The sequence below is a fragment of the Mesorhizobium zhangyense genome (genome assembly GCF_011045115.1).
GTDB lineage: Bacteria > Pseudomonadota > Alphaproteobacteria > Rhizobiales > Rhizobiaceae > Mesorhizobium_M > Mesorhizobium_M zhangyense.
Map to the genome: position 1 here is coordinate 1 of NZ_JAAKZG010000002.1, position 112,537 is coordinate 112,537.

At 61.8% G+C, this 112,537-nt stretch carries 106 protein-coding genes, 1 tRNA gene and 1 riboswitch; of the genes, 51 read left to right on the forward strand and 56 right to left on the reverse strand.

The genetic code is table 11. From position 1 onward, the window contains the following. Positions 1–489: 489 nt before the first annotated feature. Positions 490–717 (reverse strand): hypothetical protein, encoded by a 228-nt coding sequence (locus G6N74_RS03620; RefSeq protein WP_165114473.1) that lies wholly within the window; start codon positions 715–717, stop codon positions 490–492. A gap of 334 nt (positions 718–1,051) precedes the next feature. Here G6N74_RS03620 and G6N74_RS30660 point away from each other — a divergent pair, with 334 nt between their 5' ends. Further along, complete coding sequence (locus G6N74_RS30660) at positions 1,052–1,177, forward strand: aldehyde-activating protein (protein WP_165114476.1); 126 nt, start codon at positions 1,052–1,054, stop codon at positions 1,175–1,177. 9 nt (positions 1,178–1,186) lie between these two features. Here G6N74_RS30660 and G6N74_RS03630 read toward each other — a convergent pair whose 3' ends face one another. Next, entirely contained in the window at positions 1,187–1,588 is a 402-nt protein-coding gene (locus G6N74_RS03630) for a hypothetical protein (protein WP_165114479.1), read from the reverse strand. A gap of 249 nt (positions 1,589–1,837) precedes the next feature. Here G6N74_RS03630 and G6N74_RS03635 point away from each other — a divergent pair, with 249 nt between their 5' ends. Together G6N74_RS03635 and pdeM are read left to right on the forward strand one after the other, a co-directional pair. Next, the gene (locus tag G6N74_RS03635; RefSeq protein ID WP_165114482.1) at positions 1,838–4,357 is read left to right on the forward strand and encodes a ligase-associated DNA damage response DEXH box helicase; all 2,520 of its coding nucleotides are present in this window, start codon (positions 1,838–1,840) and stop codon (positions 4,355–4,357) included. Next, entirely contained in the window at positions 4,354–5,067 is a 714-nt protein-coding gene (pdeM, locus tag G6N74_RS03640; protein ID WP_165114485.1) for a ligase-associated DNA damage response endonuclease PdeM, read from the forward strand. The genes G6N74_RS03635 and pdeM overlap by 4 nt, the downstream gene beginning before the upstream one ends. Before the next feature lie 227 nt (positions 5,068–5,294). Here the strand turns inward: pdeM and G6N74_RS03645 are convergent, their stop codons facing one another. The 10 genes from G6N74_RS03645 to G6N74_RS03690 all read right to left on the reverse strand — a co-directional run bounded on the left by G6N74_RS03645 (position 5,295) and on the right by G6N74_RS03690 (position 15,781). Beyond that, on the reverse strand, positions 5,295–6,071 hold the full coding sequence (locus G6N74_RS03645; protein WP_246245636.1) for a TIGR02186 family protein: 777 nt from the start codon (positions 6,069–6,071) through the stop codon (positions 5,295–5,297). Between the two features lie 14 nt (positions 6,072–6,085). Continuing rightward, positions 6,086–7,015: a sulfite exporter TauE/SafE family protein gene (locus G6N74_RS03650; RefSeq protein WP_165114488.1), complete on the reverse strand. Its 930-nt coding sequence runs from the start codon at positions 7,013–7,015 to the stop codon at positions 6,086–6,088. A gap of 316 nt (positions 7,016–7,331) precedes the next feature. Continuing rightward, entirely contained in the window at positions 7,332–7,850 is a 519-nt protein-coding gene (locus tag G6N74_RS03655) for a hypothetical protein (RefSeq protein ID WP_165114491.1), read from the reverse strand. A 148-nt stretch (positions 7,851–7,998) separates the two neighbouring features. Continuing rightward, a complete protein-coding gene (locus G6N74_RS03660; protein WP_165114494.1) occupies positions 7,999–8,610 on the reverse strand; it encodes a LysE family translocator in 612 nt (203 codons plus the stop codon). A gap of 71 nt (positions 8,611–8,681) precedes the next feature. Beyond that, positions 8,682–9,485: an AraC family transcriptional regulator gene (locus G6N74_RS03665; protein WP_165114497.1), complete on the reverse strand. Its 804-nt coding sequence runs from the start codon at positions 9,483–9,485 to the stop codon at positions 8,682–8,684. A gap of 101 nt (positions 9,486–9,586) precedes the next feature. After that, positions 9,587–10,417: an EamA family transporter gene (locus G6N74_RS03670; protein WP_165114500.1), complete on the reverse strand. Its 831-nt coding sequence runs from the start codon at positions 10,415–10,417 to the stop codon at positions 9,587–9,589. After that, a complete protein-coding gene (locus G6N74_RS03675) occupies positions 10,414–10,998 on the reverse strand; it encodes a TetR/AcrR family transcriptional regulator (protein WP_165114503.1) in 585 nt (194 codons plus the stop codon). Before G6N74_RS03675 ends, G6N74_RS03670 begins: the two co-directional genes overlap by 4 nt. A gap of 114 nt (positions 10,999–11,112) precedes the next feature. Next, complete coding sequence (locus tag G6N74_RS03680; protein ID WP_165114506.1) at positions 11,113–11,328, reverse strand: DUF6434 domain-containing protein; 216 nt, start codon at positions 11,326–11,328, stop codon at positions 11,113–11,115. A gap of 28 nt (positions 11,329–11,356) precedes the next feature. Further along, a complete protein-coding gene (locus G6N74_RS03685; RefSeq protein WP_165114509.1) occupies positions 11,357–11,944 on the reverse strand; it encodes a histidine phosphatase family protein in 588 nt (195 codons plus the stop codon). Further along, complete coding sequence (locus tag G6N74_RS03690; protein ID WP_165114512.1) at positions 11,945–15,781, reverse strand: peptidoglycan-binding protein; 3,837 nt, start codon at positions 15,779–15,781, stop codon at positions 11,945–11,947. 406 nt (positions 15,782–16,187) lie between these two features. Here G6N74_RS03690 and G6N74_RS03695 point away from each other — a divergent pair, with 406 nt between their 5' ends. From G6N74_RS03695 to G6N74_RS03730, 8 genes are all read left to right on the forward strand, one after another. Continuing rightward, on the forward strand, positions 16,188–16,652 hold the full coding sequence (locus G6N74_RS03695; RefSeq protein WP_165114515.1) for a MerR family transcriptional regulator: 465 nt from the start codon (positions 16,188–16,190) through the stop codon (positions 16,650–16,652). A 279-nt stretch (positions 16,653–16,931) separates the two neighbouring features. Further along, positions 16,932–18,719, forward strand: a complete 1,788-nt coding sequence (locus tag G6N74_RS03700) for an acyl-CoA dehydrogenase C-terminal domain-containing protein (RefSeq protein ID WP_165114518.1) — start codon at positions 16,932–16,934, stop codon at positions 18,717–18,719. Positions 18,720–18,792: 73 nt separating this feature from the next. After that, positions 18,793–19,965: an acyl-CoA dehydrogenase family protein gene (locus tag G6N74_RS03705; RefSeq protein ID WP_205826524.1), complete on the forward strand. Its 1,173-nt coding sequence runs from the start codon at positions 18,793–18,795 to the stop codon at positions 19,963–19,965. Between the two features lie 32 nt (positions 19,966–19,997). Further along, positions 19,998–21,206, forward strand: coding sequence for an acetyl-CoA C-acetyltransferase (locus G6N74_RS03710; protein ID WP_165114521.1), 1,209 nt, complete (start codon positions 19,998–20,000; stop codon positions 21,204–21,206). A 14-nt stretch (positions 21,207–21,220) separates the two neighbouring features. Beyond that, positions 21,221–23,440, forward strand: a complete 2,220-nt coding sequence (locus tag G6N74_RS03715) for a 3-hydroxyacyl-CoA dehydrogenase NAD-binding domain-containing protein (protein WP_165114524.1) — start codon at positions 21,221–21,223, stop codon at positions 23,438–23,440. Between the two features lie 21 nt (positions 23,441–23,461). Continuing rightward, positions 23,462–24,004 carry a thioesterase family protein gene (locus G6N74_RS03720; RefSeq protein WP_165114527.1) on the forward strand — a complete coding sequence of 181 codons (543 nt, stop codon included), beginning with the start codon at positions 23,462–23,464 and terminating at the stop codon, positions 24,002–24,004. 92 nt (positions 24,005–24,096) lie between these two features. Next, a complete protein-coding gene (locus G6N74_RS03725; protein ID WP_165114530.1) occupies positions 24,097–24,744 on the forward strand; it encodes a S24 family peptidase in 648 nt (215 codons plus the stop codon). A gap of 12 nt (positions 24,745–24,756) precedes the next feature. Next, on the forward strand, positions 24,757–25,677 hold the full coding sequence (locus tag G6N74_RS03730; protein ID WP_205826525.1) for a thermonuclease family protein: 921 nt from the start codon (positions 24,757–24,759) through the stop codon (positions 25,675–25,677). Here G6N74_RS03730 and G6N74_RS03735 read toward each other — a convergent pair. Continuing rightward, positions 25,640–27,292: a lysine--tRNA ligase gene (locus G6N74_RS03735; protein WP_165114533.1), complete on the reverse strand. Its 1,653-nt coding sequence runs from the start codon at positions 27,290–27,292 to the stop codon at positions 25,640–25,642. The genes G6N74_RS03730 and G6N74_RS03735 overlap by 38 nt on opposite strands. Positions 27,293–27,443: 151 nt before the next feature. On the opposite strand from G6N74_RS03735, the gene G6N74_RS03740 reads away from it, so the two are divergent. Both G6N74_RS03740 and G6N74_RS03745 read left to right on the forward strand, forming a co-directional pair. Beyond that, positions 27,444–27,857 (forward strand): tellurite resistance TerB family protein, encoded by a 414-nt coding sequence (locus tag G6N74_RS03740; RefSeq protein WP_165114536.1) that lies wholly within the window; start codon positions 27,444–27,446, stop codon positions 27,855–27,857. A gap of 13 nt (positions 27,858–27,870) precedes the next feature. Beyond that, positions 27,871–28,698 carry a sterol desaturase family protein gene (locus G6N74_RS03745; RefSeq protein ID WP_165114539.1) on the forward strand — a complete coding sequence of 276 codons (828 nt, stop codon included), beginning with the start codon at positions 27,871–27,873 and terminating at the stop codon, positions 28,696–28,698. Between the two features lie 5 nt (positions 28,699–28,703). On the opposite strand, the gene G6N74_RS03750 is transcribed toward G6N74_RS03745, so the two are convergent. Then, positions 28,704–29,381 carry a hypothetical protein gene (locus tag G6N74_RS03750; protein ID WP_165114542.1) on the reverse strand — a complete coding sequence of 226 codons (678 nt, stop codon included), beginning with the start codon at positions 29,379–29,381 and terminating at the stop codon, positions 28,704–28,706. Positions 29,382–29,564: 183 nt separating this feature from the next. Here G6N74_RS03750 and G6N74_RS03755 point away from each other — a divergent pair, with 183 nt between their 5' ends. Beyond that, complete coding sequence (locus tag G6N74_RS03755) at positions 29,565–30,209, forward strand: hypothetical protein (protein ID WP_165114545.1); 645 nt, start codon at positions 29,565–29,567, stop codon at positions 30,207–30,209. 85 nt (positions 30,210–30,294) lie between these two features. Here the strand turns inward: G6N74_RS03755 and G6N74_RS03760 are convergent, their stop codons facing one another. Continuing rightward, positions 30,295–31,137 carry an ABC transporter substrate-binding protein gene (locus G6N74_RS03760; RefSeq protein WP_165114548.1) on the reverse strand — a complete coding sequence of 281 codons (843 nt, stop codon included), beginning with the start codon at positions 31,135–31,137 and terminating at the stop codon, positions 30,295–30,297. Positions 31,138–31,454: 317 nt separating this feature from the next. Between G6N74_RS03760 and G6N74_RS03765 the strand changes: the two genes are divergently transcribed. Together G6N74_RS03765 and G6N74_RS03770 are read left to right on the forward strand one after the other, a co-directional pair. Further along, a complete protein-coding gene (locus G6N74_RS03765) occupies positions 31,455–33,008 on the forward strand; it encodes a glycosyltransferase family 2 protein (RefSeq protein WP_165114552.1) in 1,554 nt (517 codons plus the stop codon). Positions 33,009–33,138: 130 nt separating this feature from the next. After that, positions 33,139–33,447 carry a hypothetical protein gene (locus G6N74_RS03770; protein WP_165114555.1) on the forward strand — a complete coding sequence of 103 codons (309 nt, stop codon included), beginning with the start codon at positions 33,139–33,141 and terminating at the stop codon, positions 33,445–33,447. Here the strand turns inward: G6N74_RS03770 and G6N74_RS03775 are convergent. Further along, positions 33,418–33,795: a hypothetical protein gene (locus tag G6N74_RS03775; protein ID WP_165114558.1), complete on the reverse strand. Its 378-nt coding sequence runs from the start codon at positions 33,793–33,795 to the stop codon at positions 33,418–33,420. The genes G6N74_RS03770 and G6N74_RS03775 overlap by 30 nt on opposite strands. A 523-nt stretch (positions 33,796–34,318) precedes the next feature. Between G6N74_RS03775 and G6N74_RS03780 the strand changes: the two genes are divergently transcribed. Beyond that, positions 34,319–34,621, forward strand: coding sequence for a hypothetical protein (locus G6N74_RS03780; RefSeq protein WP_165114561.1), 303 nt, complete (start codon positions 34,319–34,321; stop codon positions 34,619–34,621). A gap of 165 nt (positions 34,622–34,786) precedes the next feature. Then, complete coding sequence (locus G6N74_RS03785; protein WP_165114564.1) at positions 34,787–34,969, forward strand: hypothetical protein; 183 nt, start codon at positions 34,787–34,789, stop codon at positions 34,967–34,969. Between the two features lie 5 nt (positions 34,970–34,974). On the opposite strand, the gene G6N74_RS03790 is transcribed toward G6N74_RS03785, so the two are convergent. The 4 genes from G6N74_RS03790 to G6N74_RS03805 form a co-directional block, all read right to left on the reverse strand. Continuing rightward, complete coding sequence (locus G6N74_RS03790) at positions 34,975–35,187, reverse strand: hypothetical protein (RefSeq protein ID WP_165114467.1); 213 nt, start codon at positions 35,185–35,187, stop codon at positions 34,975–34,977. A 264-nt stretch (positions 35,188–35,451) separates the two neighbouring features. Then, positions 35,452–35,715, reverse strand: a complete 264-nt coding sequence (locus G6N74_RS03795) for a hypothetical protein (RefSeq protein WP_165114567.1) — start codon at positions 35,713–35,715, stop codon at positions 35,452–35,454. Further along, positions 35,712–36,032: a hypothetical protein gene (locus G6N74_RS03800; RefSeq protein ID WP_165114570.1), complete on the reverse strand. Its 321-nt coding sequence runs from the start codon at positions 36,030–36,032 to the stop codon at positions 35,712–35,714. Before G6N74_RS03800 ends, G6N74_RS03795 begins: the two co-directional genes overlap by 4 nt. Before the next feature lie 206 nt (positions 36,033–36,238). Continuing rightward, positions 36,239–36,418 (reverse strand): hypothetical protein, encoded by a 180-nt coding sequence (locus G6N74_RS03805; RefSeq protein ID WP_165114573.1) that lies wholly within the window; start codon positions 36,416–36,418, stop codon positions 36,239–36,241. A 165-nt stretch (positions 36,419–36,583) separates the two neighbouring features. On the opposite strand from G6N74_RS03805, the gene G6N74_RS03810 reads away from it, so the two are divergent. Next, positions 36,584–37,012, forward strand: a complete 429-nt coding sequence (locus tag G6N74_RS03810; RefSeq protein ID WP_165114576.1) for a hypothetical protein — start codon at positions 36,584–36,586, stop codon at positions 37,010–37,012. 138 nt (positions 37,013–37,150) lie between these two features. Here G6N74_RS03810 and ppk2 read toward each other — a convergent pair whose 3' ends face one another. After that, positions 37,151–38,068: a polyphosphate kinase 2 gene (gene ppk2 / locus G6N74_RS03815; protein ID WP_165114579.1), complete on the reverse strand. Its 918-nt coding sequence runs from the start codon at positions 38,066–38,068 to the stop codon at positions 37,151–37,153. A 103-nt stretch (positions 38,069–38,171) separates the two neighbouring features. Here ppk2 and G6N74_RS03820 point away from each other — a divergent pair, with 103 nt between their 5' ends. Further along, positions 38,172–39,449, forward strand: coding sequence for an ATP-binding protein (locus G6N74_RS03820; RefSeq protein ID WP_165114582.1), 1,278 nt, complete (start codon positions 38,172–38,174; stop codon positions 39,447–39,449). A gap of 97 nt (positions 39,450–39,546) precedes the next feature. Here G6N74_RS03820 and G6N74_RS03825 read toward each other — a convergent pair whose 3' ends face one another. From G6N74_RS03825 to G6N74_RS03840, 4 genes are all read right to left on the reverse strand, one after another. Further along, complete coding sequence (locus tag G6N74_RS03825) at positions 39,547–39,978, reverse strand: hypothetical protein (RefSeq protein ID WP_165114585.1); 432 nt, start codon at positions 39,976–39,978, stop codon at positions 39,547–39,549. A gap of 31 nt (positions 39,979–40,009) precedes the next feature. Further along, entirely contained in the window at positions 40,010–40,675 is a 666-nt protein-coding gene (locus G6N74_RS03830; RefSeq protein WP_165114588.1) for an acyl-homoserine-lactone synthase, read from the reverse strand. A gap of 91 nt (positions 40,676–40,766) precedes the next feature. Then, the gene (locus G6N74_RS03835; RefSeq protein WP_165114591.1) at positions 40,767–41,492 is read right to left on the reverse strand and encodes a helix-turn-helix transcriptional regulator; all 726 of its coding nucleotides are present in this window, start codon (positions 41,490–41,492) and stop codon (positions 40,767–40,769) included. Between the two features lie 185 nt (positions 41,493–41,677). Further along, on the reverse strand, positions 41,678–43,471 hold the full coding sequence (locus tag G6N74_RS03840; RefSeq protein ID WP_312857829.1) for a chloride channel protein: 1,794 nt from the start codon (positions 43,469–43,471) through the stop codon (positions 41,678–41,680). 245 nt (positions 43,472–43,716) lie between these two features. Here G6N74_RS03840 and phoU point away from each other — a divergent pair, with 245 nt between their 5' ends. Further along, positions 43,717–44,442 carry a phosphate signaling complex protein PhoU gene (phoU, locus tag G6N74_RS03845; protein ID WP_165114594.1) on the forward strand — a complete coding sequence of 242 codons (726 nt, stop codon included), beginning with the start codon at positions 43,717–43,719 and terminating at the stop codon, positions 44,440–44,442. 86 nt (positions 44,443–44,528) lie between these two features. On the opposite strand, the gene G6N74_RS03850 is transcribed toward phoU, so the two are convergent. Next, entirely contained in the window at positions 44,529–45,443 is a 915-nt protein-coding gene (locus G6N74_RS03850; protein WP_165115619.1) for a LysR family transcriptional regulator, read from the reverse strand. A 99-nt stretch (positions 45,444–45,542) separates the two neighbouring features. On the opposite strand from G6N74_RS03850, the gene G6N74_RS03855 reads away from it, so the two are divergent. Further along, a complete protein-coding gene (locus G6N74_RS03855; RefSeq protein WP_165114597.1) occupies positions 45,543–46,430 on the forward strand; it encodes an NmrA/HSCARG family protein in 888 nt (295 codons plus the stop codon). A 188-nt stretch (positions 46,431–46,618) separates the two neighbouring features. Further along, positions 46,619–47,626, forward strand: coding sequence for a magnesium and cobalt transport protein CorA (locus tag G6N74_RS03860; RefSeq protein WP_165114600.1), 1,008 nt, complete (start codon positions 46,619–46,621; stop codon positions 47,624–47,626). A gap of 93 nt (positions 47,627–47,719) precedes the next feature. Here G6N74_RS03860 and G6N74_RS03865 read toward each other — a convergent pair whose 3' ends face one another. Continuing rightward, positions 47,720–48,238 (reverse strand): GcrA family cell cycle regulator, encoded by a 519-nt coding sequence (locus tag G6N74_RS03865; RefSeq protein WP_165114603.1) that lies wholly within the window; start codon positions 48,236–48,238, stop codon positions 47,720–47,722. A gap of 356 nt (positions 48,239–48,594) precedes the next feature. Between G6N74_RS03865 and G6N74_RS03870 the strand changes: the two genes are divergently transcribed. From G6N74_RS03870 to G6N74_RS03880, 3 genes are all read left to right on the forward strand, one after another. Continuing rightward, the gene (locus G6N74_RS03870) at positions 48,595–49,779 is read left to right on the forward strand and encodes an aspartate aminotransferase family protein (RefSeq protein ID WP_165114606.1); all 1,185 of its coding nucleotides are present in this window, start codon (positions 48,595–48,597) and stop codon (positions 49,777–49,779) included. A gap of 27 nt (positions 49,780–49,806) precedes the next feature. After that, on the forward strand, positions 49,807–50,724 hold the full coding sequence (argF, locus tag G6N74_RS03875) for an ornithine carbamoyltransferase (protein WP_165114609.1): 918 nt from the start codon (positions 49,807–49,809) through the stop codon (positions 50,722–50,724). A gap of 293 nt (positions 50,725–51,017) precedes the next feature. Next, positions 51,018–52,010 carry an Hsp33 family molecular chaperone gene (locus G6N74_RS03880; protein WP_165114612.1) on the forward strand — a complete coding sequence of 331 codons (993 nt, stop codon included), beginning with the start codon at positions 51,018–51,020 and terminating at the stop codon, positions 52,008–52,010. A gap of 154 nt (positions 52,011–52,164) precedes the next feature. On the opposite strand, the gene apaG is transcribed toward G6N74_RS03880, so the two are convergent. Then, the gene (gene apaG / locus G6N74_RS03885; protein ID WP_165114615.1) at positions 52,165–52,557 is read right to left on the reverse strand and encodes a Co2+/Mg2+ efflux facilitator ApaG/CorD; all 393 of its coding nucleotides are present in this window, start codon (positions 52,555–52,557) and stop codon (positions 52,165–52,167) included. 140 nt (positions 52,558–52,697) lie between these two features. On the opposite strand from apaG, the gene G6N74_RS03890 reads away from it, so the two are divergent. Next, entirely contained in the window at positions 52,698–53,303 is a 606-nt protein-coding gene (locus G6N74_RS03890) for a CDP-alcohol phosphatidyltransferase family protein (protein ID WP_165114618.1), read from the forward strand. A 3-nt stretch (positions 53,304–53,306) separates the two neighbouring features. Here G6N74_RS03890 and G6N74_RS03895 read toward each other — a convergent pair whose 3' ends face one another. Further along, positions 53,307–54,497 (reverse strand): O-succinylhomoserine sulfhydrylase, encoded by a 1,191-nt coding sequence (locus G6N74_RS03895; protein WP_165114621.1) that lies wholly within the window; start codon positions 54,495–54,497, stop codon positions 53,307–53,309. A gap of 44 nt (positions 54,498–54,541) precedes the next feature. Next, positions 54,542–54,619, reverse strand: a riboswitch (SAM riboswitch). Positions 54,620–54,695: 76 nt separating this feature from the next. On the opposite strand from G6N74_RS03895, the gene G6N74_RS03900 reads away from it, so the two are divergent. Next, positions 54,696–55,790: a 2'-deoxycytidine 5'-triphosphate deaminase gene (locus G6N74_RS03900; RefSeq protein ID WP_165114623.1), complete on the forward strand. Its 1,095-nt coding sequence runs from the start codon at positions 54,696–54,698 to the stop codon at positions 55,788–55,790. 44 nt (positions 55,791–55,834) lie between these two features. Here G6N74_RS03900 and G6N74_RS03905 read toward each other — a convergent pair whose 3' ends face one another. The 5 genes from G6N74_RS03905 to G6N74_RS03925 all read right to left on the reverse strand — a co-directional run bounded on the left by G6N74_RS03905 (position 55,835) and on the right by G6N74_RS03925 (position 63,144). After that, positions 55,835–57,127, reverse strand: coding sequence for an HlyD family type I secretion periplasmic adaptor subunit (locus G6N74_RS03905; RefSeq protein ID WP_165114625.1), 1,293 nt, complete (start codon positions 57,125–57,127; stop codon positions 55,835–55,837). After that, positions 57,124–58,893: a type I secretion system permease/ATPase gene (locus G6N74_RS03910; RefSeq protein ID WP_165114628.1), complete on the reverse strand. Its 1,770-nt coding sequence runs from the start codon at positions 58,891–58,893 to the stop codon at positions 57,124–57,126. Before G6N74_RS03910 ends, G6N74_RS03905 begins: the two co-directional genes overlap by 4 nt. 245 nt (positions 58,894–59,138) lie before the next feature. Then, complete coding sequence (locus G6N74_RS03915) at positions 59,139–60,503, reverse strand: DUF2793 domain-containing protein (RefSeq protein ID WP_165114631.1); 1,365 nt, start codon at positions 60,501–60,503, stop codon at positions 59,139–59,141. 240 nt (positions 60,504–60,743) lie between these two features. Beyond that, positions 60,744–62,147, reverse strand: coding sequence for a mannose-1-phosphate guanylyltransferase/mannose-6-phosphate isomerase (locus G6N74_RS03920; RefSeq protein WP_165114634.1), 1,404 nt, complete (start codon positions 62,145–62,147; stop codon positions 60,744–60,746). A 106-nt stretch (positions 62,148–62,253) separates the two neighbouring features. After that, positions 62,254–63,144 (reverse strand): glycosyltransferase, encoded by an 891-nt coding sequence (locus G6N74_RS03925; RefSeq protein ID WP_165114637.1) that lies wholly within the window; start codon positions 63,142–63,144, stop codon positions 62,254–62,256. A gap of 220 nt (positions 63,145–63,364) precedes the next feature. On the opposite strand from G6N74_RS03925, the gene G6N74_RS03930 reads away from it, so the two are divergent. Next, positions 63,365–64,723, forward strand: a complete 1,359-nt coding sequence (locus G6N74_RS03930) for a phosphohexomutase domain-containing protein (protein ID WP_165114640.1) — start codon at positions 63,365–63,367, stop codon at positions 64,721–64,723. A 22-nt stretch (positions 64,724–64,745) separates the two neighbouring features. Here G6N74_RS03930 and fcl read toward each other — a convergent pair whose 3' ends face one another. Further along, a complete protein-coding gene (fcl, locus tag G6N74_RS03935; protein ID WP_165114643.1) occupies positions 64,746–65,714 on the reverse strand; it encodes a GDP-L-fucose synthase in 969 nt (322 codons plus the stop codon). Positions 65,715–65,776: 62 nt separating this feature from the next. Continuing rightward, the gene (locus G6N74_RS03940; RefSeq protein ID WP_165114646.1) at positions 65,777–66,637 is read right to left on the reverse strand and encodes a glycosyltransferase family 2 protein; all 861 of its coding nucleotides are present in this window, start codon (positions 66,635–66,637) and stop codon (positions 65,777–65,779) included. Positions 66,638–66,824: 187 nt separating this feature from the next. Here G6N74_RS03940 and galE point away from each other — a divergent pair, with 187 nt between their 5' ends. Continuing rightward, positions 66,825–67,811: a UDP-glucose 4-epimerase GalE gene (gene galE, locus G6N74_RS03945; protein ID WP_165114649.1), complete on the forward strand. Its 987-nt coding sequence runs from the start codon at positions 66,825–66,827 to the stop codon at positions 67,809–67,811. On the opposite strand, the gene G6N74_RS03950 is transcribed toward galE, so the two are convergent. After that, positions 67,808–68,971, reverse strand: coding sequence for a glycosyltransferase family 4 protein (locus G6N74_RS03950; RefSeq protein WP_165114652.1), 1,164 nt, complete (start codon positions 68,969–68,971; stop codon positions 67,808–67,810). The genes galE and G6N74_RS03950 overlap by 4 nt on opposite strands. A gap of 162 nt (positions 68,972–69,133) precedes the next feature. On the opposite strand from G6N74_RS03950, the gene G6N74_RS03955 reads away from it, so the two are divergent. The 3 genes from G6N74_RS03955 to G6N74_RS03965 all read left to right on the forward strand — a co-directional run bounded on the left by G6N74_RS03955 (position 69,134) and on the right by G6N74_RS03965 (position 73,119). Continuing rightward, complete coding sequence (locus G6N74_RS03955; RefSeq protein ID WP_165114655.1) at positions 69,134–70,135, forward strand: NAD-dependent epimerase/dehydratase family protein; 1,002 nt, start codon at positions 69,134–69,136, stop codon at positions 70,133–70,135. Positions 70,136–70,340: 205 nt separating this feature from the next. Further along, positions 70,341–71,264, forward strand: coding sequence for an MraY family glycosyltransferase (locus tag G6N74_RS03960; RefSeq protein WP_205826527.1), 924 nt, complete (start codon positions 70,341–70,343; stop codon positions 71,262–71,264). A gap of 1 nt (position 71,265) precedes the next feature. Continuing rightward, positions 71,266–73,119, forward strand: coding sequence for a polysaccharide biosynthesis protein (locus G6N74_RS03965; RefSeq protein WP_246245637.1), 1,854 nt, complete (start codon positions 71,266–71,268; stop codon positions 73,117–73,119). 23 nt (positions 73,120–73,142) lie between these two features. On the opposite strand, the gene G6N74_RS03970 is transcribed toward G6N74_RS03965, so the two are convergent. Then, positions 73,143–73,216, reverse strand: a tRNA-Gly gene (locus G6N74_RS03970). 138 nt (positions 73,217–73,354) lie between these two features. Here G6N74_RS03970 and G6N74_RS03975 point away from each other — a divergent pair. Beyond that, on the forward strand, positions 73,355–73,618 hold the full coding sequence (locus G6N74_RS03975) for a DUF6460 domain-containing protein (protein ID WP_165114663.1): 264 nt from the start codon (positions 73,355–73,357) through the stop codon (positions 73,616–73,618). A 2-nt stretch (positions 73,619–73,620) separates the two neighbouring features. Here the strand turns inward: G6N74_RS03975 and G6N74_RS03980 are convergent, their stop codons facing one another. Then, positions 73,621–74,523 carry a histone deacetylase family protein gene (locus G6N74_RS03980; protein WP_165114665.1) on the reverse strand — a complete coding sequence of 301 codons (903 nt, stop codon included), beginning with the start codon at positions 74,521–74,523 and terminating at the stop codon, positions 73,621–73,623. Between the two features lie 152 nt (positions 74,524–74,675). Between G6N74_RS03980 and G6N74_RS03985 the strand changes: the two genes are divergently transcribed. Continuing rightward, positions 74,676–76,016, forward strand: coding sequence for an MATE family efflux transporter (locus tag G6N74_RS03985; RefSeq protein ID WP_165114667.1), 1,341 nt, complete (start codon positions 74,676–74,678; stop codon positions 76,014–76,016). On the opposite strand, the gene G6N74_RS03990 is transcribed toward G6N74_RS03985, so the two are convergent. Together G6N74_RS03990 and G6N74_RS03995 are read right to left on the reverse strand one after the other, a co-directional pair. Beyond that, complete coding sequence (locus G6N74_RS03990; RefSeq protein ID WP_165114669.1) at positions 76,017–77,108, reverse strand: quinone-dependent dihydroorotate dehydrogenase; 1,092 nt, start codon at positions 77,106–77,108, stop codon at positions 76,017–76,019. After that, entirely contained in the window at positions 77,105–77,455 is a 351-nt protein-coding gene (locus tag G6N74_RS03995; RefSeq protein ID WP_165114671.1) for a DUF952 domain-containing protein, read from the reverse strand. The genes G6N74_RS03990 and G6N74_RS03995 overlap by 4 nt, the downstream gene beginning before the upstream one ends. Positions 77,456–77,569: 114 nt before the next feature. Here G6N74_RS03995 and G6N74_RS04000 point away from each other — a divergent pair, with 114 nt between their 5' ends. Both G6N74_RS04000 and G6N74_RS04005 read left to right on the forward strand, forming a co-directional pair. Then, the gene (locus G6N74_RS04000; protein ID WP_165114673.1) at positions 77,570–78,013 is read left to right on the forward strand and encodes a hypothetical protein; all 444 of its coding nucleotides are present in this window, start codon (positions 77,570–77,572) and stop codon (positions 78,011–78,013) included. 157 nt (positions 78,014–78,170) lie between these two features. Further along, positions 78,171–78,830, forward strand: coding sequence for a response regulator transcription factor (locus G6N74_RS04005; RefSeq protein ID WP_165114675.1), 660 nt, complete (start codon positions 78,171–78,173; stop codon positions 78,828–78,830). A 2-nt stretch (positions 78,831–78,832) separates the two neighbouring features. Here G6N74_RS04005 and G6N74_RS04010 read toward each other — a convergent pair whose 3' ends face one another. Then, on the reverse strand, positions 78,833–82,324 hold the full coding sequence (locus G6N74_RS04010) for a hybrid sensor histidine kinase/response regulator (RefSeq protein WP_165115621.1): 3,492 nt from the start codon (positions 82,322–82,324) through the stop codon (positions 78,833–78,835). A 272-nt stretch (positions 82,325–82,596) separates the two neighbouring features. Here G6N74_RS04010 and mscL point away from each other — a divergent pair, with 272 nt between their 5' ends. The 4 genes from mscL (at position 82,597) to G6N74_RS04030 (ending at position 86,037) form a co-directional block, all read left to right on the forward strand. Further along, positions 82,597–83,016 (forward strand): large conductance mechanosensitive channel protein MscL, encoded by a 420-nt coding sequence (mscL, locus tag G6N74_RS04015; RefSeq protein WP_165114677.1) that lies wholly within the window; start codon positions 82,597–82,599, stop codon positions 83,014–83,016. Positions 83,017–83,128: 112 nt separating this feature from the next. Beyond that, a complete protein-coding gene (locus G6N74_RS04020; protein WP_165114679.1) occupies positions 83,129–84,295 on the forward strand; it encodes a pyridoxal phosphate-dependent aminotransferase in 1,167 nt (388 codons plus the stop codon). Between the two features lie 83 nt (positions 84,296–84,378). Further along, on the forward strand, positions 84,379–85,461 hold the full coding sequence (locus G6N74_RS04025) for a branched-chain amino acid aminotransferase (RefSeq protein WP_165114681.1): 1,083 nt from the start codon (positions 84,379–84,381) through the stop codon (positions 85,459–85,461). An 87-nt stretch (positions 85,462–85,548) separates the two neighbouring features. After that, on the forward strand, positions 85,549–86,037 hold the full coding sequence (locus G6N74_RS04030) for a molybdopterin-dependent oxidoreductase (RefSeq protein ID WP_165114683.1): 489 nt from the start codon (positions 85,549–85,551) through the stop codon (positions 86,035–86,037). Positions 86,038–86,070: 33 nt separating this feature from the next. Here the strand turns inward: G6N74_RS04030 and hemA are convergent, their stop codons facing one another. Then, entirely contained in the window at positions 86,071–87,348 is a 1,278-nt protein-coding gene (gene hemA / locus G6N74_RS04035) for a 5-aminolevulinate synthase (RefSeq protein ID WP_091914565.1), read from the reverse strand. A gap of 207 nt (positions 87,349–87,555) precedes the next feature. On the opposite strand from hemA, the gene G6N74_RS04040 reads away from it, so the two are divergent. Beyond that, positions 87,556–88,806 carry a D-amino acid dehydrogenase gene (locus tag G6N74_RS04040; RefSeq protein WP_165114685.1) on the forward strand — a complete coding sequence of 417 codons (1,251 nt, stop codon included), beginning with the start codon at positions 87,556–87,558 and terminating at the stop codon, positions 88,804–88,806. Positions 88,807–88,813: 7 nt separating this feature from the next. Here G6N74_RS04040 and G6N74_RS04045 read toward each other — a convergent pair whose 3' ends face one another. The 9 genes from G6N74_RS04045 to G6N74_RS04085 form a co-directional block, all read right to left on the reverse strand. After that, positions 88,814–90,136, reverse strand: a complete 1,323-nt coding sequence (locus G6N74_RS04045) for an aspartate aminotransferase family protein (RefSeq protein WP_165114687.1) — start codon at positions 90,134–90,136, stop codon at positions 88,814–88,816. A gap of 238 nt (positions 90,137–90,374) precedes the next feature. Further along, positions 90,375–91,043, reverse strand: a complete 669-nt coding sequence (locus tag G6N74_RS04050) for a cysteine hydrolase family protein (protein WP_165114689.1) — start codon at positions 91,041–91,043, stop codon at positions 90,375–90,377. Next, complete coding sequence (locus G6N74_RS04055; protein WP_165114691.1) at positions 91,040–92,068, reverse strand: branched-chain amino acid ABC transporter permease; 1,029 nt, start codon at positions 92,066–92,068, stop codon at positions 91,040–91,042. Before G6N74_RS04055 ends, G6N74_RS04050 begins: the two co-directional genes overlap by 4 nt. Positions 92,069–92,075: 7 nt before the next feature. Further along, positions 92,076–92,966: a branched-chain amino acid ABC transporter permease gene (locus G6N74_RS04060; protein ID WP_165114693.1), complete on the reverse strand. Its 891-nt coding sequence runs from the start codon at positions 92,964–92,966 to the stop codon at positions 92,076–92,078. 4 nt (positions 92,967–92,970) lie between these two features. Next, positions 92,971–93,678 carry an ABC transporter ATP-binding protein gene (locus G6N74_RS04065; RefSeq protein ID WP_165114695.1) on the reverse strand — a complete coding sequence of 236 codons (708 nt, stop codon included), beginning with the start codon at positions 93,676–93,678 and terminating at the stop codon, positions 92,971–92,973. Next, positions 93,671–94,405 carry an ABC transporter ATP-binding protein gene (locus G6N74_RS04070; RefSeq protein WP_165114697.1) on the reverse strand — a complete coding sequence of 245 codons (735 nt, stop codon included), beginning with the start codon at positions 94,403–94,405 and terminating at the stop codon, positions 93,671–93,673. The genes G6N74_RS04065 and G6N74_RS04070 overlap by 8 nt, the downstream gene beginning before the upstream one ends. A 51-nt stretch (positions 94,406–94,456) precedes the next feature. After that, complete coding sequence (locus G6N74_RS04075; RefSeq protein WP_165114699.1) at positions 94,457–95,632, reverse strand: ABC transporter substrate-binding protein; 1,176 nt, start codon at positions 95,630–95,632, stop codon at positions 94,457–94,459. A gap of 155 nt (positions 95,633–95,787) precedes the next feature. After that, entirely contained in the window at positions 95,788–96,450 is a 663-nt protein-coding gene (locus G6N74_RS04080) for a cysteine hydrolase family protein (protein ID WP_165114701.1), read from the reverse strand. Continuing rightward, positions 96,451–97,218, reverse strand: coding sequence for an N-formylglutamate amidohydrolase (locus tag G6N74_RS04085; RefSeq protein WP_246245638.1), 768 nt, complete (start codon positions 97,216–97,218; stop codon positions 96,451–96,453). A 195-nt stretch (positions 97,219–97,413) separates the two neighbouring features. Here G6N74_RS04085 and G6N74_RS04090 point away from each other — a divergent pair, with 195 nt between their 5' ends. The 6 genes from G6N74_RS04090 to mprF all read left to right on the forward strand — a co-directional run bounded on the left by G6N74_RS04090 (position 97,414) and on the right by mprF (position 107,772). Then, a complete protein-coding gene (locus G6N74_RS04090) occupies positions 97,414–98,295 on the forward strand; it encodes a MurR/RpiR family transcriptional regulator (protein WP_165114705.1) in 882 nt (293 codons plus the stop codon). Beyond that, on the forward strand, positions 98,285–99,598 hold the full coding sequence (locus G6N74_RS04095; protein WP_165114707.1) for a glutamine synthetase family protein: 1,314 nt from the start codon (positions 98,285–98,287) through the stop codon (positions 99,596–99,598). The genes G6N74_RS04090 and G6N74_RS04095 overlap by 11 nt, the downstream gene beginning before the upstream one ends. Positions 99,599–100,107: 509 nt before the next feature. Further along, entirely contained in the window at positions 100,108–101,580 is a 1,473-nt protein-coding gene (gene hydA / locus G6N74_RS04100; RefSeq protein ID WP_376767680.1) for a dihydropyrimidinase, read from the forward strand. Between the two features lie 135 nt (positions 101,581–101,715). Next, on the forward strand, positions 101,716–103,077 hold the full coding sequence (locus tag G6N74_RS04105) for a virulence factor family protein (protein WP_312857830.1): 1,362 nt from the start codon (positions 101,716–101,718) through the stop codon (positions 103,075–103,077). 329 nt (positions 103,078–103,406) lie between these two features. Further along, positions 103,407–104,957: a DegQ family serine endoprotease gene (locus tag G6N74_RS04110; protein WP_165114711.1), complete on the forward strand. Its 1,551-nt coding sequence runs from the start codon at positions 103,407–103,409 to the stop codon at positions 104,955–104,957. A gap of 178 nt (positions 104,958–105,135) precedes the next feature. Next, positions 105,136–107,772, forward strand: coding sequence for a bifunctional lysylphosphatidylglycerol flippase/synthetase MprF (gene mprF / locus G6N74_RS04115; RefSeq protein WP_165114713.1), 2,637 nt, complete (start codon positions 105,136–105,138; stop codon positions 107,770–107,772). 59 nt (positions 107,773–107,831) lie between these two features. Here the strand turns inward: mprF and G6N74_RS04120 are convergent, their stop codons facing one another. Then, positions 107,832–108,467, reverse strand: a complete 636-nt coding sequence (locus G6N74_RS04120) for a DedA family protein (RefSeq protein WP_165114715.1) — start codon at positions 108,465–108,467, stop codon at positions 107,832–107,834. A 102-nt stretch (positions 108,468–108,569) separates the two neighbouring features. Next, a complete protein-coding gene (gene ocd, locus G6N74_RS04125; RefSeq protein ID WP_312857831.1) occupies positions 108,570–109,622 on the reverse strand; it encodes an ornithine cyclodeaminase in 1,053 nt (350 codons plus the stop codon). A gap of 261 nt (positions 109,623–109,883) precedes the next feature. On the opposite strand from ocd, the gene G6N74_RS04130 reads away from it, so the two are divergent. Beyond that, positions 109,884–110,195: a YMGG-like glycine zipper-containing protein gene (locus G6N74_RS04130; protein ID WP_165114717.1), complete on the forward strand. Its 312-nt coding sequence runs from the start codon at positions 109,884–109,886 to the stop codon at positions 110,193–110,195. 102 nt (positions 110,196–110,297) lie between these two features. Here the strand turns inward: G6N74_RS04130 and G6N74_RS04135 are convergent, their stop codons facing one another. Then, positions 110,298–110,687 (reverse strand): DUF930 domain-containing protein, encoded by a 390-nt coding sequence (locus tag G6N74_RS04135; protein ID WP_091914175.1) that lies wholly within the window; start codon positions 110,685–110,687, stop codon positions 110,298–110,300. A 110-nt stretch (positions 110,688–110,797) separates the two neighbouring features. Here G6N74_RS04135 and G6N74_RS04140 point away from each other — a divergent pair, with 110 nt between their 5' ends. Continuing rightward, on the forward strand, positions 110,798–111,064 hold the full coding sequence (locus G6N74_RS04140; RefSeq protein ID WP_165114719.1) for a PepSY domain-containing protein: 267 nt from the start codon (positions 110,798–110,800) through the stop codon (positions 111,062–111,064). A gap of 50 nt (positions 111,065–111,114) precedes the next feature. On the opposite strand, the gene G6N74_RS04145 is transcribed toward G6N74_RS04140, so the two are convergent. Beyond that, positions 111,115–111,375, reverse strand: coding sequence for a helix-turn-helix domain-containing protein (locus G6N74_RS04145; RefSeq protein WP_165114721.1), 261 nt, complete (start codon positions 111,373–111,375; stop codon positions 111,115–111,117). 558 nt (positions 111,376–111,933) lie between these two features. Here G6N74_RS04145 and G6N74_RS04150 point away from each other — a divergent pair. Next, complete coding sequence (locus tag G6N74_RS04150) at positions 111,934–112,302, forward strand: hypothetical protein (protein ID WP_165114723.1); 369 nt, start codon at positions 111,934–111,936, stop codon at positions 112,300–112,302. The last annotated feature ends 235 nt before the right edge of the window (positions 112,303–112,537 follow it).

The following is a 112,537-nucleotide window of genomic DNA, read 5'->3' on the forward strand; positions in this document are numbered from 1 at the left end:
GACTTCCGCGCCCCGCTCGGTGCTTGTCCCGAGGTCGGCCGGTCACAACGCCCGCTCCATGTACATTCCATGGACAAGACGCCGCGGGTTCTCCGCATCCTGCGCGATCTGTCCTTGTTCCTTCCGCCGCAGGCTTTCGCTTGCAACTTCCAGCCAGGGCATACGGCCGCAGGACGCCGGCCTGTGTCGGGCCCCTCGGGTTTCTGCTACCACACCAGGGCGGGAGGTCACCGCCGCTCTCCGCAAGAGCGATGCGGGGATTATGCGGGCGGTGTCTTGGGGTGTGGATAGATTGGGCGTGAAAAAATGTGTGGGGTGAGGGAAAACAATGGGTTGAGCGGAAATGAGGTGGAAATCTTTCCCACAGTTTCCGTTGGTTTCAGCTTCGACAGTTCTGCATTGCAGCAGCCATCATAGATGTTCTGGCATGGATCTCCGGGTTCCACCGCCGAACTTCGTTCGGCTACGGCCCCGAGGATGACGAGCTTGTTATTTGCGCGTCTGCAGACCGCCAACGGTTGAGATTGGTGGCAAGCCCAAATGCAATTCGTCATTCTCGACCTCGTGAGCGAGGAACGAGCGGAGAGTGTCGGGAATCCATGCCGGAACGAAGAAGAGCTTCAGCGGTGCAGAACCAATGGCCATCAGGCCAGCCGTGTTCGACATGCCAGGACCAATGGCTCTCTCTACGCTCGTCTTGCGGGATGACGACTTCATGGTTGGCACCGCCAGTTGCCAAGGTTTACCCTGAGATCGAAGGCCACGCCCCCACACAACGGTCACCTTTTGCCATAACCTGCAACCCCGATGTTGGCCGAAGGAGAACTGCCTTGGTTGAAACGTCATGCCATTGTGGCGCTATTCGCCTTGAGGTCGAGACTGCTCCGCCGAAGTGACGGATTGCAACTGCTCCATATGCCGGCGCTACGGAACGCTTTGGGCCTACTATAAGGCGCATCAGGTGCGCCGGGTGCCGCCGGCGGGTACGACCGACATCTACAGATGCCATAATCGAGAGCTCGAGTTTCACCGCTGCGCTTCATGCGGTTGCGTGACGCACTGGGCCGCCGGTGGTCAGGTGGGGGTGAATGTCCGGCTCATGGCGCCGGAGGTTCTGGCGCGCGCAAAGGTGCGTCATTTCGATGGTGCGGACACCTGGAAGGACCTTGATGACTGACGCGGTCAATCAATCACGCTGCATGCAGGCAAAATAGCTGTAAGGGCTTAGAGATATCGAGTTGGCAAACTTGATATCGTGAAAACAAATCATTTGAGCCAGCTTTGCAAGCTTGTCGGAAATTCCATCAGAACGCACAGGCGTCGTGGGCCGCACCACCAGATCGTAGGCATGGATGGATTCGGATGACTTCCTGTGAATATCCTGCCAATCATAAACAAACAGGCCCTTTTCCGCCAAGGTTGTGAAACTGTCAGGCTTGGGTTGCGAGATAACAACCTGATACTCGGAGTTCGACTTCAGGTTGGTGTCGACATCGTCGCCAATGAAATCCAGAATTCCCGGTTTCAGAAGCTCAACAGGTATCGGTCCCTCTCCGGCAGTAATAAAAACAGCGATACAGCCTTCCATATCGGAAGCTATCCAACAGCAATCAATTTGGGCGGGATAGCTTGCTACTGTCACACAATTCCTTCGCGAACGCCTTTGGCGAGATGTTCCGAGCCTGCGATGTACGTCTGTTCCCTAGCCTAGCCAGAAGCGCAATCTCGACAAGGGTGGAAAAGCGCTAAGCTGGCTATCGCACCCATCCCACCAAACGATCACCTTTTGTTCCAAATTCCGCTTGGCGCGGGTCGTCCTTCGCGCTAGGTCTTTTGCGTGAACGACCAGAGCCGCACCGAACAGGGCCAGAGCGCCGCCATCCTTCCCGAGCCGTTCGTCAAATGGTTCGCCGGGCGGGGGTGGTCGCCGCGCGCGCATCAGATCGAGTTGCTGTCGCGGGCGCAGGCGGGAAAGTCGGTGCTGCTGATTGCGCCGACGGGGGCGGGCAAGACGCTGGCTGGCTTCATGCCGACGCTGACGGAGCTGGCAACGCGCGCCAAGCGCAAGCCGGGGCAGGCGCATCGCGGCATCCACACGCTCTACATCTCGCCGCTCAAGGCGCTGGCCGTCGATATCGAGCGCAATCTCGGCAAGCCGGTGGGCGAGATGGGCCTGCCGATCACCATGGAAACGCGCACCGGCGACACGCCGCAGCATAAGCGCCAGCGCCAGAAGCTGGTGCCGCCCGACATTTTGATGACCACGCCGGAGCAATTGGCGCTGCTGATCGCGGCTTCCGATGCAAAACGCTTCTTCGAGGATCTGCGCTATGTCGTGCTGGACGAGCTGCATTCGCTGGTGACCTCCAAGCGCGGGCATCTGCTGGCGCTAGGGCTGGCGCGGCTGCGTTCGATCGTGCCCGGCCTGCAGGCGATCGGCCTTTCGGCGACGGTGTCGGAGCCTGACGAATTGCGGCGCTGGCTGGTGAGCCAGAACCCGCAAGGCGACATGGCCGACCTGATCACCGTGCCGGGCGGGGCCAAGCCGGAAATCTCGATCCTGGAATCGGAAGAGCATGTGCCGTGGTCCGGCCATTCGGCGCGCTATGCCATTCCCGAAATCTACGAAGCCATCCGGCAGCACCGGACGACGCTGCTCTTCGTCAACACGCGCAGCCAGGCCGAATTCCTGTTTCAGGAACTGTGGCGCGGCAATGACGACAATCTGCCGATTGCGCTGCATCACGGCTCGCTCGATGTCGGCCAGCGCCGCCGCGTCGAAAAGGCGATGGAGACGAATTCGCTGCGCGCCATCGTCGCGACCTCGACGCTCGATCTCGGCATCGACTGGGGCGATGTCGATCTCGTCGTGCATGTCGGCGCGCCCAAGGGGGCGAGCCGGCTGGCGCAGCGCATCGGCCGTTCCAACCACCGCATGGACGAGCCGAGCCAGGCCATTCTCATCCCGGCTAACCGCTTCGAGGTGCTGGAATGCCGGGCGGCACTCGAGGCGAATTATCTCGGCGCGCAGGATACGCCGCCGCTGATCGAAGGCGCGATCGATGTGCTGGCGCAGCACGTGCTGGGTAGCGCCTGTGCCGCGCCCTTTTATGCCGACGCGCTGTTCGAGGAGGTGAGGAGTGCGGCACCCTACGTGAACCTCGACCGCCACACCTTCGATCGCGTCGTCGATTTCGTCGCCACCGGCGGCTATGCGCTGAGAAGCTACGAGCGTTATGCCCGCATAAAGCTGACCAAGGACGGCACATGGCGCGTCAGCCATCCGCGGATCGCCCAGCAATACCGGCTGAACATCGGCACCATCGTCGAGATGCCGGAACTGAATGTGCGCTACACCCGCCAGGGCAGGGGCGTGGCAGGGCGCGGCGGGCCGGTGCTCGGCAAGGTCGAGGAATATTTCGCCGAGACGCTGCGGCCAGGCGACAATTTTCTATTTGCCGGCAAGATCCTGCGCTTCGAGGGCATCCGCGAGAGCGAGTGTTTCGTGTCCAACGGCAGCGGCGCCAACATCATCGTGCCGTCCTATGCCGGCGGCAAGTTCCCGCTGTCGACCTATCTCGCCGGTGAGGTGCGGGCGATGCTGGCCGACCCGGAGCGCTGGAAGCGGCTGCCCGAACAGGTGGCCGACTGGCTACGGCTGCAGAAGGAAAAGTCGGTGCTGCCGCGCCGCGACGAGATGCTGGTCGAGACCTTTCCGCGCGGCAACCGGCACTACATGGTCGCCTACCCCTTCGAGGGCCGGCTGGCGCACCAGACGCTGGGCATGCTTTTGACGCGGCGGCTGGAACGGATGGGCGCGCGCCCGCTCGGCTTCGTTGCCACCGATTATTCGCTCGCCGTCTGGGCGCTGGACGATATGGGCCACATGTTCCGCATGAAAAAGCCGTCGCTCGGTGAATTGTTCGACGAGGACATGCTGGGCGACGATCTCGATGCCTGGCTGAACGACAGCTGGATGCTGAAGCGCATGTTCCGCAATTGCGCCGTCATTGCCGGGCTGATCGAAAAACGCTTTCCCGGACAGGAGAAAAGCGGCCGGCAAGTGACGGTGTCGGCTGACTTGATCTATGATGTGCTGCGCAGCCATGAGCCCGACCACATCCTGCTGCAGGCGACGCGCACGGACGCCGCTTCCGGCCTGCTCGATGTCAGGAGACTGGCCGAGATGCTCTCGCGCATACGCGGCCGAATCGTGCATAAAAGCCTCGAGCACATCTCGCCGCTGGCTGTGCCGGTCATGCTGGAGATCGGCAAGGAGCCGGTGAATGGCGGCGCCAACGAAACGCTCCTGATGGAAGCCGCCGACCTGATCGAAGAGGCAATGGGCCCGCAATGACGCTTGCAGTGCGCGCGATGACACCGAAGAACGAGGCGATCACCATCGCCGGCGAGCGGGTGATCTGCGACCAGCGCGGCGTGCTGTTCATGCCCGAGATGGAGATGCTGGTCGTCTCCGACCTGCATCTGGAAAAGGGGTCTTCCTACGCGATCCGGCGTGGCGCGCTGCTGCCGCCTTACGATACCGCGGCGACCCTGGCGCGGCTTGCCCATGTCATCGAGGATTATTCTCCAAGGCGCGTCATCAGCCTCGGCGACAGTTTTCATGACGGGGCCGGGGCGGCGCGACTGCCGGATATCTTCCGCGAGCGGCTGGAAGCGATGATGGCCGGGCGCGACTGGTTCTGGGTCGCCGGCAACCACGACCCGCAGGCGCCCGCCGACCTGCCCGGCGAGACGGTGCAGGAGATCGCCGTCGGCGGCCTGATGTTCCGGCACGAGCCTTCTTCTTCCTCGGTGGAGGGTGAGATTTCCGGCCACCTCCACCCCTGCGCGCGCATCGTCCAGCGCGGCCGCTCGGTGCGGCGGCGCTGTTTCGCCAGCGACGGCGCGCGCATCATCATGCCGGCCTTCGGGGCGTATACGGGCTCGCTGAACGTGCTCGACCGCGCCTATACCGGCCTGTTCCGCATGGAGAGCCTGATTGCCTATATGCTTGGAACGCACCGGATATTTCCGATTGCGGGATCGATGCTGCGGCCGGGGTAGAAATTTTGCTGAGCGCAGAAGTTTGCGCTCGACGTTGCCCCCTCTGGCCTGCCGGCCATCTCCCCCTCAGGTGGGGAGATCAGCCTTCATGGTGATTTTCGCCAATCTTGAACATTGCAGGATGGGCGGCGTAAGCGAAGCTGCTAATCTCCCCACCTGCGGGGGAGATGGCCGGCAGGCCAGAGGGGGGCAACGTAGAGCGCAAACCGTCCCCGTGAAGCTCCGCCTCAATCCCGGCGGAAAATGATGCGCCCGAGCCAGCCGGTGAGCATCGCCAGCCCGACGGCGAAGACGCCGAACCAGAAGGCATGGTTGTTGGCGAAGCGGTAGATGGTCTGCTCGAAGCCGGATTTGTAGATGGCGAGCTGCGCCGAGGTTTCCTTGACGAAGACGCCGTTGCGGAACAGGAAGGCGCGCGCGCGGTGTGTGCCGACGGGCACGTTGGGCGCCAGCGAAAGGGCTGCGCGGAAAAGGTTGGCCGACAGGAACTGCACGCCGCCGATGCGCTCGCTGTAGAGGCCGGTTGCCTTCTTGCGTTCGCGCAGGGCCGCCGTGAACTCGGCGATCGTCACTGGGTCGTCAGTCGTGTCTGCCGGCTGGATATAAAGGTTGTCCGCACCCAGTGCGAGCTGCTTGTAATTCTTCGGCTCGGCGATGTCGCGGAAGGCGCGCGTCGTGGCGACGGAGTAGGAGGAGGGGACGTTCTCGAATGTCTCCGAATCCAGGTTAATCCACATGCCGAGCACGCGTTCCTTGCGCCGCACGACGACGGGCTTTGCCGGTCCCTCCAGCACGACGATGACGTCGTATCGGCCCTGCCGGTTTATCAGCGGGTCGGCGTTCTCGACCGCGCCGAAGATCGTCAGGTCGGCGCCGCTGAAGTCGGCGGTGATGGCGACGCGGTCGGTCGACAGGCCGATCTGGATGTTTTCGGGATTGGGTAGCTGAGCTTGCGCAAGCGCTGCCCCGAATGCCGGCAAGGCCGCGACGAGCGCGGCAGCCAAGATCGCCGCCAGCCTCACAGGTGGCCCCCGTCGATGCCGGTGAGGGAGTAAAGCGTGTTCGGCCGCACGAACAGGTCGAAGGCGAGCCGCAGTGCCACCGCCAGCACCAGTAGCGCAAGCAGGGCGCGAAGCTGTTCGCCGCGCAGCTTCTGTCCGGCCTTGGCGCCATATTGCGCGCCGGCGACACCGCCCACCATCAGCACGAAGGCCAGCACGATGTCGACTGTCTGGTTGGTGGTGGAATGGACGATGGTCGTATAGGCGGAGACGAAGATGATCTGGAACAGCGAGGTGCCGATGACGACATTGGTCGGCACTTTCAGCAGATAGATCAGCGCCGGAACCATGATGAAGCCGCCGCCCACGCCCATGATGGACGACAGGAAACCGATGCCGGCGCCGAGCCCGAGCACCGGGATGACACTGACGAAAAGCTTCGAGGCGCGGAACCGCATCTTCAGCGGCAGGCGGTGGATCCAGTTGTGCTGGCCGGATTTCTTCAGCGCCGGCGCCGCACCATCCTTGGACTTGCGGATGGCGTTGACGCTCTCCACCATCATCAGGGCGCCGACGGTGCCGAGCAGGATGACGTAGAGCAGCGAAATGAACAGGTCGAGCTGGCCGATCGCGCGCAGCAGCGCAAAGACATAGATGCCGAGCGTCGAGCCGACGATGCCGCCCAGAAGAAGCATCGTTCCGAGCTTGAAATCGAGCGTGCCGCGCTTGAAATGGGCAAGCGCGCCGGAGAATGACGAGGCAATGACCTGGTTCGCGCCGGTGGCAACCGCTATGGCCGGGGGGATGTTGTAGAAGATCAGCAGCGGCGTGATGAGGAAGCCGCCGCCGACGCCGAACATGCCCGACAGAAACCCGACCGCGGCGCCCATTGCAAGCAGCACGAGGATGTTGGCCGATAATTCTGCGATCGGGAGATAGATGCCCACCCGTCAAACTCTACGCTATGTGCCTGCCGGCCAAGACTGTCCCTTGCCCTCGGTCGTTACATTGCTCTTGCGCCGACATTGCGGCGAAGTCAAACATCAGGGGCAGTCTAAAACAAAAAGCATGTCAGCGGGTTAACGGCGACCGCCATTAGCGGTCGTATTTGAAAATACGTTTGTGTGTTTGCCGGTGATCGCATCGCGTTGATACGGTCTTGGCGATAGTAACGGGACCGGTCAGTCGCCTCGACGGCGGTCCAACGCAGGTCATCACGCGATGCCCACGGGATTTCGAGGCAGTCAGTCTCAAGCAGTCGGACTACCCAAGGATGGGCACTCTGGAGACAGACACAAGGGGCTTCATTCCTTCATTGAAAAGGACAGATACCTCCTTGTTTCGACTCCTGTACATTCTTACTTCTGTGTAAGAATCTTCTTCTGAATTATCATTTTCAGGAAACTCATCGGTTGTTTTAAGTATAGTTGAGATAATACCTTCCGGCAAATTTGAAATTTTCCTCCCGTCTTGCAGAAAAGCGTCATAAGTTGAAATGTGATATACCTTGAAATGGCTTTTCGAGCCTGGTACGGAAAAGAGCGTGTTTATCACGCCGACATCTATATATTTCCCGTCGATTTCAAATCGAATTTCAAGTGTGTCCAGTGAGGCATCGCGCTCGCTAAGCACCACTTTCCATCCTATCGCGGCTTCAACCAATTGATCGAGCGCCATGTCGAGGTAAAAGGGGTGGATTCCATGTCCCTCGACAAATTCAAAGTTGACAGGGGATTTGGCTTTTGTCCCTTCACCCATAAGTCTCTCCTTTGCGGCTTTCATTTCGTGTCTTCCTGGCTTCATTGCAGCCCTCGAAGCTTGTTTCGTGCTGGCCCGCTGTACATCCCTCCGGTCGGCCAACTATCTGCCATAGCAGCGGTGTCCTGAAGGATCGACATCTTTCATTTGAGCCTTGACAGTCCATCGCCCCTCACCGATCGGCCAGCGCCAGCCTCACACCGAGCAGCACGAAGGCGCCGGCGAATGTACGGCGCATCCAGGTCATTACCGCCGGGCGAGAGATGACCTTGTCGCGCACGGAGGCCGCAAACAGCCCGTAGCCTACGAAGACGACAAAGGTCATCACCATGAACACGCCGCTCAGAAGCAGCATGCGCGACAGCGGGTATGCCTCGCCGGTGCTGATGAATTGCGGCAGGAAGGCGAGGAAGAAGATCGACAGTTTCGGATTGAGGATGTTGACGAGGATGCCGGTGAGGGCGATCCGGCCCGTCGAACGTTCCGCGACTTCCTCATCAACCTTCAGCGAGCCGTTCTCGCGAAGCGCATTCCAGGCCATGTAGAGCAGATAGGCGACGCCGGCATATTTGAAGATGTGGAAGGCAAGCGCGCTGGTGTGCAGGATCGCCGCCAGCCCCATGATCGCAGCCGCCATATGCGGGACGATGCCGACGGTGCAGCCGAAGGCGGCGGCGACACTGGCGCGCGCTCCCTGCGAAAGGCCGGTCGCCAGCGTGTAGACGACGCCGGTGCCGGGCGACACCACGATGATGAAGGACGTGATCAGGAATTCGATGCTCATGTCGGTTCTCCAGTGAGAAAACCGATTTGAGCCGGGTCGGGGCCTGTCGTCTTGAACGAAATTGCAGGCGGTCAGGCGACAGTGGCTGCGTAGGCTCCGGGCGATATACCGTATTTGCGTGCGAAGGTCCGCGTCATATGGCTCTGGTCGGCAAAGCCGCTGCCGGCGGCGGCCTCGGCCAGTGGCGTCCCTTGGGCGATCAACCGGCGGGCGAGGTCGGCGCGCCGCTGCATGAGATAGGCGTGTGGGGTGAAGCCGGTCGCCCTGGCAAAGCCGCGCAGCACCTGAAACCGGCTCATGCCGCTTTGCCGCGCAAGCTCGGCAAGCGTGACTGCCGCGACAGGCTCGTCGTCGATCAACTGCCTTGCGCGCATGATTGCCATGGGCGTGGCGTGCAGGGCTGCCGGCTCGTCCCTCTCGCGCAGAACGCCGGCCAGCAGGCGCAGCAGCAGTTCCTCGCGCAGCAGGTCGGGGCCGTCCTCGGTGATGGCGGCGTAGAGGCGATGGAACAGGCTGGCGACTTCGGCGTCGGTCTTCGTCGGCCATACGAATTCGCAGTCTTTCGACGCGCCTTCACTCATGTCGGAGAATGCGTTCTGGATGACCGCCGGATCGAAATAGAGCATCCGCCACGACCGCCCGGCATCACTGAGCGGCATGCCGTCATGGACCTCGCCGGGGTTGACGGTGACGGTGTCGCCGCGCACGGACTCCACCATGCCGCGCCCGCTCAGCGATTTCTGCGCGCCCTGATGGATGACGCCGATGCCGTATTGCTCATGCCAGTGCCGCGTGAAGGCATGGCGCGTGGCGGCCTCGACCGCTTGCACGCCGGCGGTTCTGCAACGCAGCATCCTGAATTGGACGGCTGGCATTCTTTTTCGCGCCTTCGATGTTTGCCGCTTGGACTATAGCAAGCAAAGGCGGACCTTTGCGACCGGGTTCGTCGCAAATGTCCGGGTCTCCGACGACGTAATCAAAAACCGAGGCAGATGGCGCCCAGCACCACCACGGTGCAAGCGAGGACGCGGCGAGGCGTCAATGTCTCGCCGAGAAAAAGCCACCCGATCAGGGCCGCGAACACGACGCTGGTTTCCCGCAAGGCGGTGATGGGGCCGGCCGGTCCAAGGGCGAAAGCCGCGATGACGACGCCATAGGCTATCAGCGCGACCACGCCGCCACCGAGCGCTTTCAAGGTTTCGGGCGAACGTATGTCGATAACGAGCTTGCCGCGCACCAGAACGAAAATCATCGGCAGCAGCGCGCCATAGATCACCACCACCCATGCAGTGTAAGCGCCGGTATGGCCTGATTGCCGCACACCGATTGCATCGACCGTCGCGTAAGCCGCGATGATCGCGCCCGTCGCCAGGGCAAAGAGGATCGACGAGGTTGCCGCCCGGCCTTTCCCCAGGGAAAGGCTCATGATGCCGGCTGCCACGAGGACGACGCCGGCCGTCTGGTAGGTGTCGAGGCGATCGCCGGCGAGCAGGAACCCACCGACAGTCACCAGCAGCGGCACGGTGCCGCGAACGATGGGATAGACCTGTCCCAGTTCGCCGTTTCTGTAAGCTGCCACCAGAAAGATGCTGTAGCCGACCTGAAGACAGGCGGAGAGAACGATATAGAGCCAGGCCGAACTTGCCGGCAGAGGGTAGATGAAGACGAATGGAAGCGCGACGATCGTGCCGGCAAGGCTCATGACCGTGACGGTCCAGAGCCGGTCGGAACCCGTTCGCAAAAAAGCGTTCCATGTTGCGTGCAGGATCGCCGCAAAAAGCGCCAGGCTGACGACCGCCGCGCTCATTGCCGTGCCGGCAGTTTGGCAAGTAGGCCAAGAGCGGCGTTTCTCGCATCCCGAATGGCGGTTTCTCCCTGACCCATCTGAGCCAGAAGGGTCGCGCCCTCGAGCAGCATCAAAAGCGCCGATGCAATGCTCTCTGCCTGATCTTCAGGCAAAGCGGCTTCGAGAATCCGGCGCATGCGCGTCTTCAAGCCGTGCTTCTGGTCGGCCACTGCCTTGAAAACCGGATGGGTGGGATCGCCGAATTCCGCGAGCGCATGCGCGAACAGGCAGCCATGGAAATCCGGGCTTTGGAACCAGCGCCCGTAACAGTCGAAGATTGTCAGGATCTTCTGCTCGGGCGTGGCGTCAAGCTCGGCGAGCTGGTCAAGCTGATGGTCAAAGCGCCGTGCCCGCCAAGCTAGCACCTCGACGGTAAGGCCATCCTTGCTGGGAAAATGGCGGTACAATGTCATCTTCGCCACGCCCGCCTCGGCGATGATCCGGTCTATCCCGGTGGCATGAAAGCCTTCGCGCTTGAACAGCGCATAAGCCGTTTCGACGATATGCTGGCGCTTTTCGGTATTGCCGTAGCTGGCGGACATGACGCGGACTCGATAGGGTGAGACAGGTCTGTATCATTACGCTTCGGCGGAGTCTTGGTCAATGTGGAACGTCGCACAGGGGGAGGACGAACGGGTAAAATCCTGCCCTGAAAGCTATTTGCCGGCCTTGCGCCGCATCCATTCGTCCGCGACATCACCCATGGTTTTGCCGGTCCCGTCCCTGATCCACTGCATGAAGCTAACGTCGAACTTGAAGTCCTTGCCGCATTGCGCGGTCATGAACCGTCGGACATTCTGTGTGCTCTTGTAGCTTGCCGTGACGGGCGTATCGCGGGTGATCGGGTTGCTGTGCCAGTCGAACTTGACCATCGAAACCCCACGCTGTTCAGAGCAAATTTCAGGATAGTTCCGGCACGATATCCTGCCAGGCATGAATGACGGAAAGCGTATCGGCATCGAAGGCAAAATAGCAGCCGCCTCCGCTGATCGGCTGCCCCCGTGTCTGCGAAATCGGCTCGCCCAGGAGATCGCACAACAACAGCGTGCCGACCCCGCCATGGGAGAATATGACGACATCTCCCTTGCCCGCTCTTTCGCGGATGCATTCGGTCACTGCCGTTTTGACGCGGCGCTGCGCGTCGGCAGCCATTTCCCAGCCCAATACGCTCGCATCGGGATGCGCGAAGAATTCCGCGACGATCTCCCAGAAGCGCGGTGGCGCTACATAGCCGGTGGACGAGCGGTCGTTTTCGCCAAGGCGTGGGTCTATGCAGAATTCGAGGTTGCGCAGAGATTTGAGCGTCTCGGCGCAGTCCAGCGCCTTGCGTTCGTCGCTGACGAAAACGTCGGTCACCGAATTCAGGAGCGGGCGCGCGCAAAAGGCCTGGAGGCGTTCGTGACCCCGGCTGGACAAGCCCCACTGCGGCACGGGCGCCTCGGGATCGATAACGACCTCGGGGTGCGTGACGAAATAGGCGACTGCCATTTATTTGTTGAGCGCCAGCAGGGCCCGTACGACCTTCTCGTCGATCTCGCCGTTGGCGTCCATGCCGTTGGCCTTCTGGAAGGCGGCGATGGCGTTCTTGGTCTTCAGGCCCATCACGCCGTCGGCGCCGCCGGCGTCGTAGCCGTTCTTGTTGAGGATGGCCTGGATGTTGCGGACGGCCTTCTTCAAGTCGACGCTGGCGGTCGTGCCCTGGCTTTCCTGCCAGGCTTCGGGGATATCGACCGAGTTCGATGCCGTGTCGAGCGGCTTTGCCTTCCACAGTTCGGTTGCCGCGCGGGCCCGTTCGAGCTGTTCGGGGCGCAGTGCGTGACCGATCTCGTCGCGCTTGGCGGTGGCGTCCTTGTCGCCGGTCTTGGCGACGAGGGCGAACCATTTGTAGGACTCTTCGAGGTTCTGCGGCATGCCGACGCCCTTGGCGGCGAGGATGCCGAGATTGAACTGGCTGTCCTTGACGCCGAGTTCGGCCGCCTGGATGAACCAGCGCGCCGCCGATTCATTGTCGGCGGTGCCGTCGGCACCCATGGCGAACAGAACGGCCAGGTTGTGCATGGCGCTGGCATTGCCCTGGCTGGCGGCCAGCTGATACCAGGTCTTGGCCTTGTCCACGTCGCGTTCGACGCCGAGGCCCTTTTCGTAGAAATTGCCGATGCGGTACTGCGCCGGTGCAAATCCTGCCTCGGCCGATTGCTCGTACCATTTGGCGGCAGTCTTCATGTCAGCCTTGACGCCGCGCCCGTCCGCATAGCGCGAGCCGATTTCGAACAGCGCCTTGGCGTCGCCGGAACCGGCTGCCTCGCGCAGCGCCACCGGGCCGGCTTCCGTCGGCACACTGACGGCAGCGGTGGTAGATTGTTCGGTAGCCGCAGGCGTTGCTGCCGGGCTGGCGGAAGCCATTACCGGGTTGGCAAGCATAGGCTCGGCGGGGGTGTTTATGACTCCCGCCGGATTATCGACCGACTGCTCGATCGGAGACGTCGATGCCGTCGTTTCGGGTGCCGGGGCAGGCTCGGTAATGGCAGCGGTTGCCTCTTCCGGCGTTGTTTCAGGATCGGCGGCGAGGCTGTCCTGCGGCAGGTCGACGGTGCGTGCGGCCGGGGCTTCGCTGCGGGCGTCGGCAAGGCTGTCCATCTGGACGGGGGCGGGCGCCTGCGGTACTTCGGCCATGGCCGTCTGAGCGGGTTGTTCCGCTGGCTGCTCGATTGCCGGCGTGACAACTTCGGCCACTTCCGCATCGCCGGCCATGAAGGCCTTGCCGAGCTGCAGGCCGGCCAGTGCCATCATGATCGCGGCGGCGGCCATCAGGATCGGTTTGCGGCGTGCCTTCAGGAGATCGCCGATGCGCAGCGCCTTTACCGGGCCCTTGAGGCTGGAATCGCGCTTCAGCGCTTCGGCTTCCGCAGCCGCTGCCTGGGCGGCGCGGCGCGCGGCGGCGATGAAGTCGGCCTTGGCGGCTTCGGTTTCGACAGCCTTTGCCGGCTGGCCGCGCTCGTCGCGAACACGGCGCATGATGGCGTTGAGGTCGGGCGCGCCGGAACCGGGTTCGAGGGGTCGATTGGCGAATTTGGGATCGAGCGGCTCGTCCAGGTCGACGCTCGGTGCTTCGTCCTTGGCGACGGCGTCCACTGGCTCCGGGATCGCGGCTTTCGCCGCCTGCCCCTTGCGGCCCTTGAAGACGCGGCCAAGCCCGCCGAACATCGAGCGCGGACCGGCCTCCGGCTCGTCGTCGGCGATCGTGTCCGAATCCAGCGCAGCACTTGCTGCCGCAGCAGCTGCCTGAGCCGGCGTGAGCGAGCTGGCGACGCGCGAAGGCGAGGGGCGATCTTCGCCCTCGACCAGCGGCAAGCCGTCGTCGAAATCGAGCGACGGCGTGTCCTGCAGCGCCATCTTGCGCAGCGTGTTCAGGGGCTCGGGCTCGACCTTGCTGGCCGGGCGCTCGTCCTGTTCCAGCGAGCCAAGCCGGTCGACGATCTTCAGGAGCGTGTCGTGGATTGCCTCGAAGGTCTCGGTGTTGCGCTCGTCGGAGCGGCGCGTCAGCGCTTCCAGCGCCTTCAGGTCGTCGGCGAGGCCGGTGACCGCCACTGTATGCGTCTGCGAACCCGACAGCGAGCGCACAGCGCTTTCGGCGGCCTGCCGCGCGGCCTCGAGGATGCTGTCATGGCTGCCGGCGATCGACTTTTCGATGTCGTTGAGACGCGGGCCGATGTCCTCGAATTCCGGCAGTGGGCTCGACGGGCGGGCGAGATGCTGCGACAGGCCGGAAACCTGCGCTTCGAGATTGCGGATCAGGTCCGGATCGATATTGGCGAACTGGCTGGCAGACGAATCGAGGCGGCTCGAAATGCTTTCGAGCCGTGCTTCGAGTTTGCGGATGGCGGCGTTGTCGGCCGGTTCGGGCTGGCGGGCTTCAAGACGTTCGGCAAGCGTGGCGAAGCGCGCGTCGATGGCGTCCATGATGCCGCTATTGTCCAGCGCCGGCGCATGCGCGCGCTGGTCGAGGCGGTCGGCGACTTCATCGAGCCGGCGCTCGAGATCTCGGAACAGCGTGTTGCTCTGTTCGGCAGCGTCACCCTGGCGGCGTTCGATCATATCGGACAGGTGATCGAAGCGCTGCTCGATGCCCTGGAAGATATAGTCCGCATCCGGGCTAGCCGGCGCGCGGTCGATCTTGTCGGCGATGATGGCGATCTGTTTGCCGAGACGCTCGACCGCCGCTTCCGGCAGGTGGATCTGCTGCGTGATCTGGTCGACGCGGCTGGAGAGCAGGCCGAGGCGCTCCATGACCTCATTGCCGGTCGGCTGGTCGCCGGCGACTTCCTCGATCTGGCGGGCCAGTGCTGAAATCCGCGCTTCGATGCGCTCGAAGGGTGCCGGGTCGAAATTGGGCAGCGTGGCTGCGGCAGTGGAGGCGACGATGGCGCGCGAGATCTCGTCCAGCCGCACCTCGATCTGGCCGAATGTGTTGGCGTCGGTATTTTCCTGCTGGCGGGCGAAATGGTCGACCGCGCCGGCCAGCGTGCGCACCTTTTCCTCCAGCGAGCGCAGCGACAGAGATTCGGGCAGGTTGTTGACGGCGTCGTTGATCTGCTCGAGCCGCGAGGTCAGTGCGGAAATCGCCGGGTCGTGCGATCCGGTCGATATGCGATCCTCGAAATCCGTCCAGCGCTTGTTGAAATCGTCCCAGCGGCGATCGACCGAGCGCACCGTTTCTTCGCGCGCCAGCAGATCGAGCGAGCCTTTGACCTGCTCCAGTTCCAGCCGGAGCATGTTGATGCTCTTGTCGTCGCTGCGTTCCGAAAGCGAATGGATGGCGCTCGACAGGCGCTCGAACTCGACGCCGAGTTCGTCGACCCCGCCCTTGGCCGCACCCGAAGCATAGGCGCGCCGGATGTCCTCGCGCACCGCCTCGAATTCGCGGCGCATGCCCGAGGTCACCTGCTGGCGAAGGTCCTCGCGCAGCGCCTGCAGTTCCGCTGCGATCTTGCCAAAGGCAGCGACGCCGTCTTCCTGCGCGCGCACGCGGTCGAGGTCGCGGGCGATCGTCTGGTAGGGCTGGTCGTAGGCGGACGCGCGCGGTGCCGGCTGCGGGGCGGCATAACGGTTGTCTTCCACGCGGTTCTGGCCGTAGGGCAGGTCGGCGAAGCGTTGCTGGCGGCGCATGTCGTCGCGCTCGCGTGAGAAGTCGGGTCCGGCATCCTGCGGCCGGCTGAGGCGCTGCTCGAGGTTCTCCAGCGAACGGTTCAGTTCCTCAAGCGTGGTGTGAGGCTTGCGAAGCCTGCCGGTATTGAGTGTGTCGAGATAGGACCGCTTGCTGTTCATCAAAACGCCCATTCGCCCCTTGCTGGCTTTCGGCCAGGTTCTTCAACTTCCCCATCGGCACGGATGCGCCCGCATCCGCGGGGCGCGTCCTCTCAAACGTGAACAAATCGGAATAATGATCATCCACGGCGGACCGACATGCGCACATTTCCCCCAACGTGGTAAACAAGTTGTTAACCAACCTTACCGCGCGGCAAAGAATGCAACGAAAAGTCGCAAAACAGTTTCATTCAGTTGGCGCTTGCAACGTAACGGCACTCTGAGTATAGCATTTACGTAAACGTAAGCGGTGCTTGAGCCCCCTTGCGCAGTATTCGTTGAAACCACGAACGGAAGCACAGCCCCGATTGCTTTCGTTCAGGCCCCGCCGGTCAAACCGCGGTGGCCAACGGGGAAGCAAAAGAACATGACGATGAAGCTTATGCAGGCCGGCAACACTGCGGCCATGACTGAAACTGTTACCGATGCGGCGGAGAACGATCTTTCCCGCATCGGCGAAATAGCCAAGAAATATGGCGTGACGCTGCGCACGCTTCGTTTCTATGAAGACAAGGGCCTGCTGAACCCGAAGCGGGAAGGCAGCACGCGTCTTTACACGCATCGCGAAGAGGCAAGGCTGAAGCTGATCCTGCTCGGCAGGAAGGTTGGCTTCTCGCTGCGCGACGTCAAGCAGATGATGGATCTCTACGATCCCAAGGGCACCAACGCCAAGCAGCTCAAGCTCGCTCTCGACAAGTCGGAAAAGCAGCTTTCGCGCCTGCACAAGCAGCGCGAGGCGATCGAGGACGCCATCGGCGAACTCAGCAATGCCATGTCGGCGGTGCGCGGCATGCTTGCCGACCGTCCGCTGCCGGTTGCAGCCAACGGCTGATCCGGTGGTGATACCCGTGGGCCGCTTCGGTCTCGGGCATTTCGAAAAATTGAGCCACACAATGTCCGACGACATTGTGTGGCTTTTTTCATATTGCCGACGTGGACTTGCGGCTAGCTTTGCGGTCTCTTGCCGTCGTCCTCCTTCAGAAAATTCACAACCATGAAATAATTGACGTTTACGCAAACGTCAATTATTGCTATGGCGATCTGGAAAGCGGACTCGACGCTTGAATCACGGGCGTCGGGAGCCGCATAGTGTTGTGGCGGAGGATTCAAAATGCCGACATACCGGGCCCCGGTCGAGGATACGCTTTTCGTACTGAATGAGGTGCTCGGCTATGAGCGCTACAGCAATCTTCCCGGATTTTCCGACGCCACGCCCGATGTGCTGGAAGCCATTCTGGCCGAAGGCGCAAAGCTTTCCGAAAACGTGCTCCAGCCGACCAACCGCACCGGCGACCTCGAAGGCTGCGTGCGCCATGACGACGGCTCGGTGACGACGCCCACGGGCTTCAGGGAAGCCTATGACCAGTATCGCGAAGGCGGCTGGATGGGCCTTGCCGTGCCGGCCGAATATGGCGGCCAGGGCCTGCCTTACTCGCTGCACACGGCGGTCGCGGAATACATGATCTCGGCCAATATGGCGCTGATGATGTATCCCGGCCTGACCCAGGGCGCGATTGCGGCCATCCTCGTCCACGGCACCGACGAACAGAAGAACACCTGGCTGCCCAAGCTGGTCGAGGGCAGCTGGACCGGCACCATGAACCTGACCGAGCCGCATTGCGGCACCGATCTCGGCCTGCTGCGCACCAAGGCCGTGCCGAATGGCGACGGCACCTACAAGATTTCCGGCCAGAAGATCTTCATCTCGGCCGGCGAGCACGACATGGCCGACAACATCGTCCATCTGGTGCTGGCCCGCATCGAAGGCGCGCCGGAAGGCGTGAAGGGCATTTCGCTGTTCATCGTGCCGAAATTCCATCTCGATGCAGACGGCAATCCCGGCGAGCGCAACGGCGTTTCCTGCGGTTCCATCGAGGAGAAGATGGGCATCCACGGCAACGCCACCTGCGTCATGAATTACGACGAGGCGACCGGCAAGCTGCTGGGCGCTGAGAATGGCGGCCTCAAGGCCATGTTCACGATGATGAACGAGGCGCGTCTCGGCGTCGGCCTGCAGGGGTTGGCGATGTCGGAAGTCGCCTATCAGAACGCGGTGACCTACGCCAGGGAGCGTATTCAGGGCCGCTCGCTGTCCGGTCCGAAAGCCCCGGACAAGAAGGCCGATCCGATCATCGTCCACCCGGACATTCGCCGCAACCTGATGACCATGAAGTCCTTCAATGAAGCGGGCCGCGCGCTGGTGCTGTGGACGGCGCTGAAGTCGGATGTCGCCCATGGCTCGGGCGACGATGGCGAGCGCCAGACGGCGGACGACCATATGGGCCTGATGACGCCGATCGTGAAGGGCGTGCTGACCGACAAGGGTTTCGACCACGCCGTCATGGCGCAGCAGGTTTTCGGCGGCCATGGCTACATCGAAGAACACGGCATGAGCCAGTTCGTGCGCGATGCCCGCATCGCCATGATCTATGAGGGCGCCAACGGCATCCAGGCGCTCGACCTCGTCGGCCGCAAGCTTGCCATGAATGGCGGCCGCGCCGTGCAGGCCTTCTTCAAGGAAGTCGGTGAATTCTGCGAGGAAAACCGCGCCGACGAGAAGATGGCGCCCTACACCAAGGCGCTGAAGAAGGGCCTCAACGACCTCCAGGCCGCCACCATGTGGCTGATGCAGAACGCGATGGCCAAGCCCGACAATGCCGGGGCCGCCTCGACCGACTATCTGCACCTCTTCGGCCTGGTCGCACTCGGCTATATGTGGGCGCGCATGGCCAAGACCGCGCAGGGCAAGCTCGGCAACGGCTCGGCAGCCTTCTACGAAAACAAGCTGGTCACCGGCCGCTACTTCATGGAGCGGGTGATGCCGGAAACGGCCGCACACCTCGCCCGCATCTCCAGCGGTGCCGATACGATGATGGCGCTGGACGCTGAAGCGTTCTAACCTTCAATTCCAGCGCATCTCTGTTCAAGTTTGAACGTCTTCATTATATGATCGGGATGGGAGGTCCCGTTTGATGGCAACAAATCCCGCAGAAGTGCTTGGCCTGCCGAAGCCCGAATGGGCCGGCGAGGACGTGGCCATGCTCTACGACATGGCGTCGAAGTTCCTCGATGCCGAGATCGCGCCGCGCTACGACGAATTCGAGAAGGCCGAGATTTTCGACCGCGAAAGCTGGCAGAAGGCCGGCGAGAACGGCCTGCTTTGCGCTTCGATGCCGGAAGAATATGGTGGCTCGGGCGGCACCTTTGCCCATGAGAGTGCCATCATCGAGGCGATCAGCCATGTCGGTGTCGACGGCTTCGGCATAGCGTTGCACAATTCGATCGTCGCGCCCTACATCCTCCACTACGGCTCGGAAGAGCAGAAGAAAAAGTGGCTGCCGAAGATGGCGAGCGGCGAACTGATCGGCGCCATTGCCATGACCGAGCCCGGCGCCGGCTCCGACCTGCAGGGCGTCAAGACGCGCGCCGAGAAGGATGGCAACCAGTACCGCATCAACGGCTCAAAAACCTTCATAACCAACGGCCAGCTTGCCAATCTGATTATCGTCGTCACCAAGACCGACCCGGCCAAGGGCGCCAAGGGTACGTCGCTGATCGTGGTCGAGACAGACGAGGTCGAAGGTTTCGAGCGCGGCCGCAACCTCGACAAGATCGGCCTGAAGTCGAATGACACGTCGGAACTGTTCTTCAACGATGTCCGCGTGCCGACCTCGAACCTGTTGGGTCACGAGGAAGGGCAGGGCTTTGTCCAGCTCATGCAGCAACTGCCGCAGGAACGCCTGCAGATCGGCACGACGGCGATCGCCATGGCCGAACGGGCGCTGGCGCTGACCATCGACTACGTCAAGGAGCGCAAGGCGTTCGGCAAGGCGATTCTCGATTTCCAGAACACCCAGTTCAAGCTTGCGGAGCTGAAGACCGAAGTCACCATCGGCCGCGTCTTCTACAACAATTGCGTCGAGCGTCACATTAATGGCGGGCTCGATCCGGTAACGGCATCCATGGCGAAATACTGGCTGTCGGACCTGCAGGGCAAGGTCGTCGACGAATGCCTGCAACTGCATGGCGGCTATGGCTACATGAACGAATATCCGATCGCGCGCATGTACCGCGACGCCCGCGTGCAGCGCATCTATGGCGGTACCAACGAGATCATGAAACTGTTGATCGCGCGCAGCCTCTGACGCGCTGATCCTGAAACACTGGGAGAAAAAAGATGGCTGACGCTTATGTCTATGATGCCGTGCGCACACCGCGCGGACGCGGCAAGAAGGACGGCTCGCTGCATGAGGTGCCGGCGGTAAGGCTCGGCGCGAAAGTGCTGGAGGCGCTGCGCGACCGCAACGATCTCGACACCGGCACGGTCGACGACATCATCTTTGGCTGCGTCGATCCGGTCGGCGAGGCGGGCTCGGTCATTCCGCGCGCTGCCGCCTTTGAGGCCGGTTATGACACCAAGGCGCCCGGCATGCAGATTTCGCGCTTCTGCGCTAGCGGACTCGATGCCATCAATTTCGGCGCAGCCAAGATCGCGCAGGGCGCGGACGATATCGTGATTGCCGGCGGCGTGGAATCGATGTCGCGCGTCGGCATGGGCATGTCGGGCGGTGCCTGGTTCATGGACCCTTCGGTCGGCTTTCCCGGCTGGTTCGTGCCGCAGGGCATTTCGGCCGATCTGATCGCCACGAAGTACGGTTTTTCGCGCGATGATGTCGACGCCTATGCCGTGGAAAGCCAGAAGCGCGCAGCACACGCCTGGGAAAAGGGCTGGTTCAAGAAGTCGGTCGTTCCGGTGAAGGACCAGAATGGCCTGACCATCCTCGACCGTGACGAGCATATGCGCCCGTCCACCGACATGCAGTCGCTGGCCTCGCTCAACCCGTCCTTCGTCATGCCCGGCGAAATGGGCGGCTTCGACGCGGTCGCGGTGCAGAAGCACCCGGAAGTGGAGGAGGTCAACCACGTCCACCATGCCGGCAACTCGTCCGGCATCGTCGATGGCGCGGCGGCTGTGCTACTCGGCTCCAGGAAGGCCGGCAAGTCGATGGGGCTGAAGCCGCGCGCCCGCATTCGCGCCTTCTCCAACATCGGCTCGGAGCCGGTGCTGATGCTGACCGGTCCGGTCGACGTGACGGAAAAGCTGTTGAAGCGCGCCAAGATGAAGATCTCGGACATCGACCTGTTCGAGCTCAACGAGGCCTTCGCCTCGGTGGTGCTGCGCTACATGCAGGCTTTCGACATTCCGCATGACAGGATCAACGTCAATGGCGGCGCCATCGCCATGGGTCACCCGCTGGGTGCTACCGGCGCGATGATCTTCGGCACGGTGCTGGATGAGCTGGAACGGCGCGACCTCAACACCGCGCTGGTGACGCTGTGCATCGGCGCCGGCATGGGCACCGCCACGATCATCGAACGCGTCTGACCGGGAGGAAGAACATGAGCTACACAAATTTCACGGTCGAAACCGACGCTGACGGCATCGCACTCGTCACCTGGGACATGCCGGAAAAATCGATGAACGTCTTCACCGAGGAGGTGATGGAGGAACTTGACAAGATCATCGACCAGGTCGCAGGCGACGCGGCGATCAAGGGCGCGGTCATCACGTCGGGCAAGGATAGTTTTTCCGGCGGCGCCGACCTGACCATGCTGAAGCGCATGCTGACGCTGTTCCACGAGGAAGAAGCGAAGGACCACGACAAGGCGGTAAAACTGCTGTTCGACACTGCCGGCCGCATGGGCGCGCTGTTCCGCAAGCTGGAGACTTCCGGCAAGCCCTGGGTTTCGGCCATCAACGGCACCTGTATGGGCGGCGCGTTCGAAATGTCGCTGTCCTGCCATGGCCGCGTTGCCGCCGATTCGGACAAGGTGAAGATGGCGCTGCCCGAGGTGAAGGTCGGCATCTTCCCCGGCGCGGGTGGCACCCAGCGCGTGCCGCGTCTGGCCGACCCGCAGTCGGCTCTGCAGATGCTGACGTCCGGCCAGAACCTTTCGCCGCAGAAGGCAAAGGGCATGGGCCTGATCCACGAGATCGCCGAGCCGGCAAAACTGATCGAAACCGCCAAGGCGATGATCAAGAACGGCCTGAAGCCGGTCCAGCCGTGGGATGAGAAGGGCTTCAAGCTGCCGGGCGGCCCGGTCTATTCGGCTGCCGGTGCCAATCTCTGGCCGCCGGCGATCGCCATCCTGCGCCGCGAAACCTATGGCAACTATCCGGCTGCCAGCGCGATCCTGAAATGCGTCTATGAAGGCCTGCTGGTGCCGTTCGACACCGGGCTCAGGATCGAGCAGCGCTATTTCACCGAAATCATGCAGACGACGGAAGCGGCGATGATGATCCGCTCGCTGTTCGTGTCGCTGCAGGAACTCAACAAGGGCGCTCGCCGCCCCGAGGGCGTGGCGCCGACCAAGTTCAAGAAGATCGGCGTGCTCGGCGCCGGCTTCATGGGCGCTGGCATCGCCTATGTCACCGCCAAGGCCGGTATCCCGGTGGTACTGCTCGACCGCGACATGGAGTCCGCCGCCAAGGGCAAGGCCCATTCCGAAAGCCTGATTTCCGATCAGGTCAAGAAGGGCCGCGCCAAGGCGGAAGACAAGGACAGGCTGCTCTCGCTGATCACGCCGACGGCCGATTATGCCGATCTCGACGGCTGCGATCTCGTCGTGGAAGCGGTGTTCGAGGATTCCGAAGTCAAGAAGGGTGCCACCGAAAAGGCAGAGGCCGTGCTGAAGCCCGCGGCGGTCTTCGCTTCCAACACCTCGACCATCCCGATCACTGCGCTGGCGCAGAATTCGAAGCGGCCGAAGAATTTCATCGGCGTCCATTTCTTCTCGCCGGTCGACAAGATGCTGCTGGTCGAAATCATCCTCGGCAAGAAGACCGGCGACAGGGCGCTTGCGGTCGCGATCGACTATGTCCGCGCCATCAAGAAGACACCGATCGTCGTCAACGACACGCGCGGCTTCTACGTCAATCGCTGCGTGCTGCGCTACATGTCGGAAGCCTTCAAGATGCTGATCGAAGGCGTGCCGGCGCCTATGATCGAAAATGCCGCGCGCGCTGCCGGCATGCCGGTCGGCCCGCTGGCGCTGACCGACGAGACGGCAGTCGACCTTGCCCAGAAGATCATGAAGCAGACCATCCGCGATCTTGGCGAAAAGGCCGTCGATCCCGAGCAGATGAAGCTCATCAACACCATGGTCGACGACCATGGCCGCTTCGGCCGCAAGAACGGCAAGGGCTTTTACGACTATCCGGCAAAGCCCGCCAAGAAGAAGCTGTGGCCGGGCCTGAAGGATCTCTACAAGCAGCGCAACCCGGACAAGATCGACTTCGAGGAGCTGAAGCAGCGTTTCCTCGTGGTGATCGCGCTGGAGGCGGCGCGCGTGATGGAAGAGGGCATCGTCACCGACCCGCGCGAGGCCGATGTCGGCTCCATCCTCGCCTTCGGTTTCGCGCCTTACACCGGCGGCACGCTGTCCTATATCGACGGCATGGGCGCCCAAAAGTTCGTCAAGCTCGCCAAATCGCTGCAGAAGAAATACGGCGCCGAATTCAAGGCGCCCAAGCTGCTGCATGACATGGCCGAGAAGGGCGAGACGTTCTACGAGCGCTTCGATCCTTATGCCAAGGCGGAGGCGAAGAAGGCGGCCTGACGGCCGCTTTCTGCGAAAAGCATGTATGTCTGGGCACGGCTTATAAAAACCGCGGTGATGGCGCGTCGCCGCGGCATCTACCGCATGGGTGACGAAAGCAGGCTGAGCTTCCGCTGCCTGCCGACTGACATCGACACCAACATGCACCTGAACAATGCTCGCTACATGATGCTGGCCGATCTTGGCCGCATCGACATCTTTCTGCGCGCAGGCCTGATCGGGCTGGCGCGCAAGAATAGCTGGGCGCCGATGATGGGCGGGCTGCAATCCGTCTTCGTGCGTGAGATCAGGCTGTGGCGGCAGTTCGACGTCGTCTCGACCGTCGAGACCTGGGAGGGCACGCAGGTCATCGGCCGCCACGAATTCATCCTCGACAATGGCGTCACCGCAGCGCTGGTGCTGACGACCGCCGGCGTCTACGACGCCCGCAACCGCCGCTTCCTCGAAATCGATGAGGTGATTGCCGCTCTAGGAAGCGAGGCAAAAGCGCGTGCACCGAACGAAGCTGAGCGCATCTTCATGCAATCCCACGCCGGCCTGCGTTCGCTGGCGAAGAAGGGCTGAGGCGGCGGTTGATAATTATCGTCGCTTCTGGACAACCTCTCGCACCCGCGTTAGAACGTAGAGGTATTTTTTCCTGTTTCGGGACCATGACGATGCTTTCGCACGACCGGGTCTGGGCCGCCATCGATGCGCTGGCCGAACGCTACTCGCTCTCGGCTTCCGGGCTGGCGAAGCGGGCGGGGTTGGATTCCACCGCCTTCAACAAGTCGAAGCGTGCTTCTGCGGACGGCCGGCCGCGCTGGCCTTCGACCGAGTCGCTGGCCAAGATCATCGAGGCGACCAATTCCTCGCTGGATGAGTTTCTCGGGCTGGTCGAGGGCCGCTCCAAGGATGACCGGCCGCTGCCGGTGCAGAAATCCTCGGTGCCGCTGCTTGGCTTCGCGCAGGCCGGTGCCGGTGGCTTTTTCGACGATGCCGGCTTTCCGGCCGGGCAGGGCTGGGATCTCATCGAACTGCCGGCGCAGTCGACCGAAAATTCCTATGCGCTGCAGGTGCAGGGCGATTCCATGCTGCCGCTTTACCGCAATGGCGATGTGCTGATCGTCGAGCCGGGGGCCATGGTGCGCAAGGGCGACCGCGTCGTCGTCAAGACGCAGTCCGGCGAGGTCATGGCCAAGGTTCTGGTGCGCCGCAGCGCCCAGGAAATCGAGCTCCTGTCGATCAACCCGGAGCACCCGGTCCGCAACATAGCGATGGGCGATGTCGATTGGCTGGCCCGCATCGTCTGGGCGAGCCAGTAGGGTGCCGGGTTGATGCGTCCCGGCATATTCGCGCTGACGGTCGCGGCACTTTTCGGCCTGAGCTTCGCCATCATTGCCGGCGGGCACGCGATCACCTCGAACGAAGCAAGCTTTGACCCGTCGAGCATCGAGGTCCCGGACGAGACCGATATTCCGCCGATGGATGACGATGCTTCCCCGAACGACGATCCACAGCAGACAGCACCCGCCGATGACAGCATCTTGCCGGCCGCTCCGGAATCCCCAACACCTGCGCCGGAAAACAATGCCGCGCCGTCGAATAAATCAGGCGAGCTGGAACGCATCGCGCCGCGCGAGCCGCTGAGCCAGCTCGGTCTCGCGCTGCCGCCCAAGCCGCCGAAGCCGGTGGCCCCCGAAGACTGGAAGGGCACGCCGCTCTACCAGCCGGTGGCGAGTTCGGCCGGGCAGATCGAGGCCAAGGGCTATTCTATCGCCATTGCCGGTGTCGATCCGGTGCCGGCGAGCGACGAGTGCAGCTTCGAAGGGACCTCGTGGCCCTGCGGCGCGCGGGCGCGCACCGCGTTTCGTTCCTGGCTGCGCGGCCGCGCCGTCACCTGCACGGTTCCGCCCGAGCCGGACCGCACTGTCATTTCTGCCGATTGCCGCGTCGGCAAGGAGGATGTCGGCGCGTGGCTGGTGGCCAATGGCTGGGCGCGCGCCGCCATCGGCGGTCCCTATGCGGAGGCCGGCGAAAAAGCCCAGTCGGACAAGAAGGGCATATTCGGCCCGCCGCCGGCCCGTGTCAGCGTGACGCTTTCGCCCGCGACCACAAGTGCCTTGCCGGCGCCGCTTCCGCCGCCGGATGAGTCACCGGTTATGCCGGTCGAGCCACAGGAAACGGTTCCGGTAGCTCCCGGACCCTTCCCGCCGGCTCCTACGCCGCCAACTGGCCAGCAAGCGCCTTTGCAATGAGCGCGCGCGTCTCGGCTATGCCGTAAAGTGCTGCGAAGGAGCCGAAGCGCGGGCCGCGTTCCTGGCCGATCAGCACCTGATAGATCATCTGGAAGAAGGCGACAGAGACGCCGGGGCCGCCTTCCGGGCTCTGCTTGGAATGATCCTGATAGCGCTCGATCTTGCGGGCGACGTTGAGCGATGCATTCTGGATCGCTTCGCTGCTTGCATCCGCCGGCAACTGGCCGAGCGCATCCGACAGCGCCTGAAGGGCCGCGTTCTCCACCTCGTCCGGGCTCCGGAAGGATTTCGTCGGCTTCACGAAATCGTCGAAATAGCGCACCGCATAGGCGGCCAGCCGGTCGAGTTCGGGATGCGACTTCGGCGTGACATCCTTCGCGTGGCGCGAGATGAAGCCCCACAGCACGTCCTTGCTGTCGGCGTTGGAGGCGCTGACGAGGTTGAGCAGCAGCGCAAACGTCACCGGCATGTCGATCGCGGGCGGGTTGCCGTCATGCATGTGCCAGACCGGATTGCCCAGCCGCTCCTTCCACTCCTGCTTCGGATAGGCGGAAAGGAAGGCGTAATATTCGTCCACTGCCTTGGGAATGACGTCGAAATAGAGCTTCTTCGCCTGCCGCGGGCGCTGGAACATGTAGAGGCCGAGGCTCTCCGTCGGCGCATAGGTCAGCCATTCGTCGATGGTCAGGCCGTTGCCCTTCGACTTCGAGATCTTCTGGCCGTTCTCGTCGAGGAACAGCTCGTAGACGAAATGCTCCGGCGCGCGTCCGCCAAGGATGACGCAGATGCGGTCGTAGATGGTCTGATTGGTCTGGTGGTCCTTGCCGAACATCTCGAAATCGACATTGAGGGCGGCCCAGCGCATGCCGAAATCGGGCTTCCACTGAAGCTTCACGCGGCCGCCGGTTACCGGCAGGGTGGTTTCCTGGCCGTCCTCGTCATCGAAGGTGATGGTGCCGGCGTTGGCGTCGACGTTCTTCATCGGCACGTAGAGCACTCGGCCGCTCTTGGGCGAGATCGGCAGGAACGGGCTGTAGGTCGCCTGGCGCTCTTCGCCCAGCGTCGGCAGCATCACCTTCATGATGTCGTCATAGCGTTCAGCCGCGCGCAGCAGCATCGCGTCGAAACGGCCGGCCTTGTAATATTCGGTGGCGCTGGCGAATTCGTAGTCGAAGCCGAAGGTGTCGAGGAAGCGGCGCAGCATCGCATTGTTGTGGTCGCCGAAGCTGGCATAGTCGCCGCCGAACGGGTTCGGCACGGCGGTCAGCGGCATGTGCAGATACGGCTCAAGCGCGGCGCGGTCCGGCACGTTCTCGGGGATCTTGCGCATGCCATCCATGTCGTCGGAGAAGCACAGCAGCCTGGTCTTGACCTTGTCCTGCGTCAGCACGCGGAAGGCGTGGCGCACCATCGTTGTGCGCGCCACCTCGCCGAAAGTGCCGATATGCGGCAGGCCAGACGGGCCGTAGCCTGTCTCGAACAGGATTGTTTCGGGGAATTCGCGACCTTTGTAGCGCGCGACGATTTTGCGCGCCTCCTCGAACGGCCAGGCTTTGCTTTCTGTCGCGGCCGCCAGAAGTTCGGGGTTGAGATCGATGATGTTTGATCCCGTCATGTCGCCATTCCTGCATAATTTGCCGGCACAGTCCGGCGATGCCTGCTCTAAGGCGCGCGGCAGGAAGCGTCAACGATTGCGGGCGTTTTTCCTTGCGGTCGAGCCGGCGCCTTCCTAACTTCGAAGCCCATCGCAAGCCCAAGGACAGCAAATGCCCGGCCCAACCGCCCATGAAGCCCTGATCTACCTGATGGTCGTCACCTCCGCCTCCGATCGCGACATGACCGATCTCGAACTTGCGCGCATCGGCGACGTGGTTCGCTCCTGGCCGGTGTTCGAAGGCTTCAACGACCAGAAGCTCGTCCGCATCTCGCAGGATTGCCAGAAGCTGTTGCATGAGCAGGAAGGCCTGGACGGCGTTCTTTCGGCCGCCGCCAAGGCCATTCCGCAGCGCCTCCATGACACGGCCTACGCCGCCGCGCTCGAAGTCGCTGCCGTCGATCTCGAAATGCGGCTGGAGGAGGTGCGCGTGCTGCAGCTTCTGCGGCGTCATCTCAGCATCGAGGAAAAGATGATCTCGGCGATCGAATGGGCGACCAAGGCACGCCACCGCATGCTGACGTGACCGGCAGCAGGTGATGGGCGAGATCGCTGCTTCCGAGGCCTTCGTCCGCACGGCCGCCTTCCTGGTGATCTTCCTGGCCATGGCGCTGTTCGAACTGTGGTCGCCGCGCCTGGAACGGCAGGAAATGGCCGGCGCGCTGAAATCGCGCCGCTGGTTCGCCAACCTTTCGCTTGTAGTGATCTCGTCGCTCGTGCTGCGTGTGATCTTTCCGGCTGCAGCCGTCGGTGCGGCAGCCTTTGCCGAGGCGAAAGGCTGGGGGCTTTTGCGCGCTGCCGGCCTCGACGGGGTGCTCGGCGGCATCGTCGCCTTCGTCGCGCTCGATTTTGCGGTCTGGCTGGAGCATGTCGCCAGCCACAAGCTGCCGGTCCTGTGGCGCATCCATCGCGTTCACCATGCCGACACTGGTTTCGACGTCACCACCGGCCTGCGCTTTCACCCCCTGGAGATATTGCTTTCCATGATCTGGAAGGCCGGTGTGGTGATAGCGCTCGGCGCGCCGGTACTTGCGGTGCTGGTCTTCGAGATCGTGCTCAACGGCTCGTCGATGTTCAGCCATTCGAATGTGCGGATTTCACCCTCAGTCGATCGCTGGCTGCGCAAGGTGATCGTCACGCCGGACATGCACCGCGTCCATCATTCGACGGACCGGCCCGAGACCGACTCCAATTATGGCTTCAACTTCTCGTTCTGGGATCGCCTGTTCAAAACCTATGTCGGCCAGCCGCCGAAGCGCGGCCACGACGGCATGGCGATCGGCCTGGAGCAGTGGCGCGACGAAAAGCCGTCGCGGCTTGGCTGGCTGCTGGCGTTGCCGTTCAGGTCAGGGCGCGATGCCTCATGAGTTGTTTACCGGCGTTGCAAAGTCCCCGACATGGTTACGCCGCTTGCCGAGGCGGAATACGATATGCTGTTTGCAGACTTCATCGTAATTCGGACGCTGGCCTCGCCGTCACCGGAGGGCTGCTGGTAGGTGTAGGAGACGGTGTTTCCCGAAACCCGGCCGTTCTGGATCTCGTAGGATTGGCCGTTGGGTGACGAAGAGTTTCCCGAGACCGAGTTCCCGTTGATCCTGAGGTTCAGCGTCATCGGGGCGGAGAGCATCATCCAGCCGACCTTACCGTGCCAGGTTCCTGCAAAGGACTTCGAACCCTCACGTCCTTGTTGTTGGCCGCCCTGCGCGGCATTCTGGCGATCTTCAAACGCAGCGCATTTTTCGACCTTGAAATTCTTTCTTGAGATTGGACGCGTGCCGAAGACGCTTTCGGGTTCTGCATTGCCTCCTTTCAGGATGGCGCGCTGGGGCGTGTTGTCCAGATAGTAGTCGACCTTGGAGCAGGTCGGAGCAGAACTGCGAACGATGATTTCAGCGGAGTAGCTGCCCTTCGAGCCTGTCGAACTCCTGATCTCGATCTTCGCTTTGCAGGCGCCTACCCGTTTGTTGAAATCACAATCGGCAGCGGCAGCGACCGACCATGACGAAACAACCATGAAAGCCGAATAGACGGCAGAAAGAAGCAGTCGCAAGAAACATCCCCTCACAAATATAGGGTCCCACCTGGCGCGTTGCTTGGGATGCCCGTTGCGCCGTGACGATAACGAATCTGCTGCCGCACCTCACCCTCCAATTGGGTGGTTCGGCCGCCGCAATTCTGTGCACAAGGTTCCACGACAATTCAGGCGCATCTGCGCTGGCGAGCGGGGGCTTTGATGTCGCGACGACACTTCACGGTAGAAGCAGTGGTTTCGATCGGTTTTCTCGGCGTTGTTCTTGCAGCCTTCCTGCCATCCGAGGTGATAGCAGCGGCACAATGCAATTTCGACAAGCCTGTCGGCTCGTGCACGGGTTCAATAAGTATTGAAAGCTCTGGCGGTTCAAAGCCAAGTTATTCTGCTGAGATTACCGTTCACAGCAGCGCAAACGCATGCTCGAAGGTTGAGTACTATTTGGATTCAACGCCGAACACGACAATTCTTCGAAATTCGAATGCTGAACCGGAAAGCCTATTCAGCACAAAACCGATTTCCAAGAAGAATATCAAGGTCAAGAAGTGCACTGAGTACGAAGACAAAAACAATTCAAACTCTTCCGGTAGCAAATCATGTATGCCGGCAGGGCTTCTGAAAGAGGTTGTAGCCAGGGAGGCTGGTTATGTGCGCGAAAATAAATGGAAAATCGACCTTGCCCGGAAGAACAGGCTAGAGGAGCTTCAGGCGAAGAAAGTGAACTCCGCGTATGTTGCCGAGATGGACCAATTTCTCGCGCAATACGCTCCGTTGGTTGAGGAGAGCGAACGATTGGCCAACAAGGCTAAGAAGTGCCTCGCCGATCCCAGTTGCTCATGCCGAACATAGGGTTCTGGCTTCGGTTTAGAGCTATCGGAACCCGCCAGCTGCCGCCGAGCGCGCTATCGCGTGGATGGACTGGCATCAGGACGCTTCAGTAAAAGCTGACCGGAAAATAGCGGAGATACAACTCGGCGAAGATGCCCTTCACCGATATTTCATGCAGCGCATAGTTCAGGGCGTCCGCCAGTTGCGGATTGTCTGCCTTGGTGGCGATTGAGAGGCCGGTGCCGAGATATTCCGGGGCAAGATAGGGCCCGCCGGCGAAGCGGCAGCAGCCCGCGGCTTCCGATCCGCCCAGCCAGAAGCCGAAGCGCATGCCGTCGCCGAAAGCGCCGTCGAGCTTGTTGGCCTTGAGATCGTCGAACAGCCATTCCTGCTTGGCATAGGTCACCGCCTTCACGTCGGGGAAATAGCTGCGCAGCAGGCGTTCATGCGCAGAGCCGGCGAGAACGCCGATGCGCTTGCCTTCCAGCTTGGCGTAGATCGGCTCGGCGACGGCGGATGATCTCGGCATGATGAAACGTGCCGGAAATTGCAGGTAAGGCCGCGAGAACGCATATTTCGCGCGGTTTTCCTGCGTCACGGCAACGCCGGCGACGATCGCCTCGCCGTCGCCCTTCTGCAGCGCCGCGTCGAGTTCGCCCCAGGGCAGGGCCTGGATCTGGCACTTCGCCGCGATATCGAGTTCGGCGCAGATGGCGCGGGCAAGGTCGACATGAAAGCCCGAAAGCCGGCCGTTTCCATCGAGGAAGTTGAACGGCGGAAAATCGGTGGTGGTCAGGAAGCGAAGCCTCTCAAGCGTCGAAAGGTCCGGCTTGGGCAAGCGCTCCTTGGTGTCCCAGAAAACCGGAACATCGGGTCCGGCTGCCCGCGCCGGTGCGCTCAGCGCTATCAGCGCGCAACAAACGGCCATCAGGATCGAACGTGGTTTCATGAAACGCCTAGTAATGCGAACAAGTGCGTAGACATTTACCCTTCCCTTGGCCGGCAGGCAAAAACATTGTGGAAAGGCCTCATCTCATTTGGCTGGCTAATAAATTAGCACTTGCTTTTTTGCCATGGCGGGAGGCGTCGGGATGTGCATTAATGCACGCGGGGATTGCAACATGGGGGTGTTGCGATGGCGCATTTTGTGCCGACGCGGGGTTTCTGCGGCAAGAGGCTTGGCTCGCCTGCGTTGAGCAGGCTGCCGGATTTGTGCGCGCGTTGTGAATTCGGCGCGGGCGATCTGCAGATCCGGACCGGTGTTCGATGGCTGCGCTAGAATCGGAGCGTCCCAGCGGATTTCCTTTTCATGAGGCCGAACAGCCTGACGACGAATTCCACATTGGAGCTGCGAACGGCAGCATAAGTCTTTTCGCGGCTCTCGTGCTGCCGGAAGTGGCGGAATGGCGGCCGGTGCTCGATCGGCTGGGCATTTCCTTCGACGACAGCGTTGTCATCGCCTCGCGCGCCGGCGTCAATGGCACGACCTTCCAGGCCGAGATTCTGGTGTCCGGCCTTGTCACGGAAGTCGCCTTCTATCGCGCCATTGCTGACGAGCTTGGCATGAAGTTCGAGGCCAGGATCAATCCGCACAGCCTGATGCTGGGGGAAGAGCAGGCGCTGACGATGCTGCGACAGGCGCCGGCAAAAGGCGCGGCGCGGATCGAGGACGGTTTCGGCCGCATAGTCCTCCTCATAGCGCCTGACCTGGCTGGGTGGAAACAACTGCAACGCATTCGTGGTGGAGAGCTTTCCCGCCGTGCGCGGATCGTGGCGCCTGCGGTTCTGCGGCAGGCTGTGTTGCGGCGATCGCGCAAGATACTGACCGAACGCGCCCTGACCGGTCTCTCCGATCAGCGACCCGATTGCTCCGCGCGCAGTGTGCTGAGCGCCTGGCAGGCTTTCTTTCTGGGTGCCTTCGCGGTCGCCGTGCCGACTGCACTGCTTTTGAGATCGACGGCTTTTTTCGTCCTGCTGCATGTCCTGTTCTCGGTATTTTTCCTGGCCTGCGTGGCACTGCGTATTGCCGCTGCCTTCTGGTTCGAGAAGCGACCGCCGCAGAAACCGTCAGTTGCGCTGTCTCCCAAGATGCCGGTCTATTCGGTGCTCGTCGCGCTCCACGGCGAAGCGGAGGTCGTGCCGCAGCTTCTGGTCGCGCTGAGCAAGCTGCAATGGCCGCGCAGCAAGCTGGAGATCAAGCTGGTCTGCGAGGAGGACGACAAGGCGACGATCCAGGCGATCCGGGCTCACCCGCTGCGCAGCTACGTCGAAGTGGTGTCGGTGCCGGCGTCATTGCCGCGCACCAAGCCGAAGGCGCTTGCCTATGCTTTGCCGCTGACGAGCGGGGAGTTCGTGGTGCTCTACGATGCCGAAGACAGGCCGCACCCGATGCAGCTGATGGAGGCCTGGCAGAGGTTCGCGGCAGCAGACGCGGAACTCGCTTGCCTTCAGGCGCCGCTCGAGATTTCGAACCGCCGGGCAAGCCTCATCTCGAACATGTTCGGCTTCGAATATGCCGGTCTTTTTCGGCGGCTCCTGCCATGGCTGGCCGCGCACAGGCTCGTTCTGCCGCTCGGCGGCACGTCCAATCATTTTCGCCGGTCGGCTCTGGAAGAAGTCGGTGGCTGGGACCCCTACAACGTCACCGAGGATGCCGATCTTGGCCTGCGGCTGGCGCGTTTCGGCTACCGGGCCGACACTCTGTCATGCCCGACGCGCGAGGACGGGCCGGAAGATTTCGACACCTGGCTCGCCCAGCGCAAACGCTGGTTCAAGGGCTGGATTCAGACTTTCAAGATTTTACCTAAAGCATTGATATGACAATACTATATTATAAGATTCGCACGCCGTATTCAGTGTGAAGCAACGATATAGCAACATTTCTCTGAGCGGAGGGCATTTCTCAGTACAAAGGTAGGGGCGTGAAGTGGTGCGATTGGCAGCCCTGAGCATGGACGAAAATCAAGAGCCGGCTCGCTGCATGGTGGAACTGCCGACGAAAACGCGCGAGTTCCTTTCAGAACTCAGCCCGGATGATATCGCCACCATCAAGACCGGCCTGCCGATTATCCGCATGATTGTTGGCTTCGGAAAGGTGACGAAATGGCTCGCCATAACCACGATCGGCATTGCAGTCGGGGCAGTCCATGTTCTGGGAATCGGTGACGAAAATCCTGGGTTGGTTTCGTCCGCCACCTGCCTGAACGCCGTCTCGGACTGCAAGTCCGAACTAGCTCGGCTCTTCAAGAACTACCATTAACTGCGAAGTCCAGAGCAGCCCAAAAAGACAGATCGCAAGAGTGAAGTTTCCCAGCAGGGACGGATATGTGCTCCAGGCAAAATATCTCACCGTGATGGCATATGCCGCTATTGGCACGATGTAGACCTGTGGAGCGAAAATCAACAAAAAGTAGGGAAACTTGCCCGGAGTGCCTGCTGGAAAGGCTAATAAGATACTGCAAAGCACTGCAAGTATAATAAACGCCGTTGAAAACAGCATTTTTGCTTTGTTGTCGAACGTGTAAAAATACCCAACCAAGATAAAGAATGCCCATGCCCCGGCAAAAGCTACCGGGGCCAACGCTGTGATTGTGCGGGTCCAGTTCATTTCCGCCAATTAACACAGGCAAGGGAACTCTGCACTAGCCGTGCCGAACGTGACGCCCGCGTTTCCAATCGTAAGCTATTCCGTCCGGTCGCTGAAAGGTGCCGGACGGTTTTTTTGTGCCTTCGTGGCGGGCCTGTTGACGCTTCGCCTTCCTGATCCGGCAAGTTCTAGGTGTGCGTCTTGACTATGGCACAAACGTGATGCGCCGGGCCAGAATTGGGGTTCGCATCCGGTCCGAGCAAGGCGAGCGCGCGGTTGCGCTCGATAATCCAATGATCGGTTTCTCGCGTACCCAAATTTGGGGATTGACCGGCCCGCGTGTTCGTTGACCGGAGCGCGCGGGTCTTTTTGCGTTTGCACGTTTATTTTACGCTGCGGCAACAGGCTGGCATTACTGGTCTTTTAGAATTGAATTGCGAGGGTTCGAAATCGGCGCATACTTTGTAAATCGCTGGCCACTGCTACGGGCACCGGCGGCTGGGAGTGATTACAGATGCTTTCGCCCCAAAGACGGGAGGGAGCCATGGAAGCCGTGCACACACATTATTCAATTTTTTGTCCAGAAGAACTCCAGATGCTGTGCCGTGTGGTCAAAAAGACTTGCGACTGGCACGGTCTTGGCTACGGAGGCCAAGACGCGAAGGACATTGCTACTCTGGCTATGTCACTTTTCGCTTCGGGCCAGATCAACGAAGAATTTCTTTTTAAACGGCTTCGGCGCGAACCTCTGGTAAGGCGCACGCACCGAGCTTTTGCCGACCTTGCCACGTCACAACGGCGACCAGGGCGGCGAATGGTCAAGAGATTGCAGGGTGCCGCGCACTGAGGCAATCAGGCTGCCAGCGGCTCCTTATTAAGCTCAGGCAGCGAGCGTAGGCGGTTTCCCGATCGCCAAGCTGCTTCCCGTCACTCCGAAAGGGGTGGCGGTTTTTTTTGGTATTTAGGAACCGACCACCCGTCACTTTGTTGGAGGTGAAAGAAGGGACGGATCATGACAAGCAGGCAGCATCTACTAATCACGTTGCAAAACGCGAGAGATACGTTGCACGAACTGCGGATGGCTTTGGTTCTTGCCGGTCCCAGCGAAAATCTAAGCGATATCGAGGCGCTCGTCGGGGTTGCTGAGGAGGAGGTCCGCCGCGAATTGCGGCGGATGGAAAGCCCGCGATTGTGAGAGCTTTATTTCTGCTGAATCTTGCCGTGGTCGAGGTCGAAGACGCCGTCGCCAGACTGATGAATGAAATCCCTCTGAAGCTCTCCCCAAGTGCCAAGATAGCCGTGGCAGGTGCTGCAATGGATCGGAGTGTCTTCACCAGCGTCTTCAGGAATATCCAAGCGGATTGTCCCGCAGGTTTTGCAGTCGAGTTTGTGATCGAGAAACGCGCGCGCCATTTATCCACATCTCCCATAAGAGGCCGGCACGGCGAGGGTTCCATTCGCCGCACCGGCCAATGCAGCCGGCGGACCCAGCCACCCGATTAGATAATCACTGAATCCCCTGCCGTGCCAGTGAATTTGCAGGGAACATTGCCGCAAGGCGAGCGTTAGCGTCGTGCCGCTACTGTCTGGGATTATGCGAGGAGCGGCAAGCTGCCGGCGTTCACTCACTCCCCGGCGGCATAGAGCCCGCCTTCGCTGCCCTCGCGACGGCGGGCTTCACTCCATGTCCGGCACTTCGCCGGCCATAAACAGCGTCGTGGGCTCGCCATACTCTCCGACGGTCGGGTTTGCCTCTCGGCTCCAGGCGATGACACCGGCATGCTTTCCCGCCAGTCCCTTCGCCGTTCTGATCGCGCGGTCCTCGGTCTGCTGCTCCATTGGATCGAACGCCGGCTGAAGCTCGCCTTCCTCGTCTCGGTCGAACGCCATGACGACGATCAGCTTCGGCGCTTTCTGCTGTGGCAGGACGTTGTCGCTCATTTCCGAGCGGCCGGCGAGTCACGCAAGTTGAGGTCTGACAATTCCAGTTCGGCGGTAGCGGGAACTTTATCCTTCGGCCACCCTTCGCAGCAGGCCAAAACGGCAGCCAAGTCTGCCTCGCGCCAGACGTCACAGATATCGGAATTGTCTGGTGCTTCTCCTTGGAAGCCCTGAATATCCCAGCCTTCCATGTCGAAATCTGCTTCTGCTGCCTGAAGCGGTGTCACGCCGGCCGTGTCGAACACCGCTTGCGCGGCAAGGAGGCCTCGAACGATTTCATCCGGTTTTGCACCTGGGATATGGATTGTGATCGACATTGTCTCACCCCTTCCTAAAAGCCCGGAACCCTGTCTTTCTCTGATTCTTCGCGATGTTCGGTGGAACAATACCAGAGGGTCCCGTACCGGGTGTTCACGCCGAACGGCGCGACTTTCTTGCAACCGCTGCTATGGTCGCAAATGTGGTTCTCGATCTGCCTCGGGGCAGCCGGTTGCCCGACCGTGTGGTTTTCGTCCGACATGGTTCAGACCAGCGGTTTTGGCTTGCGGTCTTGGCGGTCGAGCTTTTCCTGAAGGTGTGCGTTCAAGACCATCTGTTCCTTCAGGGCTTTCATCATGTCGCCGCCGTGCAGACGAACGAATTTCTCGGCGGTGGTCTGCAAAATTGCCTCTTGCCGAGCATCAAGCGTGACAATGTGGTCCATGGCGGGACCTCCTGTAAGGCATGGACTCCATAAGAACAAAATGAGAACATAGAGTCAAGTCAAGCCTTTACCCGAAAGCCTGGAGAGAAATGCCCGATACCAGCGGAGCCCGTAGACAGCCCTGAACGCTGGTTCAAGGGCTGGATTCAGACCTGGTTCGTCCATATGCGCAATCCCGTCAGGCTCGCCCGCGAAGTGCCTTTCGCTTCGTTCTGCATGGCGCAGATCCTGTTCGCCGGCATGGTCATGTCGGCGCTGATGCACCCGTTCCTGATCCTGTCGGCGCTGGTGCTGACCGTTCAGGTCAGCGGCGGCATTCCGCTGAGCCTTTGGCAATGGGGCCTGCTGGCGTTCGACTCCATCACCGTGGTGCTTGGCTACGCATCCTTCATGGTGCTTGGCCGAATGACACTCAACGAGCGCGAGAGCCGGGGGTTCTGGAAGGTCTGCCTGATGACGCCGGTCTACTGGCTGATGCTGTCGCTGGCGGCATGGTGCTCCGTCTACGAACTGTGGAAGCGGCCGCATCACTGGCACAAGACGCCGCACCGGGAAGCGAGACCGCTTGCTAACTCTACCCTGCCGGTCATCTGACGCAGTTTTCTGCGCTTCCGGTGCTCACGTACCTAAATGTACGCTCCGCTCCGGTTCTCGAAAACCACGCCATATGCCTCGGCAGGGCGAGTTATCAAACAGTCTCTCACCCGGCATTGCCGATGAGTTGCCGAGCTTTCACTTCAGGAACTTCGGCCCTTCGCCGATGATCTTCTTGTCAGGCTTGCCGATGGCGTCGAGATCGCGTCCCGTATAGGGCAGCGCGAGAAGAATGTGGCGGATCACAGCGATACGCAGCCGCCGCTTGTCGTTGGCTTTTACGATCGTCCACGGTGTCTCGGAGGTGTGAGTCCGCTTCACCATCAGGTCGCGCATTTCGGTATAGGCGTCCCATTTGCTGATGCCGGCGACATCCATCGGCGAGAACTTCCAGTTGGTCAGCGGGCTGTGGCGGCGATCGTGAAAACGCTTGAGCTGGACCTCCTGGCTTGTATCCAGCCAGAACTTGAAGAAATGGATGCCCTCACGCACGATCTGCTTTTCGAAGCGCGGCGTTTCCTCCAGAAAATGCTCGTGCTGTTCGGGCGTGCAAAAACCCATCACCGGCTCGACGCCGGCGCGGTTGTACCAGGACCGGTCGAAGGTGACGAACTCGCCCGCCGTCGGGAAATGCAGCACATAGCGCTGATAATACCATTGGCCGCGCTCGGTTTCGGTCGGCTTGGTCAACGCCACGTTGCGGGCCGTACGCGGGTTCATATATTCCCGCACCGCATTGATCGTCCCGCCCTTGCCGGCGGCGTCACGCCCCTCGAAAAGGGTCAGCACCCTGTGGCCTGTCGCCTGCATCCAGGCCTGAAGCTTGACGAGTTCGATCTGCAGCCGCTCCAGCGTTTCTTCATAGTCCTTGGAGGGCATCTTGTCGTCATAGGGATAGCCGCCCGAACGCAAGGCCTTCTTGTCGATCCAGTCGGGCAATTCGGGATTGTTGATGTCGAAGAGACGCTCCTTGCCGCCGATCCTGAGTTTCAACGGTGTGAGACCTGCGGTTTCCTTGGCTGCTGCGGTCTCAGGCGCGTCGTCGGCGTTTTTCATTTCGACAAACCTTTCTTGGTTTCCCTTTCATGCTATTGGGTGCGGCCAGACTGGTCCAGCGTGAAGTTTTACATCCAAGTATCAGGCATCACGGGATTTTCGCATGAGCGATCAAGGCCGCGAACTATGGATACGCCGCGCGATGCGGCTGGTCGCCCACCGGTTCCGCCAGAATCGCTGGATGCTGGCCGCAGCCATCGCAGCCGTGCTTGCCGTCCACATCTGGGCCGGCGGCGACACCCGGACGGTCACTGCAGTGGTGGGCGCGCTGATCGTCGTCGCGGGCCTTGCGCCCAGCCGCACGGCGGGGCTTCTCACGACCGAGGCAGAGGAGACCGCCAATGGTGGCACGCGCGGCCTCTCGGGCGAAAACCTGGCGGCCGCCGTCACCGACCCGCTGATCGTATTCGACGGCGCTGGCGCGGTCGTCCATGCCAATGATGCCGCCGTCAACGCTTTCGGAGCGCTGCGCCCGGGCATCCTGCTGCTGCTGAAATTCCGCGCGCCGGAAATGCAGGAGATGATACAGGCCGTGCTGTTCGGCCATGCCGCGTCGCGGCAGATCGACTTCATCGAGCGCGTGCCGATCGAACGCGTCTTTCGCGTCACCGCATCCGCCGTCGGCAGGGGTACCGGCCTCTATGTCATGGTGTTCAAGGACCAGAGTGAGACGCGCCGTATCGACCGCATGCGCGCCGATTTCATCGCCAATGCCAGCCATGAGCTACGCACGCCGCTCGCCTCGATTTCAGGCTTCGTGGAGACGCTGCGCGGCCCGGCGCGCGACGACGCCAAGGCGCGTGATCATTTCCTGCAGATCATGCAGAACCAGACCGCGCGCATGGCCCGGCTGATCGACGACCTGCTGTCGCTGTCGCGGCTGGAGATGAAGTCGCATCTGCGGCCCGGCGTGAAAGTCGACCTGCGCGGCGTGGTGGAAAGCGTCATCGATTCCCTCAGCCTGCTGGCGAAGGAGTCCGGCGTCACCGTCGAGCGCAACTTCCCCACGGGGGCCTTCGAGGCGCTGGGCGATCGCGACGAACTGTTCCAGGTCTTCGAGAACCTTCTGGAAAACGCCTGCAAATATGGCGCGTCGGGTGGCCGTGTCGTCGTCTCGATCGGCGGCCCGGACACGAATGCCGAGCATGAAACCACGGTCACGATCCAGGATTTCGGTCCCGGTATTCCCGAAGAGCACATTCCGCGCGTGACCGAGCGCTTTTACCGGGTGGACGTGGAAACCAGCCGTTCGCAGAAAGGCACGGGCCTCGGCCTTTCCATCGTCAAGCATATATTGACCCGTCACAACGCCCGCCTGTCGATCCGCTCGAAGCTGGGCGAGGGTGCGGCCTTCACCGTGCATTTTCCGGCGGCGGAATGATATCCGCCGCCGGACGTGCGGTATGTCCGGGGAGGCCGAACCTGTCTATCGCGCCGCGCCTCCAGTGGCGCGCGACGCGATTTATTTCCTTCTCGGGCTAAGCCGATTTCGCGACCACCAGGCCATCTTCGCCGAGATCGGCTCGCGCGATGTGGCCATTGCGCAAAAGCCAGCGGCTGAACCGGTATCGGGTGGAGAAGGCCGTGCCGGTAATGATGACCGGCTCGCGGCACCTCTCTATGTCGTCGTCGATCCGGTTCAGCAGATCGGGCACACCGCCTGTGCCGATCCTGCCCCAGAGGATGTAGTCCGTACCGCTCGGCGTTTTCCGGAGGCTGCCGCCTCCGGAAATATGCGCCTTGTCCGCCTGAAGCAGCCGCGCCTCCTCTGCGCGGGCTGCTTGCATCTCCTTTCGTAGTTCGCTCATGAACTGAGCGAAATATTCCTTGCGAGGGATTTCGGGCACCACCAGATCGTCGTTATGGCTGGTGTTGGCGAGTGCTGCCCGAGATCCGTTCCGATGCCGCACCGGGTGCCCCCCGTGTTCGTGTTGTCCCATTTTAAGCTGCACGAGCGCCTCCTGTACGGCTGGTGCGATACTGCTGCATGAACGGCTCGTAGGGGCCGCGATGCACCAGAATGGAATGGTCGAGATTGCCCCTGGCGAGCGCGCGGTCGCGCGCTTCCGGCGTGACGTCGAAATAGGCGGCGACACACCAGCGGTCGTCGATCAGAATAGGATTTCCGATCTGTCTCACCGTCCAGCCGAACCGCTTCCACAGCGGCAGCCAATACAGATCCTGAATGCCGCCGATGCGGCTGATGCCTTCATTCAGGCAATACTCCATGACCGTCCCGCAGAACTGGCCCTTGATCGGGCCGTGGCCTTTTTCGCGGAAGGAAGGGACGATGAAGCCGCGCGTCCATTCGGCGACGTCCGGTTGCCTGGGGACGCCGGTGAAATTGCAGCTGTGCGGAAACACCTCGCTCAGCATATGCGGTTCGGTGGTCGGCAGAAGCCGGGTCCCGGTCATGACCTGATCGTCAACGATCCCGATCATGTAGGTGGCTTCGTCGGTGTCGAACTGGTCGATTTCCATGCCGCTGCCATCGTCGTCGCGCCATTGCTTTTCTTCGACATAGATGGCGTGGCGCGCGCGAAAGAAGTCTTCGAGCTCGGCGACATAGAGGTGGCGGTTTGCGGCGTTTACGACGTGGATCTGCACGGCTACTACCCCCTGCGGTTGATTCTCTCGCAGAAGGATGAACCGTAACGGGCCTGTCAGCTATCATCGGAATCGATGATTGACCGGCAATTTACACGTGAATAATGTGTTGCCTGATTGCTTCCATAACCGCCTGGGTTGTATTGGCGGTATCCAGCTTCGCGTTGATGTGCCGCTGGTGGGTGCGCGTTGTCGACTCGGAAATATTGAGGATGGTCGATATCTCCCAGGCGGTCTTGCCGGCAGCCGCCCATTTCAGGATTTCCTGCTCCCTGTCGCTCAGGGATGGAGGCGGAGGAGCTTTCTTCGACGCCAGGTCATTCGCGGCCATCTGGAAATAGACGGCGGCGCAATAGAGCAGGCCTTCGTCTTTCTTGTCGATGTCCATCCGGCGGTGACTGGCAAGCGAGACAACCGCCTGCCACCTTCTGGCAGTCCGCAAGGGGAAAGCAATGCCGTCGACCAGGCCAAAAGCAGCGGCCTCGCCGTTCAGCTGCTGGACGCGCTTGGTGACGGGAAATGCGTCCCAGGCTTCCCGCCAATGAAAAGGCCGGTCTTTGGTAATCGACCATTTCGAGACCGGATCGTCGGGAAAATACACCTGCTCGCGGTAACGATCGGACCAGGCTTCCGGCCAATGGTTTGCGATGACCATCGGTTCCACGTCGATGCCGGCCGAAGGCAGGCCGGTCATGATGAACGCGTTGAAGCCTTGCCGATCGATGACTTGTGAGAAATCGTTGACGAGGAGGGACAGGTTTGGATGTCTCTCCGCCCGCTCGATGAAATCGAGCAATTCGCTGTGTGCATTCAGCATTGCCGTTCCTCGGTGCGTTTGCCTGTCCGCAACATGAGTAACTATAGCTATATCTATGAATCTAACGATGTAAATCGGTAATTTAGAACTATTGCGGCGCTGTCACGCAAAGTTTTTTTGTTTCGGATGTTGTCAATTTTTGTCCGGTTTGAAAGTTAGGGCGGGCGAGCTTTGCCAAAGGCTGCTCAGCTTTCGCCTGAAAGATCCTTGCGCGCCTTGTCCAGTTCCTCGGCATAGCGTCGCAGCAGGTGGGCTTCGGTCAAAAGCCCGACCACCCGGCGGTTCGAGAAATTGTCGACCACCGGCAATTCCTCGCTGCCCGAGCGGGCAAAGATGTCGGCGGCTGCCTTGACGTTCATGGACGGCACCAGAAGCGTGTCCTGATATTTCGCCAACGTGCGGATGGACGCACCCTCGGCCTCGTTGCCCGCATCAAGGGCGTAGACCTCGGCGACAAGCAGCATTCCGGCGTATTTCTTGTCGGCATCGGTGACGATCACGCGCTGCGCGGCACCCAGCGGCACTTGCCTGCGGAACTCTTCGATCGTCGTCGTGTCGGGCAAGGTGCGAACGTCCTCGCGCATCATGCGCTCGACGGTCAGGTTGCGGGTCCAGCTCACGTCATGGGCGCTTCGGATCGTTTCGCCACGCAGGTGGAACCGCCAGGTCGAGAAGGAGTAACCGAAGGTTTCGCGCACCAGCACCGCCGACACGATCGACGCCGCCAGAACGACGCCAGTGAGGGCGAGGTTGCCGCTGGATTCCAGCGCCAGGAATGTCATGGTCAGCGGCGCTCCGACGACGCCGACGGCGAGCGAGGTCATGCCGACAACGGCCGCGATCATCGGGTCGACCCCGGTCTGCGGCAAAAGGAAGATCATCGCCTCGGCAAAGATCTTGCCGAGCAGGGCGCCCAGAAACAGTGAGGCGAAAAACAGGCCGCCGCGAAATCCCGAACCCAGCGATACGGCGGAAGCGATCAGCTTGAGGACGAAAAGCTCGGCGACGACGTAGAGGCCATAATTCATCGCCAGTTCGCGATGCAGCGCGCCATGGCCGCTCGAAAGGACCTGGGGCGTGATCAACGCGAGTGCGCCGATCAGGCACCCGCCGATCGCCGGACGCAGCGCGGCGTCGATGGAAAGCCGCGAAAAACCTCGCTCCACCAGCGTCACCAACTGCATGATGGCGATCGACGCGGCTCCTGCCAGAAAGCCGAGAAGCAGATAGGGCAGATATTGCAGCGCCGTCATCGCCGGCACCGGGCCGACTTCGATAGGAAACTGCGCGCCGCCAAGATAGCTCGCCGTCAGCGAGGCGGTGACGGCCGCAGCCATCGCCGGCGCGACATTGGCGACGGAGTAGACGCCGATGATGAGCTCGAAACCGTAGAACGCACCCGTCAATGGCGCGCCGAAGGCAGCCGCAATCGCGCCGCCAGCACCGCATCCGACCAGTATTCTGACGTCATTGCGGCGCAGCTGCAGAAAGCTGGCCAGCCGGGACGCCAGCCCCGAGCCGCTCTGGGTATAGGCCGCCTCCAGCCCGACCGACGCGCCGAAGCCACTCGAGATAATCGTCTGCACCGCGACGATGGCGGTGTCCGTCGCCGACAGCCTTCCGCCATAGAGCGCATTGGCCTCGATCGGATCGATCGGCGTGCGATATTGCCGGCGCCGGAGATAGGCGATCGTCAACCCGAGCAGCACGCCGCCCATGACGGGCACCAGCGCCTGGGAAGAGCTGGATAGCGAGAACATGGCCGACAGCCGCGCGCCGCGCTCCAGGCCGAAAAGCAGCCAGTGCATCTCCTGAACGATCCAGCTCATTGCCGTGACGGTCACCGCCGCCAGCGCCCCCACGACGCAGGCAACGCCGACGACGGCTATGCCGCGCGCGTTGAGAAGGTGAAGAGCCGTGTGAACTTGCGCGCGGTTCTTGCGGGAGGAAAGGAGCTTTGTGATCGTGCTTTGGAGCACCGCGCGGCCTTTTGCAGTTAGGAGGATGGACGTCACGGGAATGCATGGACCACTTCGCGCGCCGGCCAAAATAGCAGCTGCTCGTTGGAGACGATGGTTCCGGACCCCTCGCGCAGGCGCTATCAGCCCGAATTGTGGCGTCAGCGTGCCGCCAATCCAAGCTTTCTTTTTTCCGTCATGTCGTTAGCCTATATGCATGGATTCAGGGATCATGATTTGGCGGTTCCGAAGAGAGATGGACCTTCATGCAGTCGCACCACATTGTCAGTGCTTATGACGACGAGCTGAAATACCTGACCCGCAAGGTTGCGGCGATGGGCGGCCAGGCAGAGCGCCTTGTCGATCAGGCGATCGCGGCACTCGTCAATGCGGACGCAGCGCTGGCCAAGAAGGTTATCGCCGACGACACCATCCTCGACGAAGCCCAGCGTGAGATTGACGACAAGTCGATCGTGCTTATCGCCAAGCGCCAGCCCGTCGCAGGGGATTTGCGCGAAATCATCGGCGCGATCCGCATTTCGGCCGACCTCGAGCGCGTCGGCGATCTCGGCAAGAACGTCGCCAAGCGTGTTGTTGCCGTCTCCGAGGGCCGCCAGCCGGTCAGCCTGTTCCGCGGCCTGCAGGCGCTGGCCGAACTGGCGCTGACGCAGCTCAAGGAAGTGCTGGACGTCTATGCCTCGCGCTCGGTGGAGCGCATCGAATTCGTGCGCGCCCGCGATAACCAGATCGACGCCATGTACACGTCGCTGTTCCGCGAACTCCTCACCTACATGATGGAAGACCCGCGCAACATCACGCCCTGCACGCATCTGCTGTTCTGCGCCAAGAACATCGAGCGCATCGGCGACCATGCCACCAACATCGCCGAGACGATCTACTATGTTGTCACCGGCGACCAGATGCCGATCGACCGTCCCAAGGAAGACAAGACCGACAAGGTCGTGATGCCGGTGGAAATCGCGGCGAAGTGAGTGGGGCGTGTCTGATCCTGCACGGACAGAACTGTTCATAGGCCAGGTGGCAATCCGCTCGCAGCTGATCTGCTGAAGGCTTTCTTTCAAGCCGCGGCCTCGTCGTTCTCGCCGGCGCCTGCGCTTATCTTCCTGGCGGCAAGCTCTATGAATGCCTTGACCAGCGGCGAAAGGTGCTGGCTGCTGGGATAGACGACATGAAGGCCGCCAACTGGTGTCGCGTAATCGTCAAGGATGCGGCGCAGCCGCCCATCCCTGATGGATGCCTCGGCGATCCGGTGAGGCAATAGGGCGATGCCATAGCCCGCAATCGCTGCGGCAACGACGGCCTGCATTTCATTGGCCGCGAAGCGCCCGGATACCGCGACTGTTTCCTGACCGTGCGGTCCGTCCAGCACCCAATGAGCGCTGGACGTCGACGGGCCGGCGATGACGCAGTGATGATGAGCGAGATCCTCCGGCACAGCCGGCACGCCGCAGCGCGCGAGATAGTCCGGGCTGGCACACAGGACCCTGTGCGTGGAGCCGAGCTTGCGGGCAATCAGCGTTGAGTCCGGAAGTATCCCGGTGCGGAAAGCGAGGTCTATCCCATCCTCGACCAGATTTAGCGTGTCGTCGGTGAGGCGCAACTCGACCCTGGTTTTCGGAAAGGCTGCGAGAAAATCGAATACGGCGCTGGAAAGAAAGGAACTGCCAAAGCCGACAGGAGCCGAGATGCGAAGCGTGCCTGACGGTTCAACCCTCGCTTCCGCAAGTTGCAGATTGGCATTCTCGATTGTCCGCAGCGCCTGACTGCTCTGTTCGTAGTAGAGACGACCCGCATCGGTCATGTTGAGGCTTCGCGTCGTGCGCTGAAGCAGGCGCACCCCAACCTCACGCTCAAGCGCTGCAATGCGGCGGCTGACCGTCGTCTTGGGCATGCCGAGCTGGCGCGCGGCGGCAGTGAAACTGCCTGCCTCGACGACGCGAGCGAATACCACGATATCGTTGAGATCGAACATTGTATCCATAGGTGGGACGATGTTTCCCAATTATAGTCTATTATGGATCAATATGGCAGGCCCTAACTTTGTTCCAGCAGAAACAAAAGGAGCAAGGACATGACTACCAAACGAACCGTTCTGGTTATCGGCGCCACCGGCCAGCAGGGAGGCGCCGTCGTGCGCGCACTGCTGTCAAAGGGACATCGAGTCAAAGCGCTGACCCGAAAGCCGGATAGTGATGCAGCGCGGCAACTGACCGCCGCGGGCGTCGACGTCGTGGCAGGCAATCTCGATGACGCAGCATCCGTCCTGAAGGGCGCAAATGGCGTCGATACCATGTTTTTGATGGGCAATAGCTACGAGGCTGGAACCGAAGAGGAGGCACGGCTGGGGATCATGGCCGCCGATGCGGCGAAGGCTGCCGGCGTCGGACATCTGATCTATTCTTCCGTCGCCGATGCCGACAAGAAGACGGGCATCCCGCATTTCGAAAGCAAATATCTCGTTGAGAAGCATATCGCCGGGCTGGGCATCCCCTACACCATCAGCGCGCCGGCCGCCTTCATGGAGAATTTTGTCGCGCCGTGGTCGATCGACGCTCTGCGCAGGGGCACGCATGCCTTCGCAATGCCGCCCCAGCGCGTCCTTCAGTTGGTAGCCGTGGCCGACATTGGCGCCTTCGCCACGGCTTTGGCAGAGCGGCGCGAGCAGGTGTTCGGCAAACGTTTCGATTTCGCCGGTCATGAGTTGTCCGGCGAGGAGCAGGCGAAGATCCTGTCGCAGGCACTTGGTCGTCCGATCAACTACCAGGAGCTTCCGATCGCCGCGATGCGTCAGCAAAGCGAGGATGCGGCTCTTATGTTCGAATGGTTCGACCGCGTCGGTTACGATGTCGATATCGCCGCGTTGCACAAGGATTTCCCAGAAGTCCGTTGGCACAGTTTTGCCGATTGGGCACGTGAGTTCGATTGGAGTGTTCTCAAGCAGGCATATTCTGCGGTCTGAGCATCTCTTGGCATCAAACGTGGGGGAAGAGGATTGGCAAGACAGCCGGCGTCCACTTCCCACCCGTTGCTGAATTCGAACCGCACCGACAAACCACGCTCCTCCCTCGAACCTTCCGCAAAATTGCGCTAAGCTGACCGACCTGCGCATTCATCACGCAGTGAAGGCTTGGCCTTCGGGAGGTGGTGATGGATCATGTCCGCAAATTCGCGCCCGCCCCGGCGGAGGCTGGTATCGTTGCCTCGAGCGTCTATGCCGCGGGCAAGCGCGTCGCCGACATTCCGGTCGAGGAGGCCGGTGAGTGGGCAGCCAAAGAAGGCCATGTCGTCTGGATCGGCCTTCTCGAGCCCAGCCGCGAACTTCTGCTGCGCGTACAGGCGCAGTTCAATCTTCATGCGCTGGCGATCGAAGATGCCGAGCATCCGCACCAGCGGCCGAAGATCGAGCAATATGGCGATGCGCTGTTCATCGTTGCCCGCACGGCGCAACTGATCGACCGTCGCGTCACCTTCGGCGAAACGCACCTGTTCGTCGGCAAGGGCTATATCGTCAGCGTCCGGCACGGTCCGTCGACCTCCTACGCCACCGTTCGCCAGCACTGGGAAAGCTGCCCGCATTCGCTGGCCAAGGGCGAGGACTTCGTCCTCTACGCCATCCTCGATTTCATCGTCGACAACTATATGCCGGTGCTGGAGCAGATCGAGGACGAGGTCGAGGAGATCGAGGACAAGGTTCTGCTCAAGCCGATGCTCGCCGCCGAGATCGAACGGCTCTACATGCTGCGCCGCGATCTTCTGCGGCTGCGCAATGCAGCCCTTCCGCTGGTCGAGGTCTGCCGGCGGCTGACAAGTGCGGACCTGCCGCAGATCCACGCCGCTATGCACCCGCTGTTCCGCGACGTGACCGATCATATCCGCACCGTGCAGGAAAAGATCGACAGCCTGCGCGAGGTGCTGGCTTTCGCCTTTGAGGCGAGCCTTCTGGTCGGCCAGAGTCAGGAAACGGCGATTTCCAAGAAACTCGCCTCATGGGCCGCCATTCTGGCGGTGCCGACAGCGCTCGCCGGCATCTACGGCATGAATTTCAATGACATGCCGGAACTGAGGATGGAATACGGCTATCCGATAGTGCTGACGGCAATCGCTGCCACTTGCGCGTTCCTCTACTGGCGTTTTCGCAAGAACGGCTGGCTGTGAAAAAGGGAGTAGTGAGAAGAAAGTGAGTAGAGAGTAGTGAATAGGGAAGGCGCTTGCGCGCCTTGGAACTGCTGCGCTGCTTTCTATTCCCTATCAGCGGCTGCGCCGCCGCTCCGACGCCGGCTGGAAAGCGATCTTCGAGTGATATTTGCAATAGGGGCCAGTCTCGGCGGCGTCGTTGCCGCAGAAGTGGAATTCTTCCGTCAGCGGGTCGCCATTCGGCCACTTGCAGGTGCGCTCATTGAGCTCGACGAGCTGAAGATGCCGCGAGATCGGGACGACCACGTTTTCGACAGGGCGCAGATAGTGGCGGGCCACCGGCTCGGCGTCGAACTGCGTCTGCAGCGCGGTGGCGCCGATTGAGGTCGTCACCGTGCGCGTGGTGGTCGTGGCGCGCGGCGCGGTCTTGACGCCGGTCGATGCGTGCACCGTCTTTTTCTGGCGGGCAGGTGCAGCCGTCGAGCGGCCGCGGCTCGAAAGCTTCAGGCGATGGACCTTGCCAATGACGGCATTGCGGCTGACGCCGCCAAGCTGGGCGGCGATCTGGCTGGCGCTAAGGCCTTCGGCCCATAATTTGCGGAGGGTTTCCACTCGCTCGTCAGTCCAGTTCATGAGAGCATGCTCCTGCTTGTGCGTGCGACCTTCCGGAATCCATTCCCGTCCCGACAAATGCTCGGGTGACACCACATATATTCGGGTGATTGGGTTTGCCGCACCAAATCTGGTTATTTCTAGACTTCAAACTACCTTATCGGCTGACTCGGTGACAAGAGTCCGGGGTGCCACACGAATCGGTTTTTTGGGTTTTCAACAACTTGCCGCAACAAAGTCAGCTTATTGGGCCAAGTTGTCTGCCGCGCGCTTCTGCGCGACGTTTTCGTTGACTTTGTGACCGGAAACGAAATATGCCCGTTAAGGCCGCCGCTTGAGGCGGCTTTTTTGATTTTCCGGTCCCGGAGACGCATATAATGAGCGGTTCGGCGCTTTACGAGACTTTCGCACGCGCACCCCTGGCTTTCGACAGGGGCGAGGGTTCCTGGCTGGTTGCGGAAGACGGCCGACGCTTTCTCGATTTCGCCGGCGGCATCGCCGTGAATTCGCTCGGCCATGGCCATCCCCATCTCGTCGCCGCTCTCACCGAGCAGGCCGGCAAGCTCTGGCACACGTCGAACCTCTATGAGATTCCGGGTCAGCGCCGCCTTGGCGAGCGGCTGGTCGCAGCCACCTTCGCCGACAAGGTGTTCTTCACCAATTCGGGCGCGGAGGCGCTGGAATGCGCGATCAAGACGGCGCGGCGCTATCAATATGTCAGCGGCCACCCGGAAAAGTTCCGCACCATCACCTTTGAGGGCGCATTCCACGGCCGCACGCTGGCAACCATCGCCGCCGGTGGCCAGGAAAAATATCTCGAAGGTTTTGGCCCCAAGGTCGATGGTTTCGACCAGGTGCCCTTCGGCGATATCGCGGCGGTCGAGAAGGCGATCACGCCCGAGACGGCGGCGATCCTGATCGAGCCTATCCAGGGCGAGGGCGGCATCCGCGAAGTGCCGACGGCGTTCCTGAAGCGCCTGCGCGAGCTTTGCGACCAGCACGGCCTGCTGCTCATCTTCGACGAAGTGCAATGCGGTATCGGCCGTACCGGCAAGCTGTTCGCCTATGAATGGACCGGCGTGACACCCGATATCATGGCAATCGCCAAGGGCATCGGCGGCGGCTTTCCGGTTGGCGCCTGCCTTGCGACGGACGAAGCGGCTGTCGGCATGACGCCGGGCGTGCACGGCACGACCTTTGGCGGCAATCCGCTCGCCATGGCGGTCGGCAACGCCGTGCTCGACGTTGTGCTGGAAGACGGCTTCCTCGACGAGGTCAAGCGCAAGGCGCTGCTGATGAAGCAGGGGCTGGCCTCGATTTCCGACGAGTTTCCCGAAATCATCGAAAGCGTGCGCGGCACCGGGCTTATGCTCGGCCTGAAATGCAAGGCATCCAACACCGCCGTCAATGGCGCACTGCGACAGGAAGAAATGCTTGCCGTGCCAGCCGGCGACAATGTCGTGCGCCTGCTGCCGCCGCTGACCGTCACGGACGATGAGATCCGCGAAGCGCTGTCGCGCATCCGCGCTGCCGCCAAGGGCTTGTCCGAAGCCGCCGCATGAGCTGAAACAACACCTCCGGGGTTTGCTATGACCAGTGGTATCCGCCACTTCACCGATCTTTCCGCCGTTTCCGACACGACGCTGCGCGGCATTCTCGACGATGCCGTCGCGCGCAAGGGACGCCTGAAGGCCGGCGAGCGCTCGCGACCGCTGGAAGGCAAGGTTCTGGCGATGATCTTCGACAAGCCATCGACCCGCACGCGCGTTTCCTTCGATGTCGGCATGCGCCAGCTCGGCGGCGAGACGATCATGCTCACCGGCACCGAAATGCAGCTCGGCCGCTCCGAGACCATTGCCGACACCGCCAAGGTGTTGTCGCGCTATGTCGACGCGATCATGATCCGCACGACGTCGCATGAGCGCCTTCTCGAGCTGACCGAAAACGCGACGATCCCGGTCATCAACGGCCTCACCGACGACACCCACCCGTGCCAGCTGATGGCCGATGTGATGACCATCGAGGAGCATCGCGGACCGGTCGCCGGCAAGACGGTGGCCTGGGTCGGCGACGGCAACAATGTGCTGCATTCGCTGCTGGAGGCCTCGGCCCGCTTCCGCTTCAACCTCAATGTCGCGGTGCCGGAAGGCAGCGAGCCGGAGCAGAAATATATCGACTGGGCCACAGGCAATGGCGGCACGGTCAACTTCACCCGCAGCCCCGAGCAGGCGGTGGAAGGTGTCGATGCGATCGTCACCGATTGCTGGGTGTCGATGGGCCAGGAGCATCGCGCCCGCGGCCACAACATCTTCCAGCCTTATCAGGTCAACGAGGCGCTGATGAAGCGCGCCAAGCCTGACGCCCTGTTCATGCACTGCCTGCCGGCGCATCGCGGCGAGGAAGTGACGGACGAGGTCATCGACGGGCCGAACTCCGTAGTGTTCGATGAGGCCGAAAATCGCCTGCATGCGCAGAAGGCTGTGCTCGCCTGGTGCCTCGGCGCTTAGAGACCGTTTGGAAATTCTACCCCGCCGGTCATCTGACACGGTTTTCTGCGCTTCCGGTGCTCACGTACCTAAATGTACGCTCCGCTCCGGTTCTCGAAAACCACGCCATATGCCTCGGCAGGGCGAATTATCAAACAGTCTCTTCGAGCTGGGACACGCGCATCATCTGTGAAAGCTTGATCCGGAAGGCTTGCATGCCTATCTGGGGCAGATCACATTAAACTGTCGTTTGAACGAGCGGTTTCCGGGCAATGAGTCTTGCCTGTCCGAGACTGTAAAAGGGATTTGGTCTGGTGGCTGACACGGAACGCAAGCTTGGCGAATTCGGCTTTGCCGGTGATGACAATGTCGTACCTTTCGAGGTCGGCCCGCTCGACGTACGCGGCCGCATGGTCCAGCTCGGGCCGCTGCTCGACCGGATACTGGCGCGCCACGACTACCCCGAGCCCGTCGCCCGGCTGCTGGCCGAGGCGGTGGTGGTCACCGTTCTGCTTGGCACTTCGCTGAAATTCGAAGGCAAGTTCATCCTGCAGACCCGTACCGACGGGCCTGTGGATATGCTTGTTGCCGATTTCACCACGCCGCATTCGCTGCGCGCCTATGCGCGTTTCGATGCCGAGAGGCTGCAGGCGCTGCTTGATGCCGGCGAGGATAAGCCCGAGACGCTGCTGGGCAGCGGCGTTCTGGCCCTCACCATCGACCAGGGCGCCCATACGCAGCGCTACCAGGGCATCGTCCAGCTCGACGGTACGACTCTGGAAGAGGCGGCGAAGATCTATTTCCGGCAGTCGGAGCAGATCCCGACCGACGTAAAACTGTCGGTCGGCAAGCTGGTGCTGCCGGCCGAAGGCGGCCGCCGCGAGCATTGGCGAGCCGGGGGGCTCTTGGCGCAGTTCCTGCCCAAGGCGCCGGAGCGCCTGCGCATGCCCGATCTTCACGGCGGCGACGGCGACCCGGGCGCGGACGCGCAGGAAGTCACCGACAATGCATGGCAGGAACTGCTGGCGCTGGTGGCGACTGTCGACCACACCGAACTGCTCGACCCGACCATCGGGGCCGAGCGGCTGCTCTACCGCCTGTTCAACGAGCACGGCGTCCGCGTATTCGAGCCTATCGAGATACGCGATGAATGCTCCTGCTCGCGCGAAAAGATCCGCGGCATCCTCGACGGCTTTTCCGCCGAGGAGATCACCGACAGCGTCGAAGACGGCGTCATCCGCGTGAACTGCGAATTCTGCTCGAAGGCGTATGAGTTCGAGCCGGCGGAGTTTTCGGCGGAGGCTTGAGGTCTCGGCGCTGCCCCTCACCCTTACCCTCTCCCCGTATAGGGACGGGGAGAGGGGGCGTCAGCGTTGGAGCTTCCTCCTTCTCCCCGTCCCTATACGGGGAGAAGGTCCCGGCAGGGGGATGAGGGGCAGCGTAAACCTGCCCGAAAATGCCTCAATTCACCGTCCGCTTCGTCCCCGGCAAATCCAGCGAAAACGCCGGGATATCGACGTCGAACATCTCGTCGCGCGCGTTCCGCATGGTGTAGCGGCCGACCATGATGCCGGATGGCGTGTTGAGCGGGCAGCCGGACATGTATTGATAGCTGTCGCCGGGGTTTAGTTCCGGCTGCTCGCCGACGACGCCGGCGCCGCGCACTTCCTCCACGCGTCCAAGACCGTCGGTGATGTGCCAGTAGCGCGACAGAAGCTGCACGAGCTCCTCCGACTGGTTGGCGATGGTCACGCGGTAGCCCCAGACAAAACGGCTCTGCGCGGGGTCCGAGCGTTCCTCCAGATAGAAAGGCTCGACACTCACCTCGATGTCGCGCGTGATGGCGCTGTACATATGTCTGGTACTCCAACTCGAACAAGGTTCCGCCGACATGGCCGGCAGGTCAACAACCCTGAGCGATAAACCGCGCGATTGTGATTTCCGCAAGGCGGGATTTCGCGTCTATTGGGTGAATCGGAGGCGGAGATTCCAATATGCTGGATGGCTGGGCGCGCAAGCGCATCGATCCCGCGCTTGATGCCGTTGGCGGCAGGCTGGCGCAGGCGGGCGTGTCGGCCAATGCGGTGACGATTTCTGCTTTCGCGGTCGGCGTTGCCGCGGCGGCGGCCATTGCCCACGGCCATTTCTTGGCAGGCCTTGTCCTTCTGCTTGCCAGCCGCCTTGGCGACGGTCTCGATGGAGCCGTGGCGAGGGTGCGCGGAAAGACCGACCTTGGCGGCTATCTCGATATCGTGCTGGATTTCGCCTTCTACGGCGCAATCCCGCTCGGCTTCGTGCTCGCCGATCCGGCGGCCAATGCGGTCGCCGGCGCGGTGCTGCTGCTGTCGTTCTACGTCAACGGCTCCAGCTTCCTCGCTTACGCGATCATGGCCGAGAAGCGGAAGTTGGAAGGCGAGGCGAGGGGAGAGAAGTCGCTGTTCTTCACCACCGGGCTGGCGGAGGCGACGGAGACGCTGGCCGTCTTCGTCGCCTTCTGCCTGTTTCCGGCGTGGTTCGCGGTCATCGCCTATGTCTTCGCGGCGGTGACGTTTTATACCGCCCTGTCGCGCGTCGTGCTGGCGGGGCGGGTGTTTCGGTAGCCCTTACCCCGCCGCCTTCAGCGCCTTCTCGATATCCTCGAGCAGGTCATCCGCATCCTCCAGCCCAAGCGAAATCCGCAGCGTGCCGTCGCCGATGCCGAGCTCAGTGCGGGCCTCGTCGGTCAGGTTCTTGTGCGTGGTCGTGGCCGGGTGGGTGATCAGGCTCTTGGAATCGCCGAGATTGTTGGAGATCAGGATGATATCCAGCGCGTTCTCGAAGGCGAAGGCCGATTTCTTGCCACCCTTGAGGTCGAGGCAGATCAGTGTCGAGCCGCCCTTCATCTGCTTCTTGACGATGTCGGCCTGCGGATGGTCGGCCCGGCCCGGATAGATGACGCGCGAAACTTCCGGCCGGCCGGCGAGGAAATCGGCGACCTTGGCGGCGTTCTCGGTCTGCTGGCGCACGCGCAGCGGCAGCGTTTCCAGGCCCTTCAGCAGCGTCCAGGCGTTGAACGGCGACAGGCTTGGCCCGGTGTGGCGGAAATAGTCGTGCAAATTCTCGTCGATCCACTCCTTGTCGGAAAGGATCACGCCGCCGAGACAGCGGCCCTGGCCGTCGATGTGCTTGGTGGCGGAATAGACGACGATATGCGCGCCGAGTTCGAGCGGCTTCTGCTGCAAGGGGGTGGCAAAGACATTGTCGACCACCAGCTTCGCGCCGATCGAATTTGCAAGGGCGGCGACCGCTGCGATGTCGACCACTTCCAGCGTCGGGTTGGTCGGGCTTTCGAGGAAAAACAGCTTGGTGTTGGGCTGGACCGCTTTTTCCCAGTTCTCGATCTGGGTGCCGTCGACCAGCGTTGCCTCGATGCCGTATCGCGGCGCCAGCGTCTCGACCACCCAGCGGCAGGAGCCGAACAGCGCACGCGCGGCAACGATATGGTCGCCGGCCTTGAGGCTGCACAGGATCGCCGCGGTGACGGCGGCCATGCCAGATGCCAGGGCGCGGGCGTCTTCGGCGCCTTCCAGCGCGCACATACGCTTTTCGAACATGTCGACGGTCGGATTGGCGTATCGCGAATAGATGAAGCCCGGCTCTTCGCCCTTGAAACGGGCCTCGGCGGCTTCCGCCGTGTCGTAGACATAGCCCTGCGTCAGGTAGATTGCCTCGGCCGTTTCGCCGAAACCGGAGCGCAGAACGCCGGAATGGACGAGTTGCGTTGCGGGCTTCCAATTCTGCTTCTTGTTCGTCATAGCCTTGATCCAAACACAAAAAAACCGGCCGCGAAAAGTCGCATGCCGGTCCACAGACGGCCCTTTAGCGACTTGTTTAACGTGGCTGCAAGCCGACCGGCCAAATCACCACGGGATAACGGTCCTTTAGACCCGGTGCCTTCTTGCGTCAATGCCGGACATCGTTAAACCTCGCCCCTTCATCGCAGGAGTAGAAGTTTGCGGCAGTCGGGTATTCTTCCGGATCGGGACATCGCAGCGCTTTTCCAGTCGGGAGCGCTGGTTGCGGCGCGTCCGCTCGACAACGACCAGATCCAGCCGGCAAGCCTCGATCTCAGGCTCGGCGAAAAGGCATGGCGTGTGCGCGCCAGCTTCCTGCCGGGTCCCGGCCACAAGGTAAGTGAAAAGCTCGACCGGCTGCGGCTGCATGAGATCGACCTGACCGCAGGTGCCGTGCTGGAAACCGGTTGCGTCTACATCGTGCCGCTGCTGGAGCGTCTCGCTTTGCCCGCAACGATCTCGGCCTCGGCCAACCCGAAAAGCTCGACTGGCCGGCTTGATATCTTCACCCGCGTCATGACCGACAACGGCCAAGAATTCGACAAGATACCGGCCGGTTATTCCGGGCCGCTTTATCTGGAAGTCAGCCCGCGCACGTTCCCGATCATCGCCCGCACCGGCTCGCGCCTGTCTCAGATACGCTTCCGCACCGGCAAGGCGCTGCTCTCCGAAGCCGAGTTGCACGAGTTGCACCGCACCGAGACGCTGGTCGCTTCCGACACGCCCAACATTTCGGGCGGCGGCATCGCGCTTTCCATCGATCTCAACGGCGACAAGAATGGGCTGGTCGGCTATCGCGGCAAGCATCACACCGGGCTCGTTGACGTGGACAAGCGCGCCGCGCAGGACGTGCATGATTTCTGGGAACCGCTATACAAGCGCGGCCCGGGCGAACTGGTACTTGATCCTGACGAATTCTACATCCTCGTTTCGCGCGAGGCGGTGCATGTGCCGCCCGGCCATGCCGCCGAGATGACGCCCTTTGATCCGCTGGTCGGCGAGTTCCGCGTGCATTATGCCGGTTTCTTCGATCCCGGCTTCGGCCATTCGAAGGCCGGCGGCACCGGCAGCCGTGCCGTGCTGGAAGTGCGCAGCCACGAAGTGCCGTTTATCCTCGAGCATGGCCAGATCGTCGGCCGCCTCGTCTACGAGCACATGCTGTCGCGGCCGCAGGCGCTTTACGGCACCGATCTCGGCTCCAATTATCAGGCGCAGGGCCTGAAGCTTTCGAAGCATTTTCGGACCGAGAGCTGACAGCAGAGCCGTAGCCGCGTAACGCGCAGCCACGCCATCAGCAGTTACTCGCGAAACGCGTGCTGCAGCTGTTCGGTGAACGGCTTGGTCAGGTAGGACAGGGCCGTGCGCATTCCGGTCTGGATGAAGGCTTCCACCGGCATGCCGGGCTTCAGCTGAATGCCTTCGAGTTTCTTGACCTCGCCGTCGATCAGCGTGATCTCGATCGGGTAATAGACCTCGCCGGTGGCCTGATCGGTGGTCACGTCGGGTGCGATGGTGGTGACGTCACCCATCAGTTCCGGCGTGACGCGCTGGCTAAGCGAGGTGAAGCGTAGCCGCACCTCCTGGCCGATATGGATGTTGTCGACGTCGCGTTGCCCGACCCGGGCGCGGACGATGAGAGCGTCGCTTTCAGGTATGATCAGCATCAACGGCTCGCCCGAGCCGATCACGCCGCCGACGGTGTAGACGTTCGACTCGTGGACATAGCCTGAAAGCGGGGCCGTAATGTCGATCCGCCTGAGCTTGGCGACCGCCGCCGTGCGCTGCTCTTCGAGTGTCGCCAGCTTGGCGCGCACCTCGCCGAGCGTGGTCAGCGCCTCGCTGCGCCACTCCTCGTCTTCCTGGATGATGCGAAGCTTGGTTTCGCTGATCGTTCCGCGCAGGCGGCCTATCTCGGCCTGGATCTGGCCCATGTCGCCGTCCAGCATCGCGCCCTGCCGCTCGAGCGCCAGGATACGGCTTTGCTCGACAAGACCTTTGGCGCGCAGGGTCTGCAGCGATTCCAGCTCGCGGCCGAGAATTTCCACCTGCCGCTGCTTGGCGGCGAACTGGGACTCGAGGCCGGAAATCTGTCCGCCGATCTGCTCGACCTGCTCGGCAAGCTGGTTTTTCTTGCCCTCGAGCGCATCCAGCTTCGATGTCAGAAGCTTCTGCTGCCCCTCGAGAATGGTCTGCAGCCGTCCGCTGTTCTGGTCGCCTGCCAGGCTCTCGGGCAGGTCCAGTGCCGGCCGCATGTCGCGCTCTGCTTCGAGGCGCGCACGCTCGATCAGGAACTCGTCCCTTTGCGACTCGATGATGGCAAGGTTGGCTTTTGTTTCGGTGTCGTCCAGCCGGATGAGAAGATCGCCGGCTTTGACGTGGTCGCCGTTGCGAACCGCAAGCTTTGCGACGATGCCGCCTTCAAGATGCTGCACTTTCTTTGCGTTGTTCAGAACCGACATCTTGCCGCGCGCGATGACGGCGCCGGCAATATCAGTGGTCGCCGCCCAGCCGCCAACACCGCCGACGAGGAGGAGGACGACGAGAACGCCGAAGATCTGCGTCATGCGCAGCGATTTTTGTGTCACGCTCATGATACGCGCACCGGACCTACGCTGAATTTGGAGATATTCTGCGCGGCAGATTGTGGTTGGGGTTGCGGCTGAGGCTGAGGTTGGGGGGTGGCCACACGGGTCACCTTCTTCAGAACCTCTTCCTTGGGCCCGAACTCGACCTGCGTGCCATCAGCCATGAACAGCAGCTGGTCCACCGCATTCACGGCACTCGGCCTGTGAGCGACGACGATGACGGTGGTGCCGTTCTTGCGCAGCGTCAGAATGGCGTTGTGGAGTGCTGCATCGCCGATGGAATCCAGATTGGAATTCGGCTCGTCGAGAATTATCAGTGCGGGGTCGCCATAGACGGCCCTTGCCAGGGCCACGCGCTGCCTCTGCCCGGCCGACAGTTGCACGCCGTCGATGCCGAGCTGGGTATCGTAGCCATTTTCGAAGCTGAGCGACAGTTCGTGAACGCCGGCGAGCTGGGCTGCAGCGATGATCTTGTCCGGGGTCGCATCGGGGTCGAAACGTGAAATATTCTGCGCCAGCGTTCCCGGCAGCAAGGCAGCATCCTGCGGAAGATAGCCGATATGCCTGCCAAGCGTGTCGCGGTCCCACTGGTCGAATTTGGCGCCGTCCAGCCGGACGTCTCCCTGGGTATGCGGCCAGATGCCGAGCAGGGCCTTGGTCAGCGTCGTCTTGCCCGAACCGGATGGACCGATAATGCCTAGGCCGGCACCGGGCTCGAGCGAGAACTGCACGCGCGAAACAAGCGGCTTCTGCTTTCCGGGAGCAAGGCAGGCAAGTCCCGAAACGCTGAGCCGTCCCACCGGCTTGGGCAGGGCCATCGGCGAATTGCCGGCCTGCTTGTCTGCGTTCAGCAGTGCCTTGAGGCGTGCCCACGAACGCCGTGCGCCGATCATCATGCGCCACTGGCCGATCAGCTGGTCGATCGGGGCCAGCGCCCGCGACATGATGATCGAGCCTGCAACCATCGCGCCGGGCGTGATCAGTTGCTTGATTGCCAGCCATGCGCCGACCGCCAGGATTCCCGACTGAAACAACAAACGCAGCGATTTCGACAGCGACGACAGCATCGTGGCGCGGTTGCTTGTCGCGCTGTGCAGCCCCATCGCCTTGGCCTTCTGCACGAGCCAGCTGTCATTCAGCGCTCCGCTCATGCCCAGCACCGTGACGATCTCGGATTGCCGGCGTACTTCCTCGGCAAAGCGATGAGCGTCCTCGGAAGCCGTTGCCGCAGACATCTGCCGCTTGCTGGTCAGGAGTTCGGTCAGTACCGCCAGTATGACGAGAACGATGGCGGCGGCGAGCGCGAAAGTGCCCATCACCGGATGGAAAATATAGATGGCCGCGATGTACACCGGAACCCACGGCACATCGAAGAAGGCCGCCGGCCCCGCGCTGGAAAGGTAGCTGCGCACGGTGTCGAGGTCACGCAGCGGCTGGGCGCCGGCCTTGTCTGGCGAGCGCCATGTCCGGCGCACGACTGCGAGGAAGGTTGGCGCCTGGAGGACCTCTTCCATTCGCTCGCCTATACGCGAGAAAACGCGCGCCCGCACTGCGTCTATCAGCGCCATGAAGGCGAACAGCGCACAGATCAGGATGGTGAGAGCGACCAGCGTAGGCACGCTTCCGCTTGAAAGCACGCGATCGTAGATCTGCAGCATGAAGAGCGGGCCGCTCAGCATCAGCAGGTTGATGACGCAGCTGAACAATGCGAGCGACAAGGTGGCCTTCCAAAAGGTCCCCTTGGCTTCCTCCATGCCGTCGACTTTTCGCATAGTTCCCCGATGCCCGATGCTTGTCATAAAAGGCGATCCGCTCGCCGAACTCTACCGCTGGTCGCAGTAATACACGATCCGTGTGAAATCAAAAGAAGATGCCGCATATCGAAATTACCTGGCAGAAAGATTACTTCAACTGTCACCTGAAGACATCATTACCAATTAGTGGTAGCCGGCCGCGGACGGCGTCCCGCCTGCGTCCGGTCGTACGCAGGCGGGCAATTTGTGAGCCGATGATTGGGTCAGAACTCTGCGCTGGCAAACACTTTCAATTGCACGCCCGCTGCCGAACTCGTGGCCGTTGACACGAAATAGACATGCGCGCCGGTGACCCGGCTGAGGCCGCTGATCGAATAGGACGACACCGTCGTGGGTACGTTCGAAGAGAATTCGACCTCCTGGACCGTCGTCGTCGGCACCACCCGCTTTGCAACGGTGTAGGGCGCGATTGCCCGGAAGCTGTTGCCGCTGACCACAGCCCCGCTGAAGACCGGGTGAGCGACCTCGAAATAGCGTCTGCACAGCAACTCCTCCAGCGCCGCAGGGCGGGTTTCGAAGGGCGTAGGCCATGGTCCGCGCTCGACCTGCACGTCGGCGAATGTGGTTTCCAAACTCGTTGAAAGGGTAAGCTTCAGGTCGTCGGCCTCTCCGCTGCCGAGCGTGAGGGTGATATGGCGTCGGCCGGCTCCGGATGGAATGGTGCCTGTCTGCGTGCCAAGCGTCACGGTCATGTTCCGGCTGGGTGCATCGACCGAAACCGTGACGACCGAGCCGGGCAGGCCGGATTTCTCGATGGTCTGGCTGATGGCCCCGGTAAGTGAAAATCGCCCGGCCGTAACAGTGACCGAACAGCCAGTGCCTTCCGCTTTCCAGCGATCGTAGCCATAGCCGGTGAGCGCGCCGCCGGCAAAACCGCGCTGGTTGATCGTGCCGCGGCCGTTGATGATGGCGTTGCGCAATCCGCCCAGCGGGCCGGAGTTCAGGCTGCGCAGGCAGGTGTCGCCTGTCGCATTGTTGACCCGGACGGCTTCCACGAAGTTGTTTCCGTCGGCACTCACCTTGAACAAGAGGTCGTTGTCGCCGATCAGGCCGATTTCGGCGCGGCCGGAAAAGGCCGACTGAAGCATCAGCGTGGCACGTGCGGTGGCATTGGCCTTGTTGATCGTGAGCTGGTGGTCGCCGCCTTCATGGCTGAACAGCGATGCGGCGCTGGCGATCGCAAGCCGGTTCGTCGCGTCGGCCGTGGCGTTGACGCCGAGCGAGGAGAAGTTCTCGACGACGCTTTGCCAGGCCCCGCCCTTCCGCACTATCAGCTTCGCCTCGTCGGCCAGCCAGGCGAGCCAGCCGTCCCGTGGGACGAAGAACCGCCAGCCGCCATCGAGAAAGCAGGCGATCTCTCCGGCGTGGCCGGCCCACTCGCCCGTAGCGCCGGATGCCACGATGTGGCGGGTGCCGTCTGCGGGCGAGACTGGAGGCGAAGTGCGGTTCCGGTCCTCGACCGCCAGCTGCACGATGGCGTCGAGCGCGACCAGCGCTTCGTTGTGGGTGACATGCTTCTGCGCCTGCGACGGCATAAGCAGCGGAAGATTGAGATTGAGGCTTTCCATGATGGCGGGTCCCGATTGTTGAGACCCGAAGTATCGGCTGCGCTCGAAAGGCGGGGAAAAAGACCGCCGGTTTTTGTTCCGATAACGGAACTGGTCATTTTGCCGAGGCTGGACGACAGAAGGAATTAGTCAATAAAATCAGAGTGAAATGCGCCTACGGACGAAGTGGGAAGCCTCAATTTCGAGCGACAGCAATGCTTTCGCTCGAAATGTTCTTCCCCCATTCGCCAAGCCAGATGCTTACGACCGGCCGTATCTGTCCTCGAAGCGGACGATGTCGTCTTCGCCCAGATAGGAGCCCGACTGCACCTCGATCAGTTCGAGGTCGATCTTGCCCGGATTTTCCAGAGCGTGGATTTCGCCGAGAGGAATATAGGTCGACTGGTTTTCCGTGAGCAGGATCGTCTCCTTGCCCTTGTGGACCTTGGCCGTTCCCCGCACGACGATCCAGTGTTCGGCGCGGTGGTGGTGCATCTGCACCGAGAGCTTGGCGCCGGGCTTCACCGTGATGCGCTTGACCTGGTCGCGCTCGCCGAAATCGATCGAATCGTAGTGGCCCCATGGCCGGTAGACCTGGCGATGGTTGAGATGTTCATGGCGGCCATCGGACTTGATCTGCTCGACGACGTCCTTGACCTTCTGGACCTGATCCTTGTGGGCGATCAGCACCGCGTCCTTGGTTTCGACGACGATAAGGTCCTCGACGCCGATCACGGCAACCAGACGCCCTTCCGCGTGAACAAGGTTGTTCTTGCTGCCGATAGAGATGACGTCACCGCGGAACGCGTTGCCGTCCGCATTCTGCTCCTGCACTTCCCACAGGGCCGACCAGGAACCGATATCGCTCCAGCGCGCGTCAAGCGGCACCACGACCGCGTCCGAGGTTTTCTCCATGACGGCATAGTCGATAGAGTCGGCGGGGCATGCCTTGAAGGCTTCCGCGTCGATGCGCACGAAGTGCATGTCCGTCTGCGTGTTCGATATCGCGCGGTCGCAGGCCGCGACCATTTCCGGGTTGTGGCGCTTGAGTTCCTCCAGATACCGGCTGGCGCGGAACATGAAGATGCCGCTGTTCCAGTAATACTCGCCCGTCGCCAGATAGCTCTCTGCGGTTTCTCGGTCGGGCTTCTCCTCGAAGCGGCTCACGGCGAAGCCCGCGCCGATTTCGCCACCGCGCTTGATGTAGCCGTAGCCGGTTTCGGGACGGCTGGGCACGATACCGAAAGTCACCAGCTTGCCTTGTTTGGCCAGCGGCACGGCCGCCCGGATGGCTTCCTGAAAGCGCGCGACATCCTGGATGAAGTGATCGGCGGCGAGCACCAGCAGAAGCGGGTCCTGACCTTGCTGCGTCGCCAGCAATGCGGCAAGCGCTATGGCAGGCGCGGTGTTGCGGCCCACCGGCTCCAGCAGGATCGTCGCCTGTTCCTTGTCGATCGCGCGCATCTGGTCGGCGGCCAGAAAGCGATGCTCCTCGTTGCAGATGAGCAGCGGGCTCTCAGCGCCCAGGCCTTCAAGGCGGATCACCGTGTCCTGCAGCAGCGTCCGTTCGCCGGTAAGAGCAAGGAACTGCTTGGGATAGAGGTGACGCGACAGTGGCCAAAGTCTCGAGCCGGAGCCGCCGGCCATGATTACTGGCAAAAACATGAACTGCTATTTCTCCTTGCCGGCAGAAGTCTTGCGGGCTCACCTATACTGGACGCGTTGGTGATGGCAAATCTGATTCCCATTGCGGCAGGCGAAGCTGCCGGCTTTACCAGCCCGAACCGTGCCCCCGATTGTCGAGATAAAGCGATTTGCCTCTGGACCATGTGCGAGGCGAGGGGTGATCCCGAAAAGCCTTGAGAACGCCGCCTAGTGAAGCCATAGGCGCACCGTTAAAGAATTCGGCGCGGGCGCGGGCAATTGTGGAAACCAGTTCGAATGCATCGATCAGCTCGCGGTCGCCGTTTCCGGTCATCTCCCCGCGCAGCACCCGCACCATCTGCAGATTGGCGTCGTGGACGTCCTGATAGGACTTCCATGTCGCCCCCATCGTTCTTGATCCGCTGTGCGAATTGTATCGGTAGACGTCAGAATTCAGGAATATCCGCTTCCGGGACAGGCGAAACAGCTTCAGCATCATGTCGCGGTCGGCACCCAAACCGATATCGCAGCGAAACGGCCCGGCTTCGCGCAGAAGTCCCGTGCGGATGATCCGGCTGTTGACGGTCGGCACGGCAAACAGCAGCGATGCGATGCTCATCTCGCGGGCGTGATGATCGCTCTTCCAGTTCGGCTTGCCGTCAACCGCGATCTCGGCCTCTCCGGTGCCGATGTCGGCACGGCTTTCCTGTGTCTTGCGCCAAAGCTCGGCCATGCCGGCAATAAGAAGATCGTCGGAATTGAGCCAGACGAGATATTCGCCCCGCGCGCTGGCGATCGCCTTGTTCAGGCCCTCATAGAGCGACCGGTCCGGCCCTTCGATCAGCGTCACCGGCGCATTGCGCAGAAATTCCAGCGTTCCGTCGGTTGAGCCGCCATCGGCCACGATGAGCTCGACATTTCCGGCGGGAATGGCCGAGGTCACCGACTCGATCGCATCGCGAATGTGCGGCATGCCATTCAGGCAGGGCATGACAATGCTGAGGATCGAAGCCTCCATCGAGGGTTCCGAGTTCCGCCATTCAACAGGCGGAAAGTGAAAGGGCGTGACCTGAGGCCCGGGGGCAAGGCAGCGATCACATTTTGGTCGGCCAGGTAATGCAAAGTCATGCGGCCAACAAAGCCAGTAGCCATGATTACCGGTTGCATCAAGCCTGCTTCCTTTCTAACACGGCTGGCCGGCCGCATTTGGCCGATATGCGGATAGTCGGGGAGACGACGTGAAATCACCTTTCAAGGCTTATGACGTTCGTGGACAGATTCCCGATGAGATCAACGCTCCCTTCGCCTACCGTTTCGGGCAGGCAGTCGCCAGCCTGCGCAACCCGTCCGCCGTGGTCGTCGGCCACGACATGCGCCAGGACAGCCCGGCATTTGCCGCCGCACTCGCCCAGGGCCTGCTCGACAGTGGCGTGAGCGTCCTGCCAGTGGGGCAATGCGGCACGGAAGAGGTTTATTTTCACACCGAGCATTCGGGCGCGGACGCCGGCATCATGGTCACGGCCAGCCACAATCCGGAAAACTACAACGGCTTCAAAATGGTGCTTGAAGGCGCGACCGCTGCAACGCGGGAAAATGCGCTGAACGCCATCGAAAAGCTCGTCCTGTCGAACACGGTCATTCCGGCCGTTTCGGACTACGGCTCGCGTGGAGCGCTGAAGCCCCTGCTCGATCGCGGGGCCTACATCCAGAGGCTGCTGCAGCAGGTCAAGGGCGTAAAGCTGAAACCGATGAAGATCGTCTGCCACGCCGGCAACGGGTGTGCCGGCCCGATCATCGATCTCCTGGAAAAGCATCTGCCGTTCGAGTTCATCAAGATCGACCATGAGCCTGATCCGACGCTGCCCAACGGCATTCCAAACCCGCTGCTGCCGGAAAAGCGCACCCGCGCCAGTCAGGCGGTCATCGACCACGGGGCCGATCTTGGCATCGCCTGGGACGGCGATTTCGACCGCTGTTTCCTTTACGATCACAACGGCCGCTTCATCGAGGGCTATTATCTGGTCGGGCTGATCGCCCAGACCATGCTGCGCTCGGCACCCGGCTCGACGATCCTTTATGACCCGCGGCTGACGTGGAATACTATCGATGTGGTGACGGCGGCGGGTGGCGTGGCCAAGACGTGCCCGACGGGCCACGCTTTCTTCAAGCACATGATGCGCCAGGAAAACGCCGTCTATGGCGGCGAAATGAGCGCGCACCACTATTTCCGCGATTTCGCCTATTGCGATTCCGGCATGCTGGCCTGGCTGGCGATCGTCATCGAACTGTCGACCAGCGGCGCCACACTTGCCGAACTGGTCGAGCAGCGCATCGCCGCCTTCCCCTGTTCGGGCGAGATCAACTTCACCGTGGCCGACGCGAAACTGTCGCAGGAGAAGATCGCCGAGCGCTTCCTGCCTCAGAACCCGCTGGTCGAATCCATCGACGGCCTGAGCATGGCATTTGACGACTGGCGCTTCAATCTGAGGGCGTCCAACACCGAGCCGCTGCTGCGGCTCAATGTCGAGACCCGCGCCGACACCGCCCTTTTGGCAAAGAAGGTGTCAGAGCTTTCGGATCTGATCCGGGCGGGCTGACCCGCTCTAGCGAGTGGGCGGCTCAGGCGACGTTGAGCCGCGCTTCGCCCTTCTCGACATGCTCGCGGAACCACGCATAAGCGTCTTCCAGGCCGGTTTTGAGCTCGTATTTCGGCCGCCAGCCCGTTTCGAACAGGCGCGAAACGTCCATCAGCTTGCGCGGCGTGCCATCCGGCTTGGTCGGATCGTTGCGGATTTCGCCTTCGAAGCCGACAACCGAGGCCACCAGCTTGGCAAGCTCGAGGATGGCGATGTCCTCGCCTGAGCCGACATTCACGTGACCGTCGCCCGAATAGGATTTGAGCAGGGAAACCATGGCATCGGCGGCGTCGTCGACATGGAGGAACTCGCGCTTCGGCGTTCCGGAGCCCCAGATCGTCAGCTGCTTCTCGCCTGCAAGCTTCGCTTCATGCGCCTTGCGCATCAGAGCCGGTATGACGTGGCTCTTTTCCAGGTCGAAATTGTCGCCGGGGCCGTAGAGGTTCGTCGGCATCGCCGAGATGTAGTCGACGCCGTGCTGGCGGCGATAGGCCTGGCACAGCTTGAGCCCGGCGATCTTGGCGATGGCATACCATTCGTTGGTCGGCTCGAGCGGTCCGGTCAGCAGCGCGTCTTCCGGGATCGGTTGCGGCGCGAATTTCGGGTAGATGCAGGAGGAACCGAGGAAGATCAGCTTGCCGACCTCGCTGCGGAAAGAGGCCTCGATGACATTCGTTTCGATGACCAGGTTTTCGTAGAGGAAATCGGCGGGATAGGTGTCGTTGGCGAGAATGCCGCCGACCTTTGCAGCGGCCAGAACAACGGCATCGGGCTTGCGTTCGGCGATCCAGCGCCGCACGCCCGACTGGTCCCGAAGATCGAGTTCCGAGCGGCTTGCCGTAAGAATCTCGCAACCCTCGTCCTTCAGCCTGCGCACGATTGCCGATCCGACCATGCCGCGATGGCCAGCGACGAAGACGCGCTTGTTTTTCAGGGAGTAAAGATCGGTCATGGTCAATCCTATCATGTCGGGTGTCCGTCGCATCGGAAACCCTGTTCCGTCTCTCGCCGGCTTTAAACTTTCTCCCTATCCCATCCCGGGGAAAGTTGAAGTGAAAAACGCGGGCATTCAATCAGTGAGCGGGCGAGCCAAAGCAGGCCTTTGCCACGCGAACCGGCAAAAAAATGCGCCGCCGCAGTTTCCAGGCTCATATAGCTTCGCACGCGCGACATCAAAGGCCTGTCGAGTCCTTTTTCGGCCCATTTGCGGCAGAGGGTATCTGCTGCCTGTTCTATGCCGTGCGGATTTTGCTGGCGCTTGCGCTCGATATTCGCGCCGATAACGGGAAGAACCTGCAGGGAAAACCCCTTCAGCGCGAGCGCCAGAAACCAGTCGCAGTCCTCGAACCGCCGCAAAGTTTCGTCCTGTCCCCCGGCTGCTTCAACGGCCCGCTTGCCGTTCATGATGATGCAGGAGCCTGGCGAGAACCAGCAGCCGGCGGCAAAATCCAGCGGGTCATGCGATGGTCTTGGCCGCCTTATGCCCAGCGACTTGCCGTCTTCATCGCAATCGATCCAGCCACAGCCATAGATTACTTTGTCGTTGGGTTGCCGTTGCTGGTCTTCCTGCACGAGCGCCCAGCGGCGGCCGAGCGTGCCGGGCAGAACGGCGTCATCGCTGTCGAGAAAGGTTATCCATTCGGTAGTGCTGGCGCTCATGCCGGTGTTGCGCGCACCCGCCGCACCCTTGTTCTTGTCATGCCGAATGAGGCGCAGCCGCAATTGGCGCGTGAATTCCGGCCGGATGAGCATCGGGGTTTCGGAGGCGTCATCGACCACGATGATCTCTGCCGGCAAAACGTCTTGTGCGGCCACGCTTTGCAGCGCGCGGTCGAGCGCGTCCTGGCGGTCATGCACCGGGATGATCAATGTCATCGGGATTTCAGTTTTTCCGGTCATGAAATGCGGTGGGTTCGGATGCGCTTGGCTTTTAGGATAAACGATACTTCTAAAGTGTGTCGGCGCTGTCTGCGAGTGTGAACGGGCCTGTTCTGGCAAAAACCGGAAAAATCGCTAAAACGCAGATCGGCAAATCTGTCGATGACAATGGAAAGGATATTGCATGGCGGTGATGGTGACGGGCGGGGCCGGTTATATCGGCAGCCACATGGTCTGGAAACTGCTGGACCAGGGCGAAGAGGTCGTCGTCGTCGATCGCCTGAGCACCGGCTTCGATTGGGCAGTGCCCGCAGAGGCCGAACTGGTTGTCGGCGACGTTGCCGACCAAGTGCTGATCGAAGCGACGATGAAGCGCAAGAAGGTCGATGCGGTGATCCATTTCGCCGGCTCGATCATCGTACCGGAATCGGTTTCCGATCCGCTCGGCTATTATCTCAACAACACGGCCAAGTCGCGCGACCTGATCGAGAGCGCCGTGCGCTCGGGCGTTAAGAATTTCATCTTTTCGTCGACTGCCGCCGTCTATGGCAGCCCGGAGCGAATTCCGGTTGCCGAGAATGAGGCGGCTGCACCTGAGTCGCCTTACGGCACGTCCAAGCTGATGACGGAGCTGATGCTGCGCGACGCCGCTGCAGCGCACGATCTGGACTACACGATCCTGCGCTATTTCAACGTATCCGGGGCTGACCCCAAGATGCGCACCGGCCAGTCGACCAAGGGTGCTACCCATCTCATCAAGGTCGCGTCCGAGGCCGCGACCGGGAAGCGCGACTACATGGAAGTCTACGGCACCGACTATCCGACGCCGGACGGCACCTGCGTGCGCGACTACATCCATGTCAGCGATCTGGCGAACGCGCATTACCTGGCGCTCAAGCGCCTGCGCGATGGCGGCAAAAGCATCACCGCCAATTGCGGCTACGGCCAAGGTTATTCGGTTCACGAGGTCATTGATGCGGTCAAGCGCGTCGTCGGCCATGACTTTGAAGTGCGCACCCGCGAACGCCGTCCGGGCGATGCGGTTGCGATCGTCGCCAATGCCGATCTGGCGAAATCGGAATTCCAGTGGAAGCCGGAATACGACAATCTCGAAACCATCGTCTCCCACGCGATCCAGTGGGAAGAGATGCTGAAAAAGCGCAATACCTAAACGCGGTCGGGCCCCGGCCCGGTCAACAAGTCGAGGAAGTGGCCTACGACCGCTTCCTCGCTGAAACCACCCGACAGGAAGCGCTGATATCCGGCAGCACCTTGCGTGCGCAGCAGCTCGGGATTTTGCAGATAGGCGTCGACGGCGTTGCTGATGTTCTTGGCAAGCGCTTCCGGTTCCGACGCCGGAACAAGCGTGCCCGAAACGCCATCCTCGACAATTTCCTTGCAGCCTTCCAGATCGGTAGCCAGACAGGCGATACCGCTTGCAGCCGCCTCGATGAGGATGCGCGGAATGCCTTCGCCATAGCGTGTCGGCAGGCAGACCAGATCGACATCGCGCAGCAAAGCGGGCATGTCCGTCACCTCACCGAGGAAGGATATGGCCGGCTCCTTCCACAACTCTTCGGGGGAGTAGCCGTCCGGATCGTTGGGCTCGATCATCCCGGCGACGATGAACTCGACATCCGCGCGATCTGCGTATTGCTTGGCCGCATCGATGAAGGCGTCGAGCCCCTTCGCCTTCAAAAGCCGCGAAGCAAACAGCACCTTGATGCTATCGCGGGCGGCTTTCCCGGCGGTGGGATGGAATGTATCGGGATTGACCCCGGCGCCATTGATGACGGTGGAATTGTTCTCTCGGATCAATCCGTCCGAAAGCCAGAGGTTGCGGTCGTGCGAGGTCTCGAAGGTGAAATAGACGCCTGGCCGATCCGACAGGAACCGTATCGCCCGGCGCACGACGGCGCGTGATGCGGAAGCCGTGCCGCTCGACGCCGCCGCCGGGGACATAAGGCGGCCAAGGCCGGGAATGGTGACGAGGATGCGGCGCGGGCCGCGTCCGACGAGGCGGGCCAGAACGGCGGCAAATCCCGAAAAAACGGCAGGCTTGAGCGTGATCAGATGCACGGCGTCGGGGCGTATGGCTGCAATCAGCCGTGCAGAGCGCGCGACGATTGCCAGGTCGCCAAGCGGGCGAAACGAGAAACGTTCGATCGGCATATGGACGAAGGTCCAGCCTTCCGGCTTGCGCAAGGGCTCTTCCTGGCCGCCGGTGATGACGGTGACTTCCGCGCCCGTCCGCACGAGCTTCTCGACCACAGCGAGCCGGTGGCGCAGGAAGTATTCCTGGTCGTTGCAGATGACGACGACTTTCGTCATGCCTTGGCGGTCATTCTTGCGGGTGTCCCATGCATGGCGTGCCGAAGGAATCCAAATGCTTTCCGCAGCATAGGTCGAAATGGCTCATGGCTCGCTGCACTAGCATGAGCCCCAAGCCTGCGCTAGACCGGCATCCATATCGCAAACCAAGGCCGCAACTTGATGCCCGGATCGATTGAGGAAACGTCGCCAGCGCCGCGACCGAACGTCGGCGTGACCGGCGCGTCGGGCTTTGTCGGCGGGGCGCTGGTCAGCCAAATCGCCGAAACCGGACATTCCTGCACGGCAGCGTACCGTGGATCGGTACCCTCGGGCCTGCCGCCGCAAGTCCGTCCTGTCACGGCAGGCGATCTCTCCGGGCAGACCGACTGGTCGTCCTTCCTGCGGGGTCTCGACGTCGTCATCCACGCGGCGGCACGGGTTCATATCTTGAACGATCGCACCGGCAATCCGCTCACTGAGTACCGGCGCGTCAATGTCGAAGGCACGCTGGCGCTGGCCCGGCAGGCCGCCGCGGCAGGCGTCAAACGCTTCGTTTTCCTGAGCACCATCAAGGTCAATGGCGAAGAAACCGCTCCCGGACAGGCCTTCCGGGCATCCGACAGGCCCCACCCTTCCGACCCCTATGCGATCTCCAAATTGGAGGCCGAAACCGGGCTTGTCGAGATGGGTGCGCAACGAGGAATGGAAGTCGTGATCATCCGCCCACCGCTGGTCTATGGCCCGGGCGTGAAAGCGAATTTCCTGAGCATGATGCGATGGGTCGATCGCGGCGTGCCTTTGCCGCTTGGCGCGGTGAACAACCGCCGCACGCTGGTGGCGCTGCCCAACCTCGTCGACCTTGTCCTGCTGTGCGCGCAACATAGGGATGCAGCCGGAAAGGTGATCCTCGCTGGAGACGGCGAAGACCTTTCGACTTCCGACCTTCTGCGTCGTCTCTATGCAATCATGGGCCGGTCAAGCCGTCTGATCTCAGTACCGCCGGACCTGCTTTCTGCTCTGGCGGGTCTCCTCGGCAAGGGGGAAATAGCTCGCCGGCTGTGCGGCTCGCTTCGCATGGATGTGGAGGAGACGCGACGGCTGCTCGACTGGACGCCGCCTGTCGGCGTTGACGAAGGACTGCGTCAGACCGTCGAATACTATCGGCGGGAACAAAGGCTTTAAGAATCTGCGAACAAAGATGTTCGATCATCTCTCCTGTGCCTTGTCGGTAAACAATCTGGACTTCCAGCGCTGCCAGCATTACGACGGCAATCGAGGGTAACCGGGACAAGATGATTTGATATTCTTCGTCGTGCTTTGCGGAGTAGCGGCATGGGCTGCTACGGCTTTCGTGAGGCGTCACTCAGTCCAACTTCGCCTTGTACAGGTGCCGAACGAACGATCCTCGCATGTTCGTCCCACGCCGACCGGAGGTGGCGTCGGTATCGCCCTGACCGCGTCCATCTTCGGCGTTTGGGTGGCATGGCAATCCGGCTCTCCGCTCTGGATCATTCTGCTGCTTTCGCTGGCATTCGCCATGCTTGGCCTGCTCGACGACATTGTCAGCCTGCGTTCGGCCTTGCGGTTTCCGATCCAGATGCTGCTGATCTGCATTCTGATTGGGGCGATGCCCGCGCTTCCGGCGATTGAAATCTTCGGGTTGACGATTTCAGGCTGGCCGCTGTTGGCCGTCATAGCCTTTGTCGGCCTGTGGTGGATCAACCTCTTCAATTTCATGGACGGCATCGATGGATTGGCGGGCCTGCAGGGAATTGTCATGCTGCTGGCTGCCGCCATTCTGTGCTCGCCACATTTGACCGGCATTCCGGCCGGCCCGGTGTGGTGGTGGTTTCTGGCGGTGGCGGCTGCAACAGCCGGCTTTCTGGGCATGAACTTTCCACCGGCCCGCATCTTCATGGGCGATGCCGGCAGCAACTATCTCGCCTTCATGATTTTCGCGCTGGCCCTGCTGTCGATCTCGGCGGGCTGGCTTTCCTATCAGGCATGGGCAGTGCTTGCGGCGGTTTTCGTCTGCGATGCCACGGTCACGCTTCTGAGGCGTATCCTCAATCGGGAGCGTTGGTGGGCCGGCCATCGTCAGCATGCCTATCAGCATCTGGCGCGTCGGCTTGCATCGCATCGCTCGGCAACGCTGATTTACACGGGCGTGAATCTGCTGTTTGTGGTGCCGCTGGCCTTCGCGGCAAACAGCCGGCCACAGGAGGCCTGGCTGCTGGTGGTGGTCGCCTATCTGATTTTGGTGATTTCGGCGGTTTTTGCCGGAGCGGGGCGTTCTGAAGATGGTAAGTAGAATGCGCACGACCATCAGCAGCCTGCCGCGCCGGGCCAAGCGCGGCATCCTGATCGCCTTCGATATCGTCGTGCTCCTGATCGTGCTTTGGGCGAGCTATTCCCTGAGGCTCAACCGCCTGTTCGTGCCGACCAACGAGCAGATGATGATCATGCTGGCGGCACCGGTTCTGGCCGTGCCGATATTCATCCGTATCGGGCTCTACCGGGCAGTCATTCGCTATCTGCCCGAGCGAGCGATATGGACTGTTCTGCAGGCGATGTCGCTGGCGGCGCTGGCCTGGGTCTTTGCCGTGTTTCTGACCGAGATGGCCGGCAGCGATGCTGTCCCGCGCTCGGTGCCGCTGATTTACTGGATACTCGGCACCTTTGCGATCGGCGGAAGCCGTTTTGCGGCGAAGCGGCTGCTTTTGACCCCGACGGGGAATGCCCCGCAATATGGGCAGGTGCTGATATATGGCGCCGGCAATGCAGGCTCTCAATTGGCCACCAGCCTGCTCAGCCAGGGCACCCTGACGATCGGCGGATTTCTTGATGACAACGCTGCGCTGAGGGGGCGGGACGTCGCCGGCATCCGGGTTTTCTCGCCGTCTCAAATCCCGGCACTGATCGAGAATTACGGGATCAAGGAGGTGGTTCTGTCCATGCCGTCCATCAGCGTGGCGCGGCGGCAGGCCATCGTCGCGAAGCTCAGCCGCTACCCACTTCGCATCCGCACCCTTCCGCCGATCACCGATCTCGTCGCGGGCAAGTATCTGGTCAACCAGATCCGCGAGATCGATATCGACGAGCTTCTGGGCCGTTCATCGGTGCCCGCCGATGCCGGCCTGCTTCGCAATATGATCGAGGGAAAAAACATCCTCGTTACCGGTGCGGGCGGATCGATAGGATCGGAACTTTGCCGCCTGATCGTGCGCTGGGCGCCTGCCAAGCTGGTTCTCTACGAAGCAAACGAGTTCGCACTCTATCGCATCGATCAGGAACTTACCCGAAAGGCTTCCTGCCCGATCGTGCCGGTACTTGCCTCCGTTACGGACGGAGTGAGCGTCGGGCGCGCGATCAGGAACAACGATGTCGAAGTCATCTTCCACGCAGCGGCGCACAAGCACGTGCCGCTGGTCGAGGCCAATGCGATCGAAGGCATCAGAAACAATGTTTTCGGCACCATGACCGTGGCGCAGGGTGCGGTCGACAATGGCGTGAAGAATTTCGTGCTGATTTCCACCGACAAGGCCGTGCGCCCGACCAATGTCATGGGCGCGACCAAGCGCTGGGCCGAACTGATCCTGCGGGAACAGTCGTTGGGCGTTCACGAGCGAGGCGAGGGCACCCGCTTTTGTGCGGTGCGCTTCGGCAATGTGCTTGGTTCCAACGGCTCGGTGGTGCCGGTTTTCAAGGAACAGATCGCGGCAGGCGGCCCGGTCACGGTGACCGACACGCGCATGACGCGCTATTTCATGTCCATCTACGAGGCAGCCGAATTGATCGTGCAGGCGGCGGCGCTGTCGGAAGGCGGCGACGTGTTCCTGCTCGAGATGGGAACGCCGGTGCGCATTCAGGAACTGGCGGAGAACATGATCAGGCTCGCCGGCTTTTCGGTGCGGGACCAGCACCACCCGGAAGGCGACATCGAGATCGTCATTACGGGCGCGCGGCCCGGAGAAAAAATGTTCGAGGAACTCTTCTACGATGAAGCGACGGCCCTGCCGACCCTTCATCCGAAAATCATGCGGGCCAAGCGCTCCAGCATGGAAGATCGCGACGTGCCTGCCGCCTTGCAGAAACTCAAGGTGGCTGTCGACGCCAATGACGAGGCCGCGGCCCGCGCCATCCTGTTCGATTTCATCAAGCCGTGAGGGGCTGTGCCGTGAAGGAAAGCTGGAGCGGGTAGAGGGAATCGAACCCTCGCGTTCAGCTTGGGAAGCTGACAAGCTACCATTACATCATACCCGCGTATGGTTTCGATATCACGGTGGAGCGCCAATCGGCAATCGCTAAACGAGCCTTCCCAGGCATTCGCCTTGAACGCCGCGCAACAAGTGCGTATTTCGGCGGAACGGCAACGCGAAAGCGAATCGCAGGAGAACCACAGTGTCCGGACTTACGCGCTTTCTTGGAGACAGCCCGCTGCGGGTTTTTCTCAAGCTCCTCGTGGTTTCGTTCCTGGTCGGCATCGTCATGAGCTTCTTCGGCTGGTCGCCTTATGACGTGTTCTACCAGATACGCGATTCCATCCTGCAGCTGTGGAACATGGGTTTTAGGGCGATAGACCGCTTTGTCGGCTATTTCATCCTGGGTGCGGCGATCGTCATTCCAGCCTTTCTTCTGTTGCGGCTGTTCAGCTACCGCAAGTGATATCAGGCGAAGCCTGAGGCAACTTCGAACAGTATGGCGTGGCGGGTAGCCAGAGCCGGCACGTCCTTGGAATAACCGCCGCCGATAACCCCGCAGACCGGGATGCCGCGTTCGCGAAAATGCTCGATCACCGTCAGGTCGCGCTGGCGCAGGCCGGCATCGGTCAGCGAAAGCCGCCCAAGGCGGTCATCTGCATGCGGGTCGACACCGGCATTGTAGAAGACGAGATCCCAGTTCGCCCTCTCGGAAAGCGCTGGCAGCACCTCGCGCAGTGTTTCGAGATAGGCGGCGTCGCCCGTGCCGTCGGGCAGGGCGACATCCAGATCGGAGGCGATCTTGTGGTTGGGATAGTTGCGCTCGCCATGCATCGAAAAGGTAAAGACGCGTGGCTCCGGCCGCAGAATGTCGGCGGTGCCGTCGCCCTGGTGCACGTCGAGATCGACGACGAGGATGTTGGCGGCCAGACCTTCCGAAAGGAGCACCAGAGACGCGACCGCCACGTCGTTGAAGGTGCAGAAGCCGGCGCCCTGGGCGCGCCGCGCGTGATGGCTGCCGCCGGCGGTGTTGCAGGCGATGCCATGCTCCAGCGCCAGCCGCGCCGCCAGAACCGTGCCGCCGGCCGCAAGCTGGGCGCGGCGCGACACGCGCTCGCCGATGGGAAAGCCGATATCGCGCTCGATCTGCGCGGGTACGGCGCAGGCGATTACCTGATCCACGTAGGCTGCGTCATGCGCCAGCTTGAGCCACGCGGCAGGCGCGGGATCGGTTCGGTGCAGATTGCCGTCGGTTGCGAGGCCCCGCCTGGCCAGTTCCTCCAAGAGCAGCGGATACTTGCTCATGGGAAAGCGATGGGTTGGCGGCAAGCCTGCGTCGTAACCGGGATGATGAACGATCTGGAGCGGCATCGCTGTTTCTTGCAGCGCGGACCGTTCTAAGGGAAGCGGCAATATCGCTCTTGCATCAAAAGTCTCCTGACATCAGCCGCTTGCGCCGATGATGCGGAATGGTTCAGATCGGTTTCAACGCCAGCCATAAAGCCAGCCTCGAAAGACCCGAAATGGATCAAACATCATCGGCGACCAGCCCGAGGGCTTTCGACGTCAACAACCGCCTCGTGCTGACGATCGCCATCCCGATGATGCTTGCTTACCTGACCACGCCACTGCTGGGCCTCGTCGATACGGCGGTCGTCGGGCAGTTCGGCGACGCTGCCCTGCTCGGCGGGCTGGCTGCCGGCGCGATCATTTTCGACGTCGTCTTCACCACCTTCAATTTCCTGCGTTCCGGCACGACCGGGCTGGTCGCACAGGCATTCGGACGCGATGATTCGCTGGAGGAACGGGCGGTCTTCTGGCGGGCTGCGGCCATTGCAATGGTTGCCGGCGTCGTGCTGATCCTGCTTGCGCCGTTGATCGCCGCCGGCGGCGAATGGTTCATGGGGGCGGAGCCGCGTGTCACGCAGGCGATGGACACTTACATACGCATACGCCTGCTGTCGGCCCCAGCGTCGCTGCTGAACTATGCCATCCTTGGCTACTTCCTCGGGCGCGGCGAGGCGAGCCGTGGCCTGATGCTTCAGCTTCTGCTGAACGGTGTGAACACCGTGCTTTCGATCTGGTTCGGCCTTCATCTCGGCTGGGGCGTCGAAGGCGTTGCCTGGGGCACGGTCTGCGGCGAGGTCGTCGCAACGCTGGTTGGCCTGGCGGTCATTCTCCGCCGCTTCCATCCGATGCCGGACATGCCGTGGCAGCGCACCTTCAGCAGCATTGCCATGCGGCGCATGCTGGCGCTCAACGGCGACATCATGATCCGCTCCTTCGTGCTGATGGGAGCCTTCACGCTGTTCACGCGGCAAGGCGCGCAACTCGGCACGCTGACGCTCGCCGCCAATGCCGTGCTCATGCACTTCTTCCTGGTGGGGGGCTATTTTCTCGATGGCTTCGCCACCGCCGCCGAGCAACTGGCGGGCCGGGCGGTCGGCGCGCGCTACCTGCCGGCTTTCCAAAGGGCAGTCAGGCTGACGCTGATATGGGGTTTCGCTATGGCGGGCGCCGTCACCATCATCGTGCTTCTGTTCGGAGACCAACTGGTAGCCGTCGTCACCACAGCGGTCGACGTGCGCACAGAGGCTTCGGCTTACCTGCCGTGGGCGGCACTGACGGCGGTTAGCGGTGTTCTGGCATTCCAGATGGACGGTGTCTTCATCGGCGCGACCTGGTCGCGCGACATGCGCAACATGATGCTTTTGTCATTTGCGGCCTTCGTCGCAGCGCTCCTGCTGCTCGGCCACTATTTCGGCAATCACGGCCTGTGGGCGGCGCTCCACGTCTTTCTCATCACGCGCGGATTCAGCCTGTTTGCGGCAATGCCGCGATGCGTGCGCGCGACTTTTGCCTGATCAATCGAGCGAGCGGTCGGCCCACTGCGCCAGCCGCGTGTCACGAAGATCGCGGAAGTTGGCGATGCCTTCGGACGCTGCGAAGCGCGCCATACCCCTGACGATCTTTCCCGGCAGCGACGGCCCGGCATAGATCATGCTCGTATAAAGCTGCACCAGATCGGCGCCCGCGCGGATTTTCTCCAGCGCGGTCTCGGTCGAATCGACGCCGCCGACGCCGATGATCGCCGCATGGGGTCCGAGCAGCCTGCGCATCTTGGCCAGAACGATCGTCGAGCGTTCGAACAGCGGCTTTCCCGAAAGGCCGCCGGTCTCGCCGGTGTGGGCGCTGCTGGCGAGGCGAGGGCGGGTGATCGTCGTGTTGGAAACGATGATGCCTTCGACTGCCTTTTCCGTCACTTCGGCGGCGATGTCTTCCAGATCGGCCTCATGCAGGTCCGGCGCGATTTTCAGGAACAGCGGTGTCTTGCGAGGCTGGTTCCGGGTGACCGCATCGCGCGCGGCGACGACGCGGCTGAGCAGTTCGGCCAGGCTTTCGCGCGCCTGCATGTTGCGCAGGCCGGGCGTGTTGGGCGAGGAAATGTTGACGGTGAGATAGGAGGCATAGCGCGCAAAGCGTTTCACGCCGAGTTCGTAGTCGCCGATGCGGTCGGCGCTGTCTTTGTTGGCGCCGATATTGACGCCGACGATGCCCACCCGCCCGGCGCGCGCAACGAGGCGGCGCTCGCAGGCTTCATGGCCCTCATTGTTGAAGCCGAGCCGGTTGATGACGGCGTCGTCGCGGGTCAGGCGAAAGATGCGCGGCTTTGGATTGCCGCTCTGCGCCAGCGGGGTGACCGTGCCGACCTCTGCAAAGCCGAAACCAAGGCCGAGCAGCGCGTCCGGCACTTCAGCGTTCTTGTCGTAGCCGGCGGCCATGCCGAGCGGGTTGGGGAAATCGATGCCGCAGAGGCTTATGCGAAGACGCTTGTCGGAGACGGGCCGGCCCTGAACCGGAAAGCCGCATCTCAGCGCCTTGATGGAAAGGCCGTGCGCGGCCTCCGGGTCCAGCGTGAAGAGCAGATTGCGGCCAAGCGTATCGAAAAAGCTCATGCGGACCCCAAGGGCGGGAATTGATGGATGCCGTCTGCACCGAGCGGCAGCGGTTTAACCCACAGCACGCTTGCAAGATCGAGCGGCGCGTAGAGATGCGGGAACAATGCGCCGCCGCGCGACACCTCATATTTCAGCGCAGGGCCGAGCTTGGCGTCGTCGATGGCGATGAGCAGCAGGTCGGTTTGCCCCGAAAAATGCTTGGCTGCGGTCTCCACGGATTGCTCGGCGGTCGAGAAATGGATGAAGCCGTCGGCGAGATCGATCGGCGCGCCGGTAAAGACGCCTGTTTTTTCGGCCTCGCGCCACAGCGCTTCAGGACATATCTTGTAAATGGTTTGTTGCATGCGCGCCCTATAGTCCGAAAGCGCGGAACGGGAAAGACGGGCGAACCGTTTACTCCCCATTTCCGGCGTAAACGAAGTGCAGCCTGTCGGGTCTGCTTAAGATTGGAGGAAGTCATGCGGTTCATCACCACCATCATTGCCCCGGCGGCTGTTGCGATGCTGGCAGTCTCCGGTGCGCAGGCTGCCGACACAGAACGCTACCGGCTGGAAAAGTCGGAAAGCGGTTATGTCCGCATGGACACGCAGACCGGCGAGATGTCGATCTGCGAGGAGCGTACCGGGCAACTGGTCTGCAAGCTCGCCGCCGATGAGCGCAAGGCCTATCAGGACCAGGCCGACCGGCTGCAATCGGAGCTGAAGGCGCTGGAGGAGCGGGTTGCCGCGATCGAGAAATCGCCGCTGATAAATCCGAAATCGGTGCTGCCCACGGACGAGGAATTCGAAAAGACCATGGGCTACATGGAGCGCTTCATGCGGCGCTTCATGGGTATCGCCAAGGATCTGGATCAGGACAACAAGACGCCCGGCGTTCAGCCTTCCGATCCCAACAAGACCTGACCCCGCCTGACGATATCATGCGCGGAATTTGAAGATGCGGGCGCGGCAGGCATCAAAACGGGCGCTTGCCGCTTGAAATGCCTGTTCATCCCCGCATAATTGGGTTGCTTGATCTCGTGCCATACAACAACAATAAGCGAGATTTCGGGAGGGACATTTGCCGTCAGGCTACAAGTTCGTCATCGCGGACGATCATCCGCTGTTTCGCGGCGCGCTCAAACAGGCGCTGTCTGGCGTAGCCGACGTCGCGACCATCCTCGAGGCCGGCGATTTCGAAGCGACCAAGGCCATCATCGCCGCCAATGAGGACATCGATCTCCTTCTGCTCGACCTTTCGATGCCGGGGGCCAGCGGCCTGTCCGGGTTGATCTCGCTGCGCGGCATTCACGCCGCCGTGCCGATGGTGGTTGTCTCGGCGCATGACGATCCCGAGACCATCCGGCGTGCGCTGGAACTCGGCGCTTCGGGCTTCATCTCGAAATCTGCGAGCATGGACGATATCCGCAAGGCGGTTCAGACGGTGCTTTCGGGCGATATCAGCGCGCCGGTGGGCATCGATCTCGGCGTCGAGCGTGACCCGGAAATTTCCGACCTCATCAAGCGCCTGCAATCGCTGACGCCGCAGCAGACACGGGTGCTCGGCATGCTCGCCGAGGGGCTGTTGAACAAACAGATCGCTTATGAGCTTTCGGTATCGGAGGCGACCATCAAGGCGCATGTCTCGGCCGTGTTGCAGAAGCTCGGTGTCGACAGCCGCACCCAGGCCGTCATCCTGCTATCCAAGATCGGCAGCGACCCGCTTTCGACTCCGAACTGAAGTCACTCAGCTGCCGGCGCCATCTGCCGCAGCCGTGTCATCATCGAGCGCAGCACCGCAGGCTTCACCGGCTTGTTGATGACCGGCACGTCCATCTCGTCTGCTGCCGTGCGCACCTCTGTTGAGCGATCGGCGGTCAGCAGAACTGCCGGCGTGCAGTTGCCATAGATCGTGCGCAGTTTCGCGATGACCTCGAGGCCGGTTTCGCCATCAAGGTGATAGTCGGCGAGGATGATGTCCGGCTGCAGCATTGGCCGATTTTTCGCGAAAGCCTTCGAGCCGGAATAGGCGCTGACCTTGCATCCCCATCCTTCGAGCAACAGGCGCATGCCTTCAAGGATGCGGGCGTCATTGTCGATGCACAGCACCGAAAGCCCGTTCAGGGCGGCATTGGCGGCAGGCTGCGGTTTGGCCACGCTTTCGGTCACGGTCTCCTGCGCATCAGTCACGGGCAGGATGACGGAGAAGCGCGTGCCCTTGCCGCGGCCGGAATCGATCTGGATTTCGAGGCGCAGCACCCGCGCGATGCGGTCGACGATCGACAGGCCGAGGCCCAGCCCCTGCGCCTCGCGCGCGCCTTCGTCCAGGCGGGTGAACTCGCTGAACACGGTGTTGAGCTTGTCGACCGGAATGCCGATGCCGGTATCGAACACCTGGATTTCGGCCAGCTCGCCGCGCCGCCTTACACCGACGAGGACGCGGCCGCTGCGGGTATATTTGACCGCATTGGAGACGAGGTTCTGGACGAGCCGGCGCAGCAGGTTGCGATCGGTCTCGACCGTCAGCGAAGACGGTACGATGACGAGTTCGAGCTTCTTCTCTGCTGCCATGGGCTGGAAATCGGTGCCGACCTGACGCAGCAGCCCGTCGAGCCGGAAGACGGTTTCGGCAGGTTTCATCGCGCCCGCATCGAGCCGCGAGATGTCGAGCACGGCACCCAGAATGGTTTCGACCGATTCCAGCGAGGATTCGATGTTGGTTGCCGCATCGCCGACAGTCCCTTTTCCGGCCCGCTCGATGAGCGACGAGCAGTAGAGCCGCGCGGCGTTGAGCGGCTGGAGGATGTCGTGGCCGGCGGCCGCGAGGAAGCGCGTCTTGCCGAGATTGGCTTCCTCGGCCAGCATCTGCGCCTGGGCGAGCTCTTCGTTGACCAGCGTCAGTTCGGCGGTGCGGCTTTTCACACGCTGTTCCAGCGATTCATTGGCTCGTTTGAGTGCCAGATCGGCAGCGACGCGGGCGGAGATATCGGCATAGGTCGCGACGATGCCGCCGTCAGGCATGGGGTTGGAGCGCAGTTCGATGATGCGCCCGCTGGTCTTCAGTTCGATCTGCCAGGCGCTGTCGAAATTGGTCAGCCGGTTGAGCGTCGAAAGCCGCGCCTCGTGGGGGATGTCGCCGCGCGCGGCCAGAAAGCGCAGGATCTTGTCGAGCGATACGCCGACCTGGCCCATGTCGTCGGGCAGGTTGAACAGCGCGCGATACTGCCTGTTCCAGCAGGTCAGGCGGAAATCCTTGTCGAAGACGGTTATGCCCTGTTCCATCTGGTCGAGCGCGATCTGGAGCAGGTCGCGATTGTGCTGCAGGGCTTCGGTCGCGTCGTCCAGCAGGCGGAAGGCGTCCTTGGAGGCGCTATCGTTGCGCTTGAACAGCAGCGACAGGATCAACCGTGCCGAAGACGAGCCGACCGCACTGGCCAGAAGCTGCTCGGAAAAGCGCACCACCTCCATGCTCGCCTGCTCGTTGCCGTTGAGCTTGATCCCGTCGACCTGCTCGAAAGTCTGGAACGAGCGCTCGGTGCGCTCGACGCCGAGATAGCGCGAAATCGTGTCCTTCAGGTCGTTGACGGTGATGGCGGTGCGGAAGCGCCGAAGGCTCGGCATCGGGCTCGTGTCGCGCGGCACGAAGATCGCGGCCTGTATGCGCTCCAGCGGCACCGAGGCGCGTGAAAGCGAGCCGAGGATCAGGCAGAGCGTGTTGATGGCAAGGCTCCACATCACGCCATGGTTGAGCGGCTCGGCAATCGTGCCGAACAGCGCCTGCGGCCGCAGTGCCTCGATGCCGAACAGGCCTTCGGTCAGAATCTGCGTATCCGGTGCCACGAGAGACGGAAACAGCAGCGTATAGGCCCATACCAGGATGCCGGCGGCCATGCCGAGTGCCGCCCCCCGGCCATTGGCGCCGCGCCAGATCAGCCCGCCGAAGAAGGCCGGCGCGAATTGCGCGATCGCGGCGAACGACATCAGCCCGATTGACGCCAATCGCGCATTGTTGGTGCTCTCGCGGTAATAGAGGAACGCCGCAAACAGGATGATGAAGATCGACGCACGCCGGATGTTGAGGATGAGGCTCGACCAGTCCTCGTTCTCGCTGGCCTCCGTCTTGAGCACGCGCCGCACGAACAGCGGAATGATAAGGTCGTTGGAAATCATGATCGACAGCGCGACGCTGGCCACGATCACCATGGCGGTGGCCGCCGACAGCCCCCCGATGAAGGCCGCCATCGCCAGCAGATCCTGCCCGCTCAACAGCGGGACGGAAAGCACGTAGAGATCGCTGCTCGTCTGCGGGCCTACCATGGCGAGACCGGCAAATGCGATCGGCAGCACGAACAGGTTGATCAGCACCAGATAAAGCGGAAACACCCAGGTTGCGGTGCGCAACTCGGCCTCGCTGCGGTTTTCGACGATCATCACATAGAACTGCCGCGGCAGCATGATGATGGCGAAGCCGCTGATGATCGTCGAGACCAACCAGGTGCCGAGCGAGGTCGTGTAGCCCATTGCCTGCTGTACTTCGGCATTGGCGGAAAGCTTCTCGAACATCGCGCCGGGGCCGTCGAAAAGCGTGAATGTCACGAACAGGCCGACGGCAAGGAAGGCGGCGAGCTTCACGACGGATTCCACCGCCACCGCCAGGATCAGGCCGTCCTGATGCTCCGTCGCGTCGGCGTGTCGTGTACCAAACAGGACGGCAAACAGCGCCAGCAGCATGGCGACGATCAGCGAGATATCGCTGACGAACGGGTCGAAGGAGGGCGGCGAGCCATTGTAATGCTCGACCATCAGGCTGACCGACCCTGAGATCGCCTTTAGCTGAAGGGCGATGTAGGGGATCGCGCCGACGATGGCGATCAGCGTCGCGATGAGGGCTACGGCAAAACTCTTGCCGTAGCGGGCGCCGAGGAAATCGGCGATCGAAGTGATCTTCTCGGCCTTCGCCAGCTTGACGATACGTTTGAGCAGCGGAAAGCAGAAGACGAAAACCAGCACCGGGCCGATATAGATGGCAAGGAATTCGATGCCCTTTTCGGAGGCGAGCCCGACCGAGCCGAAGAAGGTCCACGACGTGCAATAGATGGCGAGGCTGAGCGCGTAGATGTAGGGGCGCGGGCGTCCCGGTTCGCGCTTCGCGGCCTGCCTGTCGCCCAGGCTCGCAATCGCGAAAAGCAGCGTCACATAGGCAACTGCGATGATAACGACGACCCAGCCCTGCACGCCTGAACCAACCTCCCACGCCAAGCGATCTCGGCATTAGACCGAAGGCAATCACAGCCGCGCTAGCTTGTCCATTCGAGAGCGCTAGACAATTGGTTGTGCAACAACTTCCTAGCCGGCTTTTTGATCCCGGCCTATTTTGCGGTGCGGATCGCGCGTCGGTGCAATTTTAAACGTTTTGCAATCTATGGTTTTTGCTATGATGCCGCACCGGCCGGAGTCGAAGAGGCGGACAATCAGAGTGCCCGGCCGCCATCAAAGGAGAGGGTTCGATGCTTAAGGAATTCCAGGAGTTTATCTCCAAAGGCAATGTCATGGACCTCGCGGTCGGTGTCATCATCGGCGCGGCTTTCGGAAAGATCGTCGACTCGCTGGTCAACGACGTCATCATGCCGATCGTCGGCGCGATTTTCGGCGGCCTCGATTTCAACAACTACTTTTTACCTTTGTCTTCAGCGGTTACGGCACCGGCACTCGCAGCGGCAAGGGAACAAGGCGCCGTCCTGGCATATGGCAGCTTTGTAACCGTCGTGCTGAACTTCATCATTCTTGCCTTCATAATCTTCCTGATGGTCAAGGCGGTGAACAATATGCGCCGCAGGGTCGTTGCGGAGAAACCGGTTACTCCGGCTGCTCCTCCCGCAGATGTGGCGCTGCTGACCGAAATTCGCGATCTTCTGGCAAAGAGATAGCCCTCCACTTCAACCGCTTTCGGAAAACCCTGGCTTCTATAGCCGGGGTTTTCTGTTTTCGACGGCCTGAAAACGCGCTAGCTATCCTTCAAACCTTCCATCTGGATTCATCATGACCCTGATAGACAATCTTCGCGCAGAAGCCCGGCTTGCGCCTGAAAGCGGCATCGTCGAAGTCGCCAACTATGGCCGCGTGCGCGAGGGGCTCATTCCGCTGTGGGCGGGCGAGGGCGACCTGCCGACGCCGTCTTTCATCTCCGATGCGGCTACGCGCAGTCTCGTCGCCGGTGAAACCTTCTACACATGGCAGCGAGGCATACCGGACCTGCGCAGCGCTCTGGCTCGTTACCACGAGCGCCATTTCGGCAAGCATTTTGCTGACGAGGAATTCATGGTCACCGGCGGTGGCATGCAGGCGATCCAGCTTGCGCTGCAGGCAACAGCCGGCGCCGGCGACGAGGTCATCTACCTGACACCGGCCTGGCCGAATTTTCCGGGTGCGGCCGGCATCGCCGGGGCAAAGCCGGTGGCGGTTCGCCTCGACCAGTCGGACAATGGCTGGGTATGCGATGTCGCCAAGGTCGAGGCGGCGGTTACGCCGCGCACGAAGGCGATCTTCCTCAACAGCCCGTCTAACCCGACCGGCTGGACCGCCGATCTGGAAACGCTGAAGGCCATTCTCGATTTGGCTCGCCGGCACGGCCTCTGGATCATCGCCGACGAAATCTATTCGCTGTTTTACTATGGCGGCGACCGCGCGCCCTCCTTCATGGACATCATGGATGACGAGGACCGCATCCTGTTCGTCAACACATTCTCCAAGAATTGGGCGATGACCGGCTGGCGCATCGGCTGGCTGCGGGTTCACCCCTCGCTGCAGCAGACTTTCGAGAACCTGATCCAGTATTCGACCTCCGGCGTCGCGCAATTCATGCAGCGCGGCGCGATTGCTGCCCTCGAACATGGAGACGAATTCCTGAAATCGCAGATCGAACGGGCAAGGCAGGCGCGCGATATCGTCTGCGGCATTCTCGGCGATACGGGCCGCGCGCGCATCAGCGCGCCGCAGGGCGCATTCTATCTGTTCTTTTCGGTCGAGGGCATCAGCGACTCGCGCAGTGCCGCCTTCGAGATCATCGACAAGGCCAATGTCGGTCTGGCGCCGGGTACTGCCTTCGGCGAGGGTGGCGAAGCGTTCTTCCGGCTGTGCTTCCACCGCCGTCTGGACCAATTGGAAGAAGCCGCAACGCGCTTGGCAGGCTGGATACGCAGCGCGTAATTTTCATGGCTTCGCTGTTGCATCTCCTCGCTTGAGCAGAATATGAAGTCTCCAGTTTCGGGGACACCGGGAAAGTAAATTCGATGACAGGCAAACTGCAGATAAAACACATTCCACATGGCTCGCCGACCTCGACCGAGGCGCGCGCGGCATTGATGCAAAATCCCGGCTTCGGCAAGGTCTTCAGCGACCATATGGTTACGATGACCTGGAGCGCCGACCGCGGCTGGCACGACGCAGAGATCAAGGCGCGCGCGCCGTTCTCCATCGATCCCGCTGCTGCCGTGCTGCACTACGCGCAGGAAATCTTCGAAGGCATGAAGGCATACCGGACCAAGGACGGCATCGCGCTGTTCCGCCCGGAAGAGAATGCGCGCCGCATGGCAATGTCGGCCGACAGGATGGCGATGCCGACTGTGCCGGAAGACCTGTTCATCGAAGCCGTCGAGACGCTTGTGCGCACCGACGCTGACTGGATCCCGGAGGGCGACGGCAGCCTCTATCTCCGGCCGTTCATGTTCGCCAGCGAAGCCTTCCTTGGCGTGCGCCCGGCATCGGAATACATCTTCTGCGTCATCGCTTCGCCGGTCGGCGCCTATTTCAAGGGCGGCTACAAGGCCGTCACCGTCTGGGTTTCGGACGATTACACGCGTGCGGCTCCCGGCGGCACCGGTGATGCCAAGTGCGGCGGCAACTATGCCGCCAGCCTGATCGCCCAGGCCGAGGCGACGAAGCATGGCTGCGACCAGGTGGTTTTCCTCGACGCTGCCGAGCATCGCTGGGTCGAGGAACTTGGCGGCATGAATGTCTGCTTCGTCATGGATGACGGCAGCCTGGTCACGCCGCCGCTCGGCGGAACCATTCTGCCCGGCATCACGCGCGCTTCGATCCTCAAGCTGGCGCAGGAAGCCGGCCTGCGCATCGACGAAAAGCCCTATTCCTTCGACCAGTGGCGCAAGGACGCCGAAAGCGGCAGGCTGCGCGAAGCTTTCGCCTGCGGCACCGCCGCGGTCGTGGCCGGCATCGGCTCGGTGCGTTTCAAGGACGGCGCGTTCGCAATCGGCAACAGCGGCGACGGCGAAGTGACCGCCAGGCTGCGCAGCGAATTGGTCGGCATCCAGCGCGGCACCGTCGACGACAAGCACGGCTGGGTGCATCTGGTCTGATCCAGCATCCCCGGCGGACCCTTCTACCGGGATTGCCTTTCACGGCAGGCTCCGTAATATCTCGCTGAGTATTACGGAGACGAGCCGATGAGAACTGTCCGCATCCTTCTGGCGGTATTCGCGCTGCTGGCCGTTCCTCTTGCGGCGACGGCCAAAGACATGACCGGCATAGCGCTTTCCGGCGTCGGCGTAGAGGCCGGCACGCTGACTGCGGCCGATCTCGCCAAGTTTCCAGTGACGGAAATGGAAGTCTCCTTCATGACCAAGAAGGGCATGGAGACGGGACGATACAAGGGCGTTCTGCTGTGGCCAGTGCTTCAGGAGAAGGGCCTGGCCAAACTCGCCGGCGATCATCACGAAGACCTGGCGCACACATTTCTGGTGACCGCCAGCGATGGCTACAGAATAGCCTTCTCGGTCGGCGAGATCGCGCCGGACTTCGGCAACCGCGCCATCCTGCTCGCCACCGAGCGCGACGGCAAATCGTTGCAGGATGAAGGTTTCCGGCTGGTCGTGCCAAATGACGCCCGCGGCGCCAGAAGCGTCAAGGGCGTGGTGTCGATCGAAATCAAATAGGCTGCCGGGCAATCAACCCGGCATTAATGGCGGTCAGCCGCCGGACTTCGGCACTAGCAGCGGAATGATCCGGTCGGACTTGGCCACCGCCGGCTTGCCTTCGGTGTTGTAGGGAATGCCGAGCGCATCCCAGGTCTCGACCAGCGCGTCCTTGAGCACGTCGATCAGCGCGTCCGTATGGAACGGCGTCGGGGTGATACGAAGGCGCTCGGTGCCGCGCGGCACAGTCGGATAGTTGATTGGCTGGATGTAGATGCCATGGACGCCGAGCAGGCGGTCGGTGGCCATCTTGCAGAGCTCGGGGTCGCCGACCAGAACCGGCACGATGTGCGTTTCCGACGGCATCACCGGTAGGCCAACCGAGGCGAAGACTTCCTTGGCGCGCGCGGCCTGACGCTGCTGGGCGTCGCGCTCGGCCTGCGAGGTCTTGAGATGGCGGATCGAGGTGGTGGCGGCAGCGGCGATCGCCGGCGGCAGCGCGGTCGTGAAGATGAAGCCCGGAGCAAACGAGCGCACGGCGTCGATCACCGATTTCGTGCCCGTTATATAGCCGCCGAGCGTACCGAATGCCTTGGCGAGCGTGCCTTCGATGATATCGATGCGATCGGCTAGCCCTTCGCGCTCGGTGATGCCGCCACCGCGCGGGCCATACATGCCAACGGCGTGGACCTCGTCGATATAGGTCATCGCGTTGTATTTCTCGGCGAGGTCGGCGATCTCCTTGATCGGTGCGATATCGCCATCCATCGAATAAACGGATTCGAAAACGATCAGCTTGGCGCGCTCGCGGCCGGCTGCCTGCAGCAGGCTTTCCAGATGCGCGACGTCGTTGTGGCGGAAGATCTTCTTCTCCGCGCCCGAGCGACGAACGCCTTCGATCATCGAGGCGTGGTTGAGTTCGTCCGACAGGATCAGGCAGTTGGGTAGCAGCCGCGCAATCGTCGAGATCGAAGCCTCGTTGGAGACGAAGCCCGAGGTGAAGACGAGGGCCGCTTCCTTGCCGTGCAGATCGGCGAGCTCAAGCTCAAGCTCGACCAGCGGATGGTTGGTGCCGGAAATGTTGCGCGTCCCGCCCGCACCCGAGCCCATCTTGCCGGCGGTGTTCTGGAAGGCGCCGATGACGTCGGGGTGCTGGCCCATGCCGAGATAGTCGTTGGAGCACCAGACGGTGATTTCCTGGGCTTCACCGTTCGACCGCCAGATGGCCTTGGGGAACGAGCCGGCGATGCGCTCCAGATCGGCGAAGACGCGATAGCGTCGTTCGGCGTGGATCTGGTCGATCGCTTCCTCGAAAAATCGCTGGTAGTTCATTTCTGTATCCCGATTTTTGATGGGGATCATAATCACAGCCCGCTTTTCAGTCCATTCCATGGATGCGGGCAAAATGCCACGCCGTCTTTGGTGCAATATGCCCTCTTATCTGGGTACAGACCGTGATCTGGATCACGTGCGTCGTGGTTTTTGCCCAAATTTCCGATAACTGCTATTCGGCGGCCGTCTTGGGCAATGAGGAATGGCATGAAGATCGTGGTTCTTGGCGCGGGCGTCGTCGGCACGGCGGCAGCCTATTATCTCGCCCGCGATGGCCATGAAGTCACCGTCGTCGAGCGTCATCCGGCTCCGGCCAACGGCACCAGCTACAGCAATGCCGGCTTCGTATCACCGGGAGATGCCTACGCCTGGGCCTCGCCCGGAGCGCTCAAAACGTTCCTGAAATCGCTCTATAAGCCGGAGCTGGGCATAAAAATTCGCCCGAGCCTCGATCCGGCCTTTCTGTCCTGGACCTGGCGGTTCCTCCAGCAATGCACGCAGGCGCGGGCGAACGCCAACACCGATGTGAAGCTCAGGCTGGCGCTTTATTCGCGCGATTGCATCAACGAAATCACCTCGGAAACCGGCATCGATTTCGACGAGCGCCGCAAGGGCATCGTCTATTTCTACCGTTCGCAGCAGAGCCTCGACGCGGGTGTGGAGCACTTCAGCTACATCGCCGAGCGAGGGCTCGAAATCGAAGCCGTGGACCGCAAGCGCCTGTTCGAGATCGAGCCGGGTTTGGCCGATTCCGGCGACAGGATCGCCGGCGGCATCTATTCGCCGATGGACCAGACCGGCGATTCGCGCCTGTTCACGACGCGGCTTGCCGACTACGCCAGCGAGCGGCACGGCGCGAAATTCCTCTATGACACGAGCGTCGAGGGTCTGGAATTCTCCGGCGATCGGGTCAGCGCCGTGAAGACCGCCAAGGGTTCGATCCCTTGCGACGCGGCGGTTCTCTCCATGGGTCCGGAAAGTGGGGTCTTTGCCCGCACGCTCGGGCTCGACCTGCCGATCTACCCGGTGAAGGGCTATACGGCGACCATGGAACTGAAAAACCCGGACAACGGGCCGACCATGGGCAGCGTCGACGAGGAGCGCTATGTCGTCTTTACCCGGCTCGGCAACCGCATCCGGCTTGCTTCGACAGCCGAGTTCGCCGGTTTCGACCGCAGCCACAAGCCGGCCGATTTCGAGCGCATGTTCCGCACCGCGCGCGAGCTGTTTCCCGGCGCGATCGATGAGAGCAAGGCCGAATGCTGGGCCGGCCTGCGCCCGATGATGCCGAACTCGGTGCCGGTCATCGGCAAGACCCGCTACGGCAATCTCTATTTCGACACCGGCCACGGCCATCTCGGCTGGACGCTGGCCTGCGGGTCCGGGAAATTCCTGTCCGATATCGTTGCCGGACGGAAGCCGGATATCGATCCGCAGGGGCTTTTGCCGACCGTGTAAAAGGCCCTTACCAGCCCTCGAAAGCCGCAAGAACGTCGGGGTCGACGCGGCCCTCGGCAACGTCGGAAAGCGCCCGGTCGAGCATGTCGACGCCGCTGTCGGCTTCCGCCTTGGTCAGCGTCAGCGGCGGCGTGAACTCCAGAATGTTCGAGCTGACGCCGACATAGTAGAGGACCAGGCCAAGTTCGAAGGCGCGGTAGACAGTCAGCGCCGTTTCGTGCCTGGCCGGCGTCTTGCTCATGCGGTCGGTGACCAGTTCGACGCCGATGGCAAGCCCGCGCCCGCGTATGTCGCCGATCATTCTATGCTTCTGCTTCAGGCGTTCCAGTCCGTCCGTCAGGTGCTGTCCGACCTCGGCGGCATTGGCTGCGAGATCGTTGCGCTCGATGGTTTCAAGCACGGCGAGTGCGGCTGCCGCGCAGACGGGATTGCCGTGCACGGTCTGGAAGGAGAAGGCAGCGCTGTGGTTCATGATCTCGGTGGGGCCGACCGCTGCCGAGATCGGCAGGCCGCCGCCGAGACCCTTGCCGAAGACGATAATGTCCGGCTCGATGCCGAAATGCTCGAAACAGTGCAGGCGCCCGCTGCGCCCAAGCCCGACCTTGACCTCGTCGCAGACGAGCAGGATGCCGTGCTGGCGGCAGAGCGCCTCGACTTTCCTAAAATAGTTCTGCGGCGGCACCACCATGCCGCCATCCGACTGGATCGGCTCGATGAACAGCGCTGCGACCTCATTCGGCGGAACCGGCCCGGCAAACAGCTTTTCGAGATGGTCGATTGCTGCTGCTTCTGCCTGTTCCGCGCCGCCGTCGCGATAGGCGTTGGGGTAGGGGATCAGCGTCAGGCCCGCTGCCTTGGCGACGCCCTGCTGTGCCGGATGCCCCGAGATCGCCATCGAGCCTGAGGTGCCACCGTGATAAGCGCCGTTGAAGGCGAGGATGCGCGGCCTGCCGGTCGCGGCGATCACCGCGCGTGCGACGGTTTCGTTGGCGTCCGAGCCGGAATGGCCGAGCCAGACACGGCCGGCGGCGCGCTTCGGCACGATCGACAGGAGTTTCTCGGCGAGTTCGACCGAGGGCAGGTTAGCCGTCGATAACAGGCTGGCTCCGGCCTGGCTTTCCAGCGCCTTGTTGACGGCCTTGCGAATAGACGGATGCGAATGGCCAAGACCGGCAGCACCCCAGGATGCGGAGAGGTCGAGGAGGCGTCGCCCGTCGTCGCCGATGAGGTAGGCGCCATCACCGCCAACCACCGCCTGCGGGAAGAAGCGCAGGAAGGACATTTTTGAGATCGCGGCGGCGTCGCGCTGGTAAAGGCTTGGCGTGGTCATGTCTCACCTTCTGTCCTGTGGCTGCGATCTGGACGGTTTGCGATCCTTCGCGCCCCCCTCTGGCCTGCCGGCCATCTCCCCCACAGGTGGGGAGATTAGCAGTGGCTTTCGCTTCGCCCATCTTGCGATGTCGGCGATTGGCGAAGGGCGGGATGAAGGCTAATCTCCCCACCCGTGGGGGAGATGGCCGGCAGGCCAGAGGGGGGCGCCGTAGAGCAACAACCCGGCCGAATAACCACTAACCCAGAAACCCCACCACCTCGTCCAACTGCACGACATGACAATAGATCATGTTGATGATCTCCAGCTCGTGCCGGTGCAACTCCATCGTCGCCGCTGCCGAACAATCATCGACGACGACCACGCCGAAGCTTTCGTCGGCAAGGCTGCGCACGGTCGAGGATACGCACTGGTCGGTGAAGATGCCGGCGCAAATGACGTCCTTGATGCCCATATTGTGCAGGATAAGCCGCAGATTGGTGCCGGTCAGGGCGCTGTCGGTGGTCTTGATGATGGTGATGTCATCTGCCAGGGGCGCGAGTTCTGGCACGATCTGGCCGTCTTCGCGATCCTTTGGCAGAAGCAGATAGTTGAAGCCGGGCTTCTTCTGGCTGAGCGAGCGGTCGCGGCCGTCATTCTTCAGACAGGCGATGCGGGCATAGATGACCTCGACGCCGCGCGCGCGGCATTCGGCGATCAGCTTTGCGGTGTTGGGAATGACCGTCTCACGCATGCGGCTGTAGAAGGGCTGCCAGCGCGCGGTTTCCTCCGGCGTGTCCTTGTCCTCGAGATAGGTGTTCTGGATATCGATGACGAGAAGCGCCGTCGTCTGCGGATCGAGCTTGATATCCGCCGGCTCCTCGGCATTAGCGTAGTAGAAGGAACGGTAGGCGGTTTTCCAGCTCATCCTGCATTCTCCTGTCTGGTCTTCTTGCGTCCGAACAGCGCGCCGATTTCGCGGGTCGGGAACAGGCCGCCGGGCCGCAGCGCCAGCACCGCGATCATCGCCAGCGCCAGCACGATTTCGGTCAGGCCGATGACCGGGTTCGACATGATCTTGGCCTCGTTCAGCACGCCCTCGAAGCCGCGCAGGCTTTCATAGGCGATGGTGACGATGAAGGTGCCGACGATCGCGCCGGTTACCGTATTCGCCCCGCCGATCACCAGCATGCTGAGGATCAGGAACGTCTCCTTCAGATAGAAGGCCTTGGGCGAAAACGAGGTGATGAAGTGCCCCCACAGCGCACCACCGACGCCGGCAAACAGTGCTGCCAGTATGAAGGCGCGCCAGCGCAGGCTTGGAATATGCGCGCCAAGGGCTGCGGCCGCCGTCTCGTCGTCGCGGCTTGCCCGCAACAGACGGCCGGTGCGTGACTCCTTGAAGACGAGTGCTGCGATCAAGGCGAGTATTGCGACGCCGGCTGCCAGCGGCAGGTCTGTCGCCTTGGGCAGGCCAAACAGCGTGCGCGGCCCGTTGGTGACCTGGCTCCAATGCGTCATCACCGTGTAAAGCACCACCAGCAGCGCAAACGAGGTGATGACGGCTGCGGCATCCGACAAGCGCATCAGCGGATAGGACAAGGCGGCGGCAACAAGGGCTGCGACGATGCCGCCTGCGGCGATCGCCAGATAGGGCGATACCTGCACGGCCTGGAGGAAGGGATAGAGGTCGGGCAGGGCCATGCCCTTCATCTGCGCCGGTATGGTCAGCACGGCGGAGGTGTAGGCGCCGACGCCCATGAAACCCATATGGGCAAAGGACAGAATGCCGGAATTGCCCATGAACACCTGCAGGCCCAGCACCAGCACCAGCGAGATGCACAGATTGGTGGCGATGCGGTCGTAGAGCCGGATGCCCAGCCATTGATTGACCAGCACCAAAAGGACGATGAGGCCGCCGAGGATCGCTACGGTGAGAAGATGACGCTTCATGATGTCCTCACGTCCGCTGGCCCGAGGCCGGGCCCTTGATGAGGCCATCCGGCCGCCACAACAGGATCAGGATGACGAGGCTGAAGGTGAAGGCGTCGCGGAACTTCAGCAGCTCCTGCGACAGCGTGTAATTCAGCGTCGTGTCGATGAGGGCAAGCAGGAAGCCGCCGATCACCGCGCCCGTCATCGAGCGCATGCCGCCGATGACGGTGGCTATGAAGGCGACCAGCAGCGGCTCCAGCCCGATGCCCGGAACCACGGTGCCGATGCGGCCGATCCACAACAGCCCGACCACGCCGGCCAGGAAGCCGCTGATGGCGAAGGCCGAGGTTATGATCAGGTTCGCCGGCACGCCGAGCATCCGCGCCATGGTGAAGTTGGTCGCCGCCGCGCGCATGGCAATGCCCAGCACGGTGCGGCGCATCAGCCAGGCAAACAGCGCCAGCAGAACGATTGCCGCAACGATGGTGATGAGGTTTCGCACCGGCGTTATCGCGCCGAAGATCGTCACCGTCTGCGAGAAGATGTCGGGCAGAGGCACCGGGCGCGGGCGCGGCGAAATGAACAGCAGCGCCGCATTCTGCAGCAGTGTCGAGAAGGCGAAGGAGGTGATCAGCACCGCCGTCACCGATTTTGCCCGAACCGGGCGGAAGGCGACGTAATCCGTGGCAATGCCGGCGATGACCGCCATGATGACGGCAACCCCCGCCATGACCAGCCAGGGCAGGCCGGAGCCGCCCATCAGGAACATCGCATAGCCGGCGACCATGATGAGTTCGCCATAGGCGAAATTCACCAGCTTGAGGATGCCGTAGACGATGACGAGGCCAAGCGCCATCAGCGCATAGGCGCCGCCAAGGCTGAGCACGTCGATGAGGAATTGGACGGTGAAGGTCATGTCCTCAGCCTCCGAGGTAAAGTGCGCTGAGATCGGTCGCCGCGCCGATTTCCGCGGCGGTTCCCGATGCGGCGATCTTGCCGAGCCGCATCACATAGGCGCGGTCGGCGACCGACAGCGCCTTGCGGGCATTCTGCTCGACCAGCACGATGGTCAGGCCGGATTGCTTCAGCGTGCGGATCATCTCGAAAATCTGGTCAACTATCACCGGCGCAAGCCCGAGCGACGGTTCGTCGAGCAGCAGCACCTTGGGCCGCGACATCATTGCGCGGGCGATTACCAGCATCTGCTGTTCGCCGCCGGAAAGCGTGCCGGCCGGCTGCGCGGCGCGCTCGGCGAGACGCGGGAACAGCGCCAGCATGCGCTCGCGGTCCTCGGTGACACCGGCGCGATCACTGCGGCGGGTATAGCTGCCGAGCGTCAGGTTTTCGGTGACCGTCAGGTCGGGAAACACGTCACGCGTTTCGGGCACGGTGGCGACGCCCGCCCGCACCATCTTTTCGGGATTGGCCGATGTCACGTCCTGCCCGTCGAGGCGGATGGAACCGCCAGCTGCCTTCAGCGCGCCGGCGATGCACATCAGCGTGGATGACTTGCCGGCACCGTTGGCGCCGAGAATGGCGACGAGTTCGCCCGTGTCGGCTTTCAGCGAGACGCCGCGCACGGCGCGGATCGCGCCGTAGCGCACTTCGAGATCGTTGACCTCAAGCATTGGCGGCCTCCGAGCCGAGATAGGCCTCGATCACCGCCGGGTTCTTGCGGACTTCATCCGCCTTGCCTTCGGCAATGGTGCGGCCGGAAGCCAGCACATGCAGCCGGTTGCAGAGCCGCATGATCAAGCCCATGTCGTGGTCGATGATAAGCAGGCCGAGCCCGCGTGTGCGCGGCAGTTCGGACAGGATGTGCAGGAGCGTTTCGGATTCGGCCTCGTTCATGCCGGCGGCCGGCTCGTCCAGCAACAGGAAGGCCGGGTCGGCGGCCAGCGCGCGGGCGATCTCGACGCGGCGCTTGTCGCCATAACTCAGATTGCCGGCAAGATCCTCGGCCTTTTCCGAAAGCGAGAACTCGGCAAGCAGCGTATTGGCCTTTTCGCGCGCCTGTCGCAGGCTGACGCCGTGGGCGAGCGCCGAGCTTTCGACATTCTCGACAACGGTCATGTTGTTGAACAGGCGCACGATCTGGAATGACCGGTTGATGCCTTTCAGCGCTATTCTGCGCGGCGACAGTCCCGAAATCTGGTCGCCGCCTATCGTCACGCGGCCGCCGGCGAGGGGCACCTGTCCGGTGATGGCGTTGATCAGCGTGGTCTTGCCGGACCCGTTCGGTCCGATCAGGCCGACGATCTCGGCCGGCGACAGCGTCAGCGAGACGTTGTCGAGTGCGCGAAGGCCGGAAAACTCGACCGATACGCCAGCCGCGTTGAGCGATTTTTCAGACATGGACTGCCCCATTGGGAGGGACCGGGGCACAAGGCCCCGGCGCCTGAGATGTCAGGGAGCGGGAATGCTCTCGGGCTTGCGCCAGCCGACGAAGGTCGGCTTGCCGCCCTTCAGTTCCAGAACGACCGCAGCCTTGTTCGGCACATGGCCTTCCTCGGCGGTGCCGTAATCCAGATCGCCGGTCAGCAGCTTGAACTGGCCGTCCTCGAGCGCCTTGGCAACCGCTGCACCGTCCGTGCTGCCGGCAGCCTTGATTGCGTCGGCCATCAGCATGATCGTGTCCCAGCCGGTCGAGACGAAGGAGGTGTCGGGCGCTTCGCCATGCATCTTGGTGTAGAGGTCGATGAATTTCGGCATGTCGGGGTGAGCCTCCGGGCCCATCCAGGTGTGGGTCACGAAGTAGACATTGTTGCCGAACTTCTCGCCGAGCGCTTCGTGCATGGCCGGATCGTCATAGGCGTCGCCGCCGAGCACCGGGGCGTCGTAACCGACTTCGCGCAGCGCGCGGATGATCGCGCCGATATCCTGGCCGTAGGAGGACAGGAAGATCACGTCCGGCTTCTTGCCGAGCGCCTGCAGGCGGGCGATCTGGGCCGAAAAGTTGTTGTCGCCGTTGGTGTAGGTGTCTTCGAGGATCACTTCGCCGCCATCGGCCTTGAACTGCTCGACGAAATATTTCGACAGCGACTTGGTATAGGCGATGAACTGGTCGGTAACGACATATGCCGTCTTCCAGCCCTTTTCCTTGGCGGCGAAATCGGCAGCTACCGCGCCCATCGTCGTGTTCCACATCGACAGGGTGAACTGCTTGTCGCCGAGCGACCACGACGAATAGAGCGGGTCGGAAGCGCAGGTCGAGATGCCGACGATACCGGCTTCCTGGGCTTCACGGCCGGCCGGGCTGCCGAAGTCGAAATCGCACGGCGCCATGATCAGCTGCGCGCCCTTGTCGATCAGTTCGACCGCGACATTGCCAACCGTCACCGGGTCGGACTTGCCGTCGATGTTGATGAACTCGATCTGCTTGCCGAGCACGCCGCCATTGTCGTTGAGATATTTGACGGCGACTTCCGCGCCCTTGACGCCGGGCGTGTCGAGCGGCGCCTGCACGCCGGTCAGCGACATCGCGCCGCCGATGATGATCTTGTCGTCGGCAGCCTGTGCCGCCGAGCCGAGCAGCAGCAGTGCCGCGGCCGTGCTCAAAAGAGTGGTTCTTGACGTTTTCATAGGTGCATTCCCCTGTTTTTGCTTGGTTATTTCAAAGGGCCAGTGCGGGTTTTCCCGCTTTTTTCAGTCTTTCCGGCCCTGTATGCTGAAGTCACTATCAGTAAAGTTTATTTCCTCTCGAACCTCAATCCGCGAACCACCTGGGGCATCGCTCTCTATGCCTTTTTCAGTGCCGAGATTTCGGCGATCAGCGCGTCAGTATCGATCTGCCGGCAATAGCCCTTGATCGTCCGCAGCGAATTGTCGTGGCGTTCCTGGCTGTAGGTGCCGCAGGCGTCGGGAACCAGCGTCACGAGGTAGCCGAGGTCGCAGGCGTCGCGCACGGCAGACTCCACGCACTGGTCGGTAAGCAGCCCGCACATCACGAGCTGCTTCACGCCGAGATTGCGCAGGAGATAGTCGATATGGGTCGAGACGAAGACGCTGGACGAGCTCTTCGGCAGCACGATCTCGTCGTCGCCCGGTGCGATTTCGTCGATGACCTTGCCGTCATTAGAGCCCTTCGGCACGTTGAAGCCGGTGATCTTGTAGTCGAGGCTGCGGTCGCGCCCATCCTTGGTCAGGCTCTCGATGGTGGTGTAGAGCACCTCGATGCCGGCATCGCGAAAGGCCGCCTGCAGCCTTTGCATGTTGGGCACGGCGGTCGTCTTGATGCGGTCGAAATAATAGGCGTATTTACCTTCGATGTCCGTGTCCGGCACATCCTTGAATTCGCCGCCGTTGCGCCGGACGCAGAAGTTCTGCACGTCGATGAACAGGATTGCCGATGCGTTCGGCTCGAGCGGAAGATCGCGGGTGGTGGGGAAGTCGGCGGCCATCTAGTTGCCTTTCTCGTTCATGAGGGCGACGGCACCGGTCAGTGCGTCCGCCACAAGCCGTGCCCACCTGACCTGGCCGTCAGGCTGGGCGATCTGGTCGTTTCGTATTTCCAGCAGGATGTGGGGAATGCCCCGCGCCTCGCCATGAACCGGGACGGTGTAGTCGGACAGATCGTCGACCGTATAGGGCTCGTTGTGGGCGATGCTTATGCCAGGATTTGCGCTCGCGAAGGCCGTCATGAAAGCTTCGGCAAAGCGGCGGTCGCGATTGGCCAGAAGCCCGACCAGCCAGGGCCGGTCCGTGCCGGCCAGGCATGGCGTGAAGCTGTGAACCGAGATCAGGATCGCTGGCTTTCCGGCTGCCTTGCGCTGATCCAGAAACGTGCCAACCACCTGATGGAAAGGCTGATGAATCTCATCGAAGCGCTGGCGGCGCTCGCCTTCCGAAAGCGATCGGTTGACCGGCACGACCGTCCCGTCGCTGATTTCGGGAAAGCAGTCCTTGGCCTCGAAAGGACGGTTGCAGTCGACCACCAGCCGGCTGTAGCGCTGCATGATCAGCGGTGCATCGAGCAGTGCGGACAGGCCGCGCGAAAGATTTTCCGCGCCGATGTCATAAGCGATATGCCGATCCATCTCGGCAGCGTCCACGCCGAGATCGCCCAGCAGCTGCGGCACAGCGCGGCCGGCATGTTCGCAGGTCAGAAGAAATGGCGACGTCCCAGTGAGGTTTATCGCCTCGACCGGGCCCGGATCGTCTCCGGTCAAAACCGTTGTTTCTTGCTGTGCGTTCTGCAACATCGCCTCAGGCTATTTCTGTGGGCCGTGGGCAGCCCGCTATCGATGCAATGGAAGAAATTTTTCAGTCATAGTCAATCATATTTGTTTGTTTGACTAATTTTTTTCACTGTGAATAATGATCCTCCACAACGCTTTCGGCGGCTTATGGACCCTTCGAAACAGATGACAGTCCGCACCACGATCATGCAGGCCGCGCCGACGCTGACCGCCAGCGAGCGCAAGCTCGCCAATGCCATCCTGGCGGATTATCCCTTCGCCGGGCTGCAGACGATCCAGGAACTGGCCGAGCGCACTGGCGTCAGCGCGCCGTCGATCACGCGCTTCGTCAGCAAGGTCGGCTATGGCGGCTATCAGGAATTCCAGCGCCAACTGATCGGCGAGCTGAAGGAAAGCCGGCGCTCGCCGCTCGATCTAAAGACGGTCGAAAGTCCGGCCCGTGCCGGGGATTTCCTGGGCGACTATGCCAATCGCGTCGGGCATCTCATGCAGGAAATGTCGGCAAGCGTCTCGTCGGAGCAGTTCGATGCGATCTGTGGGTTGGTCGCCGACCCGTCGCGCAACATCTTCCTGCTTGGCGGGCGCATCAGCGACAGCATCGCCGCCTTCCTGTCGATGCATCTGCGCCAGATCCGCGAACGGGTTCACCATCTGCCGGCCAGCTCCGAACAATGGCCCGAATACATCTTGCGCATGCGCAAGCAGGATGTCGTCATTCTGTTCGACTTCCGGCGCTATCAGCCGGACTTGGCCCGGCTCGCCGAAATCATCCGCGAAAAACGCAAACCGTCGATCGTGCTGATCACCGACAAATGGATGTCGCCGATCGCCCGCGACAGCACGCATGTCGTCGGCCTGCCGATCGGCGTCGGCACCGCCTGGGACACGGTGGTCAGCGCCGTCGCCTTCGTCGAGGCCTTGATCGTCAAGGTTTCCGAGGCGGACTGGACGGCGACGCGCGAACGTATCGAGGCCTGGGATGCCGTGCGGCTGGTGCCGCCGGCTCCGGGTCAGGAACAACGGAATGGGGAATTCGATGAAACGTGAAGAAATGGTCGTCGCCTGTTGCAGCGATCTGGCGGGCAAGGTGCGGGGCAAGGCGTTTCCGGCCTCGCAATTCGACAAGCGGCTGGCGCGCGGCATCGGCTGGACGCCGACCAATGTCCAGATCACCTGCTTCGACGCGATCGCCGAAAGCCCCTTCGGCTCGCTCGGCGATCTGGTGCTCATCCCCGACGCTGACGCGCGCGTCCGCATCGAATTCGGCGAGGGCGAGCCGGTCGAGCACTTCGCCATCGGCAACATCCTCCACACAGATGGCAGGCCATGGGAATATTGCACCCGCTCGATCCTGATCGCCGCGCTTGAGCGGCTGAAAAAGGCGACCGGTCTGACGCTTTTCGGCGCCTTCGAGCACGAGTTCCAGTTCAAGAACAGCCACAGCCCGATGGGCGATGCCTTTTCGATGGCCGGCTTCCGCGCCGAGCGCGATTTCGCCGAGCTGCTGGTCGGTGCCATGCGCGAGGCAGGCGTGCAGCCCGACACCTTCATGAAGGAGTTCGGTGCTGCCCAATACGAGGTCACGATGGGGCCGCAGCGCGGCGTGACGGTCGCCGACCACTCGCTGATCACCCGTGAAATGGTGCAGACGGTTGCCGACCGTCTCGGCCACGAAGTCACCTTCACGCCGATCCGCGACCCGAAAGGCATCGGCAACGGCGTCCACATCCATATGAGCTTCCTGTCGGAGGACGGAAAGCCGGCGACCTACGATCCCGCCGGCAAGCACGAGCTGTCCAGGACGGCGGGCCATTTCGTTGCCGGTATCCTGAAATATCTCGATTCCATCGTTGCCATCACCGCGCCGAGCGCGGTTTCCTATCTGCGGCTGACGCCGCATCGCTGGAGCGCTGCCTTCAACAATCTCGGCTTCCGCGACCGCGAGGCCTCCGTGCGCATCTGCCCCGTTTCCGATCTGAGCGACATCGCCAAGGCCGCACAGTTCAACTTCGAGTTCCGTGCGGCTGATGCGACGGCGAGCCCCTATCTGCAGCTTGCAGCGTTGGTTCATGCCGGCGTTCAGGGCATCGAGGAAGAACTGGAAGTGCCGGAAGCGACGCAGGAGGATCTGTCGCTGCTCGATGCCAAGACCCTCAACGAGCGCGGCTATGTCCGCCTGCCGCAGACGCTGGAAGAAGCGCTGCGCCGCTTCAAGGCCAATCCGGTCGTCACCGGCTGGTTCCCGCAGGGTTTCGCCGACGTCTATGTCAAGCACAAGGAAGGCGAACTCGGCTTCCTGAAAGGCAAGACGCAGGAGGAAATCTGCGCGGCTTACGAGGAAGTGTATTAGGGGGCATTCAGGTTTTGATGGAAACGGCCCCTCACCCTTACCCATTCCGGGGCGAGCCACGGGTCTCGCCCGTCCTTCGGACCCCCGTGAAGAACGGGGAGAGGGGGTCGTCAGCGTTGCGGCCAGCCTCCTTCTCTTCGTGAGGATCGGTTAGAAGGACGAGGCTCCAACGCCGATGCCTCCCTCTCCCCGTTGTTCACGGGGGTCCGAAGGACGGGCGAGACCCGTGGCTCGCCCCGGAATGGGCAAGGGTGAGGGGCAGTTTCGACATTTCAAAGCTGCCTGACCTCCGATCAACTGCCCATTCGCACTCCGTTCATCTGTCCCATCCACCAAACGCATCGTTTGGTGGAAAGGTGCTTTGCCGCCGCCCGAAAACGATTAAGGTGGCCCAATCAATTCTGGCCAACGGCGCTGTTGCAGACTCGCCGGGGCGGCCAGTGTGGTGGATCAAACAAGAAGATCGAGCAGTCCGCAGGGGAACACGCAGCGACTGCCGGCAGGCAAGCATGAAGGAGATTCCAATGTCGAAAGTGATCAAGGGCGGCACCATCGTTGCGGCCGACAGGACCTATGAGGCCGATATTCTGGTCGAGGGCGAGCACATCGCGGCGATCGGCAAGGATCTCTCCGGCGACACGGTGATCGACGCCGAAGGCGCCTATATCCTGCCCGGCGGCATCGACCCGCACACCCATCTCGAAATGCCCTTCATGGGCACGACAGCTGCCGAAACCTGGGAAAGCGGCACCTTCGCAGCCCTTTCCGGCGGTACCACCATGGTGGTGGATTTCGTCATCCCCGGACCCGGCGGCATGCTGGAGGCGCTGGAGGAATGGGAGAGCAAGGCCCAACGTCAGGCGTCTTCCGACTATTCCTACCATATGTGCGTGACCAACTGGTCGGAACAGAATTTCTTCGACATGGCCAAGGTTGTGGACCGCGGCATCAACACCTTCAAGCATTTCATGGCCTATAAGGGCGCGTTGATGGTGAATGACGACGAGATGTTCGCCTCCTTCCAGCGCTGCGCCGCCCTCGGCGCGCTGCCGCTGGTCCATGCCGAAAACGGCGACATCGTTGCCGCGCTGCAGCAGAAATACATGGACAGCGGCATGCCCGGCCCGGAGGCCCATGCCTATTCGCGCCCGCCCGAGGTCGAGGGCGAGGCGACCAACCGCGCCATCATGATCGCGGATGCCGCCGGCGTGCCGCTCTACGTCGTCCACGTCTCCTGCGAGCAGAGCCACGAGGCCATCCGCCGCGCCCGCCAGAAGGGCATGCGCGTCTATGGTGAGCCGCTGATCCAGCACCTGACGCTGGACGAGAGCGAATACCAGAATGCCGACTGGATGCACGCCGCTCGCCGCGTGATGTCGCCGCCTTTCCGCGACAAGCTCAATCAGGACAGCCTGTGGGCGGGTCTCGCCGCCGGCTCGCTGCAGGTGGTCGCGACCGACCACGCCGCCTTCACCAGCGAGCAGAAGACGCTGGGCCTCGACGATTTCCGCAAGATTCCGAACGGCACCGGCGGGCTTGAAGACCGCATGTCGGTGCTGTGGGCGCGCGGCGTCGAAACTGGCCGGCTGACGATGAACGAGTTCGTCGCCGTCACCTCGACCAACATCGCCCAGATCCTCAACATCTACCCGCAGAAGGGTGCGATCCTGCCGGGTTCGGATGCCGATCTCGTCGTCTGGGACCCGAAACTGTCCAAGACCATCTCGGCCGCCAACCAGAAGTCGATCATCGACTACAACGTCTTCGAAGGCTTCAAGGTTCATGGCCTGCCGCGCTACACGCTGTCGCGTGGCGACATCGTCTGGTCGCATGGCCAGAACGACCAGCCGCAGCCGGGCCGCGGCAAATTCGTCAAGCGCCGCGCCTTCCCGGCGGCCAACCAGGCGCTGTCGAAGTGGAAGGAAATCACCGCCCCGCGCGCTGTCACCCGCTCGGCCGAGCATATGCCGATCGGCGTCTGACGAAGGACGGTGCCGCTTCAACCCTCGAAAAATGGCCTGCCTTAATCCCGGCCATTTTTGGGGATCAAGGTGCCCGCGCTGTACTCCGGAACGTGTTTCGGAGGTGGGGAACAGCGGACATCCAAGGGTTTTGACGTGAAGCGGCTTGTCGGGTTTTCTCTGATCTCTCTTTGCCTTGTGGCTATCGCAGGGTCGGCCCCGGCTGACCAGTTCGACAGCGGGCTCATCCCGTCGCCGCATATCCTGATGCCGGATGGAGCGCCGAGCAGCACCGTCTTCCTGTTTTCCGACAAGCAGGGTTGGTCCGCAGCCGACGAAGATTTTTCAGCGCGATTGGCCGGCGACGGCGCGATCGTCGTCGGGGTCGATCTTCCGCAATATCTCCAATCGATAGCCAAGGTGCCGGACGATTGCGCCTATCTGGTTTCGGATATTGAGAACCTCAGCCAGCAGATGCAGCGCTCTGCCGGCTCCTCGAACTACAACCCACCCATCCTCGCCGGTGCAGGCGAAGGCGGTGGCCTTGTCATGGCAATTGCGGCGCAGACGCCTGCGGCCACGGTGGGGCACACGATAGCCGTCGATCCGACAGCCAGCATCCCGCTGGCCAAGACCTTGTGCAGCGGTGCGGCCCGCAAGGAAACGCCACAAGGCACGGTCTACGATCTGGAGAAGGGCGAGATGCCCAATCCGATCGATGTAACCTTCACGCCCCAGGCCGACGCTGACGGCCGCGCGCACATCGCGGATTTGCGCGGTCAGGGTTTCGACATCAAGATCAACGATGCGACCGCGCCGGCCCAGACAGCGCTTGAGAATTCGGTGACCGCCGTGCTCCAGTCGCAGGACGACACCAGCGATATTCCGCTGGTGGAACTGCCGGCCACGCCGACCCATGACACCATGGCAATCGTCTATTCCGGCGATGGCGGCTGGCGCGATCTCGACAAGTCCATCGGTGGGATACTTCAGGAAAAAGGCATCCCCACCATCGGGGTGGATTCGCTACGGTACTTCTGGTCCGAGCGCCCGGCCAAGGATGTGGCGGCGGACCTGAAGCAGATGATGGATAAATATACCGCGCTGTGGAAGGTCAAGCACGTTCTGCTGATCGGCTATTCTTTCGGCGCCGATGTCCTTCCCGCTACCTTCAACGTGCTGGATGAGGCGGACAGGCAGCGCGTAAGCCAGATTTCATTGCTCGGCTTTTCGCCCGACGCCTCGTTTGAGGTCTCGGTCGCCGGCTGGCTTGGCACTGCCGATTCCGACTCCGTCCCGACCTTGCCGGAACTCGGCAAGATCGATCCGAAGCTGATCCAGTGTTTCTACGGTGAAGATGAAGATGACACGGCATGCCCGAAGTTGGAGGGTGGCCCGGTCGAGGTCATCAAGACTACCGGCGGGCATCATTTCGACGGAGATTACGCCGGCCTCGCCGACAAGATCATAGATGGATTTGTGCGGCGTACAGGCATGGCCGCGAACACGACGCCATGATCAAAGGAAATAGAGAAGTATTTTAAAAATTCTGAAGATTACAAGAATTTAACAAAATAACTCTTCAAACTATGAACATCACGTCGCGTTGTATTTACGAGACGGCGATCTCTTATTGTGTTCTCGAAAATATGCGTAAGAATTAAATCTTCGTAATGTTCGCAAAAGCTCTAAATTGTGGCGGGATTGCTCCCTAAGTCTTTCGTATCGAATGCATCGGCAGCCGAATTCGGCGAGATCGGGATGCCAGATGGTCGATACGTCGAATAGACGATTCCAGCATGGAATACGCCACGGCGCTTGGATCAACTCTCGCAGGGACCACGAAAATGTCCTCCAATATTCTTCGCAGACACCGTGTCGCCGCTCTGCTTGGCGCCGCATTGATCATCACCCCCCTCGTGCTTTCACCTGTCCTGCGGGCAGGGGCAGCCGAAGCCGTCCAGCCGACGCCGGTCACCGGCATCATGGCGCCGTCGGGTTCGTTCGCACCCATCGTCAATGCCGACAAGCCGGCCGTGGTCACCATCATGACCAAGATGAAGGTCGACGCTTCCGCTTCGGATGACAGCGGCGACGGCCAGCAGCAGCCGTTCAGCGGCAACTCGCCCTTTGACCAGTATTTCCGTCAGTTCTTCGGCGATCAGGGCATGCCGCAGCAGCAGATGAGGCCGCACCGGCCCGACAGCGGTGGCCAGGAGGCCGAGGCTCTGGGTTCCGGCTTCATCATCGCCTCGGACGGCACCATCGTGACCAACAACCACGTCGTCGACGGCGCTACCGAGATCAAGGTGGTGCTCGACGACGGCACCGAATTGCCGGCCACCCTCGTCGGCCGCGACGCCAAGAGCGATCTGGCGGTGGTCAAGGTCAAGTTCGACAAGCCGCTGCCGACCGTCAAGTGGGGCGATTCCGACAAGCTTTCGCTGGGTGACCAGGTGCTGGCGATTGGCAATCCGTTCGGCATCGGCACGACCGTCACCGCAGGCATCGTCTCGGCCCGTGGCCGCGACCTGCACAGCGGACCTTATGACGACTTCATCCAGGTCGACGCTGCCATCAACCACGGCAATTCCGGCGGACCGCTGGTTGCCATGGATGGCTCGGTCGTCGGCATCAACTCGGCCATCTATTCGCCCAACGGCGGCAGCGTCGGCGTTGGCTTTGCCATCCCGTCCGATCAGGCCCAGTCCGTCGTCGCCAAGCTGATCAAGAGCGGCTCGATCGAGCACGGCTATATCGGCGTGCAGATCCAGCCAGTGACCGCCGACGTCGCCAATGCGATCGGCCTCGATCATCCGACGGGTGCGCTTATCGCGCATGTCAGCGACGATTCGCCTGCTGCGGCCGCCGGCCTGAAGACGGGTGACATCGTCACCGCGCTGGGTGGCCGCGACATCAAGGATCCGAAGGATCTTTCCCGCGCCGTGGCGGATGTTTCGCCCGGCACCAAGGAAGACCTGACGGTCTGGCGCAAGGGCTCGAGCGTCAATGTGCCGATCACCGTCGGGCAGAACGGCGACGAGCAGAAGACGGCGTCCGCCGACAGCACGCCGGACCAGTCGTCCGGCCGCAATTCCGTGCCGTCGCTCGGACTGGCTCTGACCGACATCACGCCGCAGGCCCGGCAGGCGCTGAACCTGTCGAATGGCGAGCAGGGCGCACTGGTGGCGCGGGTCAACCCGGACAAGGCTGGTGCCGAGCAGGGTATCCGCGAGGGCGACCTGATCGTCTCGGTCAACCAGACGCCGGTGAAGAACGCCAGGGAGGCGAGCCGCGCTGTTGCCGAAGCCGGCAAGGCCGGCAAGAAGTCGGTGCTGCTGCTCGTCGAGCGCGGCGACACGCAGACCTTCATCGCAGTGCCTTTCGATCACGCCTGATCGTTATTCGCCTCAACAAACCGTCCGGGCGCATGTCCGGGCGGTTTTTGTTTGGGTGCTGCCTGAAATTCGACACTGTCATACGAAAATCGACTACCATTCTCGGCCCGAACTGGCCGATTTCGGAGACTGACATGACCCTGTTTGGAAAGCCCTGCCGGGAGGCCAGCGTTAGCTGATGGACCAGCGCGTCATTGAAGAACGCAGCCCGCGCTGGCGGCTGAGTGCGTATTTCGGTTCCGCTGCCGCCGTGGCGGTGACGGTCGGCGCATTGTGGCTTTTCCATCAGATGACCGCCGGGCTGCGCCTCGACGACATCAAGGCGGCCATAAGCGCCATGCCGGGAACCAGCATAGCGGTGGCGCTTCTGGCAACCGCCATCAGCTATTGCGCGCTCGCCACCTACGACATCGTCGCCTGCCGCATCGTAGCGCCCGGCAAGGTGCCATGGCACAGCGCCGCCCTTTCCGGCATGAGCGGTTACGCCTTCTCGAATTTCCTCGGTTTCCATCTCTTCACCGGTGGCGCGGTCCGCTTCCGCACCTATTCGCGCAGCGGGCTCGATGCGGGCGAGATCAGCCAGGTCGTGCTGCTGACCTGGATGGGCCTATGGCTGGCTTTCACGGCACTTGTCGGCCTGGCGCTGGTGATCGACCCCGACGGCGTGCCGGTCATGAAGATGCTCTATCCGGCGGCCGATCGCCTTGTCGGACTGGCGTTGCTGGGTGCATTGGTCGCGCTCTATTTCATTGCCGGTCCGCAGGGGCGCGAGATCAGGTTCTTCGAATGGCGCTTTCCCCTGCCGCGCCGAAGCATGGTGCTGGTGCAACTGCTTGTCGGCATCATCGATCTCATGGCGTCTGCCGCCGTGCTTTACGTGCTTCTGCCGGCCGATGCACAGTCGGGACCGGCGCTCTTCCTGACGGTGTATATGAGCGCTGTCATCCTCGGTTCGATCAGCCACGTTCCCGGCGGCATCGGCGTGTTCGAGGCGACGCTTATCGCCGGTCTTGGCCTGCAGGGCAGGGCGGACATTTTGGCCTCGCTGCTTGCCTACCGGCTTATCTATTATTTCCTGCCGTTCTTCATCGCGGTGGTGGTGCTTGCGGCAATCGAGGCCGGCATCATCCGCGGCAAGCTTGCCGCCCGTTTCGTCGGTTCGGCCAAGGCGATAAAGGCGATCGTGCCGCCGGTGGCAGCAGCAGTCGTCTTCATCTCGGGCGTGGTGCTGCTCTTTTCCGGCGCCACCCCCGGCGTGCCGGACCGGCTCGATATGCTGGAAGGATGGCTGCCGCTGACGGTGGTGGAATCGTCGCACTTCCTCGGCAGCCTCACCGGCCTTGCGCTGCTGGTGATCGCACATGGCCTGCAGCGCCGGCTGTTCTCGGCCTGGGCGGCGGCGGTGGCGGTGCTGCTTGCCGGCGTCGTGTTTTCACTGATCAAGGGCCTCGATTGGGAGGAGGCGACGACGCTGGCCTTCTCGGCGCTGTTCCTGCTGCTGTCGCGGCAGGCATTCTACCGCCGCTCGCCGCAGCGCTTCGGCCGCATCTCCTGGCACTGGTTGGCGCTGGTGGTGCTGACCCTTGTCGCCACCACATGGCTCGGCTTCTTCTCCTACAGCCACGTCGAGTACTCCAACGAACTGTTCTGGGAGTTCGCATGGGAAGGCGAGGCGCCGCGCTTCCTGCGCGCGACGGTGGGTCTCGTGGTTGCCATGGTGGCGCTCGGCGTTGCCGTGGCTATAAATCGGCCTCCCGTCCGCTCCCGGCGGTTGACGCAGAAGGAACCGGAAGCGATCGAAGCCGTGATCGCCACCTCGCACGATACACAGACCAACATCGCCCTGCTCGGCGACAAGGAGTTCCTGTGGTCGCCGGACCGAAAGGCGTTCCTGATGTATGCGCGGGCAGGGCGTTCGCTGGTTGCCATGGGCGATCCGGTGGGCGACCCCGAACAGGCCGAGGATCTGGTCTGGCAACTCCGCGACATGGCCGATCGTGAGGCAGGCCGCGCCGTGTTCTACGGTGTTCACCCCGACAATTTGCCGCTCTATCTCGACATGGGCTATGCGCTTCTGAAACTCGGCGAGGTGGCGCGGGTCGATCTCACCCGTTTCACGCTGGAAGGCGGCAAGAACCAGGATTTCCGCTACGCCGACCGCCGCGCCGCCAAGGAGGGGCTGGTCTTCGAAATCGTACCAAGGGCGGACGTGCCGGCCATCATGGACGAACTGCGGCAGGTCTCAGACATCTGGCTTGCCGAGAAGAGCGGCGGCGAGAAGAGCTTTTCGCTGGGCTACTTCGACCCGGACTATCTCTCGCATTTCGACTGCGCGGTGATGCGTCACGAGGGCCACATCGTTGCCTTCGCCAATATCTGGCGCAGCGGCGGCATGAACGAAATGTCCGTCGACCTTATGCGCTACCGTCCTGGCGTCTCGAAGATCCTCATGGACGCGCTGTTCGTGCGTATCCTGCTCTATGCGCAGTCGGAAGGATATCGCTGGTTCAATCTCGGCGCGGCACCCCTGTCTGGGCTTTCCGATCATGCTCTGGCCTCGCGCTGGAACCGCATGGGAACGTTCCTGTTCCGCCACGGCGACGACTTCTACAATTTCGAGGGCCTGCGCTCTTTCAAGCAGAAGTTCTCACCGGTCTGGACGCCGCAATATCTGGCCTGCCCCGGCGGGCTCAACATTCCACAGGTGCTGCTCGACGTGAACGCGCTGATTTCCGGCGGTATCGGCAAGTTCATCGGCTCGGGCTCGCGCAAACCAAAGCGCCGGCCCAAGCCCAAGGTGGCGGAGCCGGCGTAACGCAATTCCAGGAAAAGTGTGTAGCGGTTTTCCGTCCGGAATTGCGCAAAACAAGGGTTTTAATCCGGCAAGGCGGCCCTGGCGCGTGCTTCCAGTTCCTTCTCGTGATGACGGAAGAACCGGATGCCGATGATTAGCCCGACGGCGACGACAAGCAGGAGCAGGAGGCTGACAGGACCGGCGACGGCCTTGATGCGTTCGCCGAAGAAATAGGCGCCGCCGCCGAAAAGCAGCGCCCAGCAGATGCCGCCGGCCGCATTCATGATCAGGAAATGCGGCCAGGCCATGCGGTTTGCGCCGGCCAGAACAGCGGCGAAGGCGCGCAGGAAAGCGACGAAGCGGCCGAAGAACACGATCTTTCCGCCATGCTTCAGGAACAGATACTGGCCGACCTTGAGCCGGCCTTCGTCCAGCCCGATATGGCCGCCATGCCTGGTGAGCAGCTTCAGACCGACGGAGCGGCCGATGAGGTAGCCGATATTGTCGCCGACGATGGCGGCGGCTGCAGCAACGCTCACAACGTGCAGAAGCTCTATGCGATGGGTTGCGCCGGCATAGAGAGCAGCCGAGACAAGCGCCGTTTCACCGGGCATCGGCACGCCCGTGCTCTCGAACATCACGACCGCGAAAAGCGCCCACAGCCCGTAGGTGTGGATCAGATGATGAAGCGTGTCCGGCGACAGGAGATCGAGCATACAGCCCTGTGAAATGCTTATGACGGGACTGACGGCATATGCCGCCTGTCAGGCATAGAACATCGCCATGCGGCAAAACCGCGTCAAGTGTCGACCGTATGGTCAGGCTGTTTCGGCCAGCCTTTCCCGTGCGGGTGCTGCACCCTTCATCAGCAGGCCGAACAGATCGCGCGGATCCTTCGGCTCGGCGATCAGGTCGATCTCGCTATAGAACTCGGTGCCCTGCACCAGATCGCGCAGGAACCGCAGCGTCGAAAAATCCTCGATGGCGAAACCGACGGAATCGAAAAGCGTGATCTGCTTGTCCGAGGATCGCCCGGTCTTTTGCCCGGTAATGACCTGCCAAAGCTCGGTGACGGGATAGTTCTTGTCGAGCTGCTGGATTTCACCCTCGATGCGGGTCTGAGGCGGGAACTCGACGAATATGTCGGACTTCAGCAGGATGTCGCGGTGCAGCTCGGTCTTGCCGGGGCAATCGCCGCCGACCGCGTTAAGGTGCACGCCCGCGCCGACCATGTTGTCGGACAGGATGGTCGCCAGTTTCTTGTCCGCTGTGGCCGTGGTGATGATGTCTGCACCGAGAACGGCTTCTTCCGCACTCGGCGCATGGGTGATGACGAAACCGGAATTTTCCAGATTGCGCGAGAACTTCGCTCCAGCTTCCGGGTCGATGTCGAAGACCTGGAGATGGCGGATGCCAAGGACGGTCTTGAACGCCGTTGCCTGGAATTCGGACTGTGCGCCAAGGCCGATCATAGCCATGGTGCGCGCGTCCTTGCGCGCTAGGTACTTGGCCGCCATGGCCGACGTTGCCGCCGTGCGCAGCGCCGTCGAAATCGTCATCTCGGACAGGAACTCGGGATAGCCGGTGTGCATGTTGGCGAGCACGCCGAATGCGGTCACCGTCTGAAGCCCGTGCAGCGGGTTTTCCGGGTGGCCGTTGACGAATTTGAAGGCGTAGAGATCGTGGTCGCTGGCCGGCATCAGCTCGATCACGCCATTGGGAGCGTGGGCTGCGATGCGGGGTGTCTTGTCGAAATCCTCCCAGCGCGAAAAGTCCTGTTCCAGATATTTCACCAGCTTCAGGAGAAGCGTCTCCAGCCCGACCGAAGCGACCAGATCCGCGATGTTTTTCGTGCCGACGAATTGAACCACAATCTACCCCAACCACCTATTCCGGCACGTCTGCCAGATGACCAAATTGGTAGACTAGCGGCGCTCCCGGCCAATCGATACGACACTTTCTTGTATAATCGCCAACCCGGTTGATCAATATCGCAGCGGTTTTGTCACTATCGACAATACCTCTAATTGGGCATTCCGCGCCGCCGACTCATTTTGGTGGGCACCGTGACGCTCTGAAATTCCTATGATAATTGTGCCGCTGAAGGGCTCATCGGCAACAGGAGAGGTTCGATGATTAAACGCTTGTCTTTGGCAGCGGTTTTGACGGTAACAGTGTTGACGCTGGCGGGGTGCAATACGCCGGAACAACGCGCACTCGGCGGCGGCGCGATCGGTGCCGGCGTCGGCGCACTTGCCGGCCAGGCTATCGGCGGCAACACCGGAAGCACGGTTGCCGGCGCACTTATCGGCGGCGTGGCAGGTGCAGCACTCGGTGCGGCGACAACGCCCGGCCGCTGCGTCTATCAGCAGTATGACCGCCGCGGCCGGCCGCTCTACGACCGCTATGGCAATGCGCGTACCTACGAGGCGCCCTGCAACTAATCCCCGGATTCAGGTTTGACCTGATCCACGGCCCGCCGCTCCCAAGGGAATGGCGGGCTTTTTGCGCCGTATTGCGTGATCGATAGAGATGCGATGCGGGCGCTATTGCCAGAGATTGTACTTCTGCCAATCAGCCTCGGCGATTGCGTCGCCGATCTGGTATTCGAACGACAGCACCTTCATGTGATCCGGGGCGGTCTTGCAGACATAGGCCAGCTTGTACCATTCGCCCTTGCTGCGAAACGCAGCCCCCGGGCTTTCGATGGCGTCGGTCAGCATGGTCGGCGTCGCCATTGCGTAGGCAACCACGCGATCGGGCTTGTAGTGAGAGCCGTCTTTGCCGATGCGGTCGAGCGCCTCGGCATCGCAACGCTGCTCGAGTCGCGTTTCGGGATCGAGCTTCAGCAGGCCGGCCTTGAGGGCGCCGTCGAGCGCCATGGCCGGTGAAGCGAGAACGACAACGGCGAGTGTCAGGAGACAGATTTTCCTCATGGTTACTCCTGCACCATAGGATCGAGCCTAAATCAAGGCATCAGCAGGAGCGTGGGAACGGAACGCGCGTTTTATCGTTTCCTCCGCGATCAGCCAGAAAGGGAGAGATCATGTCTCGCAAATTGTTCCTTGCCGCATTGCTCGCAGGAGGCCTGATGAGCGCTCCGGTCCTGGCTCAGACAGCCGCGCCCGCCACGCCGCCCGACAACGGAAAGAAGCTGTCGGAGATCATCGCCAAGATCGAACAGAGGGACCAGTTCCGCTATGTCGGGGAGATCGACTGGGACGAGGAAGGCTATTACGAGATCACCTACTATACGACCGACAAGGCCAAGGTCGAAATAAAGATCGACCCGGCCACAGGCGAACCGAAATAGACAAAGCCGACCGGCTTGCGACCTTGGCGCATCGGTAGGCCGAAAGCATACTAGACGGCTTCGAGCGGGCTGCTTTCAGGTCTGCTGACCGGTTTGAAGGTCGCCCTTGCAATCGGGGGCGTCTTGTTGCCCTGCGCCAGGCTTATGCCCTCTGCATATGCCCGCGTGCGTACTGCCCCAACGGAGCGGTTGAACCGCCTTGCGATTGCGGTAACGCTTGCCTGGCTTCTGGCCATGCGCCGCAACTGGGCGATGTCCTCGGGCGTCCAATGCTTGTATCGTCCTGAATACTGGCTCTCGTAACTGTTCACGGCACACCTCTGCTCTGTACGAAATACGTTCCAGAGCCCAGGCCGGATGAACTGCCCGTCACCGGGCCCACGTACATCTGAGCGATTTGACAACCGGCACTCACTGCCATCGTCATCCATCACTATGGCTCTTTTTCCTTTCGATTGCACCACCCATACGGGTGGACTGAAGAAAAAGTGAAGATAAGGATAACGATCAACAGGATGATGACTTGCCTGAATTCGCTTCGGTGCCGGTTTAAGACAAGCTTTACCATGATCATCCATCGTCCTCCGACGGAATACCGCCCCGCCCGGTAGAAGGGTGGTTCAGGCAACGAAATTGGCCCGCCGTTCCCAAGGGAATGGCGGGCTTTTTATGTTTCGCGGCTGGCCGAGAAAGCCAAAGTTATGTTGCTCCAAGTGACCATGGTTGAGATCAAAAAAGAGGCTGCTCCCATTTCCGTTACCGGATGCTGCTCTAGGTAACGAAGTGGTGATCAACTACATCTGCCTCAGCGCCACGACAGATGGTATTCGGCTTAATGTGGAACAGAACGTTCGTTCCGGGGGAATTCGTTGAACGCTTATTTCGTCCGCATCGCAGCGGACAAACAAGTTGTGGGTCTCTTCGTTGCACCGTCAGTTTCGATGCTGGCGGCGCTCGTGGACGAGTGTGTCGATCCGAACGAGTGCGAATTCGCACCGGCGCGGATGGGCGGCATCATGGTTGCAGGCAAGGCAACCGCGACCTGGCCATTGACGGACACCGCCGACGAGGATGCCGGCCAGTATGAGAATCCGACCGGCATCGAGGGCAGTGTTCTTTCCCAGCAATGGGAAGATGACCTTCGTTACGTTCCGGCTGCCCTGGAATGGAAGCCGCTCGCACCGGAAGCCGGCGTGCTGACGAAAGCGAAGCTGGCTTCGAAAAGCCACGGCAAATAAAGCAGGTCGCCGGCACACGCCGGCAGCTTCCTTCGGCGTTTCGTGCTGAAATCCTTGATTTGTTGCGGAGCCGAATTGGCCGTAGCCGGCATGTCGGTGGCGGCTCTCAGGCGTCGTTTCCTGCCATTCATCGCGTCGAGGCGGTTGAAAAATAATGCGATCGCAGATCGCACTATTGTATAGCGATGAGATCGCAATATAGTGCGGTTCGGCCGGCGTTGGAGGGTTGGCGCGA

What these genes read in the sequence shown, in the direction of transcription:
- G6N74_RS03745 (WP_165114539.1), top strand. Translation starts at nt 27,871, where the DNA reads ATGGGCGAGATCGCTGCTTCCGAGGCCTTCGTCCGCACGGCCGCCTTC.
- G6N74_RS03680 (WP_165114506.1), bottom strand. Translation starts at nt 11,328, where the DNA reads ATGGTCAAGTTCGACTGGCACAGCAACCCGATCACCCGCGATACGCCC.
- G6N74_RS03660 (WP_165114494.1), bottom strand. Translation starts at nt 8,610, where the DNA reads ATGAGCATCGAATTCCTGATCACGTCCTTCATCATCGTGGTGTCGCCC.
- G6N74_RS03895 (WP_165114621.1), bottom strand. Translation starts at nt 54,497, where the DNA reads ATGACGAACAAGAAGCAGAATTGGAAGCCCGCAACGCAACTCGTCCAT.
- apaG (WP_165114615.1), bottom strand. Translation starts at nt 52,557, where the DNA reads ATGTACAGCGCCATCACGCGCGACATCGAGGTGAGTGTCGAGCCTTTC.
- G6N74_RS04040 (WP_165114685.1), top strand. Translation starts at nt 87,556, where the DNA reads ATGAAGATCGTGGTTCTTGGCGCGGGCGTCGTCGGCACGGCGGCAGCC.
- G6N74_RS03795 (WP_165114567.1), bottom strand. Translation starts at nt 35,715, where the DNA reads ATGAGCGACAACGTCCTGCCACAGCAGAAAGCGCCGAAGCTGATCGTC.
- G6N74_RS03735 (WP_165114533.1), bottom strand. Translation starts at nt 27,292, where the DNA reads ATGACGGGATCAAACATCATCGATCTCAACCCCGAACTTCTGGCGGCC.
- G6N74_RS03865 (WP_165114603.1), bottom strand. Translation starts at nt 48,238, where the DNA reads ATGAACTGGACTGACGAGCGAGTGGAAACCCTCCGCAAATTATGGGCC.
- G6N74_RS03805 (WP_165114573.1), bottom strand. Translation starts at nt 36,418, where the DNA reads ATGGACCACATTGTCACGCTTGATGCTCGGCAAGAGGCAATTTTGCAG.
- pdeM (WP_165114485.1), top strand. Translation starts at nt 4,354, where the DNA reads ATGACGCTTGCAGTGCGCGCGATGACACCGAAGAACGAGGCGATCACC.
- G6N74_RS03955 (WP_165114655.1), top strand. Translation starts at nt 69,134, where the DNA reads ATGCCCGGATCGATTGAGGAAACGTCGCCAGCGCCGCGACCGAACGTC.
- G6N74_RS04090 (WP_165114705.1), top strand. Translation starts at nt 97,414, where the DNA reads ATGACAGTCCGCACCACGATCATGCAGGCCGCGCCGACGCTGACCGCC.
- G6N74_RS03855 (WP_165114597.1), top strand. Translation starts at nt 45,543, where the DNA reads ATGACTACCAAACGAACCGTTCTGGTTATCGGCGCCACCGGCCAGCAG.
- G6N74_RS03780 (WP_165114561.1), top strand. Translation starts at nt 34,319, where the DNA reads ATGGAAGCCGTGCACACACATTATTCAATTTTTTGTCCAGAAGAACTC.
- G6N74_RS04070 (WP_165114697.1), bottom strand. Translation starts at nt 94,405, where the DNA reads ATGTCTGAAAAATCGCTCAACGCGGCTGGCGTATCGGTCGAGTTTTCC.
- G6N74_RS03770 (WP_165114555.1), top strand. Translation starts at nt 33,139, where the DNA reads ATGGACGAAAATCAAGAGCCGGCTCGCTGCATGGTGGAACTGCCGACG.
- G6N74_RS04080 (WP_165114701.1), bottom strand. Translation starts at nt 96,450, where the DNA reads ATGGCCGCCGACTTCCCCACCACCCGCGATCTTCCGCTCGAGCCGAAC.
- G6N74_RS03820 (WP_165114582.1), top strand. Translation starts at nt 38,172, where the DNA reads ATGAGCGATCAAGGCCGCGAACTATGGATACGCCGCGCGATGCGGCTG.
- G6N74_RS04095 (WP_165114707.1), top strand. Translation starts at nt 98,285, where the DNA reads ATGAAACGTGAAGAAATGGTCGTCGCCTGTTGCAGCGATCTGGCGGGC.
- G6N74_RS03995 (WP_165114671.1), bottom strand. Translation starts at nt 77,455, where the DNA reads ATGCAACAAACCATTTACAAGATATGTCCTGAAGCGCTGTGGCGCGAG.
- G6N74_RS03685 (WP_165114509.1), bottom strand. Translation starts at nt 11,944, where the DNA reads ATGGCAGTCGCCTATTTCGTCACGCACCCCGAGGTCGTTATCGATCCC.
- G6N74_RS03860 (WP_165114600.1), top strand. Translation starts at nt 46,619, where the DNA reads ATGGATCATGTCCGCAAATTCGCGCCCGCCCCGGCGGAGGCTGGTATC.
- mscL (WP_165114677.1), top strand. Translation starts at nt 82,597, where the DNA reads ATGCTTAAGGAATTCCAGGAGTTTATCTCCAAAGGCAATGTCATGGAC.
- G6N74_RS03655 (WP_165114491.1), bottom strand. Translation starts at nt 7,850, where the DNA reads ATGAAAGCCGCAAAGGAGAGACTTATGGGTGAAGGGACAAAAGCCAAA.
- G6N74_RS03665 (WP_165114497.1), bottom strand. Translation starts at nt 9,485, where the DNA reads ATGCCAGCCGTCCAATTCAGGATGCTGCGTTGCAGAACCGCCGGCGTG.
- argF (WP_165114609.1), top strand. Translation starts at nt 49,807, where the DNA reads ATGACCAGTGGTATCCGCCACTTCACCGATCTTTCCGCCGTTTCCGAC.
- ppk2 (WP_165114579.1), bottom strand. Translation starts at nt 38,068, where the DNA reads ATGAAAAACGCCGACGACGCGCCTGAGACCGCAGCAGCCAAGGAAACC.
- G6N74_RS03990 (WP_165114669.1), bottom strand. Translation starts at nt 77,108, where the DNA reads ATGAGCTTTTTCGATACGCTTGGCCGCAATCTGCTCTTCACGCTGGAC.
- G6N74_RS03630 (WP_165114479.1), bottom strand. Translation starts at nt 1,588, where the DNA reads ATGGAAGGCTGTATCGCTGTTTTTATTACTGCCGGAGAGGGACCGATA.
- G6N74_RS04110 (WP_165114711.1), top strand. Translation starts at nt 103,407, where the DNA reads ATGTCCTCCAATATTCTTCGCAGACACCGTGTCGCCGCTCTGCTTGGC.
- G6N74_RS03730 (WP_205826525.1), top strand. Translation starts at nt 24,757, where the DNA reads ATGCGTCCCGGCATATTCGCGCTGACGGTCGCGGCACTTTTCGGCCTG.
- hydA (WP_376767680.1), top strand. Translation starts at nt 100,108, where the DNA reads ATGAAGGAGATTCCAATGTCGAAAGTGATCAAGGGCGGCACCATCGTT.
- G6N74_RS04045 (WP_165114687.1), bottom strand. Translation starts at nt 90,136, where the DNA reads ATGACCACGCCAAGCCTTTACCAGCGCGACGCCGCCGCGATCTCAAAA.
- G6N74_RS03715 (WP_165114524.1), top strand. Translation starts at nt 21,221, where the DNA reads ATGAGCTACACAAATTTCACGGTCGAAACCGACGCTGACGGCATCGCA.
- G6N74_RS03910 (WP_165114628.1), bottom strand. Translation starts at nt 58,893, where the DNA reads ATGCGAAAAGTCGACGGCATGGAGGAAGCCAAGGGGACCTTTTGGAAG.
- G6N74_RS03940 (WP_165114646.1), bottom strand. Translation starts at nt 66,637, where the DNA reads ATGACATTGATCATCCCGGTGCATGACCGCCAGGACGCGCTCGACCGC.
- galE (WP_165114649.1), top strand. Translation starts at nt 66,825, where the DNA reads ATGGCGGTGATGGTGACGGGCGGGGCCGGTTATATCGGCAGCCACATG.
- G6N74_RS03790 (WP_165114467.1), bottom strand. Translation starts at nt 35,187, where the DNA reads ATGGCGCGCGCGTTTCTCGATCACAAACTCGACTGCAAAACCTGCGGG.
- G6N74_RS03890 (WP_165114618.1), top strand. Translation starts at nt 52,698, where the DNA reads ATGCTGGATGGCTGGGCGCGCAAGCGCATCGATCCCGCGCTTGATGCC.
- G6N74_RS04135 (WP_091914175.1), bottom strand. Translation starts at nt 110,687, where the DNA reads ATGAGGAAAATCTGTCTCCTGACACTCGCCGTTGTCGTTCTCGCTTCA.
- G6N74_RS03985 (WP_165114667.1), top strand. Translation starts at nt 74,676, where the DNA reads ATGGATCAAACATCATCGGCGACCAGCCCGAGGGCTTTCGACGTCAAC.
- G6N74_RS04055 (WP_165114691.1), bottom strand. Translation starts at nt 92,068, where the DNA reads ATGAAGCGTCATCTTCTCACCGTAGCGATCCTCGGCGGCCTCATCGTC.
- G6N74_RS04030 (WP_165114683.1), top strand. Translation starts at nt 85,549, where the DNA reads ATGAGAACTGTCCGCATCCTTCTGGCGGTATTCGCGCTGCTGGCCGTT.
- G6N74_RS04020 (WP_165114679.1), top strand. Translation starts at nt 83,129, where the DNA reads ATGACCCTGATAGACAATCTTCGCGCAGAAGCCCGGCTTGCGCCTGAA.
- G6N74_RS03925 (WP_165114637.1), bottom strand. Translation starts at nt 63,144, where the DNA reads ATGGAGGCTTCGATCCTCAGCATTGTCATGCCCTGCCTGAATGGCATG.
- G6N74_RS04000 (WP_165114673.1), top strand. Translation starts at nt 77,570, where the DNA reads ATGCGGTTCATCACCACCATCATTGCCCCGGCGGCTGTTGCGATGCTG.
- G6N74_RS03980 (WP_165114665.1), bottom strand. Translation starts at nt 74,523, where the DNA reads ATGCCGCTCCAGATCGTTCATCATCCCGGTTACGACGCAGGCTTGCCG.
- G6N74_RS04120 (WP_165114715.1), bottom strand. Translation starts at nt 108,467, where the DNA reads ATGCTCGATCTCCTGTCGCCGGACACGCTTCATCATCTGATCCACACC.
- G6N74_RS03670 (WP_165114500.1), bottom strand. Translation starts at nt 10,417, where the DNA reads ATGAGCGCGGCGGTCGTCAGCCTGGCGCTTTTTGCGGCGATCCTGCAC.
- G6N74_RS04065 (WP_165114695.1), bottom strand. Translation starts at nt 93,678, where the DNA reads ATGCTTGAGGTCAACGATCTCGAAGTGCGCTACGGCGCGATCCGCGCC.
- G6N74_RS03785 (WP_165114564.1), top strand. Translation starts at nt 34,787, where the DNA reads ATGACAAGCAGGCAGCATCTACTAATCACGTTGCAAAACGCGAGAGAT.
- hemA (WP_091914565.1), bottom strand. Translation starts at nt 87,348, where the DNA reads ATGAACTACCAGCGATTTTTCGAGGAAGCGATCGACCAGATCCACGCC.
- G6N74_RS03950 (WP_165114652.1), bottom strand. Translation starts at nt 68,971, where the DNA reads ATGACGAAAGTCGTCGTCATCTGCAACGACCAGGAATACTTCCTGCGC.
- G6N74_RS03870 (WP_165114606.1), top strand. Translation starts at nt 48,595, where the DNA reads ATGAGCGGTTCGGCGCTTTACGAGACTTTCGCACGCGCACCCCTGGCT.
- G6N74_RS03700 (WP_165114518.1), top strand. Translation starts at nt 16,932, where the DNA reads ATGCCGACATACCGGGCCCCGGTCGAGGATACGCTTTTCGTACTGAAT.
- G6N74_RS03915 (WP_165114631.1), bottom strand. Translation starts at nt 60,503, where the DNA reads ATGGAAAGCCTCAATCTCAATCTTCCGCTGCTTATGCCGTCGCAGGCG.
- G6N74_RS04025 (WP_165114681.1), top strand. Translation starts at nt 84,379, where the DNA reads ATGACAGGCAAACTGCAGATAAAACACATTCCACATGGCTCGCCGACC.
- G6N74_RS03850 (WP_165115619.1), bottom strand. Translation starts at nt 45,443, where the DNA reads ATGTTCGATCTCAACGATATCGTGGTATTCGCTCGCGTCGTCGAGGCA.
- G6N74_RS04050 (WP_165114689.1), bottom strand. Translation starts at nt 91,043, where the DNA reads ATGAGCTGGAAAACCGCCTACCGTTCCTTCTACTACGCTAATGCCGAG.
- G6N74_RS03810 (WP_165114576.1), top strand. Translation starts at nt 36,584, where the DNA reads ATGCGCAATCCCGTCAGGCTCGCCCGCGAAGTGCCTTTCGCTTCGTTC.
- G6N74_RS03690 (WP_165114512.1), bottom strand. Translation starts at nt 15,781, where the DNA reads ATGAACAGCAAGCGGTCCTATCTCGACACACTCAATACCGGCAGGCTT.
- G6N74_RS03755 (WP_165114545.1), top strand. Translation starts at nt 29,565, where the DNA reads ATGTCGCGACGACACTTCACGGTAGAAGCAGTGGTTTCGATCGGTTTT.
- G6N74_RS03965 (WP_246245637.1), top strand. Translation starts at nt 71,266, where the DNA reads ATGCGCACGACCATCAGCAGCCTGCCGCGCCGGGCCAAGCGCGGCATC.
- G6N74_RS04075 (WP_165114699.1), bottom strand. Translation starts at nt 95,632, where the DNA reads ATGAAAACGTCAAGAACCACTCTTTTGAGCACGGCCGCGGCACTGCTG.
- G6N74_RS03620 (WP_165114473.1), bottom strand. Translation starts at nt 717, where the DNA reads ATGAAGTCGTCATCCCGCAAGACGAGCGTAGAGAGAGCCATTGGTCCT.
- G6N74_RS03765 (WP_165114552.1), top strand. Translation starts at nt 31,455, where the DNA reads ATGGCTGCGCTAGAATCGGAGCGTCCCAGCGGATTTCCTTTTCATGAG.
- G6N74_RS03675 (WP_165114503.1), bottom strand. Translation starts at nt 10,998, where the DNA reads ATGTCCGCCAGCTACGGCAATACCGAAAAGCGCCAGCATATCGTCGAA.
- G6N74_RS03920 (WP_165114634.1), bottom strand. Translation starts at nt 62,147, where the DNA reads ATGTTTTTGCCAGTAATCATGGCCGGCGGCTCCGGCTCGAGACTTTGG.
- G6N74_RS03775 (WP_165114558.1), bottom strand. Translation starts at nt 33,795, where the DNA reads ATGAACTGGACCCGCACAATCACAGCGTTGGCCCCGGTAGCTTTTGCC.
- G6N74_RS03905 (WP_165114625.1), bottom strand. Translation starts at nt 57,127, where the DNA reads ATGAGCGTGACACAAAAATCGCTGCGCATGACGCAGATCTTCGGCGTT.
- G6N74_RS03800 (WP_165114570.1), bottom strand. Translation starts at nt 36,032, where the DNA reads ATGTCGATCACAATCCATATCCCAGGTGCAAAACCGGATGAAATCGTT.
- G6N74_RS03725 (WP_165114530.1), top strand. Translation starts at nt 24,097, where the DNA reads ATGCTTTCGCACGACCGGGTCTGGGCCGCCATCGATGCGCTGGCCGAA.
- G6N74_RS03695 (WP_165114515.1), top strand. Translation starts at nt 16,188, where the DNA reads ATGACGATGAAGCTTATGCAGGCCGGCAACACTGCGGCCATGACTGAA.
- G6N74_RS03710 (WP_165114521.1), top strand. Translation starts at nt 19,998, where the DNA reads ATGGCTGACGCTTATGTCTATGATGCCGTGCGCACACCGCGCGGACGC.
- G6N74_RS04130 (WP_165114717.1), top strand. Translation starts at nt 109,884, where the DNA reads ATGATTAAACGCTTGTCTTTGGCAGCGGTTTTGACGGTAACAGTGTTG.
- mprF (WP_165114713.1), top strand. Translation starts at nt 105,136, where the DNA reads ATGGACCAGCGCGTCATTGAAGAACGCAGCCCGCGCTGGCGGCTGAGT.
- fcl (WP_165114643.1), bottom strand. Translation starts at nt 65,714, where the DNA reads ATGACCGATCTTTACTCCCTGAAAAACAAGCGCGTCTTCGTCGCTGGC.
- G6N74_RS03835 (WP_165114591.1), bottom strand. Translation starts at nt 41,492, where the DNA reads ATGCTGAATGCACACAGCGAATTGCTCGATTTCATCGAGCGGGCGGAG.
- phoU (WP_165114594.1), top strand. Translation starts at nt 43,717, where the DNA reads ATGCAGTCGCACCACATTGTCAGTGCTTATGACGACGAGCTGAAATAC.
- G6N74_RS03740 (WP_165114536.1), top strand. Translation starts at nt 27,444, where the DNA reads ATGCCCGGCCCAACCGCCCATGAAGCCCTGATCTACCTGATGGTCGTC.
- G6N74_RS03720 (WP_165114527.1), top strand. Translation starts at nt 23,462, where the DNA reads ATGTATGTCTGGGCACGGCTTATAAAAACCGCGGTGATGGCGCGTCGC.
- G6N74_RS04140 (WP_165114719.1), top strand. Translation starts at nt 110,798, where the DNA reads ATGTCTCGCAAATTGTTCCTTGCCGCATTGCTCGCAGGAGGCCTGATG.
- G6N74_RS03760 (WP_165114548.1), bottom strand. Translation starts at nt 31,137, where the DNA reads ATGAAACCACGTTCGATCCTGATGGCCGTTTGTTGCGCGCTGATAGCG.
- G6N74_RS04060 (WP_165114693.1), bottom strand. Translation starts at nt 92,966, where the DNA reads ATGACCTTCACCGTCCAATTCCTCATCGACGTGCTCAGCCTTGGCGGC.
- G6N74_RS03705 (WP_205826524.1), top strand. Translation starts at nt 18,793, where the DNA reads ATGGCAACAAATCCCGCAGAAGTGCTTGGCCTGCCGAAGCCCGAATGG.